General features: G+C 72.7%; 100 protein-coding genes and 3 pseudogenes. 42 read left to right on the top strand and 61 right to left on the bottom strand.

The window, feature by feature from the left end:
- Both ABT300_RS03695 and trpS read left to right on the top strand, forming a co-directional pair.
- Positions 1–276: hypothetical protein (locus tag ABT300_RS03695; RefSeq protein ID WP_351671581.1), on the top strand; the 276-nt coding region annotated here is incomplete at its 5' end.
- Positions 277–705: 429 nt separating this feature from the next.
- The gene (gene trpS, locus ABT300_RS03690) at positions 706–1,791 is read left to right on the top strand and encodes a tryptophan--tRNA ligase (RefSeq protein WP_351671578.1); all 1,086 of its coding nucleotides are present in this window, start codon (positions 706–708) and stop codon (positions 1,789–1,791) included.
- Here the strand turns inward: trpS and ABT300_RS03685 are convergent.
- Positions 1,769–2,730 (bottom strand): annotated as a pseudogene (locus tag ABT300_RS03685) (GlxA family transcriptional regulator); the annotation flags it as partial. The gene trpS and the pseudogene ABT300_RS03685 sit on opposite strands and share 23 nt — an antisense overlap.
- A gap of 75 nt (positions 2,731–2,805) precedes the next feature.
- Between ABT300_RS03685 and ABT300_RS03680 the strand changes: the two are divergent.
- Positions 2,806–3,393 carry a cysteine hydrolase family protein gene (locus ABT300_RS03680; RefSeq protein WP_351671575.1) on the top strand — a complete coding sequence of 196 codons (588 nt, stop codon included), beginning with the start codon at positions 2,806–2,808 and terminating at the stop codon, positions 3,391–3,393.
- Positions 3,394–3,493: 100 nt separating this feature from the next.
- Here ABT300_RS03680 and proC read toward each other — a convergent pair whose 3' ends face one another.
- The 6 genes from proC to ABT300_RS03650 all read right to left on the bottom strand — a co-directional run bounded on the left by proC (position 3,494) and on the right by ABT300_RS03650 (position 8,538).
- A complete protein-coding gene (proC, locus tag ABT300_RS03675; RefSeq protein WP_351671572.1) occupies positions 3,494–4,306 on the bottom strand; it encodes a pyrroline-5-carboxylate reductase in 813 nt (270 codons plus the stop codon).
- Positions 4,307–4,613: 307 nt separating this feature from the next.
- Positions 4,614–5,441, bottom strand: coding sequence for an ABC transporter permease (locus tag ABT300_RS03670; protein WP_351671569.1), 828 nt, complete (start codon positions 5,439–5,441; stop codon positions 4,614–4,616).
- Complete coding sequence (locus tag ABT300_RS03665; protein ID WP_502977874.1) at positions 5,438–6,235, bottom strand: ABC transporter ATP-binding protein; 798 nt, start codon at positions 6,233–6,235, stop codon at positions 5,438–5,440. Before ABT300_RS03665 ends, ABT300_RS03670 begins: the two co-directional genes overlap by 4 nt.
- A 175-nt stretch (positions 6,236–6,410) precedes the next feature.
- Complete coding sequence (locus tag ABT300_RS03660) at positions 6,411–7,187, bottom strand: class I SAM-dependent methyltransferase (RefSeq protein ID WP_351671563.1); 777 nt, start codon at positions 7,185–7,187, stop codon at positions 6,411–6,413.
- Between the two features lie 63 nt (positions 7,188–7,250).
- On the bottom strand, positions 7,251–7,823 hold the full coding sequence (locus ABT300_RS03655; protein WP_502977872.1) for an EamA/RhaT family transporter: 573 nt from the start codon (positions 7,821–7,823) through the stop codon (positions 7,251–7,253).
- A gap of 397 nt (positions 7,824–8,220) precedes the next feature.
- Positions 8,221–8,538: an SH3 domain-containing protein gene (locus ABT300_RS03650; protein WP_351671560.1), complete on the bottom strand. Its 318-nt coding sequence runs from the start codon at positions 8,536–8,538 to the stop codon at positions 8,221–8,223.
- Positions 8,539–8,727: 189 nt separating this feature from the next.
- On the opposite strand from ABT300_RS03650, the gene ABT300_RS03645 reads away from it, so the two are divergent.
- The gene (locus ABT300_RS03645) at positions 8,728–10,947 is read left to right on the top strand and encodes a serine/threonine-protein kinase (protein ID WP_351671557.1); all 2,220 of its coding nucleotides are present in this window, start codon (positions 8,728–8,730) and stop codon (positions 10,945–10,947) included.
- 178 nt (positions 10,948–11,125) lie between these two features.
- Here ABT300_RS03645 and ilvD read toward each other — a convergent pair whose 3' ends face one another.
- From ilvD to ABT300_RS03625, 4 genes and pseudogenes are all read right to left on the bottom strand, one after another.
- Positions 11,126–12,979 (bottom strand): dihydroxy-acid dehydratase, encoded by a 1,854-nt coding sequence (ilvD, locus tag ABT300_RS03640; RefSeq protein WP_351671554.1) that lies wholly within the window; start codon positions 12,977–12,979, stop codon positions 11,126–11,128.
- A gap of 125 nt (positions 12,980–13,104) precedes the next feature.
- Entirely contained in the window at positions 13,105–13,710 is a 606-nt protein-coding gene (locus ABT300_RS03635) for a TetR/AcrR family transcriptional regulator (RefSeq protein ID WP_351671551.1), read from the bottom strand.
- A 296-nt stretch (positions 13,711–14,006) separates the two neighbouring features.
- Positions 14,007–14,810, bottom strand: a pseudogene (locus ABT300_RS03630) (sugar phosphate isomerase/epimerase family protein); the annotation flags it as partial.
- Between the two features lie 241 nt (positions 14,811–15,051).
- Positions 15,052–15,984 (bottom strand): Ppx/GppA family phosphatase, encoded by a 933-nt coding sequence (locus tag ABT300_RS03625; protein WP_351671548.1) that lies wholly within the window; start codon positions 15,982–15,984, stop codon positions 15,052–15,054.
- A gap of 71 nt (positions 15,985–16,055) precedes the next feature.
- Between ABT300_RS03625 and ABT300_RS03620 the strand changes: the two genes are divergently transcribed.
- Complete coding sequence (locus tag ABT300_RS03620) at positions 16,056–16,934, top strand: DUF3109 family protein (protein ID WP_502977871.1); 879 nt, start codon at positions 16,056–16,058, stop codon at positions 16,932–16,934.
- A 135-nt stretch (positions 16,935–17,069) separates the two neighbouring features.
- Here ABT300_RS03620 and ABT300_RS03615 read toward each other — a convergent pair whose 3' ends face one another.
- Positions 17,070–18,902, bottom strand: coding sequence for an RNA polymerase sigma factor (locus ABT300_RS03615; RefSeq protein WP_351671545.1), 1,833 nt, complete (start codon positions 18,900–18,902; stop codon positions 17,070–17,072).
- A 219-nt stretch (positions 18,903–19,121) separates the two neighbouring features.
- On the opposite strand from ABT300_RS03615, the gene radA reads away from it, so the two are divergent.
- Together radA and disA are read left to right on the top strand one after the other, a co-directional pair.
- Positions 19,122–20,531, top strand: coding sequence for a DNA repair protein RadA (gene radA / locus ABT300_RS03610; RefSeq protein ID WP_351671542.1), 1,410 nt, complete (start codon positions 19,122–19,124; stop codon positions 20,529–20,531).
- An 81-nt stretch (positions 20,532–20,612) separates the two neighbouring features.
- Positions 20,613–21,737: a DNA integrity scanning diadenylate cyclase DisA gene (gene disA / locus ABT300_RS03605; protein WP_319281047.1), complete on the top strand. Its 1,125-nt coding sequence runs from the start codon at positions 20,613–20,615 to the stop codon at positions 21,735–21,737.
- 56 nt (positions 21,738–21,793) lie between these two features.
- On the opposite strand, the gene ABT300_RS03600 is transcribed toward disA, so the two are convergent.
- On the bottom strand, positions 21,794–22,657 hold the full coding sequence (locus tag ABT300_RS03600) for a hypothetical protein (protein WP_351671538.1): 864 nt from the start codon (positions 22,655–22,657) through the stop codon (positions 21,794–21,796).
- Between the two features lie 256 nt (positions 22,658–22,913).
- On the opposite strand from ABT300_RS03600, the gene ABT300_RS03595 reads away from it, so the two are divergent.
- From ABT300_RS03595 to cseC, 5 genes are all read left to right on the top strand, one after another.
- On the top strand, positions 22,914–23,840 hold the full coding sequence (locus tag ABT300_RS03595; RefSeq protein WP_351671535.1) for an HhH-GPD family protein: 927 nt from the start codon (positions 22,914–22,916) through the stop codon (positions 23,838–23,840).
- A gap of 413 nt (positions 23,841–24,253) precedes the next feature.
- A complete protein-coding gene (locus ABT300_RS03590) occupies positions 24,254–24,796 on the top strand; it encodes a SigE family RNA polymerase sigma factor (RefSeq protein ID WP_057577696.1) in 543 nt (180 codons plus the stop codon).
- 74 nt (positions 24,797–24,870) lie between these two features.
- Positions 24,871–25,515, top strand: a complete 645-nt coding sequence (locus ABT300_RS03585; protein WP_351671532.1) for a hypothetical protein — start codon at positions 24,871–24,873, stop codon at positions 25,513–25,515.
- A 199-nt stretch (positions 25,516–25,714) separates the two neighbouring features.
- Complete coding sequence (gene cseB, locus ABT300_RS03580) at positions 25,715–26,416, top strand: two-component system response regulator CseB (protein WP_351671529.1); 702 nt, start codon at positions 25,715–25,717, stop codon at positions 26,414–26,416.
- 19 nt (positions 26,417–26,435) lie between these two features.
- On the top strand, positions 26,436–27,779 hold the full coding sequence (gene cseC, locus ABT300_RS03575; RefSeq protein WP_452989104.1) for a two-component system sensor histidine kinase CseC: 1,344 nt from the start codon (positions 26,436–26,438) through the stop codon (positions 27,777–27,779).
- A gap of 244 nt (positions 27,780–28,023) precedes the next feature.
- Here the strand turns inward: cseC and ABT300_RS03570 are convergent, their stop codons facing one another.
- On the bottom strand, positions 28,024–29,604 hold the full coding sequence (locus ABT300_RS03570; protein ID WP_351671523.1) for an MDR family MFS transporter: 1,581 nt from the start codon (positions 29,602–29,604) through the stop codon (positions 28,024–28,026).
- Between the two features lie 172 nt (positions 29,605–29,776).
- Here ABT300_RS03570 and ABT300_RS03565 point away from each other — a divergent pair, with 172 nt between their 5' ends.
- Positions 29,777–30,364 (top strand): TetR/AcrR family transcriptional regulator, encoded by a 588-nt coding sequence (locus tag ABT300_RS03565; protein ID WP_266724729.1) that lies wholly within the window; start codon positions 29,777–29,779, stop codon positions 30,362–30,364.
- 11 nt (positions 30,365–30,375) lie between these two features.
- On the opposite strand, the gene ABT300_RS03560 is transcribed toward ABT300_RS03565, so the two are convergent.
- Positions 30,376–30,957, bottom strand: a complete 582-nt coding sequence (locus ABT300_RS03560; RefSeq protein ID WP_319281029.1) for a M23 family metallopeptidase — start codon at positions 30,955–30,957, stop codon at positions 30,376–30,378.
- 534 nt (positions 30,958–31,491) lie between these two features.
- Between ABT300_RS03560 and ABT300_RS03555 the strand changes: the two genes are divergently transcribed.
- Positions 31,492–32,136 (top strand): HAD family acid phosphatase, encoded by a 645-nt coding sequence (locus ABT300_RS03555; protein ID WP_351671518.1) that lies wholly within the window; start codon positions 31,492–31,494, stop codon positions 32,134–32,136.
- 67 nt (positions 32,137–32,203) lie between these two features.
- Here the strand turns inward: ABT300_RS03555 and ABT300_RS03550 are convergent, their stop codons facing one another.
- A complete protein-coding gene (locus ABT300_RS03550) occupies positions 32,204–34,732 on the bottom strand; it encodes an ATP-dependent Clp protease ATP-binding subunit (protein WP_107442612.1) in 2,529 nt (842 codons plus the stop codon).
- A gap of 431 nt (positions 34,733–35,163) precedes the next feature.
- Here ABT300_RS03550 and ABT300_RS03545 point away from each other — a divergent pair, with 431 nt between their 5' ends.
- The gene (locus ABT300_RS03545) at positions 35,164–35,802 is read left to right on the top strand and encodes an SCO3374 family protein (protein ID WP_351671513.1); all 639 of its coding nucleotides are present in this window, start codon (positions 35,164–35,166) and stop codon (positions 35,800–35,802) included.
- On the opposite strand, the gene ABT300_RS03540 is transcribed toward ABT300_RS03545, so the two are convergent.
- From ABT300_RS03540 to ABT300_RS03495, 10 genes are all read right to left on the bottom strand, one after another.
- Complete coding sequence (locus tag ABT300_RS03540) at positions 35,781–36,116, bottom strand: histone-like nucleoid-structuring protein Lsr2 (protein WP_351671510.1); 336 nt, start codon at positions 36,114–36,116, stop codon at positions 35,781–35,783. The two genes, ABT300_RS03545 and ABT300_RS03540, sit on opposite strands and share 22 nt — an antisense overlap.
- Positions 36,117–36,341: 225 nt before the next feature.
- Positions 36,342–36,890, bottom strand: coding sequence for an amino-acid N-acetyltransferase (locus tag ABT300_RS03535; protein ID WP_306949956.1), 549 nt, complete (start codon positions 36,888–36,890; stop codon positions 36,342–36,344).
- A gap of 9 nt (positions 36,891–36,899) precedes the next feature.
- On the bottom strand, positions 36,900–37,352 hold the full coding sequence (locus ABT300_RS03530; RefSeq protein WP_502977870.1) for a BlaI/MecI/CopY family transcriptional regulator: 453 nt from the start codon (positions 37,350–37,352) through the stop codon (positions 36,900–36,902).
- Positions 37,353–37,524: 172 nt separating this feature from the next.
- A complete protein-coding gene (locus ABT300_RS03525) occupies positions 37,525–37,704 on the bottom strand; it encodes a hypothetical protein (protein ID WP_351671504.1) in 180 nt (59 codons plus the stop codon).
- Between the two features lie 52 nt (positions 37,705–37,756).
- Positions 37,757–38,458, bottom strand: a complete 702-nt coding sequence (locus tag ABT300_RS03520; RefSeq protein ID WP_351671604.1) for a hypothetical protein — start codon at positions 38,456–38,458, stop codon at positions 37,757–37,759.
- 258 nt (positions 38,459–38,716) lie between these two features.
- Complete coding sequence (locus ABT300_RS03515; protein WP_266724744.1) at positions 38,717–39,514, bottom strand: type III pantothenate kinase; 798 nt, start codon at positions 39,512–39,514, stop codon at positions 38,717–38,719.
- A 16-nt stretch (positions 39,515–39,530) separates the two neighbouring features.
- Positions 39,531–40,532 (bottom strand): carboxylating nicotinate-nucleotide diphosphorylase, encoded by a 1,002-nt coding sequence (gene nadC, locus ABT300_RS03510; RefSeq protein ID WP_351671500.1) that lies wholly within the window; start codon positions 40,530–40,532, stop codon positions 39,531–39,533.
- A gap of 5 nt (positions 40,533–40,537) precedes the next feature.
- Positions 40,538–42,253, bottom strand: coding sequence for an L-aspartate oxidase (locus ABT300_RS03505; protein WP_351671498.1), 1,716 nt, complete (start codon positions 42,251–42,253; stop codon positions 40,538–40,540).
- Complete coding sequence (gene panC / locus ABT300_RS03500; protein WP_351671495.1) at positions 42,250–43,242, bottom strand: pantoate--beta-alanine ligase; 993 nt, start codon at positions 43,240–43,242, stop codon at positions 42,250–42,252. Before panC ends, ABT300_RS03505 begins: the two co-directional genes overlap by 4 nt.
- Positions 43,239–44,204, bottom strand: a complete 966-nt coding sequence (locus tag ABT300_RS03495) for a Rossmann-like and DUF2520 domain-containing protein (RefSeq protein ID WP_351671492.1) — start codon at positions 44,202–44,204, stop codon at positions 43,239–43,241. The genes panC and ABT300_RS03495 overlap by 4 nt, the downstream gene beginning before the upstream one ends.
- 259 nt (positions 44,205–44,463) lie before the next feature.
- On the opposite strand from ABT300_RS03495, the gene ABT300_RS03490 reads away from it, so the two are divergent.
- Both ABT300_RS03490 and ABT300_RS03485 read left to right on the top strand, forming a co-directional pair.
- Positions 44,464–45,660, top strand: a complete 1,197-nt coding sequence (locus ABT300_RS03490; protein ID WP_351671489.1) for a threonine aldolase family protein — start codon at positions 44,464–44,466, stop codon at positions 45,658–45,660.
- A 209-nt stretch (positions 45,661–45,869) separates the two neighbouring features.
- Complete coding sequence (locus ABT300_RS03485; protein ID WP_351671486.1) at positions 45,870–46,976, top strand: DUF5937 family protein; 1,107 nt, start codon at positions 45,870–45,872, stop codon at positions 46,974–46,976.
- A gap of 14 nt (positions 46,977–46,990) precedes the next feature.
- On the opposite strand, the gene ABT300_RS03480 is transcribed toward ABT300_RS03485, so the two are convergent.
- The 3 genes from ABT300_RS03480 to ABT300_RS03470 form a co-directional block, all read right to left on the bottom strand.
- The gene (locus ABT300_RS03480) at positions 46,991–47,623 is read right to left on the bottom strand and encodes an AAA family ATPase (protein WP_351671483.1); all 633 of its coding nucleotides are present in this window, start codon (positions 47,621–47,623) and stop codon (positions 46,991–46,993) included.
- A 113-nt stretch (positions 47,624–47,736) separates the two neighbouring features.
- Positions 47,737–48,405, bottom strand: a complete 669-nt coding sequence (locus ABT300_RS03475) for a response regulator transcription factor (RefSeq protein WP_319275420.1) — start codon at positions 48,403–48,405, stop codon at positions 47,737–47,739.
- 136 nt (positions 48,406–48,541) lie between these two features.
- Positions 48,542–49,747: a sensor histidine kinase gene (locus ABT300_RS03470; protein ID WP_351671479.1), complete on the bottom strand. Its 1,206-nt coding sequence runs from the start codon at positions 49,745–49,747 to the stop codon at positions 48,542–48,544.
- Positions 49,748–49,889: 142 nt separating this feature from the next.
- Here ABT300_RS03470 and ABT300_RS03465 point away from each other — a divergent pair, with 142 nt between their 5' ends.
- On the top strand, positions 49,890–51,143 hold the full coding sequence (locus ABT300_RS03465; protein ID WP_351671601.1) for an SAM-dependent methyltransferase: 1,254 nt from the start codon (positions 49,890–49,892) through the stop codon (positions 51,141–51,143).
- A 98-nt stretch (positions 51,144–51,241) separates the two neighbouring features.
- Here the strand turns inward: ABT300_RS03465 and ABT300_RS03460 are convergent, their stop codons facing one another.
- Positions 51,242–52,393 carry an NADH-quinone oxidoreductase subunit D gene (locus ABT300_RS03460; RefSeq protein WP_351671476.1) on the bottom strand — a complete coding sequence of 384 codons (1,152 nt, stop codon included), beginning with the start codon at positions 52,391–52,393 and terminating at the stop codon, positions 51,242–51,244.
- A gap of 31 nt (positions 52,394–52,424) precedes the next feature.
- On the opposite strand from ABT300_RS03460, the gene ABT300_RS03455 reads away from it, so the two are divergent.
- Positions 52,425–52,991 (top strand): PH domain-containing protein, encoded by a 567-nt coding sequence (locus ABT300_RS03455; RefSeq protein WP_502977869.1) that lies wholly within the window; start codon positions 52,425–52,427, stop codon positions 52,989–52,991.
- The gene (locus ABT300_RS03450) at positions 52,988–54,349 is read left to right on the top strand and encodes a PH domain-containing protein (protein ID WP_502977868.1); all 1,362 of its coding nucleotides are present in this window, start codon (positions 52,988–52,990) and stop codon (positions 54,347–54,349) included. The genes ABT300_RS03455 and ABT300_RS03450 overlap by 4 nt, the downstream gene beginning before the upstream one ends.
- Before the next feature lie 63 nt (positions 54,350–54,412).
- Here the strand turns inward: ABT300_RS03450 and ABT300_RS03445 are convergent, their stop codons facing one another.
- Entirely contained in the window at positions 54,413–55,825 is a 1,413-nt protein-coding gene (locus ABT300_RS03445; protein ID WP_351671473.1) for a prolipoprotein diacylglyceryl transferase, read from the bottom strand.
- Between the two features lie 311 nt (positions 55,826–56,136).
- Positions 56,137–57,264: an alpha/beta hydrolase gene (locus tag ABT300_RS03440; protein ID WP_351671470.1), complete on the bottom strand. Its 1,128-nt coding sequence runs from the start codon at positions 57,262–57,264 to the stop codon at positions 56,137–56,139.
- A 234-nt stretch (positions 57,265–57,498) separates the two neighbouring features.
- Here ABT300_RS03440 and ABT300_RS03435 point away from each other — a divergent pair, with 234 nt between their 5' ends.
- From ABT300_RS03435 to ABT300_RS03410, 6 genes are all read left to right on the top strand, one after another.
- Positions 57,499–59,310 carry a phosphatidylglycerol lysyltransferase domain-containing protein gene (locus tag ABT300_RS03435; RefSeq protein ID WP_351671467.1) on the top strand — a complete coding sequence of 604 codons (1,812 nt, stop codon included), beginning with the start codon at positions 57,499–57,501 and terminating at the stop codon, positions 59,308–59,310.
- Between the two features lie 95 nt (positions 59,311–59,405).
- The gene (gene folP / locus ABT300_RS03430; RefSeq protein ID WP_351671464.1) at positions 59,406–60,392 is read left to right on the top strand and encodes a dihydropteroate synthase; all 987 of its coding nucleotides are present in this window, start codon (positions 59,406–59,408) and stop codon (positions 60,390–60,392) included.
- Positions 60,389–60,910, top strand: coding sequence for a nuclear transport factor 2 family protein (locus ABT300_RS03425; protein ID WP_351671461.1), 522 nt, complete (start codon positions 60,389–60,391; stop codon positions 60,908–60,910). Before folP ends, ABT300_RS03425 begins: the two co-directional genes overlap by 4 nt.
- A gap of 279 nt (positions 60,911–61,189) precedes the next feature.
- Positions 61,190–61,549 (top strand): dihydroneopterin aldolase, encoded by a 360-nt coding sequence (folB, locus tag ABT300_RS03420; protein WP_351671458.1) that lies wholly within the window; start codon positions 61,190–61,192, stop codon positions 61,547–61,549.
- Positions 61,546–62,157, top strand: coding sequence for a 2-amino-4-hydroxy-6-hydroxymethyldihydropteridine diphosphokinase (folK, locus tag ABT300_RS03415; RefSeq protein WP_351671455.1), 612 nt, complete (start codon positions 61,546–61,548; stop codon positions 62,155–62,157). Before folB ends, folK begins: the two co-directional genes overlap by 4 nt.
- 56 nt (positions 62,158–62,213) lie before the next feature.
- Positions 62,214–62,699, top strand: coding sequence for a DUF3180 domain-containing protein (locus tag ABT300_RS03410; protein WP_351671452.1), 486 nt, complete (start codon positions 62,214–62,216; stop codon positions 62,697–62,699).
- Positions 62,700–62,757: 58 nt separating this feature from the next.
- On the opposite strand, the gene folE is transcribed toward ABT300_RS03410, so the two are convergent.
- The 6 genes from folE to dacB all read right to left on the bottom strand — a co-directional run bounded on the left by folE (position 62,758) and on the right by dacB (position 70,459).
- Complete coding sequence (folE, locus tag ABT300_RS03405; protein WP_351671449.1) at positions 62,758–63,363, bottom strand: GTP cyclohydrolase I FolE; 606 nt, start codon at positions 63,361–63,363, stop codon at positions 62,758–62,760.
- A 149-nt stretch (positions 63,364–63,512) separates the two neighbouring features.
- On the bottom strand, positions 63,513–65,552 hold the full coding sequence (gene ftsH / locus ABT300_RS03400) for an ATP-dependent zinc metalloprotease FtsH (RefSeq protein WP_319275440.1): 2,040 nt from the start codon (positions 65,550–65,552) through the stop codon (positions 63,513–63,515).
- Between the two features lie 185 nt (positions 65,553–65,737).
- Complete coding sequence (gene hpt / locus ABT300_RS03395; RefSeq protein ID WP_319275982.1) at positions 65,738–66,298, bottom strand: hypoxanthine phosphoribosyltransferase; 561 nt, start codon at positions 66,296–66,298, stop codon at positions 65,738–65,740.
- A gap of 74 nt (positions 66,299–66,372) precedes the next feature.
- Complete coding sequence (gene tilS / locus ABT300_RS03390) at positions 66,373–67,404, bottom strand: tRNA lysidine(34) synthetase TilS (protein ID WP_351671445.1); 1,032 nt, start codon at positions 67,402–67,404, stop codon at positions 66,373–66,375.
- Between the two features lie 191 nt (positions 67,405–67,595).
- Positions 67,596–68,729: an Rv3626c family coenzyme F420 biosynthesis-associated protein gene (locus ABT300_RS03385; RefSeq protein ID WP_351671442.1), complete on the bottom strand. Its 1,134-nt coding sequence runs from the start codon at positions 68,727–68,729 to the stop codon at positions 67,596–67,598.
- Positions 68,730–68,839: 110 nt separating this feature from the next.
- Positions 68,840–70,459 (bottom strand): D-alanyl-D-alanine carboxypeptidase/D-alanyl-D-alanine endopeptidase, encoded by a 1,620-nt coding sequence (dacB, locus tag ABT300_RS03380; RefSeq protein ID WP_351671591.1) that lies wholly within the window; start codon positions 70,457–70,459, stop codon positions 68,840–68,842.
- A 124-nt stretch (positions 70,460–70,583) separates the two neighbouring features.
- On the opposite strand from dacB, the gene ABT300_RS03375 reads away from it, so the two are divergent.
- Positions 70,584–71,075, top strand: a complete 492-nt coding sequence (locus ABT300_RS03375; protein WP_007452023.1) for an inorganic diphosphatase — start codon at positions 70,584–70,586, stop codon at positions 71,073–71,075.
- Between the two features lie 114 nt (positions 71,076–71,189).
- Positions 71,190–72,851, top strand: coding sequence for a threonine/serine exporter family protein (locus tag ABT300_RS03370; protein ID WP_351671439.1), 1,662 nt, complete (start codon positions 71,190–71,192; stop codon positions 72,849–72,851).
- An 89-nt stretch (positions 72,852–72,940) separates the two neighbouring features.
- Here the strand turns inward: ABT300_RS03370 and ABT300_RS03365 are convergent, their stop codons facing one another.
- Entirely contained in the window at positions 72,941–73,906 is a 966-nt protein-coding gene (locus ABT300_RS03365) for a DedA family protein (protein ID WP_351671436.1), read from the bottom strand.
- 138 nt (positions 73,907–74,044) lie between these two features.
- Here ABT300_RS03365 and ABT300_RS03360 point away from each other — a divergent pair, with 138 nt between their 5' ends.
- A complete protein-coding gene (locus tag ABT300_RS03360; protein WP_107448815.1) occupies positions 74,045–74,410 on the top strand; it encodes a YbjQ family protein in 366 nt (121 codons plus the stop codon).
- A gap of 36 nt (positions 74,411–74,446) precedes the next feature.
- On the opposite strand, the gene ABT300_RS03355 is transcribed toward ABT300_RS03360, so the two are convergent.
- Positions 74,447–75,208 carry a MerR family transcriptional regulator gene (locus ABT300_RS03355; RefSeq protein WP_351671432.1) on the bottom strand — a complete coding sequence of 254 codons (762 nt, stop codon included), beginning with the start codon at positions 75,206–75,208 and terminating at the stop codon, positions 74,447–74,449.
- A gap of 127 nt (positions 75,209–75,335) precedes the next feature.
- On the opposite strand from ABT300_RS03355, the gene ABT300_RS03350 reads away from it, so the two are divergent.
- Positions 75,336–76,619, top strand: a complete 1,284-nt coding sequence (locus tag ABT300_RS03350; protein WP_351671429.1) for an ion channel protein — start codon at positions 75,336–75,338, stop codon at positions 76,617–76,619.
- Positions 76,620–76,721: 102 nt separating this feature from the next.
- Here ABT300_RS03350 and ABT300_RS03345 read toward each other — a convergent pair whose 3' ends face one another.
- The 5 genes from ABT300_RS03345 to ABT300_RS03325 all read right to left on the bottom strand — a co-directional run bounded on the left by ABT300_RS03345 (position 76,722) and on the right by ABT300_RS03325 (position 81,699).
- Positions 76,722–77,450: an ABC transporter permease gene (locus ABT300_RS03345; RefSeq protein WP_351671588.1), complete on the bottom strand. Its 729-nt coding sequence runs from the start codon at positions 77,448–77,450 to the stop codon at positions 76,722–76,724.
- Between the two features lie 35 nt (positions 77,451–77,485).
- A complete protein-coding gene (locus tag ABT300_RS03340) occupies positions 77,486–78,469 on the bottom strand; it encodes an ATP-binding cassette domain-containing protein (protein ID WP_351671427.1) in 984 nt (327 codons plus the stop codon).
- 80 nt (positions 78,470–78,549) lie between these two features.
- Positions 78,550–79,191, bottom strand: a complete 642-nt coding sequence (locus tag ABT300_RS03335; protein WP_351671424.1) for a PadR family transcriptional regulator — start codon at positions 79,189–79,191, stop codon at positions 78,550–78,552.
- Positions 79,192–79,262: 71 nt separating this feature from the next.
- A complete protein-coding gene (locus ABT300_RS03330) occupies positions 79,263–80,726 on the bottom strand; it encodes an aldehyde dehydrogenase family protein (protein WP_351671421.1) in 1,464 nt (487 codons plus the stop codon).
- A gap of 136 nt (positions 80,727–80,862) precedes the next feature.
- Positions 80,863–81,699, bottom strand: coding sequence for a Sco1979 family transcriptional regulator (locus ABT300_RS03325; protein WP_502977873.1), 837 nt, complete (start codon positions 81,697–81,699; stop codon positions 80,863–80,865).
- A gap of 341 nt (positions 81,700–82,040) precedes the next feature.
- Here ABT300_RS03325 and ABT300_RS03320 point away from each other — a divergent pair, with 341 nt between their 5' ends.
- Positions 82,041–82,547, top strand: coding sequence for an ATP-binding protein (locus tag ABT300_RS03320; protein WP_351671418.1), 507 nt, complete (start codon positions 82,041–82,043; stop codon positions 82,545–82,547).
- A gap of 93 nt (positions 82,548–82,640) precedes the next feature.
- Here the strand turns inward: ABT300_RS03320 and ABT300_RS03315 are convergent, their stop codons facing one another.
- The 5 genes from ABT300_RS03315 to rpmG all read right to left on the bottom strand — a co-directional run bounded on the left by ABT300_RS03315 (position 82,641) and on the right by rpmG (position 85,495).
- Positions 82,641–82,859 (bottom strand): DUF397 domain-containing protein, encoded by a 219-nt coding sequence (locus ABT300_RS03315; protein ID WP_057578095.1) that lies wholly within the window; start codon positions 82,857–82,859, stop codon positions 82,641–82,643.
- Positions 82,860–83,687: 828 nt separating this feature from the next.
- Complete coding sequence (rpsR, locus tag ABT300_RS03310; RefSeq protein WP_351671415.1) at positions 83,688–83,924, bottom strand: 30S ribosomal protein S18; 237 nt, start codon at positions 83,922–83,924, stop codon at positions 83,688–83,690.
- Between the two features lie 4 nt (positions 83,925–83,928).
- A complete protein-coding gene (locus tag ABT300_RS03305; protein WP_351671412.1) occupies positions 83,929–85,077 on the bottom strand; it encodes a CobW family GTP-binding protein in 1,149 nt (382 codons plus the stop codon).
- The gene (locus ABT300_RS03300; protein WP_351671409.1) at positions 85,074–85,328 is read right to left on the bottom strand and encodes a type B 50S ribosomal protein L31; all 255 of its coding nucleotides are present in this window, start codon (positions 85,326–85,328) and stop codon (positions 85,074–85,076) included. Before ABT300_RS03300 ends, ABT300_RS03305 begins: the two co-directional genes overlap by 4 nt.
- Positions 85,329–85,330: 2 nt before the next feature.
- Positions 85,331–85,495 carry a 50S ribosomal protein L33 gene (rpmG, locus tag ABT300_RS03295; RefSeq protein ID WP_266724813.1) on the bottom strand — a complete coding sequence of 55 codons (165 nt, stop codon included), beginning with the start codon at positions 85,493–85,495 and terminating at the stop codon, positions 85,331–85,333.
- A 62-nt stretch (positions 85,496–85,557) separates the two neighbouring features.
- Here rpmG and rpmB point away from each other — a divergent pair, with 62 nt between their 5' ends.
- The 3 genes from rpmB (at position 85,558) to ABT300_RS03280 (ending at position 86,745) form a co-directional block, all read left to right on the top strand.
- Positions 85,558–85,794 carry a 50S ribosomal protein L28 gene (gene rpmB, locus ABT300_RS03290; protein ID WP_351671405.1) on the top strand — a complete coding sequence of 79 codons (237 nt, stop codon included), beginning with the start codon at positions 85,558–85,560 and terminating at the stop codon, positions 85,792–85,794.
- Entirely contained in the window at positions 85,794–86,099 is a 306-nt protein-coding gene (rpsN, locus tag ABT300_RS03285) for a 30S ribosomal protein S14 (protein ID WP_351671402.1), read from the top strand. Before rpmB ends, rpsN begins: the two co-directional genes overlap by 1 nt.
- A 124-nt stretch (positions 86,100–86,223) precedes the next feature.
- Entirely contained in the window at positions 86,224–86,745 is a 522-nt protein-coding gene (locus ABT300_RS03280; protein ID WP_351671399.1) for a hypothetical protein, read from the top strand.
- Between the two features lie 58 nt (positions 86,746–86,803).
- Here the strand turns inward: ABT300_RS03280 and ABT300_RS03275 are convergent, their stop codons facing one another.
- A complete protein-coding gene (locus ABT300_RS03275; RefSeq protein ID WP_351671396.1) occupies positions 86,804–87,547 on the bottom strand; it encodes a GbsR/MarR family transcriptional regulator in 744 nt (247 codons plus the stop codon).
- Positions 87,548–87,786: 239 nt separating this feature from the next.
- Here ABT300_RS03275 and ABT300_RS03270 point away from each other — a divergent pair, with 239 nt between their 5' ends.
- Both ABT300_RS03270 and ABT300_RS03265 read left to right on the top strand, forming a co-directional pair.
- Positions 87,787–88,455 (top strand): DUF4097 family beta strand repeat-containing protein, encoded by a 669-nt coding sequence (locus ABT300_RS03270; RefSeq protein ID WP_351671393.1) that lies wholly within the window; start codon positions 87,787–87,789, stop codon positions 88,453–88,455.
- Positions 88,456–88,552: 97 nt separating this feature from the next.
- The gene (locus tag ABT300_RS03265; RefSeq protein ID WP_351671390.1) at positions 88,553–89,101 is read left to right on the top strand and encodes a DUF4232 domain-containing protein; all 549 of its coding nucleotides are present in this window, start codon (positions 88,553–88,555) and stop codon (positions 89,099–89,101) included.
- A gap of 21 nt (positions 89,102–89,122) precedes the next feature.
- On the opposite strand, the gene ABT300_RS03260 is transcribed toward ABT300_RS03265, so the two are convergent.
- On the bottom strand, positions 89,123–90,274 hold the full coding sequence (locus tag ABT300_RS03260) for a DUF2786 domain-containing protein (protein WP_351671387.1): 1,152 nt from the start codon (positions 90,272–90,274) through the stop codon (positions 89,123–89,125).
- Between the two features lie 71 nt (positions 90,275–90,345).
- On the opposite strand from ABT300_RS03260, the gene ABT300_RS03255 reads away from it, so the two are divergent.
- The gene (locus tag ABT300_RS03255; protein ID WP_351671384.1) at positions 90,346–92,049 is read left to right on the top strand and encodes a bifunctional 3'-5' exonuclease/DNA polymerase; all 1,704 of its coding nucleotides are present in this window, start codon (positions 90,346–90,348) and stop codon (positions 92,047–92,049) included.
- Positions 92,050–92,163: 114 nt separating this feature from the next.
- Positions 92,164–93,123 carry a D-2-hydroxyacid dehydrogenase family protein gene (locus ABT300_RS03250; protein WP_351671381.1) on the top strand — a complete coding sequence of 320 codons (960 nt, stop codon included), beginning with the start codon at positions 92,164–92,166 and terminating at the stop codon, positions 93,121–93,123.
- Positions 93,124–93,140: 17 nt separating this feature from the next.
- Here the strand turns inward: ABT300_RS03250 and ABT300_RS03245 are convergent, their stop codons facing one another.
- On the bottom strand, positions 93,141–94,097 hold the full coding sequence (locus ABT300_RS03245) for a helix-turn-helix transcriptional regulator (RefSeq protein WP_351671378.1): 957 nt from the start codon (positions 94,095–94,097) through the stop codon (positions 93,141–93,143).
- A 220-nt stretch (positions 94,098–94,317) separates the two neighbouring features.
- On the opposite strand from ABT300_RS03245, the gene ABT300_RS03240 reads away from it, so the two are divergent.
- Positions 94,318–95,151 carry an NAD(P)H-binding protein gene (locus ABT300_RS03240; protein WP_351671375.1) on the top strand — a complete coding sequence of 278 codons (834 nt, stop codon included), beginning with the start codon at positions 94,318–94,320 and terminating at the stop codon, positions 95,149–95,151.
- 59 nt (positions 95,152–95,210) lie between these two features.
- Here the strand turns inward: ABT300_RS03240 and ABT300_RS03235 are convergent, their stop codons facing one another.
- The gene (locus tag ABT300_RS03235) at positions 95,211–95,534 is read right to left on the bottom strand and encodes a 2Fe-2S iron-sulfur cluster-binding protein (RefSeq protein WP_107442658.1); all 324 of its coding nucleotides are present in this window, start codon (positions 95,532–95,534) and stop codon (positions 95,211–95,213) included.
- Between the two features lie 309 nt (positions 95,535–95,843).
- Between ABT300_RS03235 and ABT300_RS03230 the strand changes: the two genes are divergently transcribed.
- Positions 95,844–97,265: an alpha/beta fold hydrolase gene (locus ABT300_RS03230; protein WP_351671371.1), complete on the top strand. Its 1,422-nt coding sequence runs from the start codon at positions 95,844–95,846 to the stop codon at positions 97,263–97,265.
- A 286-nt stretch (positions 97,266–97,551) separates the two neighbouring features.
- Here ABT300_RS03230 and ABT300_RS03225 read toward each other — a convergent pair whose 3' ends face one another.
- The 5 genes and pseudogenes from ABT300_RS03225 to ABT300_RS03205 form a co-directional block, all read right to left on the bottom strand.
- Positions 97,552–98,781, bottom strand: a complete 1,230-nt coding sequence (locus tag ABT300_RS03225; protein ID WP_351671368.1) for an acyl-CoA dehydrogenase family protein — start codon at positions 98,779–98,781, stop codon at positions 97,552–97,554.
- 9 nt (positions 98,782–98,790) lie between these two features.
- Positions 98,791–99,816 carry an aromatase/cyclase gene (locus ABT300_RS03220; protein WP_351671365.1) on the bottom strand — a complete coding sequence of 342 codons (1,026 nt, stop codon included), beginning with the start codon at positions 99,814–99,816 and terminating at the stop codon, positions 98,791–98,793.
- Positions 99,816–105,944 (bottom strand): annotated as a pseudogene (locus tag ABT300_RS03215) (type I polyketide synthase); the annotation flags it as partial. The gene ABT300_RS03220 and the pseudogene ABT300_RS03215, both read right to left, overlap by 1 nt.
- 14 nt (positions 105,945–105,958) lie before the next feature.
- On the bottom strand, positions 105,959–108,073 hold the full coding sequence (locus tag ABT300_RS03210; RefSeq protein ID WP_351671360.1) for a beta-ketoacyl synthase N-terminal-like domain-containing protein: 2,115 nt from the start codon (positions 108,071–108,073) through the stop codon (positions 105,959–105,961).
- Positions 108,074–108,092: 19 nt separating this feature from the next.
- Entirely contained in the window at positions 108,093–109,103 is a 1,011-nt protein-coding gene (locus tag ABT300_RS03205) for an acyltransferase domain-containing protein (RefSeq protein ID WP_452993976.1), read from the bottom strand.
- A 208-nt stretch (positions 109,104–109,311) separates the two neighbouring features.
- Between ABT300_RS03205 and ABT300_RS03200 the strand changes: the two genes are divergently transcribed.
- Positions 109,312–110,298 carry a ketoacyl-ACP synthase III family protein gene (locus ABT300_RS03200; RefSeq protein ID WP_351671354.1) on the top strand — a complete coding sequence of 329 codons (987 nt, stop codon included), beginning with the start codon at positions 109,312–109,314 and terminating at the stop codon, positions 110,296–110,298.
- A gap of 372 nt (positions 110,299–110,670) precedes the next feature.
- Here ABT300_RS03200 and rfbA read toward each other — a convergent pair whose 3' ends face one another.
- On the bottom strand, positions 110,671–111,585 hold the full coding sequence (gene rfbA / locus ABT300_RS03195; RefSeq protein WP_351671351.1) for a glucose-1-phosphate thymidylyltransferase RfbA: 915 nt from the start codon (positions 111,583–111,585) through the stop codon (positions 110,671–110,673).
- A 14-nt stretch (positions 111,586–111,599) separates the two neighbouring features.
- Entirely contained in the window at positions 111,600–112,040 is a 441-nt protein-coding gene (locus ABT300_RS03190; RefSeq protein WP_319275504.1) for a nuclear transport factor 2 family protein, read from the bottom strand.
- Positions 112,041–112,235: 195 nt separating this feature from the next.
- Here ABT300_RS03190 and ABT300_RS03185 point away from each other — a divergent pair, with 195 nt between their 5' ends.
- Entirely contained in the window at positions 112,236–113,153 is a 918-nt protein-coding gene (locus ABT300_RS03185) for an MBL fold metallo-hydrolase (protein WP_351671347.1), read from the top strand.
- The last annotated feature ends 115 nt before the right edge of the window (positions 113,154–113,268 follow it).

The raw sequence follows: 113,268 nt of genomic DNA, 5'->3' as shown, positions 1-113,268 counted from the left end.
CTGGCGTTGATTTTTGGCACGCTGTTGAGTTCTCAAGGAACGGACGCTTCCTTCGTACTCACCCTCTCGGGCTTTCCTCCGGGCAGTTTCCCTTCGGTCTTGCGTTTCCGACTCTATCAGACCGTTTCCCGATCCGATTTCCTCGGTGCTTTCCAGGTTCCCCGCTTATCTCGCGGTTTCCCTTTCCGGCGGTTCCGACTCTACCAGACCCTTTCGGCCCTGATTCCCAGTCAGCGGGAGTCGTCTTCCCGGCTGTTGGGCCGTTCCGACGGGTGAGACTTTAGCGGATTCCCGGCCTCCGAAGCCAATCGGGGGCTGCGCACTTTCGAACGCGGATTCCTCATTTCGCGAATACGCACGCCAATGAACGCGACAGCAGACGAGTCGACTGTTGTCGAGTAGTTGGTTGGTACCTGCGGAATGGCTGTCCGGGGACCGACCGGGGTCGGCGCTCACGTCGGACAACTCGGAGAACACTACGTTTCACGCCTGGGTGTGTCAACTCATGTCCCGGGAGCACCCCGGAGGCGTACGCTGGCTCCCATGACTACGCGTACGTGCACCCAGCTGTGGTGGGCCGCCTGACAGGCGGCCGTGTTCACGTATGCACTCAACGGCCGCCGCTCCGGCGGCCGTTCTAGTCTCTCCCACCAGAACCCGGGGGCCGGCCGGCCGGAACGGCGGTCTCGACCAGGAGGTGGAGAGATGAAGCGGGTCTTCAGCGGAGTCAAGCCGACCGGGCATCTGACGCTGGGGAACTACCTGGGCGCGCTCCGGCAGTGGGCCGAGGTCGACCAGCACCGGGCCGACTCCCTGTTCTGCGTCGTAGACCTGCACGCCCTGACCGTCGACCATGATCCGGCGCGGGTGCGACGGCTGAGCCGGCAGGCGGCCACGCTGCTGCTGGCGTCGGGGCTGGATCCGGACCTGTGCACCGTCTTCGTCCAGAGTCATGTGGACGAGCACGCACGGCTGTCGTATCTGCTGGAGTGCGTGGCCACCGACGGCGAGATGCGGCGGATGATCCAGTACAAGGAGAAGGCCGCGCGGGAGCGGGAGCGCGGGGGCAGTGTGCGGCTGTCGTTGCTCACCTATCCCGTGCTGATGGCGGCGGACATCCTGGCCTACGGGACCCATGAGGTGCCGGTCGGGGACGACCAGGCGCAGCATGTGGAGCTGGCACGGGACCTGGCGGGGCGGTTCAACCAGCGGTACGGGCACACGTTCGTGGTGCCGAAGGCGACGCTGCCCGCGGTCGCGGCGCGGGTGATGAACCTGCAGGAGCCGGCGTCCAAGATGGGCAAGAGCGACGACTTCGGGCCCGGCATCGTCTATCTGCTGGACGAGCCGGAGGTGGTGCGCAGGAAGATGATGCGAGCCGTCACCGACAGCGGGCGGGAGGTCGTGTACGACCGGGCGGGGCGGCCCGGGGTCGCGAACCTGCTGGAGATCCTCGCCGCCTGCACCGGCGGGGATCCGGCGGCGATGAGCGCCGGGTACGGGTCGTACGGCGCGCTGAAGAAGGACGCCGCGGAGGCGGTGGTCGCGGTCCTGGAACCCCTGCAGGCCAGGCACCGGGAGCTGTGCGCCGACCCGGGGTACGTGGAGAGGGTGCTGCGGGACGGGGCCGAGAAGGCGCGGGGCATGGCCCGGCCGGTCGTGGACCGGGCCTATCGCGCGATCGGGCTGCTCCCGCCGCTGACGGAGGCGGCGGCGGATGCGCAGTCCGGGATCACGGCGGAGGCGGTGACGGCGTCTGCGGCGGAGGCTGCGTTGAACGCGGCCCGGTAGGCGCGGGGGCTGGTGGCGAGGCGTGATGCGAAGTGCTGGCGCATCGTGACCTCGCTGCCGAAGCCGGCGCGCCGGGCGACCTCGGGCATCGCGAGGTCCGTGCGCTCGAGCAGTCGTTGGGCGGCGGCGATCCGCTGGTCGAGGAGCCAGCGCAGAGGGGTCGCCCCCGTCTCGGCGGTGAAGTGACGGGCGAAGCTGCGCGGCGACATGCCCGCGCGCGGCGAGGTCGGCGACGGTGAGCGGTTCGTGCAGTCGGCGCAGGGCGTGTTCGCGGACGGCGGCGAGGGCGTCGGCGTCCCGGTCCGCGCGGGGCGTGGGGTGCTCGATGAACTGCGCCTGGGTGCCGGTGCGGAAGGGGGCGGTGACCATCGAGCGGGCGATGGCGGCGGCCGCTTCCGCGCCGTGGGAGCGGCGGACCAGATGGAGGCAGAGGTCGATGCCGGCTGCCGTGCCGGCGGCGGTCCAGATGTTGTCGTCCTCGATGAAGAGGGCGTCGGGGACGACGTCGACCCGGGGGTGGTGGGTGCGGAGGAGGTCGACGAGGTTCCAGTGGGTGATCGCTCGGCGGTCGTCGAGGAGGCCCGCCTGGGCGAGGGTGAAGGCGCCGCCGCAGAGGGCCGCGAGGGTGGTGCCGCGTGCGTGGGCGCGCCGGAGGGCGTCGAGAACGGGTGCGGGCGCCGGGGTGAGGTGGTCGTCCAGACCGGGGACGAGGACCAGATCGGCGCGGGAGAGCCAGGCCAGGGTGCGGTCCGGGAAGAGAGCCAGCCCGCCGCGCATCGGGACGGGCGTGGTGGGGTCGACGGCCACGCGGCGCAGTTCGAAGGCCGGGGCGCCGCGGTCGGTGCGGTCGGTTCCCCAGACCTCGTTGATGACGGAGACGTCGAAGGCGCGGATGCCGGGGAACGCGACGAGGGCGACCCGGTGGGCGGGCTTCTTCATGGCTGGCAGTAAACTATCGATCGATGACTTCTGTACCTCTGGGGCGTGTCCTCGGGCGGCGGCAGGATCGTGGGCATGGACATCGCAGAGAACGCAGCGCTGGTGGTCGTGGACGTGCAGAAGGGCTTCGAGGAGCTCGGGTTCTGGGGCGAGCGCAACAATCCGGAGGCGGACGACAACATCGCCGCCCTCATCGACGTCTGGCAGGCCTCGGGGCGGCCGGTCGTGTTCGTGCGGCACAACTCGTCGGGGCCGCGGTCGCCGTTGCGGGCGGGTTGTCAGGGCAACGACTTCAAGGAGTACGTGCAGGCACGAAGGGGGCGGGGTGCGGGACCCGAGCTGCTCGTCACGAAGACGGTGAACTCGGCGTTCCTCGGGACGCCGGATCTGGGGGCCTGGCTGACGGCTCAGGGGATCGAGCAGATCGTGGTGGCCGGGATCCAGACCAACATGTGCGCGGAGACGACGGCGCGGATGGGCGGGAACCTCGGGTACGACGTGCTGTTCGCGTACGACGCGACGTACACGTTCGGTCTGGAGGGGCCGTTCGGCTGGCGGCGGAGCGCCGAGGAGCTGGCGCAGGCCTCGGCGGTGTCGCTGCACGGGGGCGGGTTCGCGCGCGTGGTGACCACGAAGGAGATCGTGGGGGCGGCCGGCGGGTGAACGCCGGGCCGCCGGGACGTCGGGACGCCGCTTCGCCTCCTCCGCAGGCGGGCCTTTCTCGGGAGTCGGGTCTTTCTCGGGAGTCGGGCCTTTCGGTGGGTCAGTCCTTTTTGCCGGAGGCCAGGGCGCGGCTGCGGTCGCGGGCGGCCTCCAGGGCGGCGATGAGCGCGGCCCGCACGCCGTGGTTCTCGAGTTCGCGGATCGCGTTGATGGTGGTGCCGGCGGGAGACGTGACGTTCTCGCGGAGCTTGACCGGGTGTTCGCCGCTGTCGCGGAGCATCGTCGCGGCGCCGATCGCGGACTGGACGATCAGGTCGTGGGCCTTGTCGCGGGGCAGGCCGAGCAGGATGCCGGCGTCCGTCATGGCTTCGACCAGGTAGAAGAAGTAGGCCGGGCCGGAGCCGGAGAGCGCGGTGCAGGCGTCCTGCTGGGACTCCGGGACGCGGAGCGTCTTGCCGACGGCGCCGAAGATCTCCTCGGTGTGGGCGAGGTGGTCGGCGGTGGCGTGGGTGCCGGCGGAGATGACGGACATGGCCTCGTCGACGAGGGCGGGGGTGTTCGTCATGACGCGGACGACGGGCGTTCCGGGGGCGAGGCGCTCCTCGAAGAAGGAGGTGGGGATGCCGGCCGCTCCGCTGATGACCAGGCGGTCGGCCGGGACGTGGTCGGCGAGTTCGGCCAGAAGGGCGCCCATGTCCTGCGGCTTCACCGTGAGGATGAGGGTGTCGGCGCTCTTGGCGGCCTCGGCGTTGGTGACCGGGGTGACTCCGTAGCGGGTGCGGAGTTCTTCGGCGCGCTCGGGGCGGCGGGCGGTGACGAGGAGGTCGGCGGGGGGCCAGCCGCCGCGGATCATGCCGCTGAGGAGGGCTTCGCCGATCTTGCCGGTGCCGAGGACTGCGACTTTCTGGGTCATGGCTGGGGGGTCCTCCGGAGGGGTGCGTCGTGGGTGTGCGCGCCGCGGTGATGCCGTCGTCGTCCGGGGTCATCCTCGCACCGGGGGTGGGGGGTCGGTCGGCGCGTCCGGTGGGCGGACGTGGGTTTCGCCCCCGCCGCCCCTTCCCGTCCCGTCCAAACGGGGGCTGTGCCCCCGAACCCCCCTTCGGCCCTGGACGGGCCTCGTCCTCAAACGCCGGACGGGCTGGGATAGCGGGCCTCGTCCTCAAAGACCGGACGGGCTCGGAGAGCGGCCTCGTCGTCAAAGGGTCGGAGGGTCGGGCTGGTCATGGTGTGCGGCGGCGGAGGGTCGCTGCGCCCAGGCAGAGGACGAGGAGGGCGCAGCCGCCGACGATGACGACGTCCCTGACGAAGGTGGTCGTCATGTCGGTGTGGGTGAGGACCTCGTTCATGCCGTCGACCGCGTACGACATGGGGAGGACGTCCGAGAGGGTCTCCAGGGCCGGGTGCATGGTGTCCCGGGGAGCGAAGAGGCCGCACAGGAGGAGTTGGGGGAAGATCACCGCCGGCATGAACTGGACGGCCTGGAACTCGGAGGCCGCGAAGGCCGAGACGAAGAGGCCGAGGGCGGTGCCGAGGAGGGCGTCCAGGAGCGCGACCAGGAGGAGCAGCCAGGGGCTGCCGGTGACGTCCAGGTCGAGGAACCAGACGGCCAGGCCGGTGGCGAGGGCCGACTGGACGATCGCGAGGGCTCCGAAGGCCAGGGCGTAGCCGGCGATCAGATCGCCCTTGCCGAGGGGCATCGCGAGGAGGCGTTCGAGGGTGCCCGAGGTGCGTTCGCGCAGGGTGGCGATGGACGTGACCAGGAACATCGTGATCAGCGGGAAGACGCCCAGCAGGGACGCGCCGACGTTGTCGAAGGTGCGGGGGCTGCCGTCGAAGACGTACCGGAGCAGGAACAGCATCACGCAGGGGATGAGGATCATCAGCGCGATGGTGCGGGGGTCGTGGCGCAGTTGGCGCAGGACGCGGGCGGCGGTGGCCGCGGTCCGGGAGGCGTTCAGAGCGCCGGTCGGGGCGGTGGTACGGAGGGAAGCCGGGGTGTCCGGGGCGTCGGGCGCGTCGGGAGTGTCCGGGGTCGTCGTGGTGGTCATCGGGTGGTCTCCTTCGCGCGGGCCGCTTCCGTCGCGGCGTCCACGAGGTGCAGGAAGGCCGACTCGACCGTGTCCGCTCCGGTGCGGGCGCGCAGGTCGGCGGGGGTCGCGTCGGCGAGGATCTCGCCCTCGCGCATCAGGAACAGGCGGTGGCAGCGCTCGGCCTCGTCCATGACGTGGGAGGAGATGAGGAGGGTCGCGCCCCTGATCGCGGCGATGTCGTGGAAGAGGTTCCACAGGTCGCGGCGCAGGACCGGGTCCAGGCCGACGGTCGGTTCGTCGAGGACCAGGAGCTCCGGGGCGCCCAGCAGGGCGACGGCCAGGGAGACGCGGTTGCGCTGGCCGCCGGAGAGGTTGCCGGCGAGGGCGTCGGCGTGGGTGGTGAGGTCCACGTCGGCGATGGCCCGGGTGACGTTCTCCCGGCGGCGGTCCGCTGCCGCTCGGCCCGGGTCGAGGATCGCGGCGAAGTAGTCCAGGTTCTGGCGGATCGTCAGGTCGTCGTAGACCGACGGCGCCTGGGTGACGTAGCCGATGCGGGTGCGCAGACCGGCGTGACCCGCGGGGCGGCCCAGCACGTCGAGGGTCCCCGCGACCTTGGCCTGGGTGCCGACGATCGAGCGCATCAGGGTCGACTTGCCGCAGCCGGAGGGCCCGAGCAGGCCGGTGATCTGGCCGCGCGGGACGGTGAAGTCGAGGGCGCGCAGGACGGTGCGCGGCCCACGGACCACGGTCAGGCCTTCGGCGCGTACGGCGGGAGCGTCGGGCGGTCGAGCGCCGGACGCCTTAGAATTCATCATGCGATGAATAATGCTCGCGGAGCCGGGGGCCGTCAAGTTGCGATGCGGGGGCGGGCAGGGCGGAGCCGAGCGGATTCCGGGGCCGCACATGCGTGCGCGGCGGCCCCGGAGACGGGTGCCGCCGCGCACGGTCGGGCGGAGGGAGGACAAGAGGAGGGAAGGGCGCCTCGGGTCAGGGCTTGATCGCGAGCAGCAGGACGACGTCGTAGACCTCTTCGACGATGCCGTCGGGGAAGGCCCGTATCAGGTGGTCGCGTTCCTCGGCGAGGTAGGCGGCGGCCGACTCCTCGCCGTGGACCAGGAAGATCGAATGGCTGCCGATGTTGGCCAGATGGGTGTCCAGGGGGACCCGGCGGCTCCAGCGGACCGTGCGACGGACCAGGTCGAGGCGGCCCTCGGGGTCGACGACACGGACGTCCACGTTCTTGTTGCCAGCGCCGGTGTCCTGCCCGAAGCGGCGGCCGAGGCGTTCCGCCGCCTCGGCGAGCCAGGGCACGTCGAGGGCGTCGGTGTTCCACCACAGCGCCAGCGCCCCGCCGGGACGCAGCACCCGCAGCGCCTCCGGGACCGAGCGCGCCGGGTCGGTCCAGTGCCAGGACTGGGCGTAGGTCAGGAAGTCGACGCAGGAACCGGCCAGCGGGAGGCGGTTGCCGTCGCCGCGGACGACCGGCACGCCGGGAAGGGCCAGGCGCAGTTGCGCGGCCATGCCGTCCCCGGGCTCGACGGCGAGGACGTCCGCTCCGCGGGCGTGCAGGCGCGCGGTCGACAGGCCGGTGCCGGCCCCGACGTCCACTGTGCGCGCGCCGGCGAGGGGGCGGCCGGCGAGGTCCTCGACCACGTCGAAGAGGGCGTCGGGATAGGAGGGCCGGTTCGCGGCGTACTGGGCCGCGGCGGCGTCGAAGGAACGGGCTCGGGCCGCGTGGGAGGGGGCGGGAGTGGAAGCCGTCATGGGGCCATGGTGGCCGGGGCGGGCGGGGAGCGGAACAGGACCCTTGTCCCTGCCCGGGGCGGCTCAGCGGCGGCGGCGCTTCTTCGACGGGTTGCCGGTGCGGCGCTTCGTGCGGCTTTCGTGCCGTCGGCGGGCCGCCTCGTACTCCTCTCGGTGGAGTCTCTCGCCGGGCGCCTCGGTGAGGGCGCGGAAGAAGTACGCGAGCAGCGAGCCGACGAAGCCCACCGCCAGCAGTCCGCGCAGGGACGCCTGGCGGTCGGGGTCGGGGCGCTTGGCGAAGCCGTCCCAGGTGTGCCGGAAGGCGAGCGCGCTGCACACCGCGAACATCACGACGACCAGGACGGTCACGAAGCCGCCCAGGTCGGCGATCGCGATGCCCTGGTAGGCGAAGCGCAGCACGAGACACGAGACCACGACGGCGAGCAGTGAGCCGAGGGCGACCGCGCCGCGCCGGACGGCGTAGCCCCGCGGGCCGCCTTCGTGGTCCAGCCAGGTGGTGCCGAAGAACCGCAGGGGCTCGGGGCGGGGGCCGGCGTCGGCGGGGTCTCCTGCCGCGCCGGCGGGGGCGCCCGGGGAGACCTCGTCGGCGCGCCGGGATTCCGCCGGGCTGTCCGGGGTGCCGTTTTCGTCGCTCACGGCACGATTATGGCTCCGGGTGCGGACGGCCCGACGGGTGGGTGCCCGCGGAGGGTCTGCCTGGCGGGTGTTCGCGGACCGTCAGCCGGGTGGGCGCCCGGGGGCGGCCTGCCTGGTGAGTGCCTGGGGGCCGCCCGACCGGTAAGCGCCTGGGGCCGCCCGACCGGTGAACGACTTGGGGGCCGCCCGAGCGGTGAGCGCCTGGGGCCGTCGCCCTGGGGGCCGCCGGTGAAGTCGCCGCGGATCGCGACCCCCGCCCGCGATCACGGCCCTCGGCCCTCGCCCCTCGACTGCAAAGCCCCGCCCGATTCCCCCGGCCGGAGACTGCGGGCCGGAGACTCCGGCGGGCACTCCGGGCGGAGACTCCCGCCCCGGCCCGAAATGCCCGCCTTCTGGATCAGGAGCAGCGCGGGGCGATGTATCCGTCGCTGCCCGTCCGCACGTAGGCGTCCGAGACGAACTGGCCGTCGGCGATGTTGTCCCAGATGTTCGTGGTGCCGTACGGACCGGAGACCGAGGTGCCCGGGCTCTGGCAGAAGACGGGGACCCTCGCGCCCTCGGCCAGGACCCGGACGATCGAGTAGCCGGTGCCGGGGCCGCTGCGTACGTTCAGCCGGACGTCCGGCGCGACCGGATAGTAGGTGAGCGCGGCGGTCGCGGTGACGGCTTCCGCCGCTTCGCTGTTCCCGGCCTCTTCCACGCGTTCGACAGACATGTGAAACCTCCCCCGTTGCACCCCATGACTGCCATGGGGTCCCGTTGATTCCCCCGAAACCGCCCATCAAACACGCGTGCGGAATTCGTACGCGGAGGCTAGCAAGCCGCCTCTGCGCTGTACGAGTCATCGACTAGGCTCCGTCCGGCGCGTGCGCGGACGAGCGGATGAACAGCACGGGGGTGGTCCATGACGCCACAGCGCGACACCGGGGCGGGCGCGGAAGCGGAACTTCCGGAGTACGCAGGTCACTACCGCCTTGAGGAGTGCCTGGGTTCCGGCGGCATGGGCGTGGTGCATCTGGCCCGCAGCACCTCCGGCATGAAGGTCGCGGTCAAGGTCGTGCACGCCCGGTTCGCCCGCGATCCCGAGTTCAGGGGGCGGTTCCGGCAGGAGGTGGCGGCCGCCCGCCGGGTGAGCGGGGCGTTCACCGCGCCCGTCGTCGACGCCGACCCTGAGGCCGAACGGCCTTGGATGGCGACCCTGTTCACCCCCGGCTCGACCATCGCCGAGCAGGTGAAGCGGAACGGGCCCATGAACGCCGGTGAGTTGCGGCGGCTGATGGCCGGCCTCGCGGAGGCGCTGCGGGACATCCACCGGGTGGGCGTCGTGCACCGGGACCTGAAACCGAGCAACGTGCTGCTCGCCGAGGACGGTCCGAAGGTGATCGACTTCGGCATCTCCCGCCCGAAGGACAGCGAACTGCGCACCGAGACGGGCAAGTTGATCGGCACGCCGCCGTTCATGGCGCCGGAGCAGTTCCGGCGCCCACGGGAGGTCGGGTCCGCCGCCGACGTGTTCGCGCTCGGCTCCGTGATGGTGCACGCCGCGACGGGACGCGGGCCGTTCGACTCCGACAGCCCGTACGTCGTCGCCTACCAGGTCGTCCACGACGAGCCGGACCTGACCGGCGTGCCGGACAACCTCGCGCCGCTGGTGACGCGTTGCCTCGCCAAGGAGCCGGAGGACCGGCCCACCCCCGACGAACTCATGCGCGAACTGCGGACGGTGGCGGCCTCCTACGACACGCAGGTGTTCATACCGCCGCAGCGGGCTCTCGACGAGCCGGAGGCCGGGCCGGCCGCCGGGTCCGCGGCGAGAGCAGGGATCGCGACGGAAAGGGATGTCGCAACGGAAGGCGAGGCGGCCGGCGAGCGGGAGCCCGGGGCGGGCGAGGGCGGGAAGCCGCGGGGACGACGCAGGCGCAGGGCGCTCGCGGCCGGCGCGCTGGCCGTCGTCCTCTGCGGCGGCGCGCTGGGCGCGGCCCGGATGCTCGGGAACGGCGACGCCGACCGCGGCGGACGGGGGAACACGGGCGGCGCGGATTCCTCGTCGTCCGCCCTCGCCGACTGGAGCGTGCGGCCCGTGAAGGGCGGCGGTGAGATCGCGCGCGGCGGCACGGGCGGACTGCCGCAGTGCGTGTACGGCACGCGGCTGCTGGTGTGCGCGCAGTCCGGGCAGGTGTCCGCGCTGGACGCGTCCGACGGGCGTGTGCTGTGGCGGCGGTCGGTTCCCGAGGGGGACGGGTCCGTCGAGGCGCCGACGCTCGCCGGCGGACTGGCGCTGGTGGTCACCGACGCGGGCCGGCGGATGGAGGCGCTCGACCCGGCGTCGGGCGTGCCGCGCTGGCATCGGGACCTGACGCCGTACCCGGGCGTCCGCACCGTCGGCGGCACGCTGCTGCTGACCGCGGCCGACGCCACGGTGACCGGCGTGGACGCGGCCACGGGCAGGACGGCGTGGAGCCGGCGGATCCCGGGACTGAGCGAGCCGTACTTCGAGTCGTTCGCGCAGGATGGGCACCCGCTGGCCTATGCGTCGACCACGTCGGACGACGGGCGGCACACCCGGGTCACGGCCGTGGACCCGGCGACCGGCGAGGTGCGCTGGGAGGAGCGGTTCGACGGGACGGTCGTCCCCGCGGGCGCCGTCGGCGGCAGTCTCGTCCTGCTGTCCGAGGGCAGTGCGTACGGGGATGTGGACGCCGTGCTCCGCTACCGGCCGGGGGACGCCGCACCGCGGCGGACCGCCCTGGGCGTCGCCCTCCAGGGGGTGCGCGCCACCGTGCACGGCGACCGGGTCTACCTGCTGGCCTTCGACGGGTCGCTGGTGGCCGTCGACACGGTCGCGGGGAGGGAGCTGTGGTCCCTGCAGACGGCGGTCAGCCGGGGGTCGGCGCCCTCCGCCGACGGCGAGCACGTGTACTTCGGCGCCGCCGACGGACGTCTCCTCGCGGTGGACGCCGAACGCGGCAAACTCGTCGGGCAGACGCGACTGCGGCTCGGGGCCGAGTCGGACAAGGTGGTGGCCTCGCTGCCCGCGCCCATGGCGGTCGACGGCCGTGTCTACGCCGGCGCGCCCGACGGGACCGTCTTCACTGTCGACGGGCGGGCGCCGCAGGACTGGTAGCCGCGGCCGGCACGCGCCGAGGGCCGCCCCGGCACGGAGTTCCGGCGGAGACGGCCCTCGGGGCTTCAGGCTCCGGGCCCTCAGGGCTTCAGAGCTCCAAGCCCCCCCAGACCCTCAGAACCCCCAGGGCTCCAGGTCCTCGGGGCTTCAGGCCCTCTGCGCGTCAGGCCCTCGGGCCTCAGCCCAGCTTCGACACGTCCCGGACCGCGCCCTTGTCGGCGCTCGTCGCCATCGCGGCGTAGGCGCGCAGCGCGGCGGACACCTTGCGCTCGCGGTTCTTCGGGGCGTAGACGCCGCCGAGGGCCGCCTCGCGCCGGGTGAGCTCGGCGTCGTCCACGAGGAGCTCGATGGTGCGGTTCGGGATGTCGATGCGGATGCGGTCGCCGTCCTCGACGAGGGCGATCGTGCCGCCGGAGGCCGCCTCGGGGGACGCGTGGCCGATCGACAGGCCCGAGGTGCCGCCGGAGAAGCGGCCGTCGGTGATCAGGGCGCAGGTCTTGCCCAGGCCGCGGCCCTTGAGGAAGGACGTCGGGTAGAGCATCTCCTGCATGCCCGGGCCGCCCTTGGGACCCTCGTAGCGGATGACGACGACGTCGCCGTCGGTCACCTGCTTGTTGAGGATCTTCTCGACGGCCTCCTCCTGCGACTCGCAGACGACCGCCGGGCCCTCGAAGGTCCAGATCGACTCGTCGACGCCGGCCGTCTTGACCACGCAGCCGTCGACGGCGAGGTTGCCCCGCAGCACGGCGAGGCCTCCGTCCTTGCTGTAGGCGTGCTCGGCGGAGCGGATGCAGCCGCCCTCGGCGTCCTCGTCCAGCGCCTCCCAGCGCTCGGACTGGGAGAAGGCCTCGGCGGAGCGGACGCAGCCGGGAGCCGCGTGCCACAGCTCGAGGGCCTCGGGCGAGGGGGACCCGCCCCGGACGTCCCAGGTCTTCAGCCAGTCCGCCAGGGACGGGCTGTGGACCGAGTTCACGTCCTCGTTGAGCAGGCCGGCCCGGTGCAGTTCGCCGAGCAGGGCGGGAATGCCGCCGGCCCGGTGCACGTCCTCCATGTAGTACGTGCGGTTCTTCGCGACGTTCGGCGCGACCTTGGCCAGGCAGGGCACGCGGCGCGAGACCTCGTTGATCTCCTCCAGGCCGAACGGGACGCCCGCCTCCTGGGCGGCGGCGAGCAGGTGCAGGATCGTGTTGGTCGAGCCGCCCATCGCGATGTCGAGGGCCATCGCGTTCTCGAAGGCCGCGATGGTGGCGATGTTGCGGGGCAGGACCGTCTCGTCGTCCTGCTCGTAGTAGCGGCGGGTGACCTCCATGACCGTGCGGCCCGCGTTCTCGTACAGCGCCCGGCGGGCGGTGTGCGTGGCCAGGACCGAGCCGTTGCCCGGGAGGGAGAGGCCGATGGCCTCGGTCAGGCAGTTCATCGAGTTGGCGGTGAACATGCCGGAACAGCTGCCGCAGGTCGGGCAGGCGTTCTCCTCGATGCGGAGGATGTCCTCGTCCGAGATCTTGTCGTTGACGGCGTCGGAGATCGCGTCGACCAGGTCGAGCGTGCGGACCGTGCCGTCGACGAGCGTGGCGCGGCCGGACTCCATCGGGCCGCCGGAGACGAAGACCGTCGGGATGTTCAGGCGCAGGGCCGCGTTCAGCATGCCCGGCGTGATCTTGTCGCAGTTGGAGATGCAGATCAGGGCGTCGGCGCAGTGCGCCTCGACCATGTACTCCACGCTGTCCGCGATCAGGTCGCGGGAGGGCAGGCTGTAGAGCATGCCGCCGTGGCCCATCGCGATGCCGTCGTCGACGGCGATCGTGTTGAACTCGCGCGGGATGCCGCCGGCCTCGCGGATGGCGTCGCTGACGATCCGGCCGACCGGCTGCAGGTGGGTGTGGCCGGGCACGAACTCGGTGAAGCTGTTGGCCACCGCGATGATCGGCTTCCGGCCGATGTCCGCACCGGGTACACCGGAGGCGCGCATAAGGGCGCGGGCGCCCGCCATGTTGCGGCCGTGGGTGACTGTGCGGGACCTCAGCTCGGGCATCGTCGCTCGCTCCTTCAGAGACTGCGATCAGAGACTTCTGACTGCTGACGAGCGTACGCCGGTCATCCAGAGGGCGGACACTGCGTCCGCATACCGGGACGAATGTCTCACCCCCCGGGCGGGGCTCACGGTCCGGTCAGATGGCCCTGCACGACCGGCGCCACGCGCGCGACGATCTGCTCCAGATCCGCCGACGCGAGCGGCTCCACCTTGATGACGTAGCGCAGCATCGCGCAGCCGACCAGCTGCGCCGCCGCGAGCTCGGCGCGCAGTTCGGCGTCCGGCAGGTCGAGCTGCGCGGCGACGCGGCGCAGCAGCTGCGAGGAGACGAGGCGCCGGAAGACGGCGGCCGCGGTGTCGTTGTTCACGGCCGAGCGCAGGATCGCCAGCAGGGGCTTGCGGGTGGCGGGGTTCTCCCAGACGCCGAGGACGAAGCGGGCGAGCCGCTCGCCGACCTGGTCGAGGGGCCCGTCGGCGATCGCCTCCGGCGCGTGGAGCGCGGGCGCGAAGGCCACCTCGATCGAGGCCTCGAAGACCTGCTCCTTGGTGCCGAAGTAGTGGTGCACGAGGGCCGGGTCGACGCCGGCCGCCTTCGCGATGCCGCGAACGGACGTCTTCTCGTAGCCCCGCTCGGAGAACTCCTCACGGGCGGCCGCCAGGATGCGGTCCCGGGTGTCCGCCGACTCCGCGCGCGGGGGGCGGCCCCGCCTGCGGGCCGTGACGCCGGTCATCGGCGGCGGGCCTTCGGACGCCGGAACCCGGCCGGGGACTTCGGCGAGGAGGACCTCGAGGACGGCATCGCCGGCCCCCGGGAGCCGTCGTCGGACGGGGAGGAGCCCGTGGACGGGGAGGGGGCCGTGGACGGGGAGGGGGCCGTGGGCGAGGACGACGACTCCGTCGAGGACGGCCCTGTCGGCCCCGTCGGCTCCAGCCGGGGCGAGGCGGCCGGGGACGCCGGGGAGGCCGCCGTGGACGGCCTGGGGGGCGCCGACGGCGAGGCGGGCGAGGAGAGCGCGGCCGGCGAGGAGGCCGAGGCCAGGTGCAGGCGGGTGAAGGCGAGGGCCTCCGCAAGGTCGGCCTCGCGTTCGGCGCCGGACATCGCACGCCGTGTGTTGACCTCGATGACGACGTGCCCGTCGAAGCCGGTCTGCGCGAGCCGCTCCAGCAGCTCCGCGCAGGGCTGGGAACCGCGCCCGGGCACCAGGTGCTCGTCCTTCGCCGAACCGTTTCCGTCGGCGAGGTGGACGTGGCCAAGTCGGTCGGCCATGCGGTCGACCATCTGCATCGCGTCCGCGCGGGCCGTCGAGGCGTGGCTGAGGTCGATCGTGAAGTGCCGGTAGTCGTCCTTCGTGACGTCCCAGTCGGGTGCGTACGCGAGCATCTCGCGGTCGCGGTAGCGCCACGGGTACATGTTCTCGACGGCGAACCGCACGTCCGTCTCGTCGGCCATCCGCCAGATGCCGGTGACGAAGTCGCGCGCGTACTGACGCTGCCAGCGGAACGGCGGGTGGACGACGACGGTGCTCGCGCCGAGCCTCTCCGCCGCCGCGCGGGCCCGCTGGAGCTTCGTCCACGGGTCGGTCGACCACACCCGCTGCGTGATCAGCAGGCAGGGGGCGTGAACGGCCAGGATCGGGATGCGGTGGTGGTCGCTGAGCCTGCGCAGCGCGTCGATGTCCTGGCTGACGGGGTCGTTCCAGACCATGACCTCGACGCCGTCGTACCCGAGGCGCGCGGCGATCTCGAAGGCCGTCGCCGTCGACTCCGGGTAGACCGAGGCCGTCGACAGGGCGACCTTCGCATCCGGGATCCGCACGACTGGCTCTGCCATGGGGGACAGGTTACGGGGTGCGGTCGGGTGGGACCGCGCGCCCGATCGCCGTTGTGGTGTTCCCCACGGCGGGCGCGAGCGCCGGGGCTGTGCGCACGTGGGGGCGTGCACGCCGCCGGCCGCGCCCCCACGCGAGGGAGACACGCTCCGCGCGTGAGCGAGCGCACCTCCCGCATGTGAGGGGGACGCTCTCCCGCGTGAGCGAGCGCGCTCCCCACGTGCGGGAGGCGCGCTCCCCGCGTCAGGTGGACGCCATGTGATCCAGCTTGCGGAGGATCACGCCCTCCCTGAGCGCCCAGGGGCAGATCTCCAGCGTCTCCACGCCGAAGAGGTCCATCGCGCCCTCGGCCACCAGCGCGCCGGCGAGAAGCTGGTTGGCCCGGCCCTCGGACACGCCCGGGAGCTCTGCGCGCTGGGCGGTCGTCATGCCGGCGAGGCGGGGCACCCAGGACTCCAGGGACTCCCGCTTGAGCTCACGCTGCGTGTAGAGGCCGTCGGTGGAGCGGGCGGCGCCGGCGATACGGGCGAGCTGCTTGAACGTCTTCGAGGTGCCGACGACGTGGTCGGGGGCGCCGAACCGGCTGAACTCGCCGACCGTGCGGGCGATCTGCGCCCGGGCGTGACGGCGCAGGGCGCGTATGTCCTCGGGGTCGGGCAGGTCGCCGGGGAGCCAGCCCGCGGTGAGGCGGCCGGCGCCCAGGGGCAGGGACGCGGCCGCGTCGGGCTCCTCGTCCATGCCGTACGCGATCTCCAGGGAGCCGCCCCCGATGTCCAGGACGAGCAGTTTGCCCGCCGACCAGCCGAACCAGCGGCGGGCGGCGAGGAAGGTGAGCCGGGCCTCCTCGGCGCCGGTGAGGACCTGGAGCTCCACGCCGGTCTCGGCCTGCACGCGCGCGAGGACGTCGTCGGCGTTGGTGGCCTCGCGCACCGCGGAGGTCGCGAACGGCAGCAGGTCCTCGACGCCCTTGTCCTCTGCGGCCTGCAGGGCCTCGTGGACGACCGTGATCAGCCGGTCTATGCCGTCGTCGCCGATCGCCCCGTCCTCGTCGAGGAGTTGGGCGAGGCGCAGTTCCGCCTTGTGCGAGTGCGCGGGAAGCGGCCGCGCGCCGGGGTGGGCGTCCACCACCAGCAGATGCACCGTGTTCGATCCCACGTCGAGGACACCGAGTCTCATGTAGGGCACGCTACTGCCCGTGAGGCCGTGGGCCGTCCCCGAAGCGGCTTCCGGCGACTTACCCTGGACGCGTGCCAAAGACGAAAAAGGCGAATCCCGACAAATCACCCGGCGGTTCTTCGCGGGCTGACGCGGTGACGGCGGCCAAGAAGGCGAAGAAGGCCCTGGAAGCGACCCAGGCAGCGGACGAGAAGGGGCTCGACTTCGCGCGCGCGTGGGTGGAGTTTCCGGATCCGGCGGACGACGAGCAGGTATTCCGCTGCGATCTGACATGGCTGACCTCTCGCTGGAACTGTGTCTTCGGCAGCGGCTGCCAGGGCATCCAGGCGGGCCGCGCGGACGACGGGTGCTGCACGCTGGGCGCCCACTTCTCCGACGAGGACGACGAGAAGCGCGTCGCCGGACATGTGGCGAGGCTCACCCCCGACATCTGGCAGCACCACGCCGAGGGCACCCGGGACGGCTGGGTCGCGGAGGACGACGAGGGCTCGCGCCAGACCCGTCCGTTCAACGGCTCGTGCATCTTCCAGAACCGTCCGGGCTTCGCGGGCGGCGCGGGCTGCTCGCTGCACATCCTGGCCCTCAAGGAGGGCCGCGAACCTCTGGAGACCAAGCCGGACGTCTGCTGGCAGCTTCCGGTGCGGCGGACGTACGACTGGATCGACCGTCCCGACGACACGCGCGTGCTGCAGGTGTCGATCGGCGAGTACGACCGGCGGGGCTGGGGCCCCGGCGGCCACGACCTGCACTGGTGGTGCACGTCGGCGACCTCGGCGCACGGAGCGGGCGACCCGGTGTACGTCTCCTACCGGCCGGAGCTGACCGAGCTGATGGGCAAGGCCGGCTACGACCGCCTGGTCGAACTGTGCGAGGAACGCCTCGCCGGGCAGCTCCCGCTCCTCGCCCCGCACCCGGCGGACCCGGTGGACCCGGCACGCCGGACCGGCTGAGCGTCCCGGGCGCGTACGACGGGCCGGGCGCCCTCGACGCGTCCGGGAGGCAGGCGGCGCGGCGGGCGAAGGCACGGGCGCAGGCAGGGGCGGCGGCCGGGGGCACGGCACGGGCGGCGGCATGGCGGGCGCGGCTCAGGGCGTCGCCGGGCCCGGCGGTTCGCCGTCGCCGGTCGTCGGCGGCGAGCTCTCCGGATCGGTCGGGGTCGGGTCGGCGGGGGTGGGGTCCGGGTCGGAGCCGGAGGGCGGGTCGGTGGGGGTCGGGTCCGGGTCGGACGGCGTCGTGGGCGTGGGGTCGGGGTCCGTGGCCGGGGGCGGGTCTCCGTGGCCGGGACCGTGGCCGTCCCCCGGGCTGTGGCCCTGACCGTGCCCCGGACCGTGGCCCTGACCCTTTCCGGGGCCGGACGGGCCGGCGGCGGTGCCGTAGCCCTCGATCGAGACCACGGCGCCCGCCGGGGCGACGGCCACGCGTGCGTGCCATGGCCCGGCCGGCTCGCGCAAGTGATCCACGTACACCTTCACCGTCGCCGACTCGCCGGGCCGCAGGACGCCCGCGGACCGGCTCAGGTACAGCCAGGGCGCCGCGGTGACGGCCGACCACCGGATGGGACCGTCGGCGGCGGCGTCCGCGGTCAGGGTGACGAGCGTGGCGCCGCCGTGGGTGGCGGCCGTCACGGAGATCCGCCCGGCGGTGCTCTCGCCGAGTCCCGTGACGCTGACGACCTCCACGGACACGTCCGGGTCGTCGCCCTTCGCGCGGTCGCTGCGGGGGCGGGTGCTGACGTTCCCGGCGTTCTCGTAGCCTCCCGCCCCACCGTCCAGGGCGTCGGAGTCGTGCGCCTCGCTGACGCCGACCGAGCGTCCTTCGGCGCCCTCCCCCGTGGGCGTTCCCCGGTAGGCCGCCCACAGGGCGAGCACGGGAGCGGCGACGACGGTGGCGACGACGGTCGTCGTGACGGCACGCGCGCGCAGCCGCTCCCGGCGGGCGGCGTGGTCCTTGGGGTCCATCGGGAAGCCGCGCCGGTCGTAGCGCGGCGCGGTGGTCCGCCGTGCGCGCGGAAGGTGGCTCATGGCGCCGTGCAGCCGCGCGCGGGGCGCTTCCAGGACGGGCAGCTCGGCGGGGGTGACGCCGGCGCCGGGCCAGCGACCGGGGACGGCGCGTCCGGCGGCCCTGCGGCAGTGCGGGCAGTCGTCGACGTGCCGGACGAGTTCACGGCGCAGTGCGGCGTTGAGCACGAACTGGTTCCCGCCGGTGAGTCGCGCGACGCCGGGACAGCCGCCGGTCTCGACCACGGCGAGAGCCGCACGCGTGCGTTCCACCTCGCAGGCGGCCGTGGCGAGCAGTTCGCGGGCGGCGGCGAGGTCCTTGCCGAGGACGGCCGCGACCTCGTGGACGGCGAGCTGGTGGCGCACGGCGAGTTCGAGCGCCTCGCGCTGTTCCGGGGTGGTGCCGGCGGCCTCCGGCCAGGCCAGCCGGGACAGCTCGCGTCTTTGCCGCTCCTGCTCGGAATCCGGCGCGGCGGCCGTGGAGGCCGTGGAGGCCGTGGTGGATCGGCCGGACGACGTCGACCCGGGCGGGGCGGCGGTCGCCGGTTGCGCTCCCGGTTGCCGTCGGCGGCCCTCGCGGTGGGCCGCGTGTGCGCTCCGGTGATGCTGCCTGGCCTCGGCGAGCTTGCGCAGACAGGCCCAGCGGGCAAGTGCGTAGAGCCATGCCCGGCGGTCGCCCTCGGCGTCCGGTCCGCGCTGACCGCGCCGCTCGGCGAACGCCAGCGCGTCGGCCAGGGCCGCGGTGGCCGCCTCGTGGTCGCACAGAACAGACAGGCAGTAGGTGAACAGGCCGTCCAGGTAAGGCTCGTAGGGCGTGGGCGGCCGCTGCGCGAGCGTGCGCGCCGCTGCGCCGTCGCGCGCCTCCCGGCGCGCCCGGTGCGCGCCGGTCGTGCGGGTCGGGGTTTCCGGGCTGCTGCTCATCACCCGTGCGACCGTAGGCGGCACGGAACCAGCTCTTCCCGCCCCTTGAGCCCTTTTAATTCGTACGGGTGAAACGATCCCTCAAAAGGGGACCGCCCCGGGGGGTCGCATGGCTCGATCGTGAGGGGACGTGGCTGATTCACCGGGGGCGCCGGTGTTTCGCGCCCCCTTCGTCCACAGGCTGGCCCGGCTGTCGGTGCGGGCGGCTACGGTTTCCCCATGGCTGCCCGTACGAAGACCACCAAGGACCGTCCGTCCTACCGCTGCACGGAATGCGGCTGGCAGACGGCCAAGTGGCTCGGCCGCTGCCCCGAGTGCCAGGCCTGGGGCACGGTCGAGGAGTACGGCGCGCCCGCCGTCCGCACCACCGCGCCGGGGCGCGTCACCACCTCCGCCCTGCCCATCGGGCAGGTCGACGGGCGGCAGGCCACCGCCCGCCCCACCGGCGTGCCGGAGCTGGACCGCGTCCTCGGCGGCGGGCTCGTGCCCGGCGCGGTCGTGCTCCTGGCGGGCGAGCCGGGCGTCGGCAAGTCGACGCTGCTGCTGGACGTGGCCGCCAAGTCGGCGAGCGACGAGCACCGCACCCTCTACGTCACCGGTGAGGAGTCGGCGTCGCAGGTCCGCATGCGCGCCGACCGCATCGGCGCCATCGACGACCATCTGTACCTCGCGGCGGAGACCGATCTGGCGGCCGTCCTCGGTCACTTGGACGCCGTCAAGCCGTCCCTGCTGATCGTGGACTCGGTGCAGACCGTGGCCTCCCCCGAGATCGACGGCGCCCCCGGCGGCATGGCCCAGGTCCGCGAGGTCGCGGGCGCCCTGATCCGCGCCTCGAAGGAACGCGGCATGTCCACGCTGCTGGTGGGCCATGTCACCAAGGACGGCGCCATCGCCGGTCCGCGTCTTCTGGAGCACCTGGTCGACGTCGTCCTGAGTTTCGAGGGCGACCGGCACGCGCGCCTGCGCCTGGTGCGCGGCGTCAAGAACCGCTACGGCGCGACCGACGAGGTCGGCTGCTTCGAACTGCACGACGAGGGCATTACGGGCCTTGCCGACCCGAGCGGACTCTTCCTGACACGTCGTGACGAACCGGTCCCGGGCACCTGCCTGACGGTCACCCTGGAGGGCCGCCGGCCGCTGGTCGCCGAGGTGCAGGCGCTCACCGTCGACTCCCAGATCCCCTCCCCCCGCCGCACGACGTCCGGCCTGGAGACCTCGCGCGTCTCGATGATGCTGGCCGTCCTGGAGCAGCGCGGCCGGATCAGCGCGCTCGGCAAGCGGGACATCTACTCGGCGACGGTCGGCGGCGTGAAGCTCTCGGAGCCCGCCGCGGACCTGGCCATCGCCCTCGCCCTGGCGTCCGCCGCCAGTGACACCCCGCTGCCGAAGAACCTGGTCGCGATCGGCGAGGTGGGCCTCGCGGGCGAGGTCAGACGGGTCACGGGCGTGCAGCGCAGGCTCGCCGAGGCCCACCGTCTGGGCTTCACGCACGCCCTCGTACCGGGCGATCCCGGCAAGATCCCGGCGGGCATGAAGGTCCTGGAAGTGGCGGACATGGGGGACGCCCTGCGGGTCCTGCCGCGCTCCCGTCGCCGAGAGGCCCCACAGGACGCGGAGGACCGCCGGTAGACTTTGCCCTGGTCTCGCCCGTCCGTACGAACGAGTGCGCGAAACGGGGACGCCCCAGACCCCAGTGACCGGAGGAGTGCAGTGGCAGCCAACGACCGGGCGGCAGCTCCCGGAAAGTCCGGTGGGAGTTCCGGTGCCGACGGCCTGATGCGCGCCGCGCTGAGCGCGGTGGCCCCCGGCACGGCCCTGCGCGACGGCCTGGAGAGAATCCTCCGCGGCAACACCGGCGGGCTGATCGTGCTGGGCTCCGACAAGACGGTCGAGGCGATGTGTACGGGCGGATTCGTCCTGAACGTGGAGTTCGCGGCCACGCGTCTGCGCGAGCTGTGCAAGCTCGACGGCGGCATCGTGGTCTCCTCCGACCTGTCGAAGATCCTCCGGGCCGGCGTCCAGCTGGTGCCCGACCCCATGATCCCCACGGAGGAGACCGGCACCCGGCACCGCACTGCGGACCGGGTCAGCAAGCAGGTCGGCTTCCCGGTCGTCTCGGTCTCGCAGTCCATGCGCCTGATCGCCCTGTACGTCGACGGGCAGCGCCGGGTCCTGGAGGACTCGGCGGCGATCCTGTCCCGTGCGAACCAGGCGCTGGCCACCCTGGAGCGGTACAAACTCCGCCTGGACGAGGTCGCGGGAACGTTGTCAGCGCTGGAGATCGAGGACCTGGTGACGGTCCGGGACGTCTCCGCGGTCGCCCAGCGACTCGAGATGGTGCGCCGCATCGCCACCGAAATCGCCGAATACGTGGTCGAACTGGGCACGGACGGACGACTGCTCGCCCTCCAGCTCGACGAGTTGATCGCGGGCGTGGAGCCGGAGCGCGAACTGGTGGTCCGGGACTACGTTCCCGAGCCGACGGCCAAGCGTTCCCGCACGGTCGACGAAGCGCTGCACGAGCTGGACGCGCTCACCCACGCCGAGCTCCTGGAACTGTCCACGGTCGCCCGCGCACTGGGCTACACCGGCTCCCCCGAGGCACTGGACTCGGCGGTCTCCCCGCGCGGCTTCCGCCTGCTGGCGAAGGTGCCGCGCCTGCCGGGGGCGATCATCGACCGTCTCGTGGAGCACTTCAGCAGCCTGCAGAAGCTGCTCGCCGCGAGCGTCGACGACCTCCAGACGGTGGACGGCGTGGGCGAGGCACGGGCCCGCAGCGTCCGCGAGGGCCTGTCCCGACTGGCCGAGTCCTCGATCCTGGAGCGGTACGTCTGACCGCGCCCGCCGGCGGGTGAGCGGGGGCGCGCGGGGCGCTGGTGGGCGCGGGGCGCTCAGTCGTCCTTGAGCACGAACGACGTCTGCGCCTTCGCGAAGCCCGGGGCCTGCGCCTCGAGGAGATACGTGCCGGCCCTGGCCGTCCCGGCCGGCGGAGTCGCGCACTGGGGGGCGCTCGGCTTGCGGTCCCACTTCACGGTGTAGGTGAAGCTCTGCCCGGCCGGCACCCGGTACAGCAGGCTCCCGGAGACCTTGGGGCAGTCCGCGGAGGACCAGTAGTCCTTGTCGTCGGCCGCCTGAGTGATCGTCAACACCGCCCGCTTCGGGCCGAGATCGACCTTGCAGTCGCTCGCCGAGCCGTTCTTCGCGATCAGCTGGAACGTCGGCGTCTGGTCGGGCGAGTAGTCGTTGCGGACACTGCGCAGCGTCCAGGTGACCGCGCCCGCGGTGCAGTTGGGGAGAGTCGTGCCGACGGGCAGCGTCGTGGCCGTACCGCCGCCACCGGCACCGCTGCCGACGCCGCTGCCGACGCCACCGGCGTCGGCGCCTGCCGCATTGCCGTCACCGCTGCCGTTGGCGCCGTCGTCGGTGTCGCCGGAACCGGCCGAGCCGCCGTCCGAGCCGCCGGAACCGGCGCCCGCGTCCGCACCCGATCCGCTGGAGGAACCCGGGCTCGACTCGTCGCGTCCGCCCGGGTTCTGGCTGATCGCGGGACCGGATCCGGACGGGCCGGGCGTGATGGACGAGGCGGGGTTCTTGCCGTTGCCCTTGCCGGCGCCGTTCCTGCCGCCGCCACCGCCCGAGGTCACGACCCACAGGGTCAGCAGCGCCAACAGGGCGAACACGGACAGCAGTACGACCCTCCGTCGCCAGTAGATGGAGGAGGGAAGCGGCCCGACCGGATTGCGCAGAGATCCCACGGCGCAAACTGTACGAGAGATCGTGGTGTTCACCGGCCTCACCCGCCGCTGGGAACACAACTTTTCCGGATCATCATTTCGGAAACCGTTTCCGCGCGCCTGACTTCGGCCCGCGAGGTCATCGCACCTTGACGCCCGCCTCGCCGCCCCCAAGGCCTCGTCCCCGGCACGCGCGCGTGAAGCGTCCCTGCGCCCGTCCCTGCCGAGTGGCGGTGCACGCGCGGGCGCCGCCGGGCATGGCAGGATCGGAAGGGCCATGACTGCGCCCACGAAGCCCCCGCACAGCAGCCCCGCCCGGGCCGACGCCCGCGGAGCGGACCTGCACTCCCCCGTGATCGACTGGTTCGACGACAACGCCCGCGACCTGCCCTGGCGACGCCCCGAGGCCGGCGCGTGGGGCGTGATGGTCAGCGAGTTCATGCTCCAGCAGACGCCGGTCAGCCGGGTCCTGCCGGTCTACGAGCAGTGGCTCGCCCGCTGGCCGCGCCCCGCCGACCTGGCCGCCGAGGCCCCCGGTGAGGCGGTACGCGCGTGGGGGCGGCTCGGCTACCCGCGCCGCGCCCTGCGGCTGCACGGCGCCGCGGTGGCGATAACGGAACGGCACGGCGGCGACGTGCCGTCCGACCACGCCCAGCTGCTCGCGCTGCCCGGCATCGGCGAGTACACGGCGGCGGCCGTCGCCTCCTTCGCCTACGGGCAGCGGCACGCCGTTCTGGACACCAACGTCCGCCGGGTCTTCGCGCGCGCCGTGACGGGCGTGCAGTACCCGCCGAACGCCACGACGGCCGCCGAGCGCAAACTGGCCCGCGCCCTGCTGCCCGAGGACGAGCCGACGGCGGCGCGCTGGGCCGCCGCCTCCATGGAGCTCGGCGCACTGGTGTGCACGGCCAGGAACGAGACGTGCGTGCGTTGCCCGATCGCCGCGCAGTGCGCCTGGCGGCTCGCGGGCAAGCCGGAGCACGACGGGCCGCCGCGCCGCGGTCAGACGTACGCCGGCACCGACCGGCAGGTCAGGGGCAAGCTGCTCGCCGTCCTGCGGGACGCGCACGCACCCGTGCCGCAGACCGCGCTCGACCGCGTGTGGCAGGAGCCGGTGCAACGTGCGCGTGCGCTGGACGGGCTCGTCGCCGACGGACTGGTGGAACCGCTGCCCGGCGGGCTCTACCGGCTGCCGCTGACCTGACGCCCGCTGATCTGACGGCCACTGACCTGAAGCCCGCTGACCTGACTGCCACTGAGTGACTGCGGCTGGGTGACTGCCACCGAGTGACGGTCACTGAGCTGACGCATGGTCACTTCACAGACAACGGCCTCTTTCACAGACTTCGTCGAGCCGTGACCGTGCCTGTGTCACACAAGCCAGGGGGCAAAACGCCCCATAATGGGGCCAGTAACCCTGCCGCCTTACCCAGAACTCGTTTCCGTTACACAACCGACGGACAGCCGAGCGCTAGCCGAAGGCTGCTTCGGACAGCCCCGTGACAACACCTCCGTAGCTTCGTTTGCGTGCCCACCGAGAACACCGGGCCACCGACCACAGCAGGAACCGGCAGGCGACAGCCCGCCGGAAACGGGGACAAGACGGAGGGGTTCACCATGGCGCAGGGCGAGGTGCTCGAGTTCGAGGAATACGTCCGCACGCGGCAGGACGCGCTTCTGCGCAGTGCCCGACGTCTGGTCCCGGACCCGGTCGACGCACAGGACCTCCTGCAGACCGCGCTGGCCCGTACGTACGGCCGCTGGGACGGCATCGCGGACAAGCGCCTCGCGGACGCCTACCTGCGCCGGGTCATGATCAACACGCGTACCGAGTGGTGGCGGGCCCGCAAGCTCGACGAGGTGCCGACCGAGCAGCTCCCCGACGCCCGCGTGGACGACTCCACCGAGCAGCACGCCGACCGCGCCCTGCTGATGGACGCGATGAAAGTGCTGGCTCCGAAGCAGCGCAGCGTCGTAGTGCTGCGACACTGGGAGCAGATGTCCACGGAGGAGACCGCCGCCGCCCTCGGCATGTCGGCGGGGACGGTCAAGAGCACGCTGCACCGGGCGCTCGCCCGGCTCCGCGAGGAGCTGGAGGCCCGCGACCTGGACGCACGCGCACTGGAGCGTGAGGAGCGGGAGCGTTGCACGGCGGCCTGACCGACAAGGGCGGTGTCGATGGCCCCGTCGTACGCCCGGGGGGCGGGCGGCGAGGCGCCGGGGGATCCTTCGGCATGAACCATGGGCCGACACCGGCCCGAGGCGCCATCCAGGCGGCGACCACGGCGATGGCCGTGCTCGCCGCCCTTGCCCTTTTCGTCTCCGCCTGTGCGACCGGCGGCACCGGCGCACGCGACGAGGGGCCGGCGCACGGCGACGCGGTGGCGGGCGCGAAGCCCATGCCCGAGGCCGCCGCCTCCGAGAGCCTCGACCAGTCGGACGCGGTCCAGCTCGTCAAGGACGACCCGGCGGTCTCTGCCGAGGTCAAGGGCGGGCTCAAGCCCTGCGTCGGCGACGAGTACCCGGTGGACGTCTCCTACGGCAACCTGACCGGCAGTACCGGCGACGACGTCATCGTCAACGTGCTGACCTGCGGTGACGCGGTCGGCGTGGGCTCCTACGTGTACCGCGAGAGCGACGACGGCTACCAGAACGTGTTCAAGGCCGAGGAGCCCCCCGTCTACGCGGAGATAGACCGGGGCGACCTCGTGGTGACCAAGCAGGTGTACGAGAAGGGCGACCCGGTCTCCAGTCCGTCCGGCGAGAACGTGATCACGTACCGCTGGGCCTCGGGCCGCTTCATGAAGGAGTACAGCTGGCACAACGACTACAGCAGCGTCGGCGGCGGGGCGCCGACGCCGGTGCCGGAGACCGGCTGACCCGCACGGAAGCGGGCGATCGTGAAAACCTTCGGCCGGCGTGAACCGATCGGGGTGCTCGATGCGATCAATGAGTGCACGGGCAAGGCGGCGGGACCGGAAGTGAACGCTCGCCGTGCTTCGTGCGTCCCTCCAAGGGGCGCTCCGACAGGAACCCGACAGCAGCACAAGACCGCATACGAGAACTGAGAGCACCGGGATGGCAGACCAGACCCACGTCCTGTTCGTCGAGGACGACGACGTCATCCGCGAGGCCACCCAGCTCGCCCTGGAGCGGGACGGCTTCGCGGTCACCGCGATGCCCGACGGCCTCTCCGGCCTGGAGGCGTTCCGGGCCGACCGGCCCGACATCGCCCTGCTGGACGTGATGGTGCCCGGCCTGGACGGCGTGAGCCTGTGTCGGCGCATCCGCGACGAGTCCACGGTGCCGGTGATCATGCTGTCGGCGCGCGCCGACTCCATCGACGTCGTCCTCGGCCTGGAGGCCGGCGCCGACGACTACGTGACCAAGCCGTTCGACGGAGCGGTGCTGGTCGCACGGATCCGCGCGGTTCTGCGCCGCTTCGGTCACGCGGGCGGCGGCGACCGCACCGAGCCCGAGGCCGCCGCCGAGGGGGGTGTGCTGACCTTCGGCGACCTGGAGATCGACACCGAGGGCATGGAGGTGCGCCGGGCCGGACAGTCGGTGGCGCTGACGCCCACCGAGATGCGGCTGTTGCTGGAGTTCTCCTCCGCTCCGGGCACGGTCCTCTCCCGCGACAAGTTGCTGGAGAGGGTGTGGGACTACGGCTGGGGCGGCGACACCCGGGTCGTCGACGTCCATGTGCAGCGGCTGCGGACGAAGATCGGTCAGGACCGCATCGAGACGGTCCGTGGCTTCGGCTACAAGCTGAAGGCCTGAGCGGGGCGGGGACAGGGATATGCGGGGGATGATCGAGCGCCTGGTACCGGGGCGCGCCGCGGGCGCGGGCATCCGCACGGGGCTGCGATGGAAGCTGAGTGCGGCGATCGCGCTGGTCGGGGCGCTGGTGGCGGTCGCGCTCAGCCTCGTCGTGCACAACGCCGCACGCGTGTCCATGCTGGACAACGCCCGGGACCTCGCCGACGAGCGGGTGCGGATCGCCCAACGCAACTACGAGCAGTCCGGGCGGCTGAACTTCCCCAACATCAAGATCGACGACCCCGGTCTGCCGCCGTCGCTCCGGCACAAGATGCAGGAGGGGCGCAGGGCCACGTTCGTCTCCGACCGCCCCGGCGGAGTGCCCGACATCTGGGCCGCGGTGCCGGTCAAGGACGGGCACGTGCTGTCCCTGCACACCGGGTTCACCGACCGCAGCACGGACATCCTGAACGACCTCGACCAGGCTCTGGTGATCGGTTCCATCGCGGTCGTCCTCGGCGGCAGCGCGCTCGGGGTGCTCATCGGCGGGCAGCTCTCGCGCCGGCTGCGCAAGGCGGCCGCCGCGGCCAACCAGGTCGCCCGCGGCGAGTCGGACGTCCGCGTCCGGGACGCCATCGGCGGGGTCGTGCGGGACGAGACCGACGACCTGGCGCGAGCCGTGGACGCCATGGCGGACACTCTGCAGGAGCGGCTGGAGGCCGAGCGCCGGGTCACCGCGGACATCGCGCACGAGCTGCGCACCCCGGTCACGGGACTGCTGACGGCCGCCGAGCTGCTGCCGCCCGGCCGGCCCACGGAGCTGGTCCTGGACCGGGCGAAGGCCATGCGCACCCTGGTGGAGGACGTGCTGGAGGTGGCCCGTCTCGACGGCGCCTCGGAGCGGGCCGAGCTGCAGGACATCATCCTGGGCGAGTTCGTGGCCCGGCGGGTGGCGGCCAAGGACCCGGAGGTCGAGGTGCGGGTCGTGCACGAGTCCGTGGTCACGACGGATCCCCGCCGCCTGGAGCGGGTCCTGTTCAACCTGCTGGCCAACGCCGCCCGGCACGGCAAGCCGCCGATCCAGGTCAGCGTCGAGGGGCGGGTCATCCGGGTCCGCGACCACGGTCCGGGTTTCCCGGAGGATCTGCTCGCCGAGGGGCCGAGCCGGTTCCGCACCGGAAGCATGGACCGCGCCGGGCGCGGGCACGGGCTCGGGCTCACCATCGCGGCCGGCCAGGCCCGCGTCCTGGGGGCCCGGCTGACGTTCCGCAACGTACGGCCCGCCGGTGCCGCGGAGCACATACCCGCCGAGGGCGCCGTCGCCGTCCTGTGGCTGCCCGAACACGCCCCGACGAACACGGGAAGCTACCCGCTGATGCCGTAGGCCGCGACGGCCCGCGACGGCCCGCGGCGGGACCGGGGGCAGCAGACGGCGGCCGGCGGCCGGACGAAGGTGCCGGCCGGGCAGCGGCCCCGGCCGGGCGGGTCCGCCTGCTGAACCGGTCCGCCCGGCGACCCCGTGCGTCCGGCGAACCCGTGCGTCCGCCGGGTGGATTCGGCGGGCTCACGGAGAAGGCCCCCCGGGGCGGACACCGCCGGGAGGCCTTCGGTCGTCGTGGTCGATCGGGTCAGACGGCCTCGACCACGGGCGGCTGCGGGGCTGTCGCGCCGGCCGGGGTCTCGTCCTTCTGCGGCCCTGCGCCCTTCAGCGGGACCTCCTTGACGAACACCGCCGCCACCAGCGCGCCCACCGCGACGAGTGCGCCCAGCAGGAACGCCGAGTGCGTGCCGGCCGACACGGCGTGCTGGTAGGCCTCACGGGCCGCAGCGGGAAGCTTCGCCAGGCTCGCCGCGTCCAGCTGAGCGGACTGCTCGGTGACCTTCGAGCCCAGTGCTCCGGCCCGCTCGGCCATGACGTCCTGGACCCGGCTGTTGAACAGGGCGCCCATGATCGCGACGCCGAACGACGAGCCGAGCGTGCGGAAGAGGGTGGTGGACGAGGACGCGACGCCCATGTCCTTCATCTCGACGCTGTTCTGGGCGACCAGCATCGTGATCTGCATCAGGCAGCCCATGCCGAGTCCGACGACGGCCATGAAGACCCCGGACATGAAACGGCTGGTCCCGGTGTCCATCGTCGACAGCAGGTACAGGCCGATCACCATCAGGGCGCTGCCGACGACCGGGAAGACGTAGTACCTGCCGGTGTTCGTGGTCACCCGGCCCGCGACCATCGAGGTGACGAGCATCGCGCCGAGCATCGGCAGGAGCAGCAGGCCGGAGTTGGTCGCGGAGGCGCCCTGCACCGACTGCTGGTAGAGCGGCAGGAAGAGCGTGGCGCCGAACATCACGAAGCCGGTGATGAAGCCGATGAGGGACATCAGGGTGAAGTTGCGGCTGCGGAAGATGTGCAGCGGGACGATCGGCTCGGCGGCCCTGGTCTGCCAGAACACGAACCCGATGAGCGAGGCGACGCCGATCCCGATGAGTTCCATGATCCGCGCGGACGACCACGCGTACTCCGTGCCGCCCCAGGTGGTGACGAGCACGATGGAGGTGATGCCGACGGTCAGCAGGATCGCGCCCAGGTAGTCGATCCTCGACTGCGAGCGCTTCTTCGGCAGGTGCAGGACGGCGCTGATGAGGGACAGCGAGACCACGCCGAGCGGCAGGTTGATGTAGAAGGACCAGCGCCAGCCCCAGTTGTCGGTGATGGTGCCGCCGACCAGCGGACCCCCGATCATCGCGAGCGCCATGACGCCGGCCATCATGCCCTGGTACTTGCCGCGTTCCCGGGGCGGGATCAGGTCGCCGATGATCGCCATGACGCCGACCATCAGACCGCCCGCGCCGAGGCCCTGGACCGCGCGGAAGCCGATCAGTTCGCCCATGTTCTGGGCCATGCCGCTCAGCGCGGACCCGATCAGGAAGATGACGATCGACGACATGAAGGCGCCCTTGCGCCCGTACATGTCGCCGATCTTGCCCCAGATCGGTGTGGAGGCGGCGGTGGCGAGGGTGTACGAGGTCACGACCCAGGAGAGGTGTTCGAGACCGCCCAGCTCGCCGACGATCGTCGGCATCGCCGTGCCCACGATCATGTTGTCGAGCATCGCGAGCATCATCGTGATCATGAGTGCGAGCAGGACGACCCGCACGCTTCTGGGCTGTTTCTCGGCTTCCGTCTCGATCGTCTGCGTGTCAGCCATCGTTCCCCACTCCCCTGGGCCACTCACCGCCGCCGGCCACTTACTTGCCGCCCGGCTAGTTCACTACACTGGGGAAGGTAGACCTGTAACTAGCCGGGCGTCAAGTAAGTTTTTCCATGACGGGCCGGCCGGACGGCGCCTGCCTTTTCGCGGGAGCCCGAGACGTACGAGGATGGACGTCACCATGGACGGCACCAAGCAGCAGCGTCGCGGCAACACCCGCCAGCGCATCCAGGACGTGGCACTCGAACTCTTCGCCGAGCAGGGCTACGAGAAGACCTCGCTGCGCGAGATCGCGGAGCGTCTGGAGGTCACCAAGGCCGCCCTGTACTACCACTTCAAGACCAAGGAAGAGATCACCGTCAGCATCTTCACGGATCTGACGAAGCCGATCGAAGACCTGATCGAGTGGGGCAGGAGTCAGCCGCACACCCTGGAGACCAAGCACGAACTCGTGCGCCGCTACAGCCGCGCCCTCTCCGAGGCGGCCCCGCTCTTCCGCTTCATGCAGGAGAACCAGGCGACGGTGCGCGAGCTGCAGATCGGCGACTCCTTCAAGGACCGCATGCGGAGTCTGCGCGACATCATCATCGACCCAGAGGCTCCGCTGACCGACCAGGTCCGCTGCGTGAGCGCCATCTTCACGCTGCACGCCGGCATGTTCTTCCTGCAGGACCTCGAAGGCGACCCCGAGGAGAAGCGGCTGGCCGTCCTCGAAGTCGCCGTCGATCTGGTGACCCAGGCGCATCAGGGCGCCTGATCACGCGGACGTCAGACCTTCACGCCCTTGGAGTGCAGGAAGGTGACCGGGTTGATCGCCGAACCGTAGTTGGCGGTCGTACGGATCTCGAAGTGCAGGTGCGGACCGCTGGAGTTGCCGGTGTTGCCGGACAGCGCGATCTTCTGGCCGGTCTTCACGACCTGGCCTATCTTCACGTCGATGCGCGAGAGGTGGGCGTACTGCGAGTAGACGCCGTTGGCGTGCTTGATCACGATGGCGTTGCCGTAGGCCGGGCCGTCGCCGGCCCCGTTGCCGCCGGCCTTCACCACGGTGCCGCCGTGGGCGGCCATGACCTTGGTGCCGCTCGGCACGGCGAAGTCCTGACCGCTGTGGGTGGACTGCCACATCTTGCCGGCCTGGGCGAACCCGGCGGACAGCGTGTACTTCTTCACCGGGTCGATCCAGGAGGCCGACACGGCCTTCTTGGCGGCGGCGGGCGCCGCGGCGGGGGCGGCGGCGGACGCCACTCCGGTCCCCAGCACGACCGAGGCGCCCACTGCGGCGGCCCCGACGGCCACGCGGGTGCGGAGCAGGGACGTACGGGAAGAACGGAACGTGACGCGCTGGAACATGAAGACCTCATGGGGAAGGGGACAGAGGAAACCACCCGGCGGGAACGCCCGCCGCAGTGGCCATCCCTTGGTAACCCCGAGGCCCACCAGTGCTCAAACGTGTGATCTACGACGTAATCTAGTACTTCACCGCAAAACTGCCCACTTCTTGACAGATCGCCCCTTCCGGACACTTTCGACATGGCCCACGTCAGAGGCCTGATCGACGCCTCGAACCGTCGAGTGGATGTCTGGTTTGTTGCGTTTCGCGATGCGACTAGCCGGCCTAGTAGGGCTCCCCTCCCCTGTGCGGCTTGTCACCGGCCGCTCCCTTCAAGGGACTTCGGAATGTGACGGCGGCTACTCCCGCGCCCCGTAGGGCACTTGTGACCCCGGTCACGATCGCGTGCACGGGTCTGTGACAGGCCTCTCAGTCGGCTCTACCGTCCAGTAACCCGCTGGTTCCCCCCGGTAACCCCTTGGTTCCCCGTAAGTCATCCCCACCGATCAGCATGCCCACGACACCGGCAGCAAGGACGCGAGAGGACCCCGCACATGACCAGAGGCACCTGGAAGCGCCGCATCGCCATGACCGCCGTAGCCACGGCCGCCGCCACGGCCCTGGCCGTCCCGGTCGGAGCCCAGGCCGCGACGGCCGCCGACGCCTCCACCGCCACTGCCACCGCCTCGGCGTCCGCCGCAGCGGACGTCGACTACGCGACCTGGCAGCGGGACTGCCAGGCGGTGATGAACCAGGCCCTGCCGGCGCTGAAGCAGCGGATCGCCGCCGCCAGGCCGGGCGAGAAGCAGGCGATCGTCTTCGACATCGACAACACCACCCTGGAGACCGACTACGGCTTCAGCTACCCGGCGCCGGCCAACAAGCCCGTCCTCGAAGTGGCCAAGTACGCCCAGGAGCACGGCGTCTCCCTGTTCTTCGTCACCGCCCGCCCGGGCATCATCGCCGGGGTGACCGACTACAACCTCAAGACCGTCGGCTACAAGGTCTCCGGCCTGTACGTACGCGGCTTCCTCGACCTGTTCAAGGACGTCGCCGCCTACAAGACCGCCCAGCGCGTCACCATCGAGTCCAAGGGCTACACGATCATCGCGAACATCGGCAACAGCGCCACCGACCTCTCGGGCGGTCACGCCGAGACGACGTACAAGCTGCCCGACTACGACGGCCAGCTGTCGTAGGAGCGCATGAGAAAGGGGCCGGTGCTGTGCAGCACCGGCCCCTTTCTCGGGCTCAACCCCTGGCGGGTCAGGCGTCCTTGCTCAGGTTCGGTCCGGCGCCGCCGGCCGCCTGCTCGATCGGCGGGACGTCGGGCAGCGCCGACTTCTCCTCGCCGCGGAAGGTGAAGGTCTTGGTGTCACCCTCGCCCTCGGTGTCCACGACCACGATGTGACCGGGGCGCAGCTCGCCGAAGAGGATCTTCTCCGACAGCGTGTCCTCGATCTCGCGCTGGATCGTGCGACGCAGCGGCCGCGCGCCCAGCACCGGGTCGTAACCCTTCTTGGACAGCAGCTCCTTGGCGGACTGGGAGAGCTCGATGCCCATGTCCCGGTCCTTGAGGCGCTCGTCGACCTTGCCGACCATCAGGTCGACGATCTTGAGGATGTCCTCCTGCGTGAGCTGCGGGAAGACGACCACGTCGTCGACGCGGTTGAGGAACTCGGGGCGGAAGTGCTGCTTGAGCTCGTCCGACACCTTGTTCTTCATGCGCTCGTAGTTGGTCTTCGAGTCGCCGGAGGCGGCGAAGCCCAGGTTGAAGCCCTTGGAGATGTCCCGGGTGCCGAGGTTGGTCGTCATGATGATGACCGTGTTCTTGAAGTCCACGACCCGGCCCTGGGAGTCGGTCAGGCGACCGTCCTCCAGGATCTGCAGCAGCGAGTTGAAGATGTCCGGGTGGGCCTTCTCGACCTCGTCGAAGAGGACGACGGAGAACGGCTTGCGACGGACCTTCTCGGTCAGCTGGCCGCCCTCTTCGTAGCCCACGTATCCGGGCGGGGAGCCGAAGAGCCGCGACACGGTGTGCTTCTCGCTGAACTCCGACATGTCGAGGGAGATCAGGGCGTCCTCGTCACCGAAGAGGAACTCGGCGAGCGCCTTGGACAGCTCGGTCTTACCGACGCCGGACGGACCGGCGAAGATGAACGAACCACCGGGACGCTTCGGGTCCTTGAGGCCCGCGCGCGTACGACGGATCGCCTTCGACAGCGCCTTGACGGCGTCGACCTGGCCGATGACCCGCTTGTGGAGCTCGTCCTCCATGCGCAGCAGACGCGAGGACTCCTCCTCGGTCAGCTTGAAGACCGGGATGCCGGTGGCCGTGGCGAGGACCTCGGCGATCAGCTCGCCGTCGACCTCGGCGACGACGTCCATGTCGCCGGCCTTCCACTCCTTCTCCCGCTTGGCCTTGGCGGCCAGGAGCTGCTTCTCCTTGTCGCGGAGGGAGGCGGCCTTCTCGAAGTCCTGCGAGTCGATCGCGGACTCCTTGTCGCGGCGGACGCCGGCGATCTTCTCGTCGAACTCGCGGAGGTCCGGCGGAGCGGTCATCCGGCGGATGCGCATCCGGGAGCCGGCCTCGTCGATCAGGTCGATCGCCTTGTCCGGGAGGAAGCGGTCCGAGATGTACCGGTCGGCCAGGGTGGCGGCCTGGACCAGCGCCTCGTCGGTGATCGAGACGCGGTGATGCGCCTCGTACCGGTCCCGCAGACCCTTGAGGATCTCGATCGTGTGCGGCAGGGACGGCTCGGCGACCTGGATGGGCTGGAAGCGGCGCTCGAGGGCCGCGTCCTTCTCCAGGTGTTTGCGGTACTCGTCCAGCGTGGTGGCGCCGATGGTCTGCAGCTCACCGCGGGCCAGCATCGGCTTCAGGATCGAAGCGGCGTCGATGGCGCCCTCGGCGGCGCCCGCACCGACCAGCGTGTGCAGCTCGTCGATGAACAGGATGATGTCGCCGCGGGTGCGGATCTCCTTGAGGACCTTCTTCAGGCGCTCCTCGAAGTCACCGCGGTAGCGGGAGCCGGCGACCAGCGCGCCGAGGTCCAGGGTGTAGAGGTGCTTGTCCTTGAGGGTCTCGGGCACCTCGCCCTTGACGATGGCCTGGGCCAGGCCCTCGACGACGGCGGTCTTGCCGACGCCGGGCTCGCCGATGAGCACCGGGTTGTTCTTGGTGCGGCGGGACAGCACCTGCATGACCCGCTCGATCTCCTTCTCGCGCCCGATGACCGGGTCGAGCTTGGACTCGCGAGCGGCCTGGGTGAGGTTCCGGCCGAACTGGTCGAGGACCAGGGACGTCGAGGGGGTGCCCTCGGCAGGACCGCCGCTGGCGCCGGCGGTCTCCTTGCCCTGGTAGCCGGAGAGCAGCTGGATGACCTGCTGCCGCACCCGGTTGAGGTCGGCGCCCAGCTTGACCAGGACCTGGGCGGCGACGCCCTCGCCCTCACGGATCAGGCCGAGCAGGATGTGTTCCGTGCCGATGTAGTTGTGGCCCAGCTGAAGCGCCTCGCGGAGCGAGAGCTCCAGGACCTTCTTGGCACGGGGGGTGAAGGGGATGTGCCCGGACGGGGCCTGCTGCCCCTGCCCGATGATCTCCTCCACCTGCTGGCGGACCGCCTCGAGCGAAATCCCGAGGCTCTCAAGGGCCTTGGCGGCGACACCCTCACCCTCGTGGATCAGGCCCAGGAGGATGTGCTCGGTGCCGATGTAGTTGTGGTTGAGCATCCGGGCTTCTTCCTGAGCCAGGACGACAACCCGCCGCGCGCGGTCGGTGAACCTCTCGAACATCGTTAATCGCTCCTCAGAGCGGTCAGGCAGTGGGGGGAACTTCCCCTCCCTGTCCTTCCGCAGCTTAGTCCCGCAAGCGGGGACCGCTCATTCCAACTGCCGACACCGTCGATGGCCTCCTGACCCCGAACGCCGACATCTGCTCCAACCCGATGGTGCGAGACGATGTTCCCGCAGGCCAGGCAGTTACCCCAGTCGCCAGTACGCCGATGGCGAACGTGAGACGTGCCTTGCCCGCGTGTCGCCCCCTCCCACTAGGGATGTCTTACCCGCCGGGACTGACACTCCATGCCGTGGGCGCCGGTTCCCTCCGCTACGGGCGAACAACCTTGCGCCGCGCGACACCCCACCCCGCCCCGATCGACGGAACGGTACGCAGTCGCGGGAGCACCCAGCGTAACTCGGGGGCCTTTCGGACGGTTGCACTTGGCATGGTCGGTCCAGTTCCCTCGTCGAACCGCCCGGCGGCCCGCTCGGCCTCCTTCCCGCATCCCATCGTTCCCCTCCCTCGACGCCCGGTCGATCCGGGCGACCGGATCCGTGGCTGGTACGAGAACGAACTGGGCTGGCCGACCGTGCCCGGGGAGCCGCTCCGGCTCGCGACCGGCGAGCGCTTCGACGTCCTGGACGTGCCGGCGGAAGCGGGGCGCGCCGCGCTCCGGCGGCTGGCGCCGGCCTCTCCGGTGGCCGTACGCGGCGACCGGATGCTGCTCCTGGTGGCGGCCGGCTGCGCGGAGGAGGTGCCGGGGATCCTGGAGTGGCTGGAGTGGGGGGCGCTGCCCCTGGGGCTGACGTCACTCGGGGCGGGCGGCCTCATCGAGGCGCCGTGGCCCGCGGACCGGGCCCCCGACCACGCCACCGGGCCGCGCGGCGGGCCGGTGCAGGGGGCCGCCGTGTGGTTGCGGCCCCCCGTTGCAGGGTGCGAGGTCGAGGCCTCGCTGCCGACCATGTCGGCGCTGGGGGGCGCGGGGAACGCCCCCGATCTCGTACGGCTGGTGGACACGCTGGCGACGCATTGCCACCGTGTCCGACTGCTGGGCGCGTGCGCTCAGCCGTTGGCCTTCTCGTAGGCCTCGCGAATGGTCGCGGGAACACGGCCGCGGTCATTGACCTCGAAACCGTTCTCCTTGGCCCACGCGCGGATCTGGGCGGTGTCCTGGCTTCCGCCGGAAGCGGCGCGCGCCTTTGCCCGACCGCCCGCAGCGCGACCGCCCGTACGCCGGCCGCCCTTCACGTAGGGCTCGAGAAGTCCACGCAGCTTGTCCGCATTGGTGGTCGTGAGATCGATCTCGTAGGTCTTGCCGTCCAACGCGAACGTCACGGTCTCGTCCGCCTCGCCGCCGTCGAGGTCGTCGACAAGAAGGACCTGAACCTTCTGTGCCACCGGATTTCCTTTCATCGAAAACGTGAGGGTCGGGGGTCCGCGGCGTCCGCCGTTTAGCCGCGCCCTGTTATATGCAGTACTGCAGTACGTCGGAAAGCAAACCGCTTTTGCTGAGAAAACACAAACCCTCGGCCAAGGCTGACGACCCGCCCGCCGACCGGAAACGTGCGCGTTTCGGACATAGGGAACCGGGTCAAGGCGGTTCGGCGTGAATGGGGGCGACGATCACAGATGCAGAAGCATCCGGCTGTTGCCCAAGGTGTTCGGTTTCACTCGTTCGAGTCCGAGGAACTCCGCGACACCCTCGTCATAGGAACGCAGGAGCTCCGCGTAGACATCGGTGTCGACCGGCGTCTCACCGATCTCCACGAACCCGTGCTTCGCGAAGAAGTCCACTTCGAAGGTGAGGCAGAAAACCCGGCGAACACCGAGCCAGCGTGCGGTGTGGAGCAACTTCTCCAACAACCGGTGCCCGACGCCTGCGCCCTTCAGCCCGGGCTTCACCGCGAGAGTCCGCACTTCCGCCAGGTCTTCCCACATGACGTGCAGGGCGCCGCAGCCGACCACCTCGGCGTTGTCGTCGCGTTCGGCGACCCAGAACTCCTGGATGTCCTCGTAAAGCGTGACCGTCGCTTTGTCGAGCAGGATCCCGCCGCGGACGTAGGCGTCGAGGAGACGGCGCACGACGGGGACATCGCCGGTCCGGGCCCGCCGGACGGTGATGGCTTTAGCGGTGACTTCGGGGTTCTCGGCCGAAGGACTCTCTGCTGACATGTACGGACGCTATCGCCCGTCGTGCCCCCTCGCCGAGGCGGGGTTCTCCGCGGCGGCGCCCTTACCGGTCTCGGTCTGCGCACTCGGTGCACTCGGCGCAGCCTGCGCACTCGGCGTTGTCGCGGGTTCTGCGGTTTCCGGGCCTTGGACCATGCGCACTGCGTCGCGCAGGGCGTGGCGCTGTTCGTCGCTCATCATCCCGAAGAAGGCGACGAGAGCGGCGGCGGGGTTGTCGCTCTGCGCCCAGGCGTCGTTCATCAGGGCGGCGGCGTAGGCGGCCCGGGTGGAGACCGCCTCATATCGATAGGCCCGGCCTTCCGCTTCACGGCGTACCCAGCCCTTCTGATGGAGATTGTCCAAAACGGTCATCACGGTGGTGTACGCGATGGACCGTTCCTGCTGAAGGTCTTCCAGGACTTCTCGAACGGTGACCGGGCGGTTCCACTTCCACACCCGCGTCATGACCGCGTCTTCGAGTTCTCCCAATGGGCGAGGCACAGCTCAGAACAATAGTGGGAGATCACGTCGATCGCGTGCCGGACGTGCACATTCACTGTCGAACAGCAACAAAAAGGGCGCACAGCTCCCCATGGAGCCGCGCGCCTCGGGGGGCGGCGGAGCGCCGGAGGGGCGGTCAGGCCTCCGGGCTCGCGGAGGCCTGGCGGGTCCCCTCCGCGCGCGCGAGGGCGGCGTCGACGGCCGCGTCCTCCTTGGCCTTGTTGGCGCCGCCCTGGGTCTTCACGATCACCCTGATCAGACCGATGAAGAACACCGCCATGACGACGGGGGGCAGCAGCGCGGAGACGTAGTCCATGGAACCAGGGTAGCCAGGGAGGAACGGGACATCGGGGCGGGGTGGGCGGGGATCAGCCGGCGGCGAGTCGCCGCTGCTCCGGGTCGGCGGGCGGCGGGGTCGGTCTGCGGCGCGGGAAGACCTCGCCCGGCGTGGGGACGGGCCGGCGGGCGGGCTGCGGGGCGGGCTCGGCGGGGACGGGACCGGGGCCCGGCGCGGTCGGCTTCCCGGCGGGCTTCTTCCGCGGCTCCTCCTGCGGTCGGCCGCCGGGGTCGTCCGCCCCGGCCGCGGACCCCGCGGCGACGCGGGCGGGCGTCTCCTCCGACAGGCCTCCGGGCAGGGCCAGAAGGCGCGTACGGGACGCCGGGACGGTCGCTGCGGCCGCCGGGGCCCTGCGGGCCGCACGACGGGCCAGCCGGGCGCGTACGTCCTGTTCGGCGAGCTTCTGGCAGCGTTCCAGGAGGGCCGCGCCCGCCGGGTTGCCGCGCAGGGCGCGCAGAGCGGCGAGATCGTCGGAATCGGGCCGGTAGCCGGTGGCCAGCACCTCCTCGAGGAGTGCCAGGTAGCCGGCGGCTGTGCCGGGAAGGGCTGCGCGGTACCGGCCGAGGTCGGCCACGAGGAAGGCCCGGAGCCGGGCGGCCTCGTGCATCGCCTCGTCGAGGGACTCGGCGAGGCGATGGCAGTCCTGGATGTCCTCGGCGGAGACGGGGCCGGGGTGAAGGGCGAGGGCGAGGGCGCGGCGGAGCACGCGCAGCTCCTCCGCGCCGAACGCCAGGCCGCCGCGGGATCCGTAAGGCGTGGGCATGCGGCGACGATACGCGCTAATCAGACAAATTCGACATGAAGGACGGATGCGGCGCGCCCGAATCCGCTCTCCCGGCCCTGCGGGTGGTTCCGTTCCGACGGACGGCCCCTGCTGCCGGCCCCTGCGGACCGTTCCGGTGGGGTCTGCTCGGCAGCGGCGGGCCGAAGCGGGCCGGGAGGCGCGCGGCGGGGGCCGTCGGCCGCCTCCCGGAGCCGGGAGGCGGCCGGCTCACATGCGCGACACGTTCCGCTCGTACACCAGGCGCAGCCCGATCAGCGTCAGCCACGGCTCGTGCTCGTCGATCACCGAGGACTCGCCCAGCACCGTCGGCGCCAGGCCGCCGGTCGCGATCACCGTCACGTCGTCCGGGTCCTCCGCGAGTTCCCGGGCCATCCGGGTCACCACGCCGTCGACCTGGCCGGCGAAGCCGTAGACGATCCCGGACTGCATGGCCTCGACCGTGTTCTTGCCGATCACGCTCCGGGGCCGGGCCAGCTCGATCTTGCGCAGCTGAGCGGCCTTGACGCCCAGCGCGTCCACGGAGATCTCGATGCCGGGCGCGATGACCCCGCCGACGTACTCCCCGCGCGCGCTGACCGCGTCGAACGTCGTCGCGGTGCCGAAGTCGACGACGATCGCCGGACCGCCGTACAGCTCGTTCGCGGCGACGGCGTTGATGATGCGGTCGGCGCCGACCTCCTTGGGGTTGTCGAACAGGATCGGCACGCCCGTCTTCACACCGGGTTCGACGAGAACGGCGGGCACGTCGCCGTAGTAGCGCCGTGTCACCTCGCGCAGCTCGTGCAGCACGGAGGGCACCGTGGCGCAGATCGCGATGCCGTCGATGCCGTCGCCCAGCTCGTCCCCGAGGAGGGGGTGCATGCCCATCAGGCCCTGCAGGAGCACGGCCAGTTCGTCCGCGGTACGGCGGGAGTCGGTGGAGATCCGCCAGTGCTCGACGATGTCCTCACCGTCGAACAGGCCGAGCACGGTGTGCGTGTTGCCCACGTCGATCGTCAGCAGCATGGCCGGTCCCCGTTCCCTACTCCGCCGCTCGCAGATCCAGACCGATGTCCAGGATCGGCGAGGAGTGCGTCAGGGCGCCCACGGCGAGGAAGTCGACGCCGGTGTCGGCGTAGGCCTTGGCGTTGTCCAGGGTCAGCCGGCCCGACGCCTCCAGCAGGGCGCGCTTGTCCACGAGGGCGACGGCCTCCGCGCACTCGCCGGGCGTGAAGTTGTCCAGCAGGATGAGGTCGGCGCCCGCGTCGAGGACCTCGCGCAGCTGGTGCAGGGTGTCGACCTCGACCTCGATCGGCACGTCCGGGAAGGCCTCCCGGACCGCCTCGAAGGCCTCGGCGACACCGCCCGCGGCGACCACGTGGTTGTCCTTGACCAGTGCCGCGTCGGACAGCGACATGCGGTGGTTGACGCCCCCGCCGCAGCGGACGGCGAACTTCTCCAGCGAGCGCAGGCCCGGCGTCGTCTTGCGGGTGTCGCGCACGCGTGCCCCGGTGCCCTCCAACGCGTCGGTCCACGCGCGCGTGGCGGTGGCGACGCCGGACAGACGGCACAGCAGGTTCAGCGCGCTGCGCTCGGCGGTGAGGAGGTCACGCGTGCGCGTGGTGACCGACAGCAGCTTCTGCCCGGCCTCCACCCGGTCGCCGTCCTCCACGTGCCGCTCGACCTCGAACTCGTCCGTGCAGACGACCGAGACGACCGCCTCGGCGATCCGCAGCCCCGCGACCACGCCCGCCTCGCGCGCGGTGAAGTCGGCGGTGGCGACCGCCTCCTCGGGGATGGTCGCGACCGTCGTCACGTCGACGCCGTGCGCCAGGTCCTCCTGGATGGCGACGTTGGCGATGTCCTCCACCTCGACGGGGTCGAGTCCGGCGTCGGCCAGCAGCTGTGCGAGCGCGGGGTCGAGCCCGCACTCCTCGTATTCGGCGTATCCCTCGTCGGTGAATCCGGCGTCCGCGTCGGCGCCGCAGGCACAGCCGTCGCCGCAGCCGCCGCTCGGTGCGAGGGGAAGGTCGGGGGTGCTCACGTCTGTCACTGCTCCTGGTGGTGCTGCCGGGTCGGGGGGAAGTCTGCGGTATCGGTGGTGTGTACGGCGAGGGTGCGGTCCGGATTCAGCCTTACGACGATGTGGCGGCGCCATGCGGCGTCGTCGCGGTCGGCGTGGTCCTCGCGCCAGTGGCAGCCGCGTGTCTCCTCGCGCAGGAGCGCGGCGGCGACCAGCACGCGCGCGACGCACAGGAGGTTGGTGGCCTCCCAGGTGTCGACGCCGGGCTCGGCCGTCTTGCCGTTCTCGTCGAGGGCGTCGCGGGCCTCGGTGTGCAGCCGCTGCAACTGGTCGGCGGCCCGCTCCAGCGACGCGGCGGAGCGCAGCACGCCCGCGCCGTCGGTCATGATCCGCTGGATCGCGAACCGGGCCTCGGGGGCGAGCAGCGGGTGCGCCGGCCGCTCGGGGCGCTCCACGGGCGCGGGCACCCGCGCGTGGAGCGCTTCGTCCGTGCGGCTCGCGGTGATGTCGGCCACGATGCGCTCGGCGTAGACGAGGCCTTCGAGGAGCGAGTTGGACGCCAGCCGGTTCGCGCCGTGCACGCCGGTGCAGGCGACCTCGCCGCACGCGTACAGGCCCGGCACGGTCGTACGGCCGTGGGAGTCGGTGCGCACGCCTCCGGAGGCGTAGTGAGCCGCCGGGGCGACCGGCACGGGCTCGGTGACCGGGTCGATGCCGTGGGCGCGGCAGGCGGCGAGGATCGTCGGGAAGCGGTGTTCCCACATCTCGGCGCCGAAGTGGCGGGCGTCGAGGAACATGTGCTCGACGTCCTGCTCCTGCATACGGCGCATGATGCCCTTGGCGACGATGTCCCGGGGCGCGAGCTCGGCCAGCTCGTGCCGGCCGAGCATGAAGCGCACGCCGTCCCCGTCGACCAGGTGCGCGCCCTCGCCGCGCACGGCCTCCGAGACGAGGGGCTGCTGTCCCTCGGCGTCCGCGCCCAGGAACAGCACGGTCGGGTGGAACTGGACGAACTCCAGGTCGGAGACCTCCGCGCCCGCGCGCAGGGCGAGCGCCACGCCGTCGCCGGTGGACACCGAGGGGTTGGTGGTCGCGGAGAACACCTGGCCCATGCCGCCGGTCGCGAGGACGACGGCCGGGGCGTGCACGGCCCCCACTCCGTCGTGCTGGCCCTCGCCCATGACGTGCAGGGTGACGCCGGCGGTGCGGCCTTCGGCGTCGGTGAGGAGGTCCAGGACGAGTGCGTTCTCGACCGTGCGCAGCCCACGCGCGCGTACCGCCTCGACGAGCGCGCGGGAGATCTCCGCGCCGGTCGCGTCGCCGCCCGCGTGCGCGATACGGCGACGGTGGTGGCCGCCCTCGCGGGTCAGCTCCAGGCCGCCTTCCTCGGACTCGTCGAAGTGCGCGCCGGTCTCGATCAGCCGCCGCACGGCGTCGGGGCCCTCCGTGACGAGGATCCGCACGGCCTCCTCGTCGCACAGGCCCGCGCCCGCCACCAGGGTGTCGTCCAGGTGCTGTTCGGGCGTGTCGCCGTCGCCCAGGGCCGCGGCTATGCCGCCCTGCGCCCAGCGGGTGGAGCCGTCGTCGAGGCGCGCCTTGGTGACGACGACCGTCCTCAGCCCGGCGGCCTCGCAGCGCAGCGCCGCGGTCAGGCCGGCGACGCCGGAGCCGACGACCACCACGTCCGCGGAGATGTTCCACCCGGGCGCGGGTGCGTGCAGTCGTATGCCTGTGCTGGTCACGAGGCGGCTCCGAAGGTGAGGGGGAGGTTGTCGATCAGCCGGGTCGTGCCGACCCGGGCGGCGACGGCGAGAACGGCCTCGCCGGTGAAGTCGTCCTCGATCTCGGTGAAGTCGGACGGGTCGACGAGCGCGAGGTAGTCCAGCCGCAGCGGGGGGTCGAGCCGCTGGGCCTCGTCCAGGATCTGGCGGGCGGCGGCGCGGACCGCGGCGGGGTTGCCGGGGGCGGCCTTGGCGACCGCGTGCGCGTCGGCGGCCGCGCGGGACTCGCCGATGGCGCTGAGCGCCTCGGCACGCGCGTGCGTCGCGGGCACCTCCCGCGCGCGGGCGCGCAGCGCTTCCTGGGCCGCGTGCCGGTCGCGGCCGGCGAAGAGGGACTGGGAGAGCGCGAGCGCGGTGCGCCGCTCCCGCGCGGACAGATAGCGGTTGCGGCTGGACAGCGCCAGCCCGTCCTCCTCGCGCACGGTCGGCACGGCGACGATCCGCACGCCGAAGTTCAGGTCCCGCGTCATCCGGCGGATCAGGGCGAGCTGCTGGGCGTCCTTCTGCCCGAAGAGCGCGGCGTCGGGCCGGGTGAGGTGCAGCAGCTTCGCGACGACGGTGAGCATGCCGTCGAAGTGCCCGGGCCGGGAGCCGCCCTCCAGACGCTCGCCCATGGGGCCCGCGGAGATGCGGACCTGGGGCTCGCCGCCCGGGTAGACCTCGTCCACGGACGGGGCGAACACGACGTCCGCGCCGGCCCGCCCGGCGATCTCCAGGTCGGCGTCCAGGGTGCGCGGGTAACGGTCGAGGTCCTCGCCCGCGCCGAACTGCAGCGGGTTGACGAAGACCGTGACGACGACCTCGCCGCCGGGCCCGGCGAGCTCGCGCGCGGTGCGCACCAGGGTGGCGTGCCCCTCGTGGAGGGCGCCCATCGTCATCACGACGGCCCGGCGGCCGTCACGCGTGCGTGCGTGCAGCTCGTCGGCGGTGCGCAGCAGGGCGGCGGTCATCCGGCATCTCCTTCGGCGCCGTGCGGGCCGGGGCCGCCGGGGCCGGACGCGGCGCCGTGGGGGTTGCCGGCGAGCACCCCGAGGAGGTCCTCGGCGAGTTCGGGCTTGAGGAGCCCGTGGGCGAGCGCGCGGTCGGCGGTCGCGCGGGCCATCGCCAGATAGCCGGCGACGGTCTGCGGGGCGTGCTCGCGCAGCTGCGCGACGTGCGCGGCGACCGTGCCGGCGTCCCCGCGCGCGACGGGGCCGGTGAGCGCGGCGTCGCCCGAGCGCAGCGCGTTGTCGAGAGCGGCGCCGAGCAGCGGGCCGAGCATCCGGTCGGGGGCTTCCACGCCGGCCGCGCGCAACAGCTCCATGGACTGGGCGACCAGGGTGACGAGGTGGTTGGCGCCCAGGGCGAGGGCCGCGTGGTACAGCGGGCGGCTCTCCTCGGCGATCCACTCCGGCTCGCCGCCCATCTCGATCACGAGGGCCTCCGCCGCCGTCCGCAGCCCGTCGGGCGCGGTGACGCCGAAGGAGCAGCCGGCCAGGCGCTGGACGTCCACCGGGGTGCCCGTGAAGGTCATCGCGGGGTGCAGGGCGAGCGGCAGGGCGCCCGCGCGCAGGGCGGGGTCGAGGACCTTCGCGCCGTACCGCCCGCTGGTGTGCACGAGGAGCTGGCCCGGGCGTACGGCGCCGGTCTCGGCGAGGCCCTCCACCAGGCCGGGCAGGGCGTCGTCGGGGACCGTCAGCAGCACCAGGTCGGCCCGTCGCAGGACCTCGGCGGGCGGGACCAGCGGCACGTCGGGCAGCAGCAGCCCGGCTCGTCGCCTGGAGGCGTCGGAGACGCCGGAGACGGCGACCGGACGATGTCCGGCGAGCTGAAGGGACGCGGCCAGGGCAGGACCCACCCGGCCCGCGCCGACGACGCCGACGGCCAGCCGCGCGGGGCGGTCCCTCGGGTCTGGTTGTTGGGCTGTACTCACGCGACGCGGCCTTCCGTTCCAGTCCGCTCGGGGTACCGGACGATTTCTCGTCATGTTAACGCGATCCGTTCGGGGGGCGTCCGTTCGTCCACAGGCTGTGGGCTTTCCCACGCGTCGCCGATCCCGGCCGGGGCGGGAGGGGGAGCTGAGGCGCGAGTGGTGCGCGGCGGCGTGCCCGACGCCCCCGCGGGAGGGGGCGGGGTGCGGGGACGGGATATGCGCGTGCTTGCGCGTGTGGCGGCACGGCATCATCCGGGGCATGGCATACACGACGGACCAGGGAGACGAGAAGACGACGCGGCAGCGCCTCCGGGAGCGCCGGGCGGTCGCCCACCGGGAGGCGGAACGCGTCCTGTCGCGCGCGGGATTCCGCGGCACGCTGCGCGAGCGGCTCGCGTACCTCCACGAGCACGCACCGGACGTCCACGACCTGGACGAACCCGGTGACATGTACGGCAACGGGGTCGTGGCAGCTCTGGAGGAGCGGGTCGCCGGGCTGCTCGGGACAGAGGCCGCCGCGTTCTTCCCGACCGGGACGATGGCCCAGCAGATCGCGCTGCGCTGCTGGGCGGGCCGCACCGGCGACCCGACGGTCGCCCTGCACGCGCTGAGCCACCCCGAGAGGTGGGAGCGGGGCGCGTTCACGGCCGTCAGCGGGCTGCGCACCGTCCGGGTCACGGGGGAGCCCCGCATGCCCACGGCCGAGGAGGTGCGCGACCTCGAGGAGCCCTTCGGCGCGCTGATGCTGGAGCTGCCCCTGCGGGACGCCGGCTACGTGCTGCCCACCTGGGAGGAGCTGACCGCGACCGTGGCGGCGGCTCGCGAGCGCGACGCGGTGGTCCACTTCGACGGCGCGCGGCTGTGGGAGACGACCCGTCGTTTCGGACGTCCCCTGCACGAGATCGCCGACCTGGCGGACAGCGTCTACGTGTCGTTCTACAAGTCCCTCGACGGCCTCGGCGGCGCCGCGCTCGCCGGCCCGCGGTCACTGGTGGAGGAGGCGAAGACCTGGCGGCACCGGTACGGCGGCATGATCTTCCAGCAGTTCCCCACCGCGCTGTCGGCGCTCATCGGCCTGGAGCGCGAGCTGCCCCGGCTGCCCGACTACGTGGACCACGCGCGCGTGGTGGCCGCCGCGCTGCGCGAGGGCCTCGCCGCGACGGACGCGCCGTGGGCACGCGTGTTCCCGGAGCCGCCGCACACTCACGAGTTCCAGGTCTGGCTGCCGTACGAGGCCGACGTCCTCGCCGAAGCGGCGGTGCTGCAGGCCGAGGAGACGGGGACGATGCTGTTCGCCGGCGCCTGGGAGCGGGGCGGGCCGGGGCTGGCCGTCACCGAGGTCGGCGTCCGCTCCGAGGGCCTGACGTGGACGGCGGACGACGTGAGGGCTGCGGTCGCGGACTTCACCACATGGATCCCCCGGGCGGCCCGGACCGCCGAGGGAGTCGACGGGTAGGCGGGTGTGCGCGGCCCGGGGCGGCGGGACCGTAAGGGAGCCCGAGCCCGAGCCCGAGCCCAAGCCCAAGCCCAAGCCCGAGCCTGAGCCTGAGCGCGGGCGGCGGGACCGCAGGGCGCGGGCGGCGGGGATTTTCCCGGTACGGCGGCCGGGCCGGCCGGGGACGTGGGCCGGGGCGGGTTGTCGGCGCCGGGGTGCACCATGAGGGCATGAGCCTGAGCATCGACGTCGCCGGGCTGCGGCCGGAGAGGGTCTCCGTCGCGCCCTCGCCCCTGGCCGAGCTCGGCATGGCGCTGCACGCGCTGGCCGAGCCCGGGCACCATCCCGGCCTGCAGGGCTGGGTCACCGCGGTCACCGCCGGGCTCGACCCGCATCTGGCCGACCGGATGTGCGAGGCCGACTTCCTGTGGCGGACGACGTTCTCGGACCTCTTCCTGCCCTGTGCGGGCATCCCGGGCAGAACCGCCCTGCCCGGCACGACGCTGGCCGACGAGCTCGACCTCCTGGACAAGCTGACGGACGAACAGTTCGTGGACTGCGCGCTGGAATTCATCTGCGCGCCCGGCTACGACCTGCCGAGCGCCGGCGTGCTGTGCGACCCCGAGCTGCGCCGACGCGCCTTCGACCTGGCCGCCACCCGCGGCCCGCGGCAGGTGCGGTTCACGCGGCGGCTGCTCGACGACCCGCCACGCGTGCGTGCGTGGCTGCGCCAGTTCCTGCGGGACTGCGACGAGGCGTTCTTCTCCGACGTCTGGGCGCGGGTGCGGCACCCCCTCGCCGCCGACGCCCGCCTGAAGACGGACCTCCTGCGCCACAAGGGGCTGGCGGAGACGCTCACCGCCGTGTCCTCGGCCGTGACGCTCGACGAGGAGGGCGCGCGGATCACCGTCGACAAACTCGTCGTGGGCCACACCGCCACGGCGGACGGCGGCCTGCTGCTGGTGCCCACGAGCCTCGGCTGGCCGCACCTGATGGTGCTGCACCGGTACGGCTGGCAGCCGGTGCTGCACTACCCCGTCGGCTCGCCGGAGCCGGCGGCGCCGCCGTCGGTGGAGCAGTTGGCGCTCCGGATGACCGCGCTGTCCCATCCCGTACGGATGCGCATCTGCCGATTGCTGGCCCGCAGCGCCTACACCACGACGGAACTGGCCCAGGTCCACGGCGTGTCGGCTCCCGAGATATCCCGGCACCTCACGCTGCTGAAGAAGGCGGGCCTGGTCACCACGCGCCGACGCGGCCGGTACCTGCTGCACCAGCTCGACGTCGCGGTGGTGGCCCGGCTGGGCAGCGACTTCCTGGAAGGGATACTCCGCTAGCGGCCGCCCGGGCCTCAGTCGAACCGGATGTGCCTGATGCCCACGCCGGCCTGCCGCAGCCGTGTCCGCAGCGCGCCCCCGGTGTGCGGTTCGAGCGTCAGACCGGCCAGGACGGCGATCCGGTCGGCCGTCTTCGGCACGGTCGTGCGGTCGGTCCACAGATGCTCGGCGAACTCCGGCTCACGCAGGCGCTCCAGGCAGTGGTCGAGCCGCCTGACGGCCCAGGTCTCCCGGCGCAGCCCCGCGTTGCTCCCCAGGGCGAACCCCAGGAGGTGCCCCGGGCCGCGCTCACGCAGCCGCCGCAGGATCGTCCCGCGTCCGGCGAGGAGCGTGAAGTGACGTACGTCGTGGCCGAGTTCGCGCAGCCTGCCGACGGTCTCGGCGAAGTACACCGGATCGGTGACGGTCATCGGGGCGATGACCACGCCGTCGTGCTGTCGGAGCGCCAGGTCGAGGACCTCGACGACGCCCTGCCGCCAGGAGACCAGGTCCTGGAAGTCGCCGCGCAGCTCCGACGGCAGCATGCGGCGCAGGCCGAACCCGGCGTGCTCGGGGTCGCACACCACGCTGCCGGGCAGCCGGCGCCGGATCTCGTAGGCGGTCTGCGTCTTGCCCCCGCCGAAGGGACCGTTGATCCACAGAAGCATGCGCAGACCCTAGTGCGGCCCCCGACCCGGCCCCCGCCGATCTCGCCCTGGCCCGTGCCGGTCTCGCCGCGGCCCTGCCCCGGTCCCGGCGGGCGGGACGTTCGAGAAGCGCCCTAGTGGCCGCCGGCCCTGACGAGGCCCGTCTCGTAGGCCAGCACCACGACCTGGACGCGGTCGCGCAGGCCGAGCTTGGTGAGGATGCGACCCACATGGGTCTTGACGGTCGCCTCGGAGAGCACCAGCCGGGCCGCGATCTCCCCGTTGGACAGCCCCTGGGCGACCAGCACCATCACCTCGCGTTCGCGCTCCGTGAGCCGCTCCAGCTCCTTGTGCCGGGGTTCGCCTCCCGTGGCGGGCAGCATCGGCGCGAACCGGTCCAGGAGCCGGCGGGTGGTGGAGGGCGCGACGACCGCGTCACCGCTGTGCACGGAGCGGATCGCGGCGAGCAGCTCGCCGGGCGGGACGTCCTTGAGCATGAAGCCGGAGGCCCCCGCCTTCAGCCCGGAGAACGCGTACTCGTCGAGGTCGAAGGTGGTCAGGATCAGCACCTTCGGAGGGTCGGGCTGCTCGCAGATGCGCCGGGTGGCCTCCACGCCGTCCAGCTTCGGCATCCGGACGTCCATCAGCACGACGTCCACCTGCGTCGAACGCACCTGCTGGAGGGCCTCCACGCCGTCGCCCGCCTCCGCCACGACCTCCATGTCCGGCTGGGCGGCGAGCACCATCCGGAACCCGGTGCGCAGCAGCATCTGGTCGTCGACCAGCATCACGCGGATCGTCATCGAGTCCTCTTCCGTTCTTCGGTCGGGGGAGCGGGGGGAGCGTGGGGGGGGCGGGGAGCGGGTGGGGCAGGTCGGGCAGGCGGGGGCGGGCGGTCCAGGGGGCGTGACAGGTGTCAACGCGGGGCGCGCGTCAGCGTCAATGCGCCGGTTTGAGCGGGAGCAGGGCGCTGATCCGGAATCCTCCGCCCGGTCGCGGGCCCGCGTCCAGGGTGCCGCCCACCATGCCGACGCGTTCGCGCATGCCGATCAGTCCGTGCCCGGCGCCGTCGGCCCCGCCCTCCTCGTACAGCTCGTGCGGGGCGCCCTTGCCGTCGTCCTCCACCAGCAGGCCCAGACCGTCGTCGAAGTAGACCAGGCGGACGCTCGCGCCCGTGTTCGGCCCGCCGTGCTTGCGCGTGTTGGTCAGCGCCTCCTGCACGATGCGGTACGCCGTCAGCTCGACGCCGCTGGGCAGCGGACGGGCCGTGCCCTCGACCTTGAAGTCCACGGGGAGGCCCGACCCCCGGCACTGCTCGACCAGGTCCTCGATCTGCTCGACGTCGGGCTGCGGCACGTACTCGCCGCTCTCCTGGTGCTCGCCGGTGCGCAGCACGCCGAGCAGCCGGCGCATCTCGGCGAGGGCCTGACGGCCGGTGGAGGAGATCGTCTCCAGGGCTGCCTTCGCCTGGTCGGGCGCGGCGTCCAGGACATAGGCGGCGCCGTCGGCCTGCACCACCATCACCGACACGTTGTGCGCGACGACGTCGTGCAGCTCGCGTGCGATGCGGGCGCGTTCGGCGGCGACGGCGACCTTCGCCTGCGCCTCGCGCTCCTTCTCCAGGCGGGCCGCGCGCTCCTCCAGCTGGGCGAAGTACGCGCGGCGGGTGCGCATGGAGTCGCCGAGCACCCAGGCCAACGCGAACGGCACCGTCAGGAAGACCACGGTCGCGACGTCGCCCGGCACGCCCGAGTTCTCGTTCGGCCAGCGCAGCTGGGCGACGGTGGCCGCGCTCAGGCCCATCACGAGCGCCAGCCGGGACGCCCAGCGGGCGCCGTACGCCGCGACCGTGTAGACGATCACCAGCAGGGCGAAGTCGGCGACCGACGTCGAGACGTCCAGCACCAGCTGCCCCAGCCCCAGGGCGGCGGCCAGCAGCAGCATCTTCTCGGGCAGCCGCCTGCGCAGCGCGATGACCAGGCAGAGCAGAAGCACCACGGGCACGTACAGCGCCATGGAGTCGACGCCTCCGCGCTGGTTCTGGTCGGCCGTTCCGGCCACGACAGAGATCCCGAACAGGACGAGGGCCCAGAAGCCGTCGACCCCGGTCGGGTTTCTGCGGAGGAAGTCATAGAGGCGCTGCACGTAACCCAGCGTAGGGAAGCCCGATGCGTGCCGGGGTCAACCGGAGGATCGATCCGGTGCGGGCGCGCGTACTCCGCAAGGTGGATGCCGTGATCACCTGTACGGCTAGTCCGTCCGCCTAGTCTGTCGGGGTGGACGAGGTCTGGCGGACGAGGTGACCGGCTCAAGCGAGTGGCGCGGCTGGCGCGCGGCGACGCAGGCCGCGCTGTACGGCTCGGGCGAAGAGGACACGCCGGGCTCGGGCGGCTCCACGGAGCCCGGCTCGGGCGGCTCCACGGCGGGCTTCTACCGGCGTTCCGAGGGTCCCGCCGGGCACTTCCGCACGTCGGTGCACGCCTCGCCGCTCTTCGCCGAGGCCGTGGCCCGGCTCCTGTGCCGGGTGGACGAGGCGCTGGGCCGGCCCGAGTCGCTCGACTTCGTCGACATGGCCGCCGGCCGCGGCGAACTGGTCGCCGCCGTGCTGACGGCGCTCCCCGCCGATGTGCTTTCCCGCACCCGCGCGTACGCCGTGGAGATCGCCGACCGCCCCGAAGGCGTCCCTCACCGGATCGAGTGGCTCCGCGAGCCGCCGTCGGCCGTCACCGGGCTGCTGTTCGCCAACGAGTGGCTGGACAACGTCCCCGTCGAGGTCGTGGAGGTCGACTCCACGGGGGTGGCGCGACTGGTCCTCGTCCGGGAGGACGGGTCCGAGCGGCTCGGGGAGCCGGTGTCGGGAGCGGCGGCGGACTGGCTGGCGCGCTGGTGGCCGCCGGGCGGCCAGGAGGGGCTGCGGGCCGAGGTCGGGCTGCCCAGGGACCTGGCGTGGGCGTCTGCCGTGGCATGCGTCCGACGGGGGCTCGCGGTGGCGGTGGACTACGCGCACACCGCGGACGCGCGCCCCCCGTACGGGACTCTGACCGGGTTCCGGGACGGACGGGAGACGGCGCCCGTCCCGGACGGGTCCTGCGACATCACGGCCCATGTGGCGCTGGACGCGTGCGCGGAGGCGGGAGCGCGAGCCGCGGCACGGACGCACGCCCCCCACCCGCCCCCCGGCTCCCCCGTGCACCCTGCCACCGGCGCGCACCCCGGCTCCCGCACGATCACGGGCCCTGACACGCGCCCCGGCGCTCGCCTGCTCACCCAACGCGCCGCGCTGCACTCCCTGGAGCTCACGGGTGCACGCCCCCCGCTCGCACTCGCCTCCACAGACCCTGCCGCATATGTGCGCGCCCTCGTGAGCGCCGGAGCGGCCGGCGAGCTCACCGCGCCGGGCGGACTGGGCGGCTTCGGCTGGCTGGTCCAGCCGGTCGGCATTGCGGACCCGCTGGCCGCGCGGCAGCCGGGCACGGACGCGGCGCGGGACCCGGACCCCACACGGGACCCGGAGGGCGGCCGGCCGCTCGGAGCCGACTGACCGTCTTCCGGGGCTGCCCCCTGGCCAGGGCCCGGGAGCCTCGCGGCCCGGCGGCGGGCTCACCTGGCGGGCTTGCTCGGCGGGCTCACCTGGCGGGCTTACTTGTCGATGTCTCCCACCACGAAGAACATCGACCCCAGGATGGCCACCATGTCGGCGACCAGCGTGCCCGGCAGCAGCTCGGTGAGCGCCTGGATGTTGTTGTACGACGCCGAGCGCAGCTTCAGCCGGTACGGCGTCTTCTCGCCCTTGCTGACGAGGTAGTAGCCGTTGATGCCGAGGGGGTTCTCGGTCCACGCGTACGTGTGCCCCTCGGGCGCCTTGAGGACCTTCGGCAGCCGCTGGTTGATCGGGCCGGGCGGCAGGTCGGCGAGACGGTCCAGGCAGGCGTCCGCGAGAGCGAGCGCGTTGTGCGTCTGCTCCAGGAGGCACTCGAAGCGCGCGAGACAGTCGCCCTCGGTGCGCGTGACCACCTTCAGGGTGTCCTGCAGCTCCCCGTAGGCGAGATAGGGCTCGTCCCTGCGCAGGTCGAAGTCGACGCCCGAGCCGCGCGCGATCGGCCCGCTCACGCCGTAGGCGTGCACGTGCTCCGGCGCGAGGACGCCGACGTCCCGGGTGCGCCCGCGGAAGATCTCGTTGCCGAGCACGAGGTCGTCGAAGACGTCCATACGGGAGCGCACGGCGGCGACCGCTTCGCGCGCGCGGGAGGTCCAGCCGGCCGGCACGTCCTCCTTGAGGCCGCCGACGCGGTTGAACATGTAGTGCATGCGCCCGCCGGAGACCTCCTCCATCACGTTCTGCAGCACCTCGCGCTCGCGGAACGCGTAGAACACCGGGGTGATGCCGCCGAGCTCCAGCGGGTAGGACCCGAGGAACATCAGGTGGTTGAGCACCCGGTTCAGCTCGGCGAGCAGCGTGCGGGTCCACACCGCGCGCTCCGGGACCTCCATGCCGAGCATCCGCTCCACCGCGAGGACCACGCCCAGCTCGTTGGAGAACGCCGACAGCCAGTCGTGGCGGTTGGCCAGCATGACGATCTGCCGGTAGTCGCGGGCCTCGAACAGCTTCTCCGCGCCGCGGTGCATGTAGCCGATCACCGGCTCCGCGTGCTGGATGCGCTCGCCGTCCAGCACGAGCCGCAGCCGCAGCACGCCGTGCGTGGAGGGGTGCTGGGGGCCGATGTTGAGCACCATGTCGGTGCTTTCCGCGGCGCCGCCGATCCCGACCGTGGTCTCCGTCGTGGGAGTCATGGCACCAGTCTCCCCTACGTACGCTGGGGCCATGGAGACGGGGAGCCCGGTGGGCCCAAGGGGCGCGGAGACGACGGACGCGGAGACGACGGAGGCCGGACCGGAGTGGCCGGAGGCCCCGGACTCGACGGAGGCCGGGCCGGAGTGGATCGGGCTGCCGTCCGGCCTGCTGCGGATGCGGCGGCTGCTGCTGGTGGTGTGGCTGGCGCCGGCCGCCGTCGCCGCCGGGCTGCTGCTCGGACTGCTCGTCGGCCCCGCGTGGGCCGCGTTCGCGCTGCTGCCGCTGGCCGGCATCGGCTGGGGCTGGGTGCTCCTCGGCCGCAACTGGCGCTCCTGGCGGTACGCGGAGCGGGCCGACGACCTGCTGATCAGCCGCGGCGTGCTGTGGCACGAGGAGACCGTCGTGCCGTACGGGCGCATGCAGCTCGTCGAGGTCACCTCCGGCCCCGTGGGGCGCCGCTTCGGGCTGGCCGGCGTCCAGCTGCACACCGCGGCCGCCGCGACCGACGCCGCCATCCCGGGCCTCGACCCCGCCGAGGCGGAGCGACTGCGCGACCGGCTCACCGAACTCGGCGAAGCCCGATCGGCGGGGCTGTGACGACACCGGGCGTGGAGGACGGCCTGCCGCAGGCGCCCGGCGGGTCCGGGGTCGGCCCCGCGCCGCTCGCCGTCGAACGCCGGCTGCATCCCGTGACGCCGTTCCGACGGGCGTGGGCGCCCGTCGCCGTCCTCGTCGGCTGGGCGGTCCACGACCCGAACCAGGCGCAGGAACAGCTCACCCGGCTGACCACGACCACCCTGCTCGTCGCGCTCGCCGTGCTCGTTCCCGCGGCCTCCCTCTACGGCTTTCTGACCTGGTGGTTCACCCACTTCGCGGTGACCGACGGCGAACTGCGCATCCGGACCGGGCTGCTGTTCCGCCGCACCGCGCACATCCGGCTGGAGCGCATCCAGGCGATCGACGTCAGCAGGCCGCTGCTGGCCCGCGTCGCGGGTGTGGCGAAACTCCGGCTGGACGTCGTCGGCGCCGAGAAGAAGGACGAACTCGCCTTCCTCGGCGAGGACGAGGCCCGCGCGCTGCGGGCCGAACTCCTCGCGCGCGCGGCCGGCTTCGCCCCGGAGACGGCGGGCGAGGTGGGGGAGGCGCCCGCGCGCGAGGTGCTGCGCGTGCCGGCGCGCGAGCTCGCGATCGCGCTGACGCTGACGGGCGCCACCTGGGGCGCGCTGGCCGCGGCGCTCGTCGTGCCGCCCGTGCTGTGGCTGGCCACCCACAGTGTGTGGACGGTCCTGGCGACCGGGGTGCCGCTGCTCGGCGCGGCCGGTGCGAGCAGCGCAGGACGGTTCGTCGGCGAGTACGACTGGACGGTGGGCGAGTCGCCGGACGGGCTGCGGATCGACCACGGCCTGCTGGACCGCACGCACGAGACGGTGCCGCCCGGGCGGGTGCAGACCGTGCGGATCGTCCAGCCGCTGCTGTGGCGGCGTCGGCGCTGGGTGCGCGTCGAGCTGGACGTGGCCGGTTCCGCCAACTCCGTGCTCGTGCCGGTCGCCCCGTACGCGGCCGCGGAGATGGTCGTCGCGCGCGTGCTGCCCGGGGCGGTCGTGCCGGCCGAGGCGTCGCTGCGGCGCCCGCCGCGCCGGGCCGGACGCTGTGTGCCGCTGTGGTGGCGCGGTTACGGCGTCACCGTCACGGACACCGTGTTCGCCGCCCGCCACGGGCTGCTGCGCCGCCGTCTTTCGCTGGTGCCGCACGCCAAGGTCCAGAGCGTGCGGTTGACGCAGGGGCCCTGGCAGCGCCTCTGGGGCCTCGCGGACGTGCATGTGGACACGGGGGCCGGCAAGACCGTCACCGCCCGGCTGAGGGACGCACACGAGGCCACGCGACTGCTCGGCAGCCAGGCCGAACGGTCCCGGACCGGGCGCCGTGACGCCCGGCCCGACCGGTGGATGGCGTGACCCGACCGTCGCGGCCGCGCGCCGTCCGGACCTTGGCGGCGGCGCGGCGGCGCGGCGACGACGTCAGGAGACCGCGCTGCGCAGCTGCTGGAGGTCGATCTGCTCGGTCTCGTCGTGGGCGGTCAGGTCGATCACCTGGCCCACTCCGCGCGACGCCTCGTCCACGGGCTTGAACTCCGCCTCGGACTCGGCCTTGTGCAGCGCGAGGGCCTCCTGGCCGACGACGTCCGCCAGGTCCTCGTTCTGGACGGCTTCGAGGGCGTCCGGCGCCGACTCGCTCTTGGTGCCGAAGAAGTCGAACCCGCCTTCGGCCGTCGGGCGCCGCACGGGCTGAGCGGCCGGGACGACGGCCACGGCGGTCGGCACGGCGAAGTGACCGGACGGCGACCGCACGGGAGCGGCGGGACGCGGCACGAGCGCGCCCGCCGTGTCCGACGCGCCGCCCTCGACGGCGGCGGGGGCGTCGGGCGCCGGGGCGGCGCCGGGCTCCGGGTCCAGGGGCGGCTCGGGCCGCGCCGCGGTCTCCGGGGCCGTGTCGTTCGAAGTCCCGTCGGCCTGCTCGGTCTCGTCGGCCTGCGGGGTCTCGTCGGCCGCCGGAGCCGCCTCGGCCTGCGGGGTCTCGTCGGCTGCCGGGTGGGGGGCGGTCGCGCGCGCGTGCTCGTCGACCGCCTCGGGCTTCCCCTGCGCCTCGTCCTCCTGGGCGGCGTTCGCGTCGCCGCCGGCGGCGTCGGCCTCCGCGGAGACCGTCCGCGCGGGCTCCTGGCCGGAGGGGTCCGCAGCGAGATCCCCGGCGAGGTCGTCGCCCTTCGTGGAGTCGACGCCGTCGGTGTCCAACCGCGAAAGCGCGGCCTGCGCGCGCAGGAACAGCTTCGAGCCCTCGGGCGAGAAGGCCGCCGAGAACTGCGGCACGTCCTCGCGGGGCTCCGCCGACTCGGCCGGCTCCGCGCCTTCGACGGCGTCCGGGCCCTCGGCGGCGGAATCCGCGGCGGCGTCGCTCGCGGGCCCGGCGGGCAGCGCGGGCACCGCCTCTATCTCGAGCAGTCGGCGGCCCTCGAGGGCGCTGGCCCGCTCGGTCTCCGCGGTGGCATAGCGGCGCAGCAGCGCCGCGTGCTCGTTGCGCAGGCCGGCGAGTTCGGCGCGCTTGGCCCGCAGCCGCTGCTCCAGCTTGACCCGCAGCTCACGCGACTCGTCGAGGTCGCTCTCCAGTTCGGCGACACGTTCCTCGTAACGCCACTCGTCACTGGCACGCGCGCGTGTGAGGTCGGCGACGTGCCTGCCGGCCTGCATGTCCCAGCGGCGCATCACGACCGCGCCGACGACCGCCGTGATCGCGGCCGCCGCCGCCAGGCCGCGGAGAGTCGCCTGCTGCGTGAACACCCAGGGGCCGAGAGCGCAGACAAGGGAGACGCCTGCGATCACCGAGGGGGGCAGCAGCCTGTGCAGAGGCGGGGAATGACGGTGACGTCCACGTGGCATGGCCAGAAACTTACCGCGCGTAGGCGAATGTTGGCGCCCCGCCCCACAAAAACTCAGCCATACCTAAGCCTTCACAGAACCTCAGGAATCCCGGCTGTCACCGAATTCGACAAACGGCAAGATCATTTCCGGCCCCGGACTCCCGCTTCTCCTCACCCGATTCCCGCGGCCTCACCGGCGCCCGCGCGCCCGCCCACGCCCGCCCACGCCCACCCACGCCACCCGGCCGGACGCCCGCCCGGCCCCCGCCCCCCCGTCACGCCCGCCACCGCACACCCCCACCTCACAGCGCGCCCTCCGCCGGTCTCCCCTCACCGCGCGGTGAGGCGCTCGCTGATCCACTCCAGGGTCGGGGGGATCTCGCGGCGCCAGGTGTTGAAGTTGTGCCCGCCGCTTTCCAGGATGATCGACGAGATCCTCGTCCTGTGGGTGGACTTCGCCAGCTCTATGAACTTCAGCGTTGGCTTGTAGTTGGACTCGCCGGCCTTGCTGCTGGTGACGAGCAGCGAGGTGGCCGGAGCGGAACGGTTTTTCAGGAACCAGTGCAAATCGGCTTCATTGCGGAGCTTCTTGTTCCCGTGGAAGAGGTCGCCCGTGGTCGGGTCGCTCGGCGCCTTGTAGTAGGCCGACAGGCCCGCGCCCGCCCCGTAGACCTCCGGGTGGTGCATCGCCAGCTTGAGCGCGCAGTAGCCGCCCGTGGAGTCGCCGATGATGCCCCAGCCGCCGGGCTTCTTGTTCACCCGGTAGTGGGCCGTCACGGCCTCCGGCAGATCCTTGGCGAAGAACGACTCGGTCTGCGGGCCCGTCGGGATGTCCACGCACTCCGTGTCCCGCGGCGGCGCCACCGTCGGCCGCATCATGACCAGGATCATCGGCTGCATGCGCCCGTTCTTCGCGAGCGTCCGCGCGGTGCTCGGGTAGTGCAGCTTGTTCACCAGCGCCTCCGCCGTGCCCGGGTAGCCCGTGAGGACCACGGCCGCGGGGAAGGTCCGCGTGCGGTACTGCGGCTCGAAGTACTCCGGCGGCAGGTACACGAACGCGGGCGTGGCGATGTCCGTCGTACGCCCGATGACGGCGATCTTCTGGATCTGCCCGCCGAAGCGCGGCGTCCCACTGCCGCTGCCGTCCACCCGCCGGGTGTCGACCACCCGCAGCGGACTCGCCGACGCGCCGTCCTTCGCATGGTCGACGACCACCCCCTGATCCGTCTCCTGACCGAACAGGTCCGCCCAACTGGCGTAGAAGCCGAACGCCTGGTTGGCGGACAGCCCTATGGACACGAAGAGTGCCAATTGCGTGGCGAGCAGCAGCCCGATGCGCCCGCCGACCGCCCGCCAGTTGCGCTTGGCCAGACGCGGCCACAGCCACACCGTTCCGATGAACAGCAATACGGCGAACAGCACTGACAGCAGCAGCACTTTGTTGCTCGTGAGACCCATGCGGTGTTTCCTGCCTGCTCTCCGTCCGGGATCACGCCCGCTCCCCCGACTCCTTCGCGAGGGCTTGTCCCGAACTTTCCCTGTTCTTTTCAGCGGCTTTGGCGAGACGAGTGAACCTCTCTCCCCAAGACACCGTCCTAGAGGGCGCAATGTCGCCGGATGCCCGAATCGGCACCGGGTCCACAGTCTCTCGCGGAACTACGGGATGCGATGTCTGTCACCGAAGATGGGGAAATGTCGGGTGGGGTTCCGCCCCGTAGCAGCCGGGTGCGGCGGATAGTGCGAGGTCCACGTCCCGAGGCCGTGCCGTCCCTCGTCGCCCGGGCCTGCGCCCTCGTGGGCCTGCTGGACGTCGCCGGCGGCGTCTTCCCGCGGTTCCGGCACAGCCGTATGCACAGCTTCGCCGAGGTGCTGCCCGGCTCGTTCGGCCCCTTCGCGGCGGCGCTGTCCCTCAGCGCCGGCGTCCTGCTGCTGCTGCTCGCCCACGGACTGCGGCGCGGCAAGCGGCGCGCCTGGCGGGCCGCCGTGGTGCTGCTCCCGGCGGGCGCGATCTCGCAGTTCGTGTACCGGCACTCGATCGTGGGCGCGCTCATCTCCATCGCCCTGCTCGTCCCGCTGCTGGTGCACCGCGACCAGTTCAAGGCGCTGCCCGACCCGCGCAGCCGCTGGCGCGCACTCGCCAACTTCGTCCTCATGGGCGCCGGCTCCCTGGGGCTGGGCCTGGTCATCGTCAGCGTCCACCCGGGGCGCCTGATCGGCGACCCGAGCCTGGCCGATCGCATCACGCACGTCCTGTACGGCCTCTTCGGCTTCGAGGGCCCGGTCGACTACCAGGGCAACACCTCCTGGACGGTCGCCTTCTCCCTCGGCGCCCTCGGCTGGATCACCGCCGTCACCACCATCTACCTCGCCTTCCGCCCCGAGCACCCGGCCGCCCGCCTCACCGAGGAGGACGAGAGCCGGCTGCGCGCCCTGCTGGACAAACACGGCCGCCGCGACTCCCTCGGCCACTTCGCCCTGCGCCGCGACAAGGCCGTCGTCTTCTCCCCCAGCGGCAAGGCCGCCGTCACCTACCGCGTGGTCTCCGGCGTGATGCTCGCCAGCGGCGACCCCATCGGCGACGTCGAGGCCTGGCCCGGCGCCATCGAACGCTTCATGGACGAGGCCAAGGCCCACTCCTGGACGCCCGCCGTCATGGGCTGCTCGGAGACCGGCGGCGAGGTCTGGACCCGCGAGACCGGCCTGGACGCCCTGGAGCTGGGCGACGAGGCGGTGGTGGACGTCGCGGATTTCTCCCTCGCCGGCCGCGCGATGCGCAACGTGCGCCAAATGGTCAAGCGCATCGAGCGCGCCGGTTACGAGACCCGCGTGCGGCGCGTACGTGACCTGGGCGAAGCCGAACTGGAACGCATCCGACGAGCCGCCGAGGACTGGCGCGGCACCGACACCGAACGCGGCTTCTCCATGGCCCTGGGCCGCGTCGGCGACGCCTCCGACGGCGACTGCCTCATCGCCACCGCCCACAAAGCCGACGAGATCCCCGGCGAGTACGGCGACCTCAAGGCGATCCTGCACTTCGTGCCCTGGGGCCCCGACGGCGCCTCCCTCGACCTCATGCGACGCGACCGCTCCGCCGACCCCGGCATGAACGAACTGCTCATCGTCGCCGCACTCCAGGCCGCACCCAAGTTCGACATCACGCGCGTGTCCCTCAACTTCGCCATGTTCCGCGCGGCCCTGGCCCGCGGCGAGAAGATCGGCGCCGGCCCCGTCCTGCGCGCCTGGCGCGGCCTGCTCGTCTTCCTCTCCCGCTGGTTCCAGATCGAGTCCCTCTACAAGTTCAACGCCAAGTTCCAGCCCCGCTGGGAACCCCGCTTCGTCGTCTACCGCGCCTCCGCCGACCTGCCCCGCATCGGCTTCGCCGCCATGCAGGCCGAAGGCTTCGTCACCCTCGCCCTCCCCCTGCCCCGCTTCCTGCGCCGCCGCTCCTCCGCAGCCCGCGCCTGCGCGCACACGGTGGCCGAGAGAGACGTACGGGCGGCCTAGGGCGCACGGGCCCGTGGAACCGCGCGTTCCCGGGCCGGGGCCCTGCCCGGGAGCCGCGCCGCGGCGCGGCTCCCTCCTGGGCCTACGCTGAACATATGAGCAAGCAGAGCGGACGCGGGCGCGTCGACGGACTTCCGCAATGGGACCGCTGCGCGGTCATGGGAGTCGTCAACGTGACCCCCGACTCCTTCTCCGACGGCGGCCGGTGGTTCGACACGACGGCCGCCGTCAAGCACGGCCTCCATCTCGTCGCCGAAGGCGCGGACCTCGTCGACGTCGGCGGCGAGTCCACCCGGCCGGGCGCCACGCGCGTCGACGAGGCCGAGGAGCTCCGCCGGGTCGTCCCCGTCGTCCACGGTCTCGCCTCTGAAGGCGTCGTCGTCTCCGTCGACACCATGCGCGCCTCCGTCGCCGCCCGGGCCCTCGCGGCCGGCGCCGCCCTCGTCAACGACGTCAGCGGCGGCCTCGCCGACCCGGCGATGATCCCCGCCGTGGCGGACGCCGGAGCCCCTTTCGTGGTCATGCACTGGCGCGGCTTCCTCGAGGGCGGCAACGTCCGGGGCGTCTACGCCGACGTCGTCGCCGAGGTCGTCGACGAGCTCCACGCGCGCGTGGACGCCGTCCTCGCCGGCGGCGTCTCCCCCGACCGCATCGTGGTCGACCCCGGGCTCGGCTTCTCCAAGGAGGCCGACCACGACCTCACCCTGCTCGCCCACCTCGACCGGCTGCACTCCCTCGGGCACCCGCTGCTCGTCGCCGCCTCCCGCAAGCGGTTCCTCGGTCGCGTCCTGGCCGGACCGGAAGGCGCCCCGCCCCCCGCGCGCGAGCGCGACGCGGCCACCGCCGCCGTGTCCGCCCTCGCGGCGCAGGCCGGCGCCTGGGCCGTGCGCGTGCACGAGGTGCGCGCGACGGCCGACGCGGTGCAGGTCGCGCGCGCCATGGAAGGAGCGCGCGAGGAAAGGCGCACGCTGGGCGCGGGCGCACCCGACCCGGCGCGGCCGGCGACGGACGCATCCGGTGCGCACGGCAGACCCGGTCCGCCCGCCCCTCCCCACCCGTCCCACGCAGAAGGAGCCCGGTGAGCGCCCCCCACACGGACGTCGAGCAGGTCGAGGCCGCCAACACCGCCTTCTACGAGGCACTGGAGCAAGGTGATTTCGACGGGGTGTCCTCCTTCTGGCTGGCCCCGTCCGATCTGGGCGTGGACGAGACCTACCACGACCCGGCCGACGTCGGCGTGGTCTCGTGCGTGCACCCCGGGTGGCCCGTGCTCACCGGGCGCGCCGAGGTCCTGAGGTCGTACGCGCTGATCATGGCGAACACCGACTACATCCAGTTCTTCCTCACCGACGTGCACGTCTCGGTCACCGGCGACACCGCCCTGGTGAACTGCACCGAGAACATCCTCAGCGGCGGCCCGGCGCCGGAGGCCGGCGAGGAGCTCGGACCGCTCGTCGGCCAGCTCGTCGTCGCCACCAACGTGTTCCGCCGGACCCCGGACGGCTGGAAGCTGTGGTCGCACCACGCCTCCCCGGTGCTCGCCGAGAACGACGACACCGACGAGACCGAGGACGACGACGAGCAGGACACCCCGTCCTGAGCGGTCGGGAACGCCCCGAAAGGCGGGCGGCGAGGTCCGCAAGGCCCACCCGGGCGAAGAAGTGGTTGGAATCACGAACCCGTGGGTAGGGGCGGCTACCAACCCCAGAGGCACCGGGATCCCCGGGCGCAACGGCCGGTCGGATTCCGGGCTCCCGCCCGGGCCGCCGCGGCCGGAGACCGGGTCTGTCGGTGCTCGCGGGTAGATTCGAGCGAGGCCGGGGTGCCGCCCCCACACGGCACGCACCGGCCGGAACCGACGACTGCAGGAGTGATTCGCGTGGATCGTGTCGCGCTGCGCGGCCTCAAGGCCCGCGGGTACCACGGCGTGTTCCCCAAGGAACGCGAGGAGGGCCAGACCTTCATCGTGGACCTCGTCCTGGGCCTGGACACCCGACCGGCCGCGGCCGACGACGACCTGGCGAAGACCGTGCACTACGGCATCGTGGCGGAGGAGGCCGTGGCCGTCGTCGAGGGCGAGCCCGTCGACCTCGTCGAGACGCTCGCCGCACGCATCGCCCAGGTCTGTCTGAAGCACGAAGCGGTCCAGGAGGTCGAGGTCTGCGTCCACAAACCGGACGCCCCGATCACCGTCCCCTTCGACGACGTGACCGTCACCATCACCCGGAGCCGAGTATGACCGCGTTCTTCGCCGGGGGTCAGAGCGACCCGACCGTCCAGCCGGTGCCCGCCTCCGTCGTCGAGAGGGTCGACGCCGCCGACACCACCCTGCACAACCCGAAACGCGCCGTGCTCTCCCTCGGCTCCAACCTGGGCAACCGCCTGGAGACGCTGCAGGGCGCCGTCGACGCCCTCGAGGACACCCCCGGCGTCCGCATCAAGGCGGTCTCCCCCGTGTACGAGACGGCGCCCTGGGGCGTCGAGCCCGGCAGCCAGCCGTCGTACTTCAACGCGGTGGTCGTGCTGAAGACGACCCTGCCGCCCTCCTCCCTCCTGGAGCGGGCGCACGCGGTCGAGGAGGCCTTCCACCGGGTCCGGGAGGAGCGCTGGGGCGCCCGCACCCTGGACGTCGACATCGTCGCCTACGCCGACGTCGTGGACGACGACCCGCATCTCACGCTCCCTCACCCCCGCGCCCATGAGCGGGCGTTCGTGCTCGCCCCCTGGCACGACGTCGAGCCCGAGGCCCAGCTCCCCGGCGTCGGCCGGGTCGCCGACCTTCTCGACGCGGTCACCCGCGAAGGCGTCGCCGCCCGCGAGGACCTGGAACTTCACCTGCCCGAGTAGTCGTTAAGGTCGACAGGAAGGTCGCAGGACCACTGCGGGGGAGCTGAAGGGACACCGTGAGAGAGCTGCACATCAGGGTGCTGGCAGGCGTGTTCGTCGTGGCCGGCGTCCTGTCCTGGGCGGGCGCCCGCCTCTGGAACTCGATCGGGACCCTGCCCAGCGTCCCGTTGGCCGCGCCTATCGTGCTCGCCGTGATCGCGGTGATCCTGCTCGCCACGGCGATCTCGCTGCGCTCGCGTCTCAAGGCCCAGCGCGAGCGCCGCCCGGGGGCGAAGGGCGTCGACCCGCTGATGGCCGCCCGCGCCGTCGTCTTCGGTCAGGCCAGCGCCCTGGTGGCCGCGCTCGTCTCCGGCATGTACGCGGGCACGGGCGTCTTCCTCCTGGAGTCCCTGGACATCCCCGCCCGCCGCGACCAGGCCATCTACGCCGGCTTCTCGGTCCTCGCGGGCATCGCCGTCATAGCGGCGGCCCTCTTCCTGGAGCGCGTCTGCAAGCTCCCGGAGGACGACGACCACGAGAACGGCGCGGCCTCGACGGCGTGACCCCGCCGCGCACGATTGCGGCGGGGCCGGCGAAAAGGGGGTACGCGCGCGGGCGGCGTCAGCGAGCCAGTATCAGGCTCATCGCCTCCGCGCGGGTCGTCGCGTCCCTGAGCTGCCCCCGCACCGCGGACGTGGTGGTCTTGGCGCCCGGCTTGCGGATGCCGCGCACGGACATGCACATGTGCTCGGCCTCCACGACGACGATCACGCCACGGGCCTCGAGTATCCGCATGAGGGAGTCCGCCACCTGCGTGGTGAGACGTTCCTGGACCTGAAGGCGGCGCGCGAACACCTCGACCAGCCGGGCCAGCTTCGACAGCCCCGTGATCTTGCCGGACTCCGCCGGGATGTAACCCACGTGCGCGACACCGTGGAACGGCAGCATGTGGTGTTCGCAGAGCGAGACGATCTCGATGTCCTTGACGAGCACCATCTCGTCGTGGCCGAGATCGAAGGTCGTCGTCAGCACGTCCTCGGGCGTCTGCCTGAGGCCCGCCAGCAGCTCCCGGTAGGCCCGCGCCACCCGCGCCGGCGTCTCCCGGAGACCCTCGCGCTCCGGGTCCTCGCCGACCGCGATCAGGAGCTCGCGTACGGCGTTCTCGGCGCGCTTCTCGTCGAACTCGCCGATCGATCCCTCGCCGTCCAGCGTCACGGGGTCGGTCATCTGGTGCCTCGTTCCTGTGCGGGTCGCGCGTATGGGCCACGCGCCTCATCTGCGGCATCGAGCATCGTTCAGGAAATGCCGCGCCCCCCAGGCTAGAACCTGGGGGGCGCTGCATCCATTCCGGGCCTGGTGAGGCCGCCGGGAGCAGATCAGCTCTCGGGGCGCTCCTCCGGGCTGGGCTCGGCCACCGGGCCGGCGTCGACCACGGTGGACTTCGCGGTCGAGATCGCCGGAGTGGCGCCGTTGGCGCCGTTCGTCAGGGCGAGCTCCTTGGGGGAGAGCACCGGCGGACGGGTGGAGGGCGTGCGGCGCGAGGAGCCGGTCCAGGCGGGCCGCGCCGGGCGCTTGACGATGGACGAGAAGACCTCGGCGATCTCCTCCTTGCCCAGCGTCTCCTTCTCCAGCAGCTGCAGCACCAGGTTGTCGAGGACGTCGCGGTTCTCGACCAGGATCTCCCAGGCCTCGTTGTGCGCGTTCTCGATGAGCTTCTTGACTTCCTCGTCCACCAGCGCGGCGACCTCTTCCGAGTAGTCGCGCTGGTGAGCCATCTCACGGCCGAGGAACGGCTCGGTGTTGTCGCCGCCGAACTTGATCGCGCCCAGACGCTCGGTCATGCCGTACTGGGTGACCATCGCGCGGGCCGTGGCGGTGGCCTTCTCGATGTCGTTCGCCGCGCCCGTGGTCGGGTCGTGGAAGACGAGCTCCTCGGCCGCGCGGCCGCCCAGCATGTAAGCCAGCTGGTCCAGCATCTCGTTGCGCGTGGTGGAGTACTTGTCCTCCTCCGGCAGGACCATCGTGTAGCCCAGAGCACGGCCTCGCGAGAGGATCGTGATCTTGTGGACCGGGTCGGAGTTCGGAGAGGCCGCCGCGACCAGGGCGTGACCGCCCTCGTGGTACGCGGTGATCTTCTTCTCCTTGTCCGACATGATCCGGGTCCGCTTCTGCGGGCCCGCGACCACACGGTCGATCGCCTCGTCCAGCATGTGGTTGTCGATCAGCTTCTTGTCCGAGCGGGCCGTCAGCAGCGCGGCCTCGTTCAGGACGTTGGAGAGATCGGCGCCGGTGAAGCCGGGGGTGCGGCGGGCGACGGCGGACAGGTCGACGTCGGGCGCGACCGGCTTGCCCTTCTGGTGGACCTTGAGGATCTCCAGGCGGCCCTGCATGTCCGGGCGGTCGACCGCGATCTGGCGGTCGAAACGGCCGGGGCGCAGCAGCGCCGGGTCGAGGATGTCGGGGCGGTTCGTGGCGGCGATGAGGATCACGCCGCCCTTCACGTCGAAGCCGTCCATCTCGACGAGGAGCTGGTTCAGGGTCTGCTCGCGCTCGTCGTGTCCGCCGCCGAGGCCGGCGCCGCGGTGGCGGCCGACCGCGTCGATCTCGTCGACGAAGACGATCGCCGGGGCGTTCGCCTTGGCCTGCTCGAAGAGGTCGCGGACCCGGGAGGCGCCGACGCCGACGAACATCTCGACGAAGTCGGAACCGGAGATCGAGTAGAAGGGGACGCCCGCCTCGCCGGCGACGGCGCGCGCGAGGAGCGTCTTGCCGGTGCCGGGCGGGCCGTACAGCAGCACGCCCTTGGGGATCTTGGCGCCGACGGCCTGGAACTTCGCCGGCTCCTGCAGGAACTCCTTGATCTCGTGGAGTTCCTCGACCGCCTCGTCCGAGCCTGCGACGTCGGCGAACGTCGTCTTCGGGGTGTCCTTGGTGATGAGCTTGGCCTTGGACTTCCCGAAGTTCATGACCCGGGAGCCGCCGCCCTGCATCTGGTTCATCAGGAACAGGAAGACGACCACGATGAGGACGAAGGGGAGCAGTGACAGCAGGATCCCGACGAAGGCGTTCTGCTTCGTCGGAGAGACCGTGTAGCCGTCCGGGATCTGCTTGTCCTGGTACTTGGTCTGCAGCGTGTTGGCGATCGTCACGCCCTGATCGCCGATGTAGCTCGCCTGGATCTTCGAGCTGCCCTTGATCTTCACGCCGTCTTTGAGCGTGGCCTTGATGGTCTGCTCGTCACCGGTGGTGAGTTTGGCCGACTCGACCTTGTTGTCGTTGATCGCTGCAATGACCTGGCCGGTGTCCACCGTCTTGTAGCCGCCGGACGAGCCGACGACCTGCATCAACACGACCACGGCAAGGACGGCCAGCACGATCCACATGACCGGCCCACGGAAGTATCGCTTCACGTCCATCCATACGGAGCGGTGTCGCCCCGTCCCTCCTGCCATAGTGAGTTTGATAAGACAGTTCTTCTGACGGTACCCCAGCTTCGTCGCGCAAAGCCGCACGGGACGGCTGGCGCACCCGTCTGCATGCTCCAACGGCGTGATGCCCGCCGGGGTTCCCGATCTTCGTACGGGGCTTGGGCTTTTCGGGTTCAGCCGCCGTAGACGTGGGGCGCGAGCGTACCGACGAACGGGAGGTTCCGGTACTTCTCGGCGTAGTCGAGGCCGTAGCCGACGACGAACTCGTTCGGGATGTCGAAGCCGACCCACTCGACGTCGATGGCCACCTTGGCGGCCTCGGGCTTGCGCAGCAGCGTGCACACCTTGAGGGAGGCCGGCTCGCGCGAGCCGAGGTTGGACAGCAGCCAGGACAGGGTCAGGCCGGAGTCGATGATGTCCTCGACGATCACGACGTGCTTGCCCTTGATGTCGGTGTCGAGGTCCTTGAGGATCCGCACCACACCGGAGGACTGGGTGCCGGCGCCGTAGGACGACACGGCCATCCAGTCCATGGTGACGGGGGTGGACAGAGCCCGGGCGAGGTCGGCCATGACCATCACCGCGCCCTTGAGGACACCGACGATGAGCAGGTCCTTGCCCGCGTACTGCGCGTCGATGCTCGCGGCCAGTTCGGCCAGCTTCGCGTCGATCTCTTCCTTGGTGATGAGCACCTCTTTGAGGTCGGTGCCCATGTCTTTCGCGTCCACCCGCATCACTTTCGGTTGTCCCACCGGCCGCCGGAACCGCCCACGCCGACCACGTGAGCGGTCCTGGCGGAGGGTCCGGATCAGCCTTGCCGAATCACCAGTCTGCCACCCTGGCGCTGGGCGACGACTTTGCCGGGGAGATTGATGACTCCCTGGCCGCGCCATCCGGTGATCAACCGGTCGATCTCCTCGATGTGCCGGGCGAAGAGGGAACCGGCCGGGGCGCCCGCCTCGATCGCGGCGCGGCGCAGGATGCGGCGGCGCACGGCGGGCGGCAGGGCGTACAGCTTGGCGCACTCCAGCAGGCCGGCCGCGTCCCGTACGGAGGACTCGGCCTGGCCGGCCCAGGCGTCGAGCGCGTCGGCGTCGTCGCGGGAGAGCTGGGCCGTGCGGGCGAGCGCTTCGACGACGCCCTTGCCGAGGGCCTTCTCCAGGGCGGGCAGGCCTTCGTGGCGGAGCCGGGAGCGGGTGTAGGCCGGGTCGGCGTTGTGCGGGTCGTCCCAGACGGGCAGGGACTGGACCATGCAGGCCTTGCGGGCGGTCTGCCGGTCGAGCTGGAGGAAGGGGCGGCGGTAGCGGCGGGCGGCCCCCGGTCCGCCGGAGACGGCGGCCATGCCGGACAGGGAGCGGATGCCGGAGCCGCGGGCGAGGCCGAGCAGGACCGTCTCGGCTTGGTCGTCGCGGGTGTGGCCGAGCAGGACCGCGGCGGCGCCGTGGCGCTCGGCGGCCGCGTCGAGGGCGCTGTAGCGGGCGTCGCGGGCGGCGGCCTCGGGGCCGCCTTCGCGGCCGACGGTCACGGCGGCGGACTCGACGGGGTCGAGGCCGAGTTCGCGCAGACGCAGGGCGACTTCCGCGGCGCGCAGGTCGGAGCCGGGCTGCAGGCCGTGGTCGACGGTGACGCCGCCGGCGCGGATGCCGAGCCGGGGGGCCTCGAAGGCGAGGGCGGAGGCGAGGGCCATGGAGTCGGCGCCGCCGGAGCACGCCACGAGCACGAGCGGCGACGGAGGCTGTTCGTGCGCGCTCGCCTCGGGGGCGGGGTGGTCGTTGAGGACGTCGTGGAGTACGCGGCGGACCGCCAGGCGTATCGCCGCGACCGCAGGATGGGGACCCATTGTCCGGTTCCCTTCATGAAGTTGTCGGGGACTGAGCCCGGGTTCGGTCACTCAGAGTGTGTAGATGGTGACAGAACCGGGGCGTTCCCCGAGCATTGCACGCCTGCCCCGGGCCGACGGTCCCTCGGACGGGTGATTGAAGGGGCGTTCGCCTGCCGTCGACCGGATTCGTCCGTCGGCGGTCCGCAGGTTCACGACTCGGCCTTGCGGTGCACCCGCGCGACCCAGTCCGCCGGCTTGCCGATCTCGGCCTTGGTCGGAAGTGTGTTCGGGGAGGTCCACACGCGGTTGAAGCCGTCCATGCCGACCTGGTCGACGACGGCCCGCACGAAGCGTTCGCCGTCCCGGTACTGCTTGAGCTTGGCGTCGAGGCCGAGGAGCTTGCGCAGGGCGACGTCGAGCCGGGAGGCGCCCTTGGCGCGGCGCTGCTGGAACTTCTCGCGGATCTCGGCGACGGTCGGGACGACGTCGGGGCCGACGCCGTCCATGACGAAGTCGGCGTGCCCCTCGAGGAGGGACATCACGGCGGTGAGCCGGGCGAGGATCTCGCGCTGGGCGGGCGTCTGCACGAGCTCCACCAGGGAGCGGCCCCCGTCGTCCTCCTCGCCCTCGGGGCGGCCGCCGGCGAGGGACTGGGCGGCTTCCCTGACCCGCTCGAGGAACGTCGACGGGTCGACGTCGGTCTCCCCGAGGAACGACTGGATCTCGCCCTCGAGATGGTCGCGCAGCCAGGGCACGGCGGAGAACTGCGTGCGGTGCGTCTCCTCGTGGAGGCACACCCAGAGCCGGAAGTCGTGGGGGTCGACGTCGAGTTCGCGTTCGACGTGGACGATGTTCGGCGCGACGAGCAGGAGACGGCCGCCGCCGTTCGCGCCGGCGGGTAGTTCACGGGTGGCCGGGGCGAAGGTCTCGTACTGGCCGAGGACGCGGGAGGACAGGAAGGAGAGCAGCATGCCGAGTTCGACGCCGGTGACCTTGCCGCCGACGGCTCCGAGGACCGCGCCCCCGGGGCTGTTGCCGCGGCGTTCCTGCATCTTGTCCAGGAGGGGTTTGAGGATCTCCCGGAAGCCCGCGACGTTGGCCCGCACCCAGCCGGGGCGGTCGACGACGAGGATGGGGGTGTCGTGGATCTCGTCGGTGGCCATCCGGGTGAAGCCCCGGACGTGCCCCTCCGAGGCCCTGGCGTGCCGGCGCAGCTCCGCGACGACGGCCCGTGCCTCGTCCCGGCTGACCTCCGGACCCGGCCGCACCAGCCGGGTCGCGGTCGCCACCGCCAGATTCCAGTCGACCATCCCCGCAGATGCAGCACCACCGATGCTCGTCATGCGTCAACCGTACGTGAGCGCCGCCGCCGGGGGCAGGCCGCGGGAGGCCGGTCAGGGAGATGTCAGGGTCGGCGCCGGGGGCGCCTCGGGGTGGCGGGCCGCGGCGGGCGTCAGCGGCACCCGCAGCCCGCGAGCGCCGTGGCCGCCCTGTCCAGGGCCGCCTGGGCCGCCCCCGCGTCGGTCGTGCCGGCCGCCAGGAAGGCGAAGGCGAGGAGCCGTCCGTCGTGGTCGACGACCGTGCCGGCGAGGGCGTTCACGCCGGTCAGGGTGCCGGTCTTGGCGCGGACGACGCCCGCCGCGCCGTCCGTGTACCGGTGGGCGAGGGTGCCGGTGAAGCCGGCGACGGGCAGGCCGGTGAGGACGGGCCGCAGGTCGGGACGGGCCGGGTCGCCGGCCTTGACCAGGAGGGCGGTCAGCAGGTTCGCCGTCATGCGGTCCCGGCGGTCGAGTCCGCTGCCGTCCATGATGCCGACGCCGGCCGTCGGCAGCCCGAGCTTCTTCAACTGGGCCCGGACCGCGGCGCCGCCGCCCGCGAAGTCGGCGCGGACGCCGGTCGCGAGGGCGGTGTGGCGGGCGAGGGCCTCGGCGATGTCGTTGTCGCTGTTGGTCAGCATCCGCTCGACCAGGACCGACAGCGGCGGCGAGGAGACCGAGGCGAGGCTCTTCGCGCGCGCGGTGGCCTTGGAGGGTCCGGGGGCCGTGGCGGTGATGCCGTCGGCCTTCAGGAACGCGGCGAACGTGCGGGTCGCGTCGGCCGCGGGGTCGGGCACGCGCGTGACCGGACCGCTGGTCGAGTCGTCGGGGCGGCCCTCGTCGGCGGACAGGGCGGTGACCCGCGCGAGGTTGCCGTTGCGCCCGATGGGGTGAACTTCGCTGCCCGCGTAGAGGGTCGTGTCGTACGACAGCGTCACCCGGGTGACGCCGCGCTTCTTCAGGGCGGCGGCGGAGGACGCGGCGAGGGCGCGCAGGTCCGCCCAGCCCGCGCCGTCGTCGTCGCGGGCCGTGAGGGTGGGGTCGCCGCCGCCGACGAGGACGAGCTCCTTGGTGTCGGGCTCGAGCACCGTGCGGGTGGTCAGGCGGTGCTCGCCGCCCATCGCGGAGAGCGCGGCGACCGCGGTGGCGATCTTCGTGGTGGAGGCCGGCGTCAGGCCCGTCCCGGCGCCGGCGCCGTACAGCCGCCTGCCGGTGGCGACGTCGACGACCGCGGCGGTGTGCCGGGCGCCGAGGACGGGGTCGGCCAGGAGCGGGGTCAGGACGCTGGCGACGCCGGCGCCCGTCGGGAGGGTGGCCGGGGCGGACTTGACGACGTCGACGCCGCCGCCGAGGCCGACCAGGACGGAGGCGGCGCTGGGGGCGGGGCGCGGCGCCCCGGCCGCGGTGTCGGACGTACGGGACGAATCCGCCGTGCGCCCGTGATCTGCGCCACCCGTCCGTTCGAGCGCGGTCGCCCGGTCCCGCTCGGCCGTACGCTGGCCGGTGGAGTCCCAGGGGCCGGCGACGCTCACCACTCCGGCGGCCAGCGCCAGTCCGACGGTCGCGGCGCCCGCGCCGTACTGCCAGGACCGGGCGTTCGGACCGGTCCCGGCGAGCCGCGCGAGCTGCGGCTTCGCCGCCTGCGCGAGCCGTGCGACCCGCGGCCTCGCGGTCGCCGCGGCGCGCGCGAGTCGAGGCCGTACGATCCCTGCGGCCCGTGCCAGACGCGGTCGTACGGCGTCCGTGACCCGCACCACGTGGGGTCTCGCGGCCCGCCAAGGCCTCAGCTCCGGCACGAACACCAGCCCCTTTCGCGATCACACACCGGCGTGAGGGACACTTAACCACCAGAACTATGTGTTGATCATGGAGGAGCCACCGGTGGAGTTCGACGTCACGATCGAGATTCCGAAGGGTTCGCGGAACAAGTACGAGGTGGACCACGAGACCGGTCGGATCCGCCTGGACCGTCGACTCTTCACCTCGACCGCCTACCCGACCGACTACGGCTTCGTCGAGAACACCCTCGGCGAGGACGGTGACCCGCTGGACGCGCTGGTCATCCTGGACGAGCCCACGTTCCCGGGCTGTCTGATCCGCTGCCGCGCGATCGGCATGTTCCGGATGACGGACGAGGCCGGCGGCGACGACAAGCTGCTGTGCGTCCCGTCGACGGACCCGCGCGTGGAGCACCTGCGCGACATCCACCACGTGTCGGAGTTCGACCGGCTGGAGATCCAGCACTTCTTCGAGGTCTACAAGGACCTGGAGCCCGGCAAGTCCGTCGAGGGCGCCGACTGGGTCGGCCGCACCGACGCCGAGGCCGAGATCGAGCGGTCCTACAAGCGTTTCAAGGACCAGGGCGGTCACTGAGGCCCCGGTCGCCTGATGTCGTCGAGAGGGCCGCACGCATGCGTGTGCGGCCCTCTCGGCCGTCTGTGCGCATACTGAGGCCCACGGAAGGTGTCGTTCAGGGAGCGTTGCTGAGTGTCGGAGGCGGAGAACCGCAAACCGCAGTCGGACGAGGCGAGGAGCGCCTTCGATCCCGAGATCACGTCCGAGTTCGCGATGCCGGCGGGGCTCACCGTCCCCAGAGCCGGCGGGGAGTCCGAGACCACCTCGGAGTTCACCGTTCCGCAGGGGCTGGACGTGAGCCAGCCGCACGCGGGCGAGGGCGAGGGGTCGGCGTTCAGCGTGCCGAGCACCTACAGCGCCCGGGAGGCGCCGGCCGCCTTCACCCCGCCCTCCGGCGTCCCGATGGTGAGCCTGATCAAGGACCTGCCCTGGCAGGACCGGATGCGCACGATGCTGCGCATGCCGGTCACCGAGCGGCCCGCGCCGGAGCCGGGGCCGAAGACGGAGGAGGGCGGTCCGGCCGTCCCGCGCGTGCTCGACCTGACGCTGCGCATCGGCGAACTGCTGCTCGCGGGCGGGGAGGGCGCCGAGGACGTGGAGGCGGCGATGTTCGCGGTCTGCCGGTCCTACGGGCTGGACCGCTGCGAACCCAACGTCACCTTCACTCTGTTGGCCATCTCCTACCAGCCGTCTCTGGTGGAGGACCCGGTGACGGCGTCGCGGACGGTGCGCCGCCGGGGCACCGACTACACGCGCCTCGCGGCCGTCTTCCGGCTCGTGGACGATCTGAGCGACGCCGACGCCCATCTCTCCCTGGAGGACGCCTACCGGCGACTCGCGGAGATCCGTCGCAACCGGCACCCCTACCCGACGTGGGTGCTGACGTCGGCGAGCGGGCTGCTCGCGGGCGCGGCCTCGGTGCTGGTCGGCGGTGACGCGGTCGTGTTCGTCGCGGCCCTGCTCGGCGCGATGCTGGGCGACCGGCTGGCCTGGCTGTGCGCGGGCCGCGGGCTGCCGGAGTTCTACCAGTTCCTGGTGGCGGCGATGCCCCCGGCCGCGATCGGCATCGCGCTGACGCTGGCGGACGTCGACGTGAAGGCGTCCGCGGTCATCACCGGCGGTCTGTTCGCGCTGCTGCCCGGGCGGGCGCTGGTGGCGGGCGTCCAGGACGGCCTGACGGGCTTCTACATCACCGCGGCGGCACGCCTGTTGGAGGTCATGTACTTCTTCGTGGGCATCGTGGTCGGCGTGCTGGTGATGCTCTACGTCGGGGTGCAGCTCGGCGCGCATCTCAACCCCGACGTGACGCTCGGCGTCTCCAAGCGGCCGCTGTGGCAGATCGGCGCGTCCATGCTGCTGTCGCTGACGTTCGCCGTGCTGCTGCAGCAGGAACGGTCCACCGTGCTGGCCGTGACGCTGAACGGCGGGGTGGCCTGGTCGGTGTACGGGGCGATGCACTACGCCGGCGACATCTCGCCGGTGGCCTCCACGGCCGTCGCGGCCGGGGTGGTGGGGCTGTTCGGGCAGTTGCTGTCGCGCTACCGGTTCGCGTCCGCGTTGCCCTACACGACCGCCGCGATCGGGCCGCTGCTGCCCGGATCGGCCACGTACTTCGGGCTGTTGTCGATCGCGCAGAACGAGGTGGACGCGGGCCTGGTGTCGCTCACCAAGGCCGCGGCGCTGGCGATGGCCATCGCCATCGGGGTGAACCTCGGTTCCGAGGTCTCGCGGCTGTTCCTGCGGGTGGGCTCCGCCGACAAGCGACGGGCCGCCAAGAGGACGCGAGGGTTCTGACGCGAGGGGTTTGACGCGGCCGTGCTGACGCGGGGATCCGGACACGCGGGGGTTGCGAGACCCCCGCGCTCCACGCCCTGGTCGCGTCCCTAGTACCCCTGGTTGTGGGGGTAGTGGCCCTGGTGCTGTGCGTCGTGCTGCGCGCCGCCGTACGGCTGCTGTTGCTGCGGGGGCTGCTGCTGCCACTCCTGGGGGTACTGCTGCTGCGGGTACTGCTGGCCGTAGTACTCGTTCTCGTAGGTCTGGCCCTGGCCGCCCTGCTGGCCGTGCCCGTTCTGCTGGCCGTGGTGGCCCTGCTGCTCGCGCCGGCCCTGCTCGCCGTACGGCTGATGCTGGTTGATGCGGCGGAGCTGGGTCGTGGCGTCGTCCATGACCGGGGGCTGCCCGTACGGCTGCTGCTGCGCCTGCTGGGCGGGCTGCTGCGCGGCCGGGGCGTTGCGGGCCTCCTTGCGGGCCTTGAGCACCTCGATGACCACCGGCACGACCGAGATGAGGACGATCAGGACGAGGATCGCCTCGACGTTCTCCTTGATGAGGTCGATCTGGCCGAGGAAGTAGCCCGCGACCGTGACGCCCGTGCCCCAGAGGACGCCGCCGACCACGTTGTACGTGATGAACGTGCGGTACTTCATACGGCCGGCGCCGGCGATGATCGGCGCGAAGGTGCGCACGATGGGGACGAATCGGGCGAGGACGATGGCCTTGGGGCCGTACCGCTCGATGAACTCGTGGGCCTTCTCCAGGTTCTCCTGTTTGAAGAGCTTGGAGTCGGGCCGGCTGAACAGCTTCGGCCCGAAGAACTTGCCGATCAGGTAGCCCACCTGGTCGCCGAGGACGGCCGCGACCACGATCAGGGTGCACACCAGCCACAGCGGCTGGTGGATCCACTTGCCGTCGGCGACCAGCAGACCGGCGGTGAACAGCAGGGAGTCGCCCGGCAGAAAGGCGAACAGGCCCGACTCGGCGAAGACGATGACCAGGATGCCGACCAGGCCGAACGTCGAGATCAGATAGTCCGGAGTAATCCACTCGGGGCCGAGGGCGAGGGTAGTCACGGGTTCCGGGCTCCTGTGGGGTGAAGGCGGTCGGTGGGCGACCTGACCGCCCAAAGCTATCAACGAGCCGCCGCGGGACCAGGTTCCCAGGGGTTCCCCCAGGATGCACCGTGCCCTTCCTTGGGCAAACCTGTGAACATGGGCATCGATGATTACGGCGGCGGGCAGGGCCCCGAGCCGGACGTACTGGTCGTCACCACGAACGACGTACCCGGCTTCCGGGTGCAGCAGGTCATCGGCGAGGTCTTCGGGCTCACGGTGCGCTCCCGGCACCTCGGCAGCCAGATCGGCGCGGGTCTGAAGTCGATGATCGGCGGCGAGCTCAAGGGGCTGACGAAGACCCTGGTGGAAACCCGCAACCAGGCCATGGAAAGGCTGGTGGAGCAGGCACGCGCGCGCGGCGCGAACGGCGTGCTGGCGTTCCGCTTCGACGTGACGGAGGCGGCCGACGTGGGCACCGAGGTGTGCGCCTACGGGACGGCGGTGGTCCTGGCCCGGGAGTGACCCCGGGCCAGGACCGGCGGGCCTTCCCGGCCGGCCCTACGAGGCGTGCCGTGCCGCGTTCGCCGTGATCGCCTCCTTGAGGTGCGCGGCGAGCCCCGGGCGCATCGAGTCGTAGTACGCCTTGAAGCGCTCGTCGGCGACGTACATCTCGCCCAGGCACACGTGCATCTCGTGGGGGCAGTCGTAGTACCAGGCGGTGATGTGCCTCCGGTGTTCCTCGGCCATGTCCATGGCCGCCTCGCCGGCCGGCGGCTCCCCCGCGTCCATCAGCGCCGCGTAGCGCTCGCTCCAGTCGTGGACCTCGGCCTGGACGCGTCTCCAGTCCTCCTTGGTGTAGCGGGCGGCCCGGCGCTGCGACTCGGCGTAGGCCTCGGTGCCGCCCCAGCGCCGCTCCGCCTCCTCGGCGTACTGCTCCGGGTCCTTGTCGCCGAAGACCTCGAACCGCTCCTCGGGTGTGAGATTGACGCCCATCTTCTTCGCCTCCATGGCGTGTTCCACGGCCTCGGCCATCTTCTGCAGCTTCTCGATCCGGGCGGTCAGCAGTTCGTGCTGGCGGCGCAGGTGCGCGCGCGGGTCGGCCGCCGGGTCGTCGAGCAGGGCCGCGACCTCCTCGAGCGGGAAGCCGAGCTCGCGGTAGAACAGGATCTGCTGCAGCCGGTCGAGGTCGGCGTCGTCGTAGCGCCGGTGACCCGCGTGGCTGCGCCCGCCGGGGACGAGCAGGCCGATGTCGTCGTAGTGGTGCAGCGTGCGCACCGTGACACCGGCGAATCCGGCGACCTCTCCCACGGAGTAGCTCACTTCGTCCGCTCCCTTCTCGGTATGCGCTCCACCGTGCGTCCTCACGCCGCGTGAGGTGCAAGCGGGTCCGCGCCCCGTCTGCCGCAGCCCGGGTGTCGTGTCCGCTTTGCCCGCTTATCGTGAGCCCGTGGCCCAGGACACCGCACAGCAGCCGCCCCGCCCTCCGGCGACCCCGGTACGCACCCTGCTGCCGTCGATCCTGCCCGCCCTCACCATCGGCGTGCTGGCGAGCCTGCTGCTCCTGTTGGTGGAGGGGGCGGCCGACCGACTCCAGGACGTGCTGTGGCAGGACCTCCCGGACGCGCTGGGCGTGGGCCGGTACTCCGTGCTCTGGATGATGGTCATGCTCACCATGACGGGTGTGCTGGTGGGGCTGGTGGTGTGGAAGGCCCCGGGGCACGCCGGCCCCGATCCGGCGACGATGGGGCTGGACGCGCGCGTGCTGCCGCCGGTGGTCCTGCCCGGACTGCTGGTGGCGACGGCGCTGATGCTGGCGGGCGGGCCGAGTCTGGGCCCGGAGAACCCGATCATCGCCGTCAACGTGGCGGTCGTCTTCTGGCTGGGTCACCGTTTGCGGCCGGCCGCGCCGGGCGCGGTGTGGGTGATGCTGGCGGAGGCGGCGACCATCGGCGCGCTCTTCGGCACGCCGGTGGCGGCGGCGCTGCTGATCTCCGAGGCGCTGGCGGGACGGCAGACCAAGGGGCCGTTGTGGGACAGCGTCTTCACCCCGCTGGTCGCCGCCGCGGCCGGCGCGATGACGACCACCCTGCTGGCCGATCCCAGCTTCGACATGCACCTGCCCCCGTTCGGTCAGCCCGGCTGGGCCGACCTGCTGGCGGCGACGGTGGTCGCGTCGGTCGGCGCGCTGCTCGGCATGTGCGGCGTCTACGCCTTCCCGTACGTCCACGGCGCCTTCGCGCGGCTGCGGCACCCGATGCTGATCCTCCCGGCCGGCGGGGTCGTGCTGGGCCTGCTGGCGGCCCTGGGCGGCCATCTGACGCTCTTCAAGGGGCTGGACGAGGTCGCGGAGCTCGCCGCCGACCCCGACGGCTGGACGGCCGGTCAGTTCGCCACGATGACGGTGGTGAAGATGGCCGCGATGGTGGTGGCGGCGACCTCCGGGTTCCGGGGCGGGCGGATCTTCCCGGCCGTGTTCGTCGGCTCCGCCCTCGGTCTCACCGCCCACGCGCTCGTGCCGGCCGTCCACCCCGCGGTGGGCGTGGCCACCGGGGTGCTGGGCATCCTGCTGGCCATCACCCGGCAGGGCTGGGTGAGCCTTTTCGTCGCCGCCGTCCTGGTCTCCTCGCCCTCGATCATCGCCCTGCTCTGCATCGCCTCGCTGCCGGCCTGGCTGCTGGTGACGGGTCGGCCGCAGATGCAGCTGCGGGAGGACGGGACCTCGGTCCGCTGACACCCCGTCCGGCCCTGCGGGAGGCCGACGGGTCCGGCCGTGCGGGAGGCGCCGCCGGCTCGGGACGGGACCGCGGCGACCGGGTCCCGCCGCCGCCCGCCCTCAGCGGCTCATGCGACTGAACTTCCGCACGGCGAGCGGGAAGAAGACCGCCAGCAGGGCCAGCGGCCAGCCCACGGCCGTCCACACCTGGCCGGGGTCCGCGCCCGTGCCGCCGAACAGGCCGCGCACCGCCGTCGCCGTGCGGGACATCGGGTTCCACTCGACGGCCGTGCCCAGCCAGTCGGGCATGGAGGCGGGCGCGGCGAGGGCGTTGGAGAGGAAGCCGACCGGCCAGACGAGGATCTGCACGGCCTGCACCATCTCCGGCCTCCCCGCCACCAGCGCCAGATGGATGCCGACCCACAGCATCGCGAAGCGGAACAGCAGGAGGAGTCCCAGCGCGCCCAGGAAGGCGCCCGGTCCGCCCTGGGGCCGCCAGCCGAGCGCCAGGCCGACGGCGATCAGCACGACCATGCTCACGGCCGACTGGAGCATGTCGGCCGCCGAACGGCCCACCAGGACGGCGCCGTCGGCCATCGGCATCGCGCGGAAGCGGTCGACGACGCCCTTGTTGAGGTCCTGGGTGACGGCGACCATCGTGCCCTCCAGGCCGAAGGCCATGGTGAGCGCGAGCATGCCGGGCATCAGGTAGTCGAGGTATGCGCCGTCGACCCCGCGGCCGCCGCCGACCAGGTAGCCGAACATCAGCAGCAGCATCACCGGGAAGACGAACCCGACGGCCAGCCGGCCCGGCTGGCGTGCCCAGTGGGCGAGTTCACGGCGGGTCATGGTCCAGCAGTCGGTCAGGGCGTACGCGTAGCCGCTCACACGGCCTCCTTCACGGGGTCGTCCGCGCGGTCCTCGCGGCCGGTCAGGTGCAGGAAGGCCTCGTCCAGCGTGGGGCGGCGCAGGGCCACGTCCTCCGCCTCGATCCCGGCCTCCTCCAGGGCGCGGACGACGCCGAAGAGGGCGGCCATCCGGTCGGTGACGGGTGCGCTGAGCAGACGGCGGTCGACGTCGACGGTGACGTGCTCCTCGGGCAGGGGCAGCAGGGCGACCGCGGCTCCCAGGAGGCCCGCGTCGCGCAGGACGACGTCGATGCGGTCGCCGCCGGTCAGCGCCTTGAGCTCGTCCGCCGTGCCGTCGGCGATCACCCGGCCGCGGTCGACGACGCAGATGCGGTCGGCCAGCTGGTCGGCTTCTTCCAGGTACTGGGTGGTGAGCACCACCGTCGTCCCCCCGCCGACGAGCGAGCGGACCGCGGACCAGACCTCGGCGCGTCCGCGCGGGTCGAGTCCGGTGGTCGGCTCGTCCAGGAAGAGCACCTCGGGGTCGGCGCCGTGCCGGCCGCCGATGAGGGAGGCCGCGAGGTCCAGTCGGCGGCGCATGCCGCCGCTGTAGGAGCGGACCGGTTTGCGGCCGGTGGCGGCGAGGCCGAAGCGCTCGAGGAGTTCGGCGGCGCGCACGCGCGCGTGGCGGGCGCCGAGACGGTGCAGGCGTCCGAACAGCTCCAGGTTCTGCCGGCCGTCCAGTTCCTCGTCGAGGGCGGCGTGCTGGCCGAGCAGACCGATGCGCCGGCGGACCTCGCGGGCCTCGGTCAGCACGTCGTGGCCGGCCACCTCGACGCGTCCGGCGTCCGGTCGCAGCAGCGTGGACATGATTCTGACCAGGGTCGTCTTGCCCGCGCCGTTCGGTCCGAGCACCCCCTGCACGGTGCCGCGGGTCACCGTGAGGTCGAGCCCGTCCAGTGCCCGCGTCTCCCCGTACCTCTTGTGGACGCCGTCGACGGTGATCGCCGTGTCGGCCATGGAAACCCCCATTCCTCCGCTAGTCAAACTTGACTACAGGCGCAAAGGTAAACCCGGCCGACCTCAGTCGTCAAACTTGATTAGCGCCAGTCCCCCGGATGCCGCTCCCTCGTCGCGTACGGGTTCTCCTCGCCCGGCGCGAGCACGCCGACGAACGGCTCGCCCTCCCCCGCGAAGGTGTAGGCGCCGCCCTCGATGCGCGCGATCAGGCCGCGGGCCCACTCCGCCTCGGCGTCCGCCGTGTGGACCCAGAGGTTCATGATCTCGCCGATGTGGCCCAGCTGTGCGGGGCCCTCCTCGGGGACGTAGTGCTCGGTCACGGCCGAGCGCCACTCGTCGATGCCGCGCACGCGCTCCTTCAGGAGCGAGACGGCCTCCGCGCGCGGGAGGTCCACCACGAAGCCGATGGCGGCCGACTTCACGTCCGTCTTCTGGTCGTAGGAGACCAGCGCCTCGCGCAGCAGCCGGAAGTACTCCTCGACGCCCGCCTCGGTGACCTCGTACTCGGTGCGCGGCGGGCCGCCGGCGGTGGACGGGGCCGTCTCGTGCTCACGCAGCAGGCCCTGCTTCGCCATCTGCTTCAGGGCGTGGTAGATCGAGCCCGGCTTGGCGTTGGACCACTCGTGGGCGCCCCAGTACTCCAGGTCGCTGCGCACCTGGTAGCCGTGGGCCCGCCCGTGCTGGCGCACGGCGCCCAGGACGAGGAGACGGATCGCTGACATGCGCCCAGGTTAGGGCGTGACGTCCGGGCGCCCGGCGGCGCCCGGACGGCCGCCGGGCCTTGGAGCGCGCCCTAGAAGGGGAAGCCGCTGCGGCCGTGCTGGACCGAGATCCACTTGGTGGTGGTGAAGGACTCCAGGGTGGTCTCGCCGTTGAGACGGCCCACGCCGGAGTTCTTCTCGCCGCCGAACGGGACGATCGGCTCGTCGTGCACGGTGGCGTCGTTGACGTGGAACATGCCGGTCACGACCTGCTTGGCGAAGGCGACGCCGCGCTCGACGTCACGGGTGTGGACGGCGCCGCTCAGGCCGTAGGGGGTGTCGTTGGCGATGCGCAGGGCCTCCTCCTCGCCGTCGAAGGCGTTGATGAAGGCGACCGGGCCGAAGACCTCCTGCTGGAGCAGGGCGGAGCCGAGGGGCAGGTCGGCGAGGACGGACGGCTCGACGAGGTTGTCGGTGGTCGCTCCGTGCAGCAGGACGGTCGCGCCCTCGGCGATCGCCTGCGCGACCGCACCGGAGACGGCCTCCGCCTGCTGGGAGTTGATGACCGGGCCGATGAGGGTCTGCGGGTCGCGCGGGTCGCCGGCCTTCAGCGTCCGCACCTTGGCGACGAACTTCTCGGTGAACTCGTCGGCGAGCGAGCGGTCGACCAGGATGCGGTTGGCGGCCATGCAGACCTGGCCCTGGTGGACGAAGCGGCTGAAGACGGCCGCGTCCACGGCGTAGTCCACGTCGGCGTCGTCGAGGACGACGAAGGCGCTGTTGCCGCCGAGTTCGATGACGGACCGCTTGAAGTGCGAGGCGGCGACCGTCGCGACGTGCCGGCCGACCTTGTCGGAGCCGGTGAAGGAGATGACCCGCGGGACCGGGTGCTCCAGGAAGGCGTCGCCGATCTCGGCGATGTCGGTCACCACGACGTTCAGCAGGCCCGGGGGCAGACCGGCGTCCTCGAACAGCTTGGCGATCACGGTGCCGCCGGAGACCGGGGTGTTCTGGTGCGGCTTGAGCACCACGGCGTTGCCGAGGGCCAGCGCGGGGGCGACGGACTTCAGCGACAGCAGGAACGGCACGTTGAAGGGGCTGATCACGGCGACCACGCCGACCGGCTCGCGGTAGACGCGGTTCTCCTTGCCGTCGACCGGCGAGGGGAGGATGCGGCCCTCGGGGCGCAGCGACAGGTGGATCGACTCGCGCAGGAACTCCTTGGCGAGGTGGAGCTCGAAGGCGGCCTTGCCGAGGGTGCCGCCGGCCTCGGCGACGAGGACCTCGCTGATCTCCGCCTCGCGCTCCTCGACCAGCCGCAGCGCCTTCTCGAAGACCGAGCGGCGGGCGTAGGCGTTGGTGGCGGCCCACTGCCGCTGCGCGCGGGCGGCGGCCTGGTACGCCTCGTCGACCTCGTCGACGGTGGCGATGGTGATCGAGGCGAGCTTCTCGCCGTCGTAGGGGTTGAAGTCGATGATGTCCCAGGAGCCCGTCCCCGGACGCCACTTGCCGTCGATGTACTGCTGGGCCAGGTCGGTGAAGTACGACGTCGACATGTGATCCCTCAATCCCCTGCTGCGAACGGCTGCGATCGATCGGCGTCACGATCTGATCACACGTCATCGTACGGGTGATTGAAGGGAGTTGGAGGGTTTACCGAAGCCTGTGGGGGAATCCCCCGAGGCCGCGGGGTCAGGAGAGCTGGATCAGGCCACGGAGCAGGTCCCGGCTCTCGTCCGGTCCGGGGCTGTCCTGCTGCAGTTCCTTCAGGGCGAGTTCGTACTGTGCGACGTCCTCGCGCTTGTCCAGATAGAGGGCGCTGGTGAGCTGCTCCAGGTAGACCACGTCCGACAGGTCGGACTCGGGGAAGCTCAGGATGGTGAAGGCCCCGGACTCGCCGGCGTGCCCGCCGAAGCTGAACGGCATCACCTGCAGACGGACGTTGGGCCGCTCGGAGACGTCGATCAGGTGCTGGAGCTGCCCGCGCATCACCTCGCGGTCGCCGTACGGCCGGCGCAGCGCGGCCTCGTCGAGGACGATGTGGAAGTCCGGGGCGTTCTCCGCGACGAGGCACTTCTGGCGCTCCAGGCGCAGCGCCACGCGCCGGTCGACGTCGGCGGCGCTCGCGCCCCTCATGCCGCGGCTGACGACGGCGTGGGCGTACGCCTCGGTCTGCAGCAGACCGTGCACGAACTGCACCTCGTAGACGCGGATCAGGGCGGCCGCGCCCTCCAGGCCGACATAGGTGGGGAACCAGTTGGGCAGCACGTCCGAGTAGCTGTGCCACCAGCCCGCCACGTTGGCTTCACGGGCCAGGCCGACGAGCGCGTTGCGCTCCGCGTCGTCCGTGATGCCGTACAGCGTCAGCAGGTCTTCCACGTCACGGGTCTTGAAGCTCACCCGGCCCAGTTCCATCCGGCTGATCTTCGACTCCGACGCCCTGATCGAGTATCCCGCCGCCTCGCGCGTGACGCCGCGGGCCTCACGCAGCCGTCGTAGTTGCGAGCCGAGCAGCATCCGCCGCACCACCGATCCGGGCTCTCCCGCGCTCACGTTCGCCAGCCTCCCCAACCGTCCTAGGGGCCGCAGTCTGCCACTAAAACACTTCGAGCAGTACTCGTCCGATTACAGAGATGGAACAAACTCAAAGCATACGCACAGAGCGATGCGAAGGAAGAGTGAGGAGAAAGCAAGAGAAGTGGCGGCGATGAGAGAGAAGTTGGCGGAAAAAATGGCCAAGAAGCGGTACGGGCGGGTCCATTTCGGTCACGTGCACGTGCATCTGCCCTTGCATCCGCAGTGCGCATCAGAAACCATGGTCCCGCGCCACCGCTGCATCGCAACGACCGCGAATCCCGGGAGTGCCTCGCATGGGGACGAATGGATCGACCATGCTCGAGCCGTTACGGCAGGGCCTTCCGCCGCTGGATCCCGCGGCCGTGTCCGACGCCGCCTCCTGCTCCCTGCCGGCCCGCTACGAAGCCGTGCGCGAGGCACGGCGGTTCACCCGGCACACGCTCGGCCAGTGGGACGTGGAAGACCGGTTCGACGACGTGTGTCTGGTCGTCTCCGAGCTGGTGACCAACGCGCTGAGACACGGACTGTGCTCCGACGACGCCCCCCGGGCGCCTGACCGGCGGCAGCCGCCCGTGCGGCTGCACCTGATGCGCTGGACCGAGCGGCTGGTGTGCGCGGTGCGCGACCCCAGCCACGACAGCCCCGCGCCGCAGGAGGGCGAGGACTTCTCCGCCGAGTCCGGGCGAGGGCTGTTCCTCGTGGACTCCTTCGCCGACAGCTGGGGCTGGCAGCCGCTCTCCGGCAGTCTGGGCGGCAAGGTGGTCTGGGCGCTGTTCCGGCTGCCCGCACAGGCCGAATGACGCAGCGCCGCCGGCGCGCCCACGCCCTGGCTCTACGCGCGTTGCGGGCCGGTTCGCGCCGACAGGTCCGGCGCGGGGCGCCGGGCGGGAGCGTCAGCTGCCGATCAGGTGGTCGAACTCGCCGTCCTTGATGCCCAGAAGCATGGCCTCGATCTCCGCGCGCGTGTAGACGAGCGCCGGACCGTCGGGGAAGCGCGAGTTGCGCACCGCGACGTCGCCTCCCGGCAGTCGCGCGAACTCCACGCAGGAGCCCTGCGAGTTGCTGTGCCGGCTCTTCTGCCAGGCAACCCCGTACAGCTGTGTGGCCGTCATGCCGTTGTACACGTCGTGCCCCCCGTCAACGTGGTGGTCCACAGGTCGCTCCCTGGTGGTGCACTGGCTTGTGTGGCCATTGGTGCCGTTGTCAACTGTCCCGGATCATAACCCCGTTCACATGCAGTCGCATGAGCAGATGCACGTGCACGCGCGGTGCCTGAGTGGTTACAGCTGTGACGCCCGCTTTACCGACGCCGTTCCGTCCGGCCGGGCGTCGGGAGGTGCTCCGGAGAGTCGTCCGGATCGAACTGCTCATGTACGGGGACAGACGCGCGCGGGGGCCTTCGTGTTCCGTCGACGCGGAAACGACGTGGAACCGGATCACCCCGCGGGGAGCCCCCGCGACGGCTGCGGGGGCCTTCCCGAAGCGGCGGTTCCGGCGGACGCCGGCCGTCCGCTCGGACCCGTGGACGACGGTCCCACGCGACGGCTGTGCCACCGTCCGACCACGGTCCGACAGACCGGACGCCACCCCTGCCCCTGCAATGCCCCGCGACTCCCCCGCTCCTCACCGCGGGACGACGACGGCGGCCGCCCCCGCGTACGACCCGGAGGTCGGCGCGGGGGCGGGGCGGGACGGCTCGCCGCATCAGGGCCGGGTCGGCTCACCGCCGCAGGGTGACTGCGTCCAGACCATCGGCGTGAGTAGACGATATGGGGGGTGTCCCCCGTACGAGTGCGTGAGGCTTCGTACGGAGGACGGTGGGCCTGGGCTACGGCAGGCGACGCGTGCGCGCCGGGCCCGGGTGGACGGGACCGGCGCGTACAGGACAGGCGTGCGCCCAGGGGCCGAAAGCAGCGCCCCGGGCCGCCCCGGGGGGCGAATCAGCGTGCGGCGCTGTAGGGGAGCAGGGCCATCTCGCGGGCGTTCTTGACGGCCCGGGCGAGTCGGCGCTGCTGCTGGGCGGAGACGCGGGTCACCCGGCGGCTGCGGATCTTGCCCCGGTCGGAGAGGAACTTCCGCAGCAGGTCGGTGTCCTTGTAGTCGACGTAGGCGACGCCCGCCTCGTCCAGGGGATTGGGGCGGGCCTTGGCGGGCTTGCGGTCGGGCTTGCGGGGCACGGGGTCAGACCTCCAGGAGGGTGTCGAAGGCGGGCGGCAGTCGCTTCCAGGCCGTGCGGCCGGCGGCGTACTCGGCGTCGGTGAGCAGACAGGACTCCAGGAGCCGGGCGAGGCCGTCGCGGTCCAGGCCGGGAGACGTGAAGACCAGGTGCTGACAGCAGTCGCCGTGCTCGGGGTGCCAGTCGAGGGCGGCCGCGGCGCGGCGCACCGGCGGGACCAGGTCCCAGGCCGCGTCGGGGAGGGACGCCAGCCACGGGCCGGCCGACTCCACGCACAGGGCGCCGCCCGCCGCGTCCCAGTGGAGCAGCACGTCGGGCTTGTCGGCGAGCCAGAACCGGCCCCGGCTGCGGGCGGCCGCGCAGGTCAGGTCCTCCAGCGCCGCGTACAGCCGCTCCGGGTGGAAGGGCCGGCGCCGGTGCCAGACGAAGGTGCTCACACCGTGCGCGTCGGCCTCGGCGGGGAGCAGCGCGCAGGCGGGATGCTGGGCCGCGGCGGCGGCCTCCGCGTCGAATCCGGCCAGCACGGCCTGGGTCAGCGGCGACCGGGGGTCCGCGCCCTCGCCGGGCGCGACCCGGATCTGGCGGGCCGTCGGGTGCAGCTGCGCCAGCAGCTCGCGGTCCTCGTCGTCGGCCTCCACGGAGTCGACGACCGCCAGCACGGGGGCGTACTCCAGCTGCCGCGCGAAGGTGTCGGCTACGGTGCGCTGGTCGCTGGCGGCCGCGGCGAGGCCGCAGTCGGCGAGGTCGTCGCCGTTGCCCAGGCAGGGCAGGAGCAGCGCCGGGTCGACGGCCGTGACGACGCCGGTGACGGTGAGCCCGCCGGCGACCACTGTCTCGGCCATGGCCTTGGGCTCTACGGAGTCCCACAGCTCGACGACCGCGAGGCGGGTGACGCCGTCGTCCGCGAGGCGGCGCAGCTCCGGCACCAGGTCCTCGCGCAGGGCGCAGCAGGCGCAGTCGTCGACCAGGGGCGTCTCACCGGCGGAGAGAATGCCGGCGGCGTCCCTGACGGTGCGTACGACCGTGCCCGCCGCGGCCGTCGCGAGGTCGTGGTGCAGGGCGACGCTGCGCGGCACGTCGGCGAGCAGGCGCGCGACGGTCGCCCGGCGGGCGTCGGCGTGCAGCCCGCCGACGATCACGACGGACAGGCTCACGCCCCGCCCTGCTTCCCGTAACGCCGCTCGAAGCGCTCGACGCGGCCGGCCGTGTCCAGCACGCGCGCGGCGCCGGTGTGGAAGGGGTGGCTGACGTCGGAGATCTCGACGTCGACGACGGGGTACGTGACGCCGTCCTCCCATACGACCGTCCGGTCGCTGCTCATGGTGGAGCGGGTGAGGAAGGCGTGGTTCGCGGCACGGTCGCGGAAGACCACGGGTCCGTAGGGCGGATGGATCTCGTTGCGCATGGTCAGCGCTCCTCTCGGAAATCGACGTGACGGCCGGCGACGGGGTCGTACTTGCGCAGGGTCATGCGGTCGGGGTCGTTACGGCGGTTCTTGCGGGTCACGTAGGTGAATCCGGTCCCCGCGGTGGACTTGAGCCTGACGACCGGACGGAGTTCGTTGCGAGCCATGCTGCTATGTTACTGAAAATGAATCCCATTAGCGATAGCGTTCCAGGAGAGGTACGTCACCCATGTCCGCGCACTGCATGCTGACCGGCGCCCGGCCCGGCTTCGGCAACCGCATCTCCCGCTCCCACCGGCGCACCTCGCGCCGCTTCGACCCGAACGTGCAGAGCAAGCGGTACTGGCTGCCGAGCGAAGGCCGGCACGTACGGCTGCGGCTGAGCACGAAGGGGATCAGGACCGTCGACGCGATCGGCGTCGAGGCGGCCGTGGCGCGGATCCGCGCACGGGGGGTGCGGGTCTGATGGCGAAGAAGAGCAAGATCGCGAAGAACGACCGGCGCCGGGCGATCGTCGCGCGGTACGCGGCGCGCCGGGCCGAACTGAAGGAGACGATCCGGCGGCCGTCGTCCACGGACGCGGAACGCGAGGCGGCGCAGCGGGAGCTGCGCGCGCAGCCGCGGGACGCCAGTGCGACGCGGGTGCGCAACCGGGATCAGACGGACGGCCGCCCGCGCGGGTACTTCCGGACCTTCGGGCTGTCCCGGGTGGGTCTGCGGGAGCAGGCGCACGCGGGGCATCTGCCGGGGGTGCGCAAGTCCTCCTGGTAGGCGGGTCCTCGTGGCGGCCGGGTCCTCATGGTGGCACCGGGTCCCGGGTCGCTGACCGGACTTGCTGGTAGCTTGCTGCGGTCCTTGAGGTCCAGGTTCTTCGGTCCGAGCTCGGGAGCGTGCAGTGACTTCGGCGATCTTCTCGCGGGGCGCGTCCCGCCGTGCGGTGCGGGCCGCGGCGGTGGCCGCCGCGCTGGCGGGCGCGCTCGCACTGACCGCGTGCAGCGGCGACGGGGGGTCCGGGGACGGCTCCGCGACCACCCCGGCGGCGACGGCGGACAGCGGCGGTCCGGGCGGTGCGACGGCGTCGCCGTCCGACTCCGTCTCCGCTTCGGACGAGCTGGAGGGCAGCTGGCTCGCCACGAAGGACGGCAAGGCCGTCGCCCTCATCGTCACGGGGAAGCAGGCCGCCCTCTTCGTGACCGGCGGGAGCGTGTGCAGCGGGACCGCCGGCAAGCAGGCGGGCATGCGGATGATCCGTCTGACGTGCACGGTCGGCAAGGACGACCGCACGAGCGGCATGGTCGACTCCGTCGACGCGAAGTCCCTCGAGGTCACCTGGACCGGCGCCGCCGGCAAGGAGACGTTCACCAGGGCGGACGGCGGCCAGTGGCCGTCGGGTCTGCCGACGGCCGGGATGGGATAGCCGCCGGTCGGCGGTCGTCGCGGCGGCCCGGCCGGCGGCGGGTCCGGCCGCGCGGGGGCTATGCCCGGGGGGTCTGCCCTTGCGGTGCGGCGTCGGTTCTCGTGTGGAGCACCGCGCGGGCCTGCTCCGCCGCGCGGACGGTGCTCTCGCTGACGAAGTCCAGGAAGCGGGCGATGTTCTCGAGGCGGACGGCGGCCGGGGTCGCGGAGCCGAGGATCCCGACGCCCTGCCGTGCGATCTCGATCACCTGGGTGAGCGCCCGGGCGCTGGCCAGCATCGACTGGTACCAGACGTCGTCGTCGACGACGTAGCGCTCGCGGCGGCGGTCGTCGCGCTCCCGGCGGACGAAGGCCTGCTCCTCGAGGTACGTGATCGCCTTGGAGACGGACGCGGGGCTGACCTGGAGGCGCTGCACGAGATCGGACGCGGTGAGGCTGCCCGTGTCGGTGAGGGTGAGGCAGGCCATCACCCTGGACATCATCTTCGGCATGCCCGAGGCCATGAGGACGGTGGTGAACGCCTCCTCGTACTCGCGCACGGCCTCTGCGTCGCGTCCGTGGGCCTGCGGGATCGTGTCCGGACCGCGGGGGGCCGTCTGCCTGCGGCGGTGGGCGCGGCGCTCGGTCGCCCGGTGGGCCAGATCGGCGCGGTAGGCGGTGGGGCCGCCGTTGCGCATCACCTCGCGCGTGATCGTCGAGGTGGGACGGTCGAGCCGCCTGGCGATCTCCGCGTAGGCGAGGCCGTCGGCCAGCCCCGACGCGATCTGCTGGCGTTCCTGCTGGGTGAGTCTGCCTCCGGGCATCGCGGCCTCCTTCGTGCGGGCCTCCTTCATGCGCCCGGATGCCGCCAGTTTAGCGTTCACCGACATACATTGCAACGGATTTGAGCCCTGCGCGTTGCATTGCTTTCCAATCCATTGCAATGATTACTGAGCTGCCACCTGCAGTAACTCTGATTTTGCGCAACGAACTTGTTGCCGACACCAAGAACGCAACGTAGCTTTTCCTCTGTCGGAAACACTAACGAACACAGGAGAGCACGATGCAGAAGTTCGCCGCCGCCGCCCCGGTCTCCGTCGTCCTCGACGTCCCCGCGGGGCGTGTCCGCTTCATCGCCGCCGACCGGGCCGACGCCACCGTCGAGGTGCTTCCCGCGGACGCCTCCAGGAGCCGCGACGTGAAGGCGGCGGAGGAGACCTCGGTCGACTTCGCCGACGGCGCCCTGCGGATCACGGCCCCCGCGAAGAACCAGCTGCTGGGGGCCTCCGGAGCCCTGGACGTGACCGTCCAGCTGCCCGCCGGCTCGCACGTCGAGGCCACGACCGCCGCCGGCGAGTTCCGCGGCGTCGGACGGTTCGGCGACGTCACCGTCGAGGGCGCGCAGGGCACGGTCAAGATCGACGAGGCCGCGAGCGCCCGCCTCACCCTCCTCGACGGCGACGTCTCGGTCGGCCGCCTCACCGGCCCCGCCCGGATCAGCACCCAGAAGGGCGACCTGCACGTCGCCGAAGCCGTGCACGGCGAGGTCGTCCTGCGCACCGAGGCCGGCTCCATCTCCGTCGGCGCCGCACGCGGCGTCTCCGCCTCACTCGACGCCGGCACCGCCCACGGCCGGATCCACAACGCCCTCGCCAACACCGACGGCGCCGCGGCCGGCCTCGCCATCCACGCGACCACCGCCTACGGCGACATCACCGCCGGCAGCCTCTGAACAGCCGGACGTCCGTCAGGACGGGGGCGCGCGGCGTGGGACCGCGCGCGTGCGTGATGATCCTTCGAGCACCGTCACCAGATCCGAGGGACCACACATGCGCGCCGTTCCCATCACCGTCACCGCTCTCGCCGCGGCCCTGCTCCTCACCGCCTGCGGAGGCGGGGACGACAGCGGCTCCGGCGGCGACGAGAGCAAGGCCGCCGCCTCCTCCCCCGGGGCCGCCGGATCCGCCTGCGCGGCCGCCGACCTCGGCCAGGAGGTCGGCCCCGTCGACGCCGCGCCCGCCGCCGGGGACACCGGCAACGTCACCGTCACGCTCACCAACAAGGGCAAGGAGTGCACCCTGGCCGGCTTCCCCAAGGTCGAGCTCCAGGCCGGCGACGACTCCGCGACCGCGGCGCAGGACGAGGCCGCCGCGCCGCAGCCCCTGACCCTCCCGGCGCAGGGCACCGCCTCGTTCACGATCACCTATGTGCGCGGCTCGGGCAGCGGCGACAAGTCCCTCGCCGTCAAGACCGTCAAGTACGGCCTCCCGCAGGCCTCGTCCACCGCGGACTTCCCCTGGTCGTACGGTGACGTCGCGCTCAAGAGCAAGGGCGTGGCGGACGCCACGGTCAGCTCCTTCCACCCGGCGGGCGACTGACCGGATCCGCCCGGCGCGCGGTCACGGCAGACGGGGCCGGGACCGCACGCCGGCCCGGTCCGCCGCTTCGGCGCCCTCGGTCCAGCCCGCCTCGTCGGTGACGCCGCGCAGACGGGTGGAGACCGTCCGCGGGAACATGCGGTCCGTCGCCGCCGTGACCGCGACCTCGCGGGAGGCGAGGACCGGCAGCAGGTCGTCGCTGACCTGCGCCTCGGCGGCGGCCGTGAGGCGGGCGCCGACCCGGTGGGCGTACGCGGCGAGGAACGACTGGCGGAAGGTCTTGGTCCGTCGGCGGCCGCTCGCCCGCTGCGCCGCCTCCGCCTTCGCCATCGCCGACTGCGCCTGCACCAGCAGCGAGGTGTAGAGCAGTTCCACCGCCTCGAGGTCCGCCTCGAAGCCGACGACCGTGGAGAAGGCGAACGGCTCGTTCCACACCGCCCGGCAGTGGTTGGCGGCGGCGACCGCGTCCAGCAGCACCGCCTTGGCCTGCTCGTACGGCGGCTCGACGCCGATCCGGCAGGCGCCGGGCGCGTCCGGGGCCGGGGCCGCGGCGTCGAGCAGGGCCTCGTCGACGCTGTGTCGGGCCATCAGCTCCTGCGCCTTCGCCGTGAGCGCCTCGGCCTCCTCCGGGAAGCCGGTCGCCTCGGCCTTGGCGAGCAGCGCGCGGATGCGGGTGAGCATGCGGGTGGAGGAGTCCGGCCCTGACCCCGCCGTCGGGCCCCGTCCCGGTCCCCGCTCGGGCCCGTGCTCGTCGAGGGGGTCGAGGCCGGGCAGGCGCAGCAGCAGACGGTAGAGCTCCAGGACCGCCGTGGCCTGCGAGAAGCGGTCCGCGGAGGGCGGCGGACCGGCCGGCAGCTCCGCGAGCTGGGCCGCCCAGCGGGCGCCGCGCGCCCGGTCGTCGCGCGCCTGCGCGCGGATCAGCGCCGTGACGAGGCCCACGTGGGGGCCGTCCAGATCGCGCCGCACGATCCGCACGAGGTCCGCGGGCTGCCAGCCGCGCCGCCAGAGCGCCGCCACGAACTCCGTGCCGCGCCGCGTGAGTTCCGCGTCCGCGGCGGGATCGGCGGCGAGGAGGGACGCGCCGGAGTCGAGGGCGGCGTCGGCCGTGTCGTAGAGGGCGGCCCGCAGGGCGCGTTCGACGGCGCCGGCCGGGTCGCTGCTGGTGCTGCTCACCGTTCGATCGTGCCATGCGCCGCCCGGGCACTTTCCGCGGCGCTGTCAGACCCCCCTGCCACACTCGCGGTATGGCCGACCGGTGGGCGCTCGCTCCGACCGAGGACGGTGGCGTGGAAGTCGCCCCCCTCGGTCCCGACGGCCTGCCCGCCGGCCCCTCGCTGCGGGAGCCGGATCCGGCGCGGGCCGTGCGGGAGCGGCCGGGCGTCGTGCGCTGGGTCTGGCGTTCCACGTCCGAGGTCTATCCGCGCCTGCTCGACGCGGGCGTGCGGGTCGAGCGGTGCTACGACGTGGAGGACGCCGAGACGCTGCTGCTCGGCCACGAGGGCCGGTCCGGCGAGCCCCGGTCCGCGGCCGCCGCGCTGGCCCGGCTGCGCGGCGGCCCCGTACCGCCGGACCCGCCGCAGCGCTCGGCCGAGCCCGGCGCCCAGTCCTCGCTGTTCGAGCCGCGTGCCGCCGCGGGGCTGCCGCTGGCGGACCTCCTGGCCGTCTACGCCGAGCAGCAGCGCAGACACGAGCGGGCCGAGCACCCGGCACGGATGCGGCTGCTGACGGCGTCCGAGTCGGCGGGGATGCTGGTGGCCGCCGAGATGAACCGGGCCGGGCTGCCGTGGAGCGCGCAGGTGCACCGCGCGCTCCTGGACGACCTGCTCGGCGAGCGGTACGCGGGCGGCGGCGAGCCCCGGCGGCTGGCGGAGCTCGCGGACGAGGTGTCCGCCGCCTTCGGCCGCCGCGTCCGCCCCGACCTGCCGGCCGACGTGGTGAAGGCCTTCGGCCAGGCCGGGATCCGGGTGCGGTCCACCAGGCGCTGGGAGATCCAGTCCGTCGACCATCCGGCCGTGAAGCCGCTGCTGGAGTACAAGAAGCTGTACCGCATCCGGGTGGCCCACGGATGGTCGTGGCTGCAGGACTGGGTGCGGGACGGCCGGTTCCGACCGGAGTTCCTCGCGCACGGCACGGTCACCGGGCGCTGGGTCACCAACGGCGGGGGCGCCCTGCAGATCCCGAAGGTCATCCGGCGTGCGGTGGTCGCCGACCCCGGGTGGCGGTTCGTGGTCGCCGACGCCGACCAGATGGAGCCGCGCGTGCTGGCGGCGATCTCCCGCGACCCCGGTCTGATGGAGGTCGCGGGCCGGGAGAGCGACCTCTACCAGTCCGTCTCGGACCGCGCCTTCTCCGGGGACCGCGACCAGGCCAAGATCGCCGTGCTCGGCGCGGTCTACGGGCAGACCTCCGGCGACGGCCTGAAGAACCTCGCCGCCCTGCGCCGCCGCTTCCCGCGCGCGGTGGAGTACGTCGACGAGGCGGCCCGGGCCGGCAAGGAGGGCCGGCTGGTGCGGACCTGGCTCGGCCGGACATGCCCGCCGGCGGTCGGGGCAGGCGAGGCCGAGGAGGCCGGCATCCCCGTCGACGACCCCGGGGGCCCCGCCGAGGAGGACGGCGCCGACGACCGCCAGTGGACGCCCGGTTACGCCTCCACCGACGCCCGCGCGCGCGGCCGGTTCGCCCGCAACTTCGTCGTCCAGGGCAGCGCCGCCGACTGGGCGCTGCTGCTGCTCGCCGCACTGCGGCGGGCCTGTGCGGACATGGCGGCGGAACTGGTCTTCTTCCAGCACGACGAGGTGATCGTGCACTGTCCTCAGGAGGAGGCCGACACGGTCGTCGCGGCGATCCGGGAGGCGTCCGACCTGGCCGGGCGGCTGACGTTCGGGGACACGCCGGTGCGGTTTCCGTTCACCACGGCGGTCGTGGAGTGCTACGCCGACGCCAAGTGAGCGGTCCGGCCACGACACGAGGGGGGTGGCCGGGGCGCTCAGGTCCCGCCGTAGTCTCGGACGGTCCTGCCCGCGGGCCCGAGACCGTGGGCCCGTCCCGTCCCAGGAGACGCCGTGCCCTTCCGCTGTGCCGTACTCGACGACTTCCAGAACGTCGCGACAACCATGGCCGACTGGTCCGCGCCCGGCGAGGACGTGGAGGTCGTCCCGTTCACCGAGCACTTCGGCGAGGAGGACGAACTCGCCGCGGCGCTGGCCGACTTCGACTGCGTGGTCACCCTGCGCGAGCGCGTCGCCTTCCCTGCGTCGTTGCTGGACCGGCTCCCCCGGCTGCGGCTGCTGATCGCCTCCGGCATGCGCAACTCGGTGATCGACTTCCCGGCGGCGAAGGCGAACGGGGTGACGGTCTGCGGCACCGAGAGCTCGTCGACCCCGCCGGTCGAGCTGACCTGGGCGCTGCTGCTCGGTCTCGCGCGCGGGCTGGTGCAGGAGAGCACCGCGCTGCGCGAGGGCGGCCCCTGGCAGTCGACGGTGGGCGCGGACCTGCACGGGCGGCGGCTCGGGCTGCTGGGCCTTGGGAAGATCGGCGCCCTGGTGGCCCGGGTGGGCCTCGCCTTCGGCATGGAGGTGAGCGCCTGGAGCCAGAACCTGACGGAGGAACGGGCGCGGGAGGTCGGCGTGCGGGCGGCCGCCTCGAAGGAGGAGCTGCTGTCCGAGAGCGACTTCGTGTCGGTCCATCTCGCGCTGGGCGAGCGCACCCGGGGGCTGCTCGGCCCCGCCGAGCTCGCGCTGCTCAAGCCGACGGCCTACCTGGTGAACACCTCGCGCGCGGCCGTCGTCGACCAGGAGGCGTTGCTGGCGGCGCTGCGGGAGGGGCGGATCGCGGGCGCGGGGGTGGACGTCTTCGACGTCGAACCGCTCCCCGCCGGTCACCCCATGCGGACGGCTCCCCGTCTGCTCGCCACTCCCCACCTCGGGTACGTGTCCCGGGCCAACTACGAGCGCTACTACGGACAGGCGGCGGAGGGCGTCCGCGCCTACCTGACGGGGTCACCGGTACGGGTGCTGGGCTAGCCGCCGGGCCGGCCCGGTCACGGGGGCGGTGGGGCGGGGTCGGCGGCGCGGGTGAGGCGGGCGGCCAGGGTGCGGAGGTGGTCGGCCAGTTCCGGCGGGTCGAGGACCTCGAAGTCGACGCCCTTGAGGGCGATGTGCAACGCGATCTCGTCCAGGGTCGCGGCCCCCGTGTGGAACAGACAGGAGCGGTCGTCGTAGCGCTCCAGACGGCCGGCGGTGGGGGACGTGTGCTCGGCGAGGGCTTCCACCGGGCAGTGGAAGAGGACGGTCGCCCGGCAGCGGTAGGGGGCCGAGGACAGCTTGTCGGTGAGGTAGGCGTTCAGGTCCTCGGCGGGGCCGGGCCGGGGGGCGAACCGGGGCCCGGACTGCGGGGCGGCGTCGACGCGGTCCAGACGGAACGTCCGCCAGTCGTCGCGCTCCAGGTCGAAGGCCAGCAGATACCAGCGGCGGCCGGTGTGGACCAGCCGGTAAGGCTCGACGCGCCGGGTCCTGCCCTGGTAGCCGAAGCGCACGCTCTCGTGTCCCCGGCAGGCGGCGGCCAGCACCGCCAACAGATTCGCGTCCACGGCCGGGCCGGACGCCGTCAGCGGCAGGATCGCCGACTGCATCGCCGCCACCCGGTGCTTCAGCCGTGAGGGCAGCACCTGCTCCAGCTTGGCCAGCGCCCTGAGCGAGGTCTCCTCGAAGCCCGCCACCGAGCCGGACGCGGCGGCCCGCAGCCCGACGGTCACCGCGACGGCCTCGTCGTCGTCCAGCAGCAGCGGCGGCAGCGCCGCGCCGACGCCGAGCTGGTAGCCGCCGCCGGGGCCGGTCAGGGACCGCACCGGGTAGCCCAGCTCGCGCAGCCGGTCCGCGTCCCGGCGGACGGTGCGCGTCGTGACGCCCAGCCGCTCGGCCAGCTCCGGGCCCGGCCAGTCGGGACGGGACTGCAGCAGGGAGAGGAGCCGCAGTAATCGGGCCGAGGTCTCGAGCATCTGGCGGAAAACTCCTCATCGATCGCACCCGGTCGAGGACAGAACCTGTCCTCAGGGCTTCCTAGTGTCGTTCTTGCCGGCCCGCGAGGGAACGGCCCGCGGCGCTGCCGCACGGCACGGCCGCACGGCAGCGCCGCGCAGAGGAACCGCCGCCGCGCAGAAACACCGGCATGCAGAACCACAGGCAAGCAGAACCACAGGCACAGCAAGGGAGAACGTCATGATCCTCGTCACCGGAGCCACCGGGAACGTCGGCCGTCGCGCACTGGAGACGCTGCTCGCACAGGGCCGCGACGTGCGGGCCGCGTCACGCGCCCCGGAGCGGGCGACGTGGCCCGCCGGGGTCCGCACCGTCGCGCTCGACCTGGCCGACCCGGCGTCGCTCGCCACCGCCCTGGAGGGGGTCGAGGCGGTGTTCCTGTTCGCCGCCCCCGGCTGCGGACCGGCCTTCGTCGCCGCGGCCGAGGCCGCCGGCGTACGCCGTGCAGTGCTGCTGTCCTCCGGCGCCGTGGACGACGAGTCCGAGGAGCAGGACGGCCCCATCGCCGCCTACCACGCGGAGATCGAGCGGGCGCTGCGCGGCTCCGCCCTGGAATGGACCTTCCTGCGGCCGGACGTGTTCGCGGCCAACACACTGATGTGGGCCGGGCAGACCAAGGGCGGCGACGTCGTCCGCGGCGCCTACGCCGAGGCCACCGCCGCGCCGATCCACGAGGCCGACATCGCCGCCGTGGCCGTCGCCGCGCTCACCGAGGACGGTCACGCCGGAGAGATCCACCGGCTGACCGGCCCGCAGTCGCTGACCCACGCCGACCAGGCCGCGATCATCGGCGAGGTGCTCGGCCGCCCCGTCGCCTACCAGGAGCTGCCCGCCGAGACCGTCCGGGAGGCGATGAGCGCGCACGTCCCCGGGCCGGTCCTCGACGACATCCTCAAGGTGTGGGCCGACTCGGTCGGTCGGCCCGCCCTGGTCACGGCCGACGTCGAGAAGATCACCGGCCGTGCTCCCCGCAGCTACCGCGACTGGGTGTCCGAGCACGCCGCCGCGTTCTGACGCGGCCGGACCCCGGGGCGGCCGGACCCCGGGGCGGCCGGACCCCGGGGCGGCGCGTGTCACACCTGCCGCTCCGGGACGTCCACCACCAGACCGTCGATCGCGTCGGTGACCGGCAGCTGGCAGCTGAGCCGGCTGTTCTCCCGGCGCGGGCAGGCCGTCGTGTACAGCAGCTCGTCCTCGATGTCGGACACGGCCGGCAGCGTGACCGGGCTGCCCCGGTCGACGTAGACGTGGCAGGTCGCGCACATGGCGCCGCCGCCGCACTCGCCGACGATGCCGTCGACGCCGCCCACGACCGCCCCCCGCATCACGGAGTTCCCCTCGGGGACGTCGAGGGTCGTGGGGGTTCCGTCCGGACTCCGGTAGGTGATCCTGGCCATGCGTCGTGTCCTCCCTGCGTTCGCGCGTCCGCGCTCGTGCCGCGGAGCCGCGCCGGCGTACGTTCCACGGATGCCTGCGGTGCTCTCGCCGCCCACCGTGCCGCGCCGCCCTGGGGAGTCGCTGGGGGCTCGATCGAACGCCGCTTCCGGACCGCCGCCGCCGCTCGCGCGTTCCGGGCCGGTGCGCCGAGTGCTCCAGACCGTCGTGCCGGTGCTCCAGGTCGGTGCGCCCGGCACTCCAGGTCGGTTCGAGAGCCACGCTGGAGGCTGGCCGGTACGTACGGCACTCATGGCGCACAGGAGGCACCCATGCCGAAGACCGGCGAGCGGCTCACGTGGACGGCCGCAGGACCAGGCGAACGCCTGGAGTACGCGACGCTCGAGGTCCCGCTCGACCACGCCGATCCCGACGGCGCGCAGATCACCCTCGCCGTCAGCCGGCTGCCCGCCACGGATCCCGCACGCCGGCGGGGCGTTCTGCTCGGGGTGACCGGCGGGCCCGGCGGCGACGGCGGCCTCGGCGTCGGCATGCCCGCCCGGCTGGCCGACACCCCGCTCGCGGAGGTGTACGACCTGATCGGCTTCGACCCGCGCGGCACCGGCGCCTCGACGCCGCTGCGCATCGAGGTCACCCCCACCACCGCGCCCTTCGACTCACGGCCGCCGGACTCGGTGTTCGAGGCGATGGCCGCCGACATGCGCGAACGCGAGCAGGGGTGCCTGCGGGCCGGCGGCGAGATGCGTCCGCACGTCAACACCCGCAACCTCGCCCGCGACATGGACGCCGTCCGGGTCGCGCTGGGCGAGGAGAAGCTGAACTTCCTCGGCTACGCGTACGGCAGTTACGTCGGCGCCGTCTACGGGACGATGTTCCCCGAGCGCCTGGACCGCAGTGTGCTCGACTCCTGCGTGCACCCCGGCTGGACCTGGCGTGAGCAGTTCGTGGCCCAGGCGCGGGCGGTCCGCGAGAACGTGGACCGCTGGGCCGCGTGGACCGCGCGGCGCGACAACCACTTCGCCCTCGGGACGACGGCGACGCTGACCGTCGCCGCGGTGGAGGGCGTCGCCGCGCAACTGGAGGGCCGGCTCGGGGCGTCCGTGCGGACGTCGTTCGACGGCATCGTGGGCGGTCTGGCCACCGACCGCTCGGCGTGGGAGCGGCTGGGGCTGCTGGTCGGGGCGCTGCGGGACGCGCTCGCCGAGGCCGCCGACGAGCGCACGGCGGCGCTGCTGGCCGAGCACGCCACGGGCGGCTGGGGGGCGCGGGCCAGCGAGCAGTGGAAGCAGAGCGTCCTGGAGGCGGTGACGCTCGAGACGGAGTGGCCGACCGACCTGGAGACCTACTACGCGGACATGCGCGTCTGCCGGGAGCGCTACCCCTACGGGCACGGCGTGCTGCGGGCGGCGCCCTGGGTCGGCGCGTTCCGCACCTTCCGGTCGCCCGAGCCGCCCACCGTGCTCGCCAGGGACGGCTATCCGGCGGGCCTGGTCGTGCAGGCCGACGGCGATCCGATGGACCACCGCGAGGGCGGCGAGGCCCTGGCGGAGCGCCTCGGCCATCACCTGATCCTGGTGGAGGACTCCGGCGAGCACGAGGTCTATGTGCTGAGCGGCGGCAATCCGCGCCTCGAGGCGTATGTGGAGGGGTACTTGGTGGACGGTGTGCTGCCGCCGGCCCGGGTGACCGTCCCCGGCGTGCGCCAGGCCCCGCCGGTTCCCGAGGACGCCTGATCCCCCGGGGACGTCCGAGCCCCCGGGAGACTCCGAGCCCTCCCGGGGGCTCCTGAACCCGGCGGACGCCTCGATCCCCCGAGGACGTCCGAACGCCCGGAGGCGTCCGAACCCCCGGAGGGACTCCGAGCCCTCTCCGGGGGTCGAGCCCTGCCGAGGGGGCTTCTGAGTCCGGTGGGCTCCCGCAACCCTGGGGACTGCTGCATCCCCCGGGAGGGTCCGGCGCGAAGCGGAGGGGAGGGGCCCGCCGACCGGCCCCTCCCCTCCGCCGTCGTGTGCCGTCCCGTCAGCGGCGCTTGCCCGCCGGGACGACGTACCGGGCGTAGAGCAGTTCGCGCATCACGTCGTCGCCGCCCTCCACGATGGAGACGTAACGCAGGTCGCGCACCAGCTTCCCGATGGGATGGTCGTGGGTGTAGCCGAGCCCGCCGAACATCTCCGAGCCGGTCGTCGCCACCTCCCAGCCGGCCTGGCCGCAGTACAGCTTGGCGGCCAGCGCCGAGCGCAGGGTGCCCACCCGGTACAGGGCCGCGGCCGGGTTCTCCGCCGCCAGGAACCGGTCGAGCTCGGCCGCCGCCGCCCGGCACTGGTTGCGCATCACGTCGATCGTCATCTCGATCTGGCCGAGTTTGGCGGCGAACACGGCGTTCTCGCGCAGCGGAGCGCCCTTGATCCGCTTCTCCGCCGCGTACTCCATGGACAGGTCCCGGATCCTGCGGGCGACGCCGATCGCGGTGGCGGCGATGAGGATGCGGCTGGCGTTGAGCCCGATCTCCAGCAGGCGCAGCCCGTTGCCGCGCAGCCGGCCCGCCGCGGGCACCCGGCAGTCGCGCAGCCGGACCCGGTAGGTGCCCGAGCCGCGGACGCCGAGCATGTCCCAGCGCTTGACGATCTCCACGCCGGGCGTGGCGCGGGGCACCGCGACGACCGCGTAGTCGCCGTCGTCGTCGGCGGACCGGGCGAGCACGAGGAGGGTGTCGGCCGGGTCGGAGTTGGTGGAGAAGTACTTCTCCCCGTCGAGGACCAGGTCGTCGCCGTCGCGGCGGAAGACGGTGGCCGTGCGGTTGAGCTCGCTGCCCGCGTCCTCCTCGCTGCCGAGGATGCCCAGCCGCCCGCCGTCCCGGACGAGACGCTCCAGGACGGGACGCGCCACCTCCTCTTCGCCGTGCAGCTGGAGCATCACGGTGCCGAGCACCGGCAGGAAGGAGCCGAACGCGAAGCCGGCGTCGCCGTAGGCCAGTTCGGACACGATGTCCACACTGTCGGCGAGGGACGCGCCGGCGCCGCCGTACGCGGCCGGGATCCACCAGTTGGCCAGCCCGGCGGCGTGCAGCCGGGCCGACTCGGCGGTGGGCTGCTCGGGCAGGCCGTCGAAGTACTCGCCCTTGGACAGCAGTTCCGCGCGGACGAACTCCCGGACCCGCTTCAGCAGCTCGGCGGCGCCGGCCGGGTCACCGGCGCCCCTCGCGCCCGTCGCGCCGGCCGCCCCCGTCTTCTCGGTCGTCTGGGTCGTCATGACGTCCCCTCACCCGGCCTGGACGAACGCGCGTGTCTTGGCCATCGTGGCGCGGCTGTTGGAGCCCAGCGCGTGCCGCACCGCCTGCCGGGCGTCCGCCAGCGTCTTGGGCGGGTCGGGCAGCGCGTCGATGCCCGCCGGGTCGAGAAGGACCTGGTGGTACGAGGTGACCTTCACGGTGCCCTCGGGGCCCTCCTCGAACCGCCACTCCCCGTTGTGGGCGTGGAGCACCGGCGGCAGGATCGTCTGCTTGTAGGTGATCCGCCGCAGCGGCTCGCAGACCCGGCCGGACGCCGTGGTGTGCAGCGAGCCGTCCGGGGAGCGGGTGTCCATCTCCATGAACTGCAGCCCGGTCTGCTCCTCGCGGAGCTCGAGCCGCGCCACGTGCGGAAGCCGCTCCGGCCACCGGGACGCCTCGTAGATGAAGGCGTACGCCTCCTCGATCGAGCCGGTCATGGTCTCGGTGTCGGCGAAGTCGAAGAGCAGCTCCCGCTCGGCGTCCCCGCGTTCGGCCGCCCGCCTGAGGTGCTCCAGCTCCGAGCGGCTGTTGGTGTCGACGGCCCGGCTGATGCGCTCGTGGGCCGCCGGGTCGTCGTCGACGGCCCGGTAGAAGTGGTCGAGCTCCACCGTGCAGCCGCCGTCGGGCCGCTCGGCGATGCGCCAGGTCCCGCCCATCGCCGCGACCGGTTCGCGCGGCTGGATCTGTTCGAACTCGATGCGGAGCCCGGCCGGGTCCAGTCGGCGGCGCGACTCCCAGGTGCGCAGTTCGCCGTTGGCGAGGGCCCAGATCCGGATCCGCTCGTCCGTCTCGTCGCCGCCGGTGCGCTCGGCCCGCACGGTGGGCGGAAAGTACAGCGGCCACAGACCGACTTCGGCGACGATCCGGTAGACCGCGCTCGCCGGGGCCGACACCTGGACGCGGTGGGTCACTTCGGTGACGCCGTCGACGGTGACTTCGGCGCTCGCCTCAGCGCCCGCTTCGATGCCTGCCTCGGTGGTGACTTCGGTGGTGACGGTTTCGGCGTCGCGTGCCATCACGCGCCCTCCAGTCCTGAGATGAAGTTGACAAGTGCCCGCGGCGTCGGGTGGTCCAGTACGGCGCCGGCGGGGAGCCGGAGCCCGGTCGCGGCGGTGAGCCGGTTGCGCAGGTCGACACTGAGCAGGGAGTCGAAGCCGAGTTCCTTGAAGGAGTCCTCGGCGCCGATCGCGGACGGTTCGAGGTAGCCCAGCACCTCGGCGGTGTGCGTCCGCACCAGTTGCATGAGGTCGCCGCCCGCCGCAGGCGCAGCCGCCGCGGCGGCGGGGGCAGGGGCGGGCGCGGGCGCCGGGGACGTGACCGGAGCCGCGGCGGAGGCCGGGGCGACGGGCGCGGACGCCGGTACGGGCGCCGGGGCCGATACCGGTGTCGGCGTCGGGGCGGCGGGCGGCGCGTCGTTGCGGGGAAGGTCCGGCAGCCCCGCGAGCAGTCGGGCCGCACGGCTCCCGGGCCGCAGCTGCTCCGGGGCGAGCCGCAGCGGCACCCGGACCGGAGCGTGCGAGGCCAGGTTCTCGAACAGGAGCCGCATCCCGTCCTCGCTCTCCAGCGGGGCGATCCCGATGCGGGCCAGCGCGGCGGTGTCGGCCTCGGTCAGATGGCCGGTCATTCCGGTGGGCTGCCGCCACAGGCCCCAGGCCAGCGACGTCGCCTCCAGCCCGCGCGCCCGGCGGTACTGCGCGAGGGCGTCGAGATAGGTGTTGGCGGCCGCGTAGTTCGCCTGGCCCGGGTTGCCGAACACCCCCGCCACCGACGAGAACAGCACGAACGCCGACAGGTCCAGGTGCTCGGTGAGCCGGTGCAGATGCCAGGCCCCGGCGACCTTGGGCCGCAGCGCCGCCCGGAGCTGGACCGGCGTGAGCCCGGTGAGCAGCCCGTCGCGCAGCACGCCGGCGGTGTGGAAGACACTGCCGGGCTGGTACTCGGCGACGACCTTCGCGACGGCGTCGGCGTCGGCGACGTCGCAGGCCACGACGGACACCTCGGCGCCGGACGCGGTCAGTTCCGCGCTCAGCTCCGCCGCGCCCTCGGCGGCCGGGCCGCTGCGGCTCATCAGCACAAGACGCCGGGCGCCCTGCTCGGCGACCAGATGCCGGGCCAGTTCGGCGCCGAGACCGCCGGTGCCGCCGGTGATCAGCGTCGGGCGCAGCGGGTCGTAGGAACGCGGGGTGGTCAGCACGAGCTTGCCCTGGTGGCGGGCCCGGCTGAGCATCCGCAGCGGCACCCGGCCGTCCCGCACGTCCCAGGTGCGCACCGGCAGGTGGCGCAGGGCGCCCGCCTCGAACAGGGCGACGAGCTCCTCCAGGACCTCGCTGATCCGGTCCGGCCCGACGCCCAGGATGTTGTACGCCCGGTACGTGATCCCGGGGTGCGCCGCCTCGGTGGCGGCCACGTCCCGCAGGTCGGTCTTGCCCATCTCGGCGAACCGGCCGCCCGGCGCCAGCAGGCCGAGCGAGAGGTCGAGGGCCTTGCCGGACAGCGAGTTCAGCACGACGTCCACGCCCCGGCCGTCGGTGACGGACCGGAAGGCGTCGGCGAACTCGAGGGTGCGGGAGGAGGCGATGTGGTCGTCGGGGACGCCCCAGGCGCGCAGCGTCGGCTGCTTGTCGGCGCGGGCGGTGGCGAACACGTCGGCGCCGAGGTGCCGGGCGAGCTGGATGGCCGCGAGTCCGACGCCGCCGGTGGCGGTGTGGATCAGCACCCGGTCGCCCGGCCGCGTGCCGGCCACGTCGACGAGGCACTGGTAGGCGGTGATGAACACGATGGGCACGCCGGCCGCCTGGGCGAAGCTCCAGCCGTCCGGGAGCGGCTTGACCATGCGTTCGTCGGCGACGGCCAGCGGGCCCAGCGAGCGCTCGAACATGCCGAACACCCGGTCGCCGGGCGCGAAGCGGGTCACCTCGGCGCCGACCTCGGTGATCACGCCCGCGCCTTCGCTGCCCATGGTCTTCTCGGTGGCGACGAGGCCGAGGCCGACCGTGACGTCCCGGAAGTTGAGCCCGGCCGCCCGCACCTCGACCCGCACCTGACGAGGCTCCAAATCGGCCTCGGCCTCGGGGTGTTCGACGAGTGCGAGGTCGTCGAGGGTGCCCTTCACCGTGACGTCGAGCCGCCAGGCGCGGCTTCCGGCCGGGGGCTGCATTCCGCTCTCGCGGGCGATCCGCAGCAGCGGCCGGTACAGCCGCCCGGCCCGCAGGGCCACCTCGGGCTCACCGCAGGCGAGGGCCTGCGGCACGGCCGCCAGGGACGCCGGGTCGTCGTCCACGTCGATCAGCACGAAGGTGTCCGGGTGCTCGGTCTGCGCCGAGCGCACCAGTCCGGTGACGGCCGAGGCGGCCAGGTCGCGGACCGGTTCGCGGTCGGTGACGGCGAGCGCGCCCCGGGTGACCACGGCGAGCCGCGAGGCGGTGAACTGCGAGCCGGCGCGCCAGCTCTGCACCAGGTCGGCGGCGGCCAGGGTCAGCCGCTCGGCCTGCGCCGGGTCGCCGTCCGCGCCGGGGGCGGAGCCGAGCGGGGCCACGACGAACGCGGGCGCCGGATGCGTCACCGACTCCAGGTCGGGGAAGTCCGGCCGGTCCCACAGACCGCCCGCGCCGACCGTCGCCCACTCGTCGGGCGTCGAGGCGTCCGCGCCGCGCAGCCGCTCCCACGCCGGTTCGAGGCTGACGCCCCGGTCCTCGGCGGGCAGCGGCCGCAGCGCCAGCGAACGCACCGTGCCGACAGGGCGGTCCTGGCCGTCGAAGAACGTCAGCGACAGGTCGTCGCCGTCCGGCCGGGCGTGCACGCGCAGGGTCCGGGCGTCGGTGGCCGTCAGGGCGGCGTCGCGCCAGGAGAACGGCACCAGCAGTCCCGCGTCCGCCCGCAGCACGGCCGGGTGCAGGGCCGCGTCGAGCAGCGCCGGGTGGGCGGTCGCGAAGCCGCCCGGCTCCAGGTCGGGCAGCGCCACCTCGGCGAGGATCTCCGCGCCGCGCGTCCACAGGGCGCGCAGTCCGGCGAACGCCGGACCGTAGTGGTAGCCACGCTCGGCGAGCAGCCGGTAGGCGTCGTCGACGTCGACCGGGGAGGCGCCGTCGGTGGACCAGCGCGCGGGCGCGGCGGGCGCCGGGTCCTGGCCGGCGAGCGCGCCGGAGGCGTGCCGCACCCAGCCGCCGTCGGCCTGGCGTGCGTGCACGGTCAGGGCCCTGCGTCCGGCGGCGTCCAGTGGGTCGAGGACGATCCGCAGGTCCGCGGCCCCCTGTTCGGGCAGCGTCAGCGGCACGCTGAGGGTGAGGTCGGCGACGACCGGCCGGCCGACGCGTTCGCCGATCTCGCCGAGCAGCGACAGGAACACGGTCGCCGGGACCAGAGCGGCTCCCCGGACCACGTGGTCGGCAAGCCACGGGTGGCGCTCGCGGTCGACGGACGCGGTGACGACGGTCTGCCCGGAGGGCAGCTCGGTCGGCGCGCCGGTGAACGCGCCGTCGTCGTCGCGGGCGGCGGCCGACGGGGCCGTCGCCCAGAAGCGGGTGCGGTCGAACCGGTAGGACGGCAGGTCGATCCGGCGGCCGGCCGGCTGCAGCGGGGCGAGGTCCACCGGTCCCACGGAGTCGGGGAGGACCGCGGCCGACGCCAGGAACTGGCCCGCGCCGCCGCTGTCCCGGCGCAGGGTGCCGAGCACGGCGCCCGTCACCCCGGCCGCGTCCAGGACCTCCTGGGCGCCGAAGGTGAGCACGGGGTGCGGGCTGCACTCGATGAAGGTGCGGTGCCGTCGCTCCACCAGCCCCCGCAGCACCGGCTCGAACCGCACGGTGTTGCTCAGGTTGTCGTACCAGTACGCCGCGTCCATGTCCGCGGTGTCGATGACCGCGCCGGTCAGCGTCGAGTGGAGCTTGACGTCGGAGGAGCGCGGCGAGATCCCCGCGAGGTCGGCGAGGAGGCGTTCTTCCAGCGCCTCCATCGCCTCGGTGTGCGAGGCGTAGTCGACCTCGATGCGCCGGGCGTCGACGCCCTGCCGTTCGCACCGGGCCAGCAGGTCGGTGAGGCCGGCGACGTCCCCGGCGACCACGGTGGAGGTCGCGGAGTTGACCGCCGCGACGCTCACGCCGTCCACGCTGTTGAGGAGCCGCTCGGTCTCCTCGGCGCCGAGCAGGACGGACGCCATGCCGCCGGGGGGCGCGAGCTGCGCCAGGGCCTGGCTGCGCAGGGCCACCACCCGGCAGGCGTCGGCGAGGCTGAGCGCGCCGGCCACATGGGCGGCGGCGATCTCCCCCTGGGAGTGGCCGACGACCGCGGCGGGCCGCACGCCGACCGACTTCCACAGCGCGGCCAGCGACACCATCATCGAGAACAGCGCGGGCTGGACGACGTCGACGCGTTCGAGTCCCTCGCCGCGCAGCGCGTCGGTGAGCCGCCAGCCGCACAGCGGGGCCAGTTCCTCCGCGCAGGCCTCCATGCTCGCGCGGAAGACCGACGACTCCTCCATCAGCGCGAGACCCATCCCGCGCCACTGGGACCCCTGTCCGGGGAAGACGAACACCGGTCCGGCCAGGTCGCGGTAGGACTCGGTGCGCAGCACGGTCGGCGACCGGTAGCGCCCGGGCACGGCCGGCAGCGGGGCGTCGGAGGCCAGCGACTCAAGCCCGGTCAGCAGGTCCGCGCGGCTGTCGGCGATCACGACGCCGCGCTGCCGGAACCCGCTGCGGCCGCGCAGGGTGTGCGCCACGTCCTCGGGCGCGTCCTGCGGGGTGCGGTCGACGTGGTCGGCGAGGGCCCTGGCCTGGGCGCGCAGCGAGTCCGCGTGCGGGGCGGAGACCGACCACAGCAGCGGGCGGCCCGCGTCGGCTGCGGGTTCCCGCACGGGCTCGGGCTCGGCCTCCTCGATCACCAGGTGGGCGTTGGTCCCGCTGATCCCGAACGAGGACACGCCGGCCCGCCGGGGCCCGTCGCCCCGCTCCCACGGGCGGGCCCGGGTCAGCAGGGCGAGACCGCTGCTCTCCCAGTCGATGTGGTGGGTGGGGCGGGAGACGTTCGGCGTGGCGGGCAGGACGCCGGCCCGCAGCGCCTCGACCATCTTGATCACCCCGCCGACGCCCGCCGCGGCCTGGGCGTGCCCCAGGTTCGCCTTCAACGAGCCGATCCAGAGCGGGCGTTCGGCGTCGCGGCCTTGGCCGTAGACGGCGGACAGGGCCCGCGCCTCGATGGGGTCGCCGAGTTCGGTGCCGGTGCCGTGCGCCTCGACCGCGTCGACGTCGTGCGGGCCGAGCCCGGCCTGGCGCAGGGCCTGCCGGATGACGTCCTCCTGGGCCGCCCGGTTCGGCGCGGTGAGACCGTTGCTCGCGCCGTCGGAGTTGGCGGCGGTGCCGCGGACGACGGCGAGGACCCGGTGGCCGCGTGCGCGGGCGTCGGAGAGCCGCTCCAGCAGCAGCAGTCCGGCGCCCTCCGCCCAGGCGGTGCCGTCGGCGTCGTCGGAGAAGGGGCGGCAGCGGCCGTCGGGCGAGAGTCCGCCCTGCCGGGTGAAGTCGACGAACATGCCGGGCGTCGACATCACCGCGACGCCGCCGGCCAGCGCCAGGTCGCACTCGCCGTCGCGCAGCGAACGCACCGCCAGATGGACGGCGACCAGCGAGGACGAGCACGCGGTGTCCACGGTGAGTGCGGGGCCGCGCAGCCCGAAGTAGTAGGCGATGCGTCCGGAGGCGACGCTGGTCGAGCTGCCGGTGATGCGGTAGCCGCCGGCGCCCTGGTTGTCCTCGTACAGGCGGGGCCCGTACTCCTGGGCCATCGCCCCGACGAACACGCCGGTGTTGCTGCCGGTGAGGGCGTCCCGGCTCAGACCGGCGCGTTCGAAGGTCTCCCAGGCCGTCTCCAGCAGCACCCGCTGCTGCGGGTCCATGCCCTCCGCCTCGCGGGGTGAGATGCCGAAGAACTTGGCGTCGAAGCGGTCGGCGTCGTCGAGGAAGCCGCCGCGGGTCGTGCCGGATCTGCCGTCGGCGAGGTCCGCCGCACGCCAGCCGCGGTCGGTGGGGAAGGAGGAGGTGGCGTCGCGGCCGTCCGCGACCAGCTGCCACAGGTCGGCGGGGGTGCGGACACCGCCCGGGTAGCGGCAGCCCATGGCCACGACGGCGACGGCTTCCTGGTCACCGTCCAGTGGTCCGGTCTGGGGAGTCATCGAAACTCGTGACCTTTCGTGTCGTCCGACCGGAGCGCCTCGATGAGCGCCGCCGGAGTGGGATGGTCGAACAGCAGGGTCGTCGGCAGGACGCGGCCGGTGGCCCTGGCGACGGAGGTGCGCAGCGCGACGGCCATGCGGGAGTCGAGACCGAGGTCGGTGAAGGTGGCGTCCAGGTCGAGGTCCGCGCCCGGCGCGCGGCCGAGGATCTGCACGGTGAGGTCGAGGACCAGGTCCAGCGGGTCGCCGGACCACTGCGGCGCGGCGTCCTCGGCCGCCGGGCCGCCCGCGGACGTCGTCGTGTCCAGCCAGTACGGGCGGCGCTGGAAGGCGTACAGCGGCAGGTCCGCCGGGCGGGCCCGCGGGCCGTAGACGGCGAGCCAGTCGACGGGTTTGCCGAGGACGAACGCGGCGGCCGCCGCCGTGGCGGCCGTGCCGGGACCGTCCCCGCGCGCCGGCCGGTCCTGCGGCTGCGTCTCCGGGCGGTCCTGCGGCTGGGCGCCGGGCCGGCCCGTGAGGACGGTCGTCCCGTCCTCACGGGTTCCGTCCTCGCGCGTCCCGTCGGCGTGGGTCCCGTCCCCGTGGGTCCCTTCGGCGAGCTCCCGGAGCCGGGCGACGAGGGCCGGACGCGCGACGGCGACGACGGCGGCGCGCACGGGCAGCGCCGCGCGGGTCGTCGCCGAGGCGAGGCCGACGTCGCGCAGGTCCAGGTCGTCGCGGCCGTCCAGCCGGTCGGCGAGCAGGGCCGCCTGGGCCCGCAGCGCCGCGTCGGTGTGCCCGGAGAGCAGCACCGGCACCGGCTCCCCGGCCGCCGCCGCGGGCTCACCGGGCCCGGCTGCCGCGTCCTCGCGCCGGGGCGCCTCGCCGAGGACGACGTGGGCGTTGGTGCCGCCGAGGCCGAACGACGAGACGCCGCAGACCAGCGGCCCCTCGTCGGGCTGCCAGGCCCGCCGCCGGGTGCTGACGCGCAGCCGCAGCCCGTCGAGGTCGATGTCGGGGTTGGGCCGCCGGTGGTTGAGGGTCGGCGGGAGCTCGCGGTGGAAGAGGCTCGCCGCGGTCTTGATCAGCCCGGCGATGCCCGCCGCGCCCTCCAGATGCCCGATGTTGGTCTTCACCGAGCCGACCAGCAGCGGCCGGTCCGCGGGCCGTCCCCGGCCGAGGACGCCGCCGAGGGCCCGCGCCTCCACCGGGTCGCCGGCCTTGGTGCCGGTGCCGTGCAGTTCCACGTACGCGACCTCGGCCGGATCCACGCCCGCCCGGCGGTAGGCCTCGGTCAGCACGCTCTGCTGGGCGGTCTGGGTGGGCGTCGTCAGGCTCGCGCCGCCGCCGTCGTTGTTGACGGCCGCGGCCAGCACCGTGCAGTACACCCGGTCCCCGGCGGCGAGGGCCGCATCGAGGGGCTTGAGCACCAGCACGCCGGCGCCCTCGCCGCGCACGATCCCGTCGGCGCTGCGGTCGAAGGTGTGGCAGCGGCCGGTCGGCGACATCGCCCCCAGCTCCTCGATGAGCCGGTCGCCCGTCTCAGTCAGGTTGAGCTGGACGCCCGCGACGACCGCGGTCGAGCACTCGCCGCGCCGCAGACTGCCGAGCGCCTGGTCCAGGGCGGCCAGCGAGGAGGACTGGCCGGTGTCGACGACCGCGCTGGGGCCGGTGAACCCGAAGAAGTAGGAGAGCCGGTTGGCGAGGAAGGTCCGTGCCGTGCCGGTCATGGAGTAGGGGTCCACCACCGCGGACATCCGGCTCATCAGCGCGTAGTCGTCGGAGCAGGACCCGACGAAGACGCCGGTCGCCCCGCCCGCCGTGGGCGCGATGCGCGCGTCCTCGAGGGCGTGCCAGCACAGTTCGAGCAGCAGCCGCTGCTGCGGGTCCATCAGGGCGGCCTCGTGCGGGGAGATCCCGAACAGCTCCGCGTCGAAGAGTTCGACGTCGCGCAGGTATCCGCCGGGGCGGCGGCCCTCGCGCAGCCCCGCGCCCGGGCCGATGGCGTCGCCGCCCCGGCGGAGCAGCCGCCAGAAGCCCTGGAGGTCGTCGGCGCCGGGGAAGCGGCAGGCCATGCCCACCACGGCCACGGGTTCCCCGCACGCACCGGTCGTGTCGGTCAGCTCAGTCATGTCGGTCCCGTCGGCTCTGTCAGTGGCCAGGTCGGTCATGGCGGTCTCCGGCGGCGACGAGGGTGAGCCGGCGCCGCGCCTCGTCCACGGCCTCGCGGTCGTCGCGGCCGCCGCCCGGCACCAGCGCCTGCACGGAGCTGTGCCCGGCGATCACCCGGGGCTGGCGACGGGCCAGCCGGCTGAGGCCGTCGCCCGGACCGGCCTCCAGCAGCAGGCAGTCGTGCGCGGCGAGCAGGGCGGTGAGCGCCGGTGCGAAGTACACCGTCCGGGCCGCCTGCCAGGCCCAGAAGTCGGGGTCCAGCGCCTGCCGGTCGGGGAGCCGGCCCGGCGTGTACGCGGAGTAGAAGGGGAAGGCCGGCCGACGCAGCGGCACCGCGCGGAACCCGGGCAGGGTCGCGCGGACGGCGCCGTCGACCGCGGGGCTGTGGAAGGCCTGCCTGGCCTGCACCGGGCGGCAGATGACACCCCGTCCGTCCAGCTCGCGGGCGGCCCGGGCCAGCGGCTCGCGCTCCCCGGCGAGGAGCAGCTGGCGGGCGGCGTTCACCGCGGCCAGGTGCACGTCCTCGCCGAGCAGGTCGGCGACGTCGTCGGGGGAGGCCGCGACGGCGAGCATCCCGCCGGGCGGGGTGTCGGCGAAGTGCACGACCCGGTCGCGCATCAGGCGTATGCCGTCCTCGAAGCCGAGGATCCCGGCCAGGGTCGCCGCGGCGACCTCGCCGACGCTGTGCCCGATGATCGCCGTCGGGCGCACGCCCCAGCCGAGCACCATCCGCCCGAGGGCGTGGTTCACGGCGTAGAGCAGCGGCTGGGCGACCGTCACGTCGTCGTAGTCGGCCGACGGCGCCTCGGCGAGCCATTCCCGCCGCAGCCGCGGGCCGTCCGAGGTCAGGAGCCGGAACGCCTCGTCCATCCAGTAGGTGAACGTCGAGTCGTGCCCGTACAGGCCCGCGGCCATTCGCGGGTATTGCGCACCCTGACCGGGGAACACGAGTGCGACCGGTGGATTCGGCTGTTGCGCTGTGAGGGGCATCCGGATACCTTCCTTTCCTGCCTTTCCCGCTGCCGCAATATGCGCCAGGAGATTCGACGTTCGCCTGAGCCTCGATCGAGAGCCGCGGACGGAATCCGGCTCCGCCCGGCATTGAGCCGCCCCCGAGCAGTGCCGTGCAGACTCGACGGCCGAATGCCGTCGGGCGGAGGGAATGGTCGTGCCAGCAAAAGAGGTATTCGTTTCCGGGGTGGGACTTCATCTGCCGCCGGCCATGCCGGCCGAGGAGGCGGTCCGGCAGGGGCTGACCGACGACTGGACCGTGCGGCGCACGCGGATGCGGTCGGTGTGCGTCGGCACGGAGGCCGGGCCGCAGATGGCGGTACGGGCCGCACGGGAGGCGCTGCGCCACGCGGACGCGGGGCCCCAGGACATCGACCTGGTCCTGCACGCCAGCAGCTACTTCCAGGGCTACGACCTGTGGGCGCCCGCCTCGTACGTGCAGCGCGAGGCCGTCGGCAACACGTGCCTGTCGCTGGCCGTCGAGCAGCTGTCCAACGGCGGGATGGCCGCCTTCGAGCTGGCGGTCGCCTATCTGCGCGCGGACGCCCGCCGGCACAGCGCCCTCGTCACCACCGGCGACCGGTTCTGCCTGCCGGGGATCGACCGTTGGACCACCGACCCGGGGACCGTGCTCGGCGACGGCGGCACCGCGATCGTGCTGTCCACGGCCGACGGGTTCGCGCTGCTGCGCAGTCTGGTGACGGTGTCCGACCCGACCCTGGAGAAGATGGGGCGGGGCGACGACCCCTTCGCCGCGACGCCCCTGGAGACCAGGACCCCGGTCAGCGTGGAGGAGCCCCGTGCCCGCCTGGTGAAGGAGATGGGCATGTCGGAGCTGATCGACCGACTGCACACGGGACAGCGGGCGGCCTTCGAACAGGCCCTGCGGGAGGCGGACGTCAAGCAGGAGGAGCTCGACTGGACGGTGCTGCCGCACCTCGGCCGCGCCAAGATGGACTTCCAGTTCTTCTCGGCGCTGGACCTCGACCCGGAGCGGACCACCTGGCCCTGGGGATCGGGAGTCGGCCACCTCGGCGCGGGCGACATGTTCGCCGGCCTCGCCCACCTCACCCGGACCGGCGCCCTGCGCCCGGGCCAGACGGGCGCCCTGGTCAGCGCGGGCGGCGGCTTCGCATGGACGGTGGCCGTCCTGGAGATCCTGACCGCGGTCTGAAAAACATCCGGCGGCCCCCGTCACGGGGCGCGCGGACTGCGGCGGGTTCCGCGGAACCGTCGCACTCCCCGCACGTGGCGGGCCCGCCGCGGGCGGATTCGCCGACGTCAGACACACGCTGTGCGCCGACCGACCAGCTCAGGCGCCCCACGCCGGCCAAGGCGGGGCCGGGGCCCGAGGTCGGAGCCGGGGCCAGGGGTCGGGGGCCGGGGGCCGGACCTGGATGTGGTGCGCGGAGTGCGGTGTGTTCTGGGGAACCGTCGCACTCCGCGCTCGTGGGCGGGCCCACCACAAGCGCGGAGTGCGGTGGGTTCCGGGGAACCGTCGCACTCCGCGCTCGTGGTGGGCCCGGTGTGGGCGGATCCGGCGGGGTCAGGCGCCTCGTTGGGCGCTGACGAGTCGGCGGCGGTACCCCACGCCGGCGGCCTCGGCCGCGACCTCCGTCACGTACCTGCCGTACGGCGACTTCATCCCCTCGCCCAGCCGTCGGCATGTGTCGGCGTCGATGAAGCCCATCTGCAGCGCGACCTCCTCCAGGCAGGCGATGCGCACCCCCATGCGCTCCTCCATGGCCTGCACGTAGATGCCGGCCTTCAGCAGCGACTCGGCGGTGCCCGTGTCGAGCCAGGCGAAGCCCCGGCCGAGCTCGATGAGTTTGGCCTTGCCGCGCTCCAGGTACCACCGGTTGACGTCGGTGATCTCCAGTTCGCCGCGCGGCGACGGGGTCAGGTTCTTGGCCACGTCCACGACGTCGTTGTCGTAGAAGTACAGGCCGGTGATCGCCCGGTCGGACTTGGGTTCGGCCGGCTTCTCCTCGAGCGAGACGAGCCGCCCCTCGGCGTCGGTCACCCCGACCCCGTACCGCTCGGGGTCCGGCACCGGATAGCCGAAGAGGACGCAGCCGTCCACGTCACGGGCGTTGCGGCGCAGCAGCTCCCGGAATCCGGAGCCGTGGAAGATGTTGTCGCCCAGCACCAGGGCCACCGGATCGGCGCCGATGAAGTCGGCCCCGATGGTGAAGGCCTGCGCCAGGCCGCCGGGGCTCTCCTGCGCGGCGTAGCTGAGCGAGATGCCCAGCCGCGAGCCGTCGCCGAGGAGCCGCTGGAAGTACGGCATGTCGGTGGGCGTGGTGATCACGAGGATGTCCCGGATGTCGGCCAGCATGAGCACCGACAGCGGGTAGTAGATCATCGGTTTGTCACTGACGGGGAGGAGCTGTTTCGACACGGCCAAAGTGATCGGATGCAGCCGGGTCCCCGTGCCTCCGGCGAGGACTATCCCCTTCATCGTGGTCGCCCGCCTCAGGCGGCCGGACGGTCCTGGTCGATGACGCGCTCCCGGGTCCGGATCTCGCCGGTCTCGGTGCGCACCAGTTCGTCCACCACGGTGAAGGTCGGCTCGAAGTCCACCTTCCCGGCGGCGTCGGTCCGGGTGACCAGGCAGACGTAGTCCACCCGCCAGCCGTCCGCGGTCTTCTCCACGAGGTAGTGGTCGAACCAGTGCCGGGGCACGACCGACCGGTACCGCGGGAGGGCGGCCTGCATCGCCGCGACCATCGCCGCACGGCCGGCGAGGCGTTCGCCGCGGTGCGCGTGGTCGATGACGCCGTCCTCGGTGAAGGTGTCGGCGAACTCCTCGATCTTCAGGGCGTCCATCAGGCGGCACTGTCGGGCGTAGAAGCCGAGGATCTCCACGTGCTCCTCGGCCGTCACCTTCTGCCGCTCAGCGGTCTGCGTAGCCACGGTGTGCTCCTCCTCGGGCATGGGTTTCCTTCTCCGGAAGCGTTCTCCGGGCAGCTCGAAACCGACTGGACTACCGCTGCACCGGAATTCCCCGAAGCCGGACTCACCGGGTGTTCCAGCGGGGCTCATGCCGTTCGGGCCATCCTTCCGACAAATTGTCGCGGCACTTTCTTCGCACCGGGAACGGAGTTCGAAATGACGTTGCAACAGGTCCGGTCGGAAATGCGCGAGGTCGCCCCGTCGGTCTACGCCTGGATTCAGCCCGACGGCGGGTGGTGCCTGAACAACGCGGGGCTGATCCTCGACGGGGAGTGCGCGGTGCTGGTCGACACGGCCGCCACCGAGCGCCGTACCCGCGTGCTGGCCGAGGCGGTGGGCGCGCTGGCGCCGGCCGGCCCGGACTTCCTCGTCAACACGCACTTCCACGGCGACCACACGTTCGGCAACTCCTACTTCAAGCCGCGGGCGACGATCATCGCCCACGAGAACTGCGCCCGGGACCAGATAGCCGCGGGCCCCGGCCTGCGCGGCCTGTGGCCGGACGTGGAGTGGGGGGAGACGCCGGTCCTCGGGCCCGACGTGACCTATCGCGGCGACGAGGCCGCCGTCCACTCGGGCGGCCGGCGCATCGCGCTGCTGCACCCGGGGACGGCCCACACCACCGGGGACACGGTGGTGTGGCTGCCCGACGAGGGCGTCCTGTTCACCGGGGACGTCGTGTGGTCGGGGAGCACCCCGTTCTGCCTGATGGGCTCGGTGACGGGGTCGCTGGAGGCGATCGAGCGGCTGCGCGCGCTCGGAGCGCAGACGGTGGTCCCCGGTCACGGGCCGGTCGGCGGCGCGGAGTTGCTGGACGAGACCGCCGCCTATCTGAGCTGGCTGCTGGACGTGGCGGAAGGGGGGCTGCGCGCCGGACGGTCGGCGCTGGAGACGGCCCGGAGCACCGAGCTGGGCGCCTGGGCCGCGTTCCTCGACGCCGAGCGCATCGTCGGAAACCTGCACCGCGCCTACGCCGAGCTCGCCGGAGCGGCGCCGGGCGCGCCGATCGACGTGGCGACGGCCTTCGGGGAGATGACGCAGTTCCACGGCGGTCTCCCGGTGTGCCACGCCTGAAGGACGGCCGACAGGCGCGTGGGGGGTGTGACGCGATCGCGTCATCTGGAACGAGATGTCCATACCGCCCGCGTCCCGAGCATACGAAAGGGTCGCGAAGCAGGTCGCACAGGGC

Origin of the sequence: Streptomyces sp. NPDC001027 (genome assembly GCF_040299045.1) — a bacterium.
In the GTDB taxonomy this organism is placed as follows: domain Bacteria; phylum Actinomycetota; class Actinomycetes; order Streptomycetales; family Streptomycetaceae; genus Streptomyces.
Note: the sequence above shows the minus strand (reverse complement) of the source record. Positions and strands in the feature narration are given on the sequence as shown.

Bases quoted from the DNA above. Each gene is read 5' to 3' on its own strand.
- panC (WP_351671495.1), bottom strand. From the start codon at position 43,242: ATGACCGCCGCCCTGCTGCGCACCGCCGACGAGCTGCACGCACGCACG.
- ABT300_RS03585 (WP_351671532.1), top strand. From the start codon at position 24,871: ATGAACCATGGGCCGACACCGGCCCGAGGCGCCATCCAGGCGGCGACC.
- ABT300_RS03440 (WP_351671470.1), bottom strand. From the start codon at position 57,264: ATGGGTCTCACGAGCAACAAAGTGCTGCTGCTGTCAGTGCTGTTCGCC.
- ABT300_RS03460 (WP_351671476.1), bottom strand. From the start codon at position 52,393: ATGACTCCCACGACGGAGACCACGGTCGGGATCGGCGGCGCCGCGGAA.
- rpmG (WP_266724813.1), bottom strand. From the start codon at position 85,495: ATGGCTCGCAACGAACTCCGTCCGGTCGTCAGGCTCAAGTCCACCGCG.
- ABT300_RS03270 (WP_351671393.1), top strand. From the start codon at position 87,787: ATGCAGAAGTTCGCCGCCGCCGCCCCGGTCTCCGTCGTCCTCGACGTC.
- ABT300_RS03220 (WP_351671365.1), bottom strand. From the start codon at position 99,816: ATGGCACGCGACGCCGAAACCGTCACCACCGAAGTCACCACCGAGGCA.
- ABT300_RS03185 (WP_351671347.1), top strand. From the start codon at position 112,236: ATGACGTTGCAACAGGTCCGGTCGGAAATGCGCGAGGTCGCCCCGTCG.
- ABT300_RS03670 (WP_351671569.1), bottom strand. From the start codon at position 5,441: ATGACCACCACGACGACCCCGGACACTCCCGACGCGCCCGACGCCCCG.
- ABT300_RS03320 (WP_351671418.1), top strand. From the start codon at position 82,041: ATGGGGACGAATGGATCGACCATGCTCGAGCCGTTACGGCAGGGCCTT.
- proC (WP_351671572.1), bottom strand. From the start codon at position 4,306: ATGACCCAGAAAGTCGCAGTCCTCGGCACCGGCAAGATCGGCGAAGCC.
- hpt (WP_319275982.1), bottom strand. From the start codon at position 66,298: ATGCGGGTGGACGCGAAAGACATGGGCACCGACCTCAAAGAGGTGCTC.
- ABT300_RS03445 (WP_351671473.1), bottom strand. From the start codon at position 55,825: ATGCCACGTGGACGTCACCGTCATTCCCCGCCTCTGCACAGGCTGCTG.
- ABT300_RS03235 (WP_107442658.1), bottom strand. From the start codon at position 95,534: ATGGCCAGGATCACCTACCGGAGTCCGGACGGAACCCCCACGACCCTC.
- ABT300_RS03550 (WP_107442612.1), bottom strand. From the start codon at position 34,732: ATGTTCGAGAGGTTCACCGACCGCGCGCGGCGGGTTGTCGTCCTGGCT.
- ABT300_RS03615 (WP_351671545.1), bottom strand. From the start codon at position 18,902: ATGAGCAGCAGCCCGGAAACCCCGACCCGCACGACCGGCGCGCACCGG.
- radA (WP_351671542.1), top strand. From the start codon at position 19,122: ATGGCTGCCCGTACGAAGACCACCAAGGACCGTCCGTCCTACCGCTGC.
- ABT300_RS03560 (WP_319281029.1), bottom strand. From the start codon at position 30,957: ATGTTCCAGCGCGTCACGTTCCGTTCTTCCCGTACGTCCCTGCTCCGC.
- ABT300_RS03660 (WP_351671563.1), bottom strand. From the start codon at position 7,187: ATGACGGCTTCCACTCCCGCCCCCTCCCACGCGGCCCGAGCCCGTTCC.
- ABT300_RS03245 (WP_351671378.1), bottom strand. From the start codon at position 94,097: ATGCTCGAGACCTCGGCCCGATTACTGCGGCTCCTCTCCCTGCTGCAG.
- ABT300_RS03360 (WP_107448815.1), top strand. From the start codon at position 74,045: ATGGGCATCGATGATTACGGCGGCGGGCAGGGCCCCGAGCCGGACGTA.
- ABT300_RS03225 (WP_351671368.1), bottom strand. From the start codon at position 98,781: ATGACGACCCAGACGACCGAGAAGACGGGGGCGGCCGGCGCGACGGGC.
- ABT300_RS03485 (WP_351671486.1), top strand. From the start codon at position 45,870: ATGAGCCTGAGCATCGACGTCGCCGGGCTGCGGCCGGAGAGGGTCTCC.
- ABT300_RS03435 (WP_351671467.1), top strand. From the start codon at position 57,499: ATGTCGGGTGGGGTTCCGCCCCGTAGCAGCCGGGTGCGGCGGATAGTG.
- ABT300_RS03535 (WP_306949956.1), bottom strand. From the start codon at position 36,890: ATGTCAGCAGAGAGTCCTTCGGCCGAGAACCCCGAAGTCACCGCTAAA.
- ABT300_RS03525 (WP_351671504.1), bottom strand. From the start codon at position 37,704: ATGGACTACGTCTCCGCGCTGCTGCCCCCCGTCGTCATGGCGGTGTTC.
- trpS (WP_351671578.1), top strand. From the start codon at position 706: ATGAAGCGGGTCTTCAGCGGAGTCAAGCCGACCGGGCATCTGACGCTG.
- ABT300_RS03595 (WP_351671535.1), top strand. From the start codon at position 22,914: ATGACTGCGCCCACGAAGCCCCCGCACAGCAGCCCCGCCCGGGCCGAC.
- ABT300_RS03385 (WP_351671442.1), bottom strand. From the start codon at position 68,729: ATGACGAGCATCGGTGGTGCTGCATCTGCGGGGATGGTCGACTGGAAT.
- folK (WP_351671455.1), top strand. From the start codon at position 61,546: ATGACCGCGTTCTTCGCCGGGGGTCAGAGCGACCCGACCGTCCAGCCG.
- rfbA (WP_351671351.1), bottom strand. From the start codon at position 111,585: ATGAAGGGGATAGTCCTCGCCGGAGGCACGGGGACCCGGCTGCATCCG.
- ABT300_RS03650 (WP_351671560.1), bottom strand. From the start codon at position 8,538: ATGTCTGTCGAACGCGTGGAAGAGGCCGGGAACAGCGAAGCGGCGGAA.
- rpmB (WP_351671405.1), top strand. From the start codon at position 85,558: ATGTCCGCGCACTGCATGCTGACCGGCGCCCGGCCCGGCTTCGGCAAC.
- ABT300_RS03565 (WP_266724729.1), top strand. From the start codon at position 29,777: ATGGACGTCACCATGGACGGCACCAAGCAGCAGCGTCGCGGCAACACC.
- ABT300_RS03625 (WP_351671548.1), bottom strand. From the start codon at position 15,984: ATGAGACTCGGTGTCCTCGACGTGGGATCGAACACGGTGCATCTGCTG.
- ABT300_RS03255 (WP_351671384.1), top strand. From the start codon at position 90,346: ATGGCCGACCGGTGGGCGCTCGCTCCGACCGAGGACGGTGGCGTGGAA.
- cseB (WP_351671529.1), top strand. From the start codon at position 25,715: ATGGCAGACCAGACCCACGTCCTGTTCGTCGAGGACGACGACGTCATC.
- ABT300_RS03315 (WP_057578095.1), bottom strand. From the start codon at position 82,859: ATGACGGCCACACAGCTGTACGGGGTTGCCTGGCAGAAGAGCCGGCAC.
- ABT300_RS03340 (WP_351671427.1), bottom strand. From the start codon at position 78,469: ATGGCCGACACGGCGATCACCGTCGACGGCGTCCACAAGAGGTACGGG.
- ABT300_RS03645 (WP_351671557.1), top strand. From the start codon at position 8,728: ATGACGCCACAGCGCGACACCGGGGCGGGCGCGGAAGCGGAACTTCCG.
- ABT300_RS03545 (WP_351671513.1), top strand. From the start codon at position 35,164: ATGGTCGGTCCAGTTCCCTCGTCGAACCGCCCGGCGGCCCGCTCGGCC.
- ilvD (WP_351671554.1), bottom strand. From the start codon at position 12,979: ATGCCCGAGCTGAGGTCCCGCACAGTCACCCACGGCCGCAACATGGCG.
- ABT300_RS03230 (WP_351671371.1), top strand. From the start codon at position 95,844: ATGCCGAAGACCGGCGAGCGGCTCACGTGGACGGCCGCAGGACCAGGC.
- ABT300_RS03475 (WP_319275420.1), bottom strand. From the start codon at position 48,405: ATGACGATCCGCGTGATGCTGGTCGACGACCAGATGCTGCTGCGCACC.
- tilS (WP_351671445.1), bottom strand. From the start codon at position 67,404: ATGGGTCCCCATCCTGCGGTCGCGGCGATACGCCTGGCGGTCCGCCGC.
- ABT300_RS03345 (WP_351671588.1), bottom strand. From the start codon at position 77,450: ATGACCCGCCGTGAACTCGCCCACTGGGCACGCCAGCCGGGCCGGCTG.
- ftsH (WP_319275440.1), bottom strand. From the start codon at position 65,552: ATGGACGTGAAGCGATACTTCCGTGGGCCGGTCATGTGGATCGTGCTG.
- ABT300_RS03665 (WP_502977874.1), bottom strand. From the start codon at position 6,235: ATGAATTCTAAGGCGTCCGGCGCTCGACCGCCCGACGCTCCCGCCGTA.
- cseC (WP_452989104.1), top strand. From the start codon at position 26,436: ATGCGGGGGATGATCGAGCGCCTGGTACCGGGGCGCGCCGCGGGCGCG.
- ABT300_RS03455 (WP_502977869.1), top strand. From the start codon at position 52,425: ATGGAGACGGGGAGCCCGGTGGGCCCAAGGGGCGCGGAGACGACGGAC.
- folP (WP_351671464.1), top strand. From the start codon at position 59,406: ATGAGCAAGCAGAGCGGACGCGGGCGCGTCGACGGACTTCCGCAATGG.
- ABT300_RS03635 (WP_351671551.1), bottom strand. From the start codon at position 13,710: ATGACCGGCGTCACGGCCCGCAGGCGGGGCCGCCCCCCGCGCGCGGAG.
- ABT300_RS03530 (WP_502977870.1), bottom strand. From the start codon at position 37,352: ATGACGCGGGTGTGGAAGTGGAACCGCCCGGTCACCGTTCGAGAAGTC.
- ABT300_RS03480 (WP_351671483.1), bottom strand. From the start codon at position 47,623: ATGCTTCTGTGGATCAACGGTCCCTTCGGCGGGGGCAAGACGCAGACC.
- ABT300_RS03330 (WP_351671421.1), bottom strand. From the start codon at position 80,726: ATGTCGACGTCGTACTTCACCGACCTGGCCCAGCAGTACATCGACGGC.
- ABT300_RS03205 (WP_452993976.1), bottom strand. From the start codon at position 109,103: ATGCCCCTCACAGCGCAACAGCCGAATCCACCGGTCGCACTCGTGTTC.
- ABT300_RS03680 (WP_351671575.1), top strand. From the start codon at position 2,806: ATGGACATCGCAGAGAACGCAGCGCTGGTGGTCGTGGACGTGCAGAAG.
- ABT300_RS03210 (WP_351671360.1), bottom strand. From the start codon at position 108,073: ATGACTGAGCTGACCGACACGACCGGTGCGTGCGGGGAACCCGTGGCC.
- ABT300_RS03275 (WP_351671396.1), bottom strand. From the start codon at position 87,547: ATGCCCGGAGGCAGACTCACCCAGCAGGAACGCCAGCAGATCGCGTCG.
- folE (WP_351671449.1), bottom strand. From the start codon at position 63,363: ATGACCGACCCCGTGACGCTGGACGGCGAGGGATCGATCGGCGAGTTC.
- ABT300_RS03300 (WP_351671409.1), bottom strand. From the start codon at position 85,328: ATGCGCAACGAGATCCATCCGCCCTACGGACCCGTGGTCTTCCGCGAC.
- ABT300_RS03335 (WP_351671424.1), bottom strand. From the start codon at position 79,191: ATGTCAGCGATCCGTCTCCTCGTCCTGGGCGCCGTGCGCCAGCACGGG.
- ABT300_RS03265 (WP_351671390.1), top strand. From the start codon at position 88,553: ATGCGCGCCGTTCCCATCACCGTCACCGCTCTCGCCGCGGCCCTGCTC.
- ABT300_RS03240 (WP_351671375.1), top strand. From the start codon at position 94,318: ATGATCCTCGTCACCGGAGCCACCGGGAACGTCGGCCGTCGCGCACTG.
- rpsN (WP_351671402.1), top strand. From the start codon at position 85,794: ATGGCGAAGAAGAGCAAGATCGCGAAGAACGACCGGCGCCGGGCGATC.
- ABT300_RS03490 (WP_351671489.1), top strand. From the start codon at position 44,464: ATGGCATACACGACGGACCAGGGAGACGAGAAGACGACGCGGCAGCGC.
- ABT300_RS03590 (WP_057577696.1), top strand. From the start codon at position 24,254: ATGGCGCAGGGCGAGGTGCTCGAGTTCGAGGAATACGTCCGCACGCGG.
- ABT300_RS03515 (WP_266724744.1), bottom strand. From the start codon at position 39,514: ATGCTGCTGACGATCGACGTGGGCAACACGCACACCGTGCTCGGCCTG.
- ABT300_RS03555 (WP_351671518.1), top strand. From the start codon at position 31,492: ATGACCAGAGGCACCTGGAAGCGCCGCATCGCCATGACCGCCGTAGCC.
- ABT300_RS03570 (WP_351671523.1), bottom strand. From the start codon at position 29,604: ATGGCTGACACGCAGACGATCGAGACGGAAGCCGAGAAACAGCCCAGA.